Genomic DNA, 115343 nt, shown 5'->3' with positions numbered 1-115343 from the left:
AATGCGTTAATGACGGCGACACAAAGAATAATAATGGTATCGACCGAGTGGCCCATTAGACCTTTGACTAACGCAGCAGCCAATAGAATATAAATCAGGACATCATTAAAGTGAGCGAGAAATTGCAGTAGAGGATGCTTACTTTTTTTGGCGGGGAGTGCATTGGGGCCGTATTGTTTAAGGCGTTCTTCTGCTTCTTGTTGGCTTAACCCTTCTTCGCGGCTATTTAGCTGCTGCAAAGATTCTTCCACAGTCAGTTGATACCAAGCCTGGCCTTCTGGCGGCGAAGTGGGTTTGGGGTTTGATGAGTTTTGCATTGAAAGAACCTTCTTAAAAATTAAAAATCTGAAATCTATCTGTTTTTCATCTCATTACCGTCGAGCTTGACGGTACAGGGCAGCAAATACTCTTCCATAAAAAATCCTGCTCCTTAATTATTTGATTTTTATTAAAAGACAAAAAAATGATTTTGAATGATATATTTACAGCAACATAGTTATATTAAGCAAGGATAGTAGATTTTTATCAAAATAGCGTCTTGATCTGAGATAATAAAGTCGAAATATTGGGTCGTAATTGTTGACTAACCTAGTGAATACTAAGGTATTACCCAGTTAATTCTGCTGCTGCTTATCTTCTCTTGCCCCGTGAACGCCATCCGTCGTTTAAACTATCACCCAGAAAGATTAATTTTCGATGCCTATTCGTGCGTGTAATCGCTGGCTATCAGGTGAAACTCTTAGTTAGTATGTCCTGCTGCCGGAACTAATTATGACTCTGCTAATCAGAAGTTGCGGTAAGTGGAATGCAGTAGCCAACAACCAGTGAGGAACAGTGAGTATGGACAAGTGGCGATATCTGGCGATTGGCGTGTGTCTGGTGACGACTTCAGCAGTGGCATTCGCCGACTCTATTGATGCCCAACGGCAACGCTATCAGCAAGTTAAACTGGCTTGGGACAGCAATCAGATGGATACCGTGGCGCAACTGATGCCCACATTGCGTGATTATCCGCTGTATCCGTATCTGGAATACCGCCAGTTAACGCAAGATTTAAGCCAATTGAGTGCGACGCAAGTGACCGATTTTCTGACTCGGAACCCCACATTGCCGCCAGCAAGTTCGCTATCATCCCGTTTTGTTAACGAGTTGGCGCGTCGTGAGGATTGGCGCGGGTTATTGGCGTTCAGCCCGCAAGCTCCCAAACCGGTGGCGGCCCGTTGCAATTATTACTATGCCAAATGGGCCACTGGCGAGCAGCAAGTCGCTTGGGATGGTGCCAGCGAGATTTGGCTCAATGGCCAGACGCTACCGGGTAGCTGTGATAAATTATTCAGTGTCTGGCAACAAGCCGGGCATCAAACCCCATTGTCAACATTGGCGCGTATGAAGCTGGCGCTGAAAGAAGGCAATGCCAGTTTGGTGAGTTACTTACTCAAGCAACTGCCAGCGGATTATCAGACCATGGGCACGGCACTGGCGAAACTGCAAAGTGACCCGGCCAGTGTCGAAAGCTTTGCTCGAACCGTTGGGCCGACAGACTTTACCCGCTCAGCCACTATCATTGCCTTTACCCGGCTGGCGCGGCAGGACGTGGAAAATGCGCGCGCGATGATCCCAACTCTGGCGCGGCTGCAAAAAATGAGTGACAGCGAGAAGCTGGAACTGGAAGAAGCAGTGGCTTGGCGTCTGATGGGCAATGATGCGAATTACGAGCAAGCCAAATGGCGAGATCAAGTCACTTTGCGTAGCCATTCTACCCCGCTGCTGGAGCGCCGCATCCGCATGTCACTGGGTACTGGCGACCGTCAAGGATTAGCCGCTTGGATAGCCCGCTTACCGGCAGAGGCACAAAATAAAGATGAGTGGCGCTACTGGCGTGCCACATTGTTGTTGGAGCAGGGTAAGAAAGCCGAGGGCGAGGCCATTCTGCGCAGCCTGATGCAGGAGCGCGGTTTCTATCCAATGGTTGCCGCGCAAAAACTGGGGGTACCCTACCCGATTAATGTTGAAGTGGCCACCAAGCCGGATGCTTCACTGGCACAGCGGCCTGAAATTGCTCGGGTACGTGAGTTAATGTATTGGAATATGGACAATTTGGCTCGCAATGAGTGGAGCTATCTGGTCGCCAGCCGCAGCAAACCGGAGCAGGAAGCACTGGCGCGCTATGCATTTGATCAGAAATGGGCCGACTTGAGTGTTCAGGCGACCATTGTTGCCAAGTTATGGGATCATCTGGAAGAGCGCTTCCCACTGGCCTGGCCAAAAGAATTCCGTCAGGCGACGGAAGGTAAGGGAATAACCCCAAGTTATGCCATGGCCATTGCCCGTCAAGAAAGTGCCTGGAACCCGAAAGCGCAATCGCCCGTCGGGGCGGCAGGTCTTATGCAGGTCATGCCGCGGACTGCGGAGCACACGGTCAAACTGAATAACATCCCCGGTTATGTGAACAGCAGCCAGTTGCTCGACCCTGTCACGAACATTGAGATTGGCACCAGCTATCTGGAAGAGGTCTATCAGCAATTCGGGCGCAATCGGATTTTATCCAGTGCGGCCTATAACGCCGGCCCATCGCGAGTGAATACCTGGTTAGGGAATAGCAGCGGGCAGGTAGATGCCGTCGCATTTATCGAAAGTATTCCGTTCTCAGAAACGCGCGGCTATGTGAAAAACGTTTTGGCTTACGATGCGTTCTATCGTCACTTTATGAATCGCCCGGCTAAGGTGCTGAGTGATGCCGAGTGGCAGCGGCGTTACTGATCCCTCTTCGTCCTTGGCGCTGCTGCGGTGTTAGCAGCGCTTGCTCACCCGAATCACTTACTGGAGTAAGCTCATCGGGGTTTGCTCGCTTGCTGCCTTGCCGCAACGCCAATGACTTTGAGGGGGCTAGTCGTCCTTGGCGCTGCTGCGGTGTTAGCGGCGCTTGCCGCAACGCCAAGTTCTTTGGCTATATCTGAGGTTATGGTAAGCTGTTGTACTAGTTAAATAGTATGGCGGCTTTCCCTATCATGACAAAACTACGATTGACCGATCCGAATCTGTCGACTGAAGATAATCAGCACTGGCTGACTTTTGTTGCGCTGCTACAAGACGCCATTGCGCAAAACCTCCATTTACCGCTACTGCAATTGATGCTGACACCGGATGAACGCACGGCTCTAGGGACTCGAGTGCGTATTATTGAGGAATTAATGCGCGGGGAATTAAGTCAGCGGGAACTAAAGAATCAGTTGGGCGCAGGGATTGCGACTATCACGCGCGGCTCCAATAGCCTGAAAGCCGCTCCTCCAGAGTTAAAGAGCTGGCTTGAAGCCCAATTATTGACAAACAAATCGTCCTAAACTTAGCCCTATAATACTGAGCGTTGGTAAATCTCATTATGAAAGGGCACCAGCGCTAACAGTAATGCCTGATGGTAAACACTGGTACGGGTCAATTTGCCGTTGGTAAAAATACCGATGGCACCGCCCTGGTGTTTTACATTGGATATACCGGTTAAATCTGCCATTTCGTCGCCCAGCTCACGGCCTTGGCGAATCCCTTGCAATATAATATCGGGCAGCATCAAGCTGGCAGAGCGGGATTCTCCCCGCAACTGTAAGTGTTCAATTACCATCCAGGCAAAGGTCATATTATCTTCAATACCGGCTTCAACCCCGACCCAAAAATCTGCCTCAGGGCGAATCTGACGTGCATTGTGCACGCGCTGTCTGGCGCCGGTGCGCGTCTCAGAACTGCCGATTGGTTGTAGGGGAACACCGCTATCGACATTGACACCTTCAATGCGATACAGACCGGGGCCATAAACGTCATCGAAAGCGAAGCTGATAGCCTTAATCTTTGCAGGGTTGGTAGTTGCGGCAACAACATGGTACATAATGAGTTAAGAATCCACGTAATAGTTTTGTGTTTATTTCACGCAGTATAACGGAAAAATGACATGTTACAGGTATATCTCGTGCGCCACGGCGAAACTATATGGAACGCGGCGCGCCGCATTCAGGGCCAATCGGACAGTCCGCTGACCGACACTGGAGTTCGTCAGGCAGAGCTGGTGGCGCAACGGGTTCGCAGCCAAGGGATCACCCATATTATTACCAGCGACCTGGGTCGTACGCAGCAGACGGCCAAAATTATCGCCGATGCTTGTGGGCTAAAAATAGTCACAGACCCGCGCCTGCGTGAACTGAACATGGGCGTGCTGGAAACGCGCCCGATAGAGAGCTTAACACCGGAAGAAGAACAGTGGCGCAAGCAGATGGTCAATGGCACAGAAGGTGCTCGAATTCCTGAAGGTGAGTCGATGGCCGAGTTGGGGCGGCGAATGCATGCGGCACTGAATAGTTGTCGAGAGCTACCTGAGGGGAGTAAACCGTTGTTAGTCAGCCACGGTATGGCTCTGGGGTGCTTATTGAGCACTTTGCTGGGGTTGCCGGCTCATGCTGAACGGCGGCTGCGTTTGCGCAACTGTTCGCTATCACGGGTTGATTATCAGGAAAGCCCATGGCTGGCTTCGGGTTGGGTGATTGAAAGTGCTGGCGATACCGCCCACTTGGATATGCCAGCACTGGATGAGCTACAGCGTTAACGCTTGATAGGAATGAGATACTCACACTTCAGCGAGGCCGGAGGCCCATCTTTCGGCTTCCCTTGAGGGAAGAATCGCTCGATATCGTATCCCCGTCTACGGGTTAATTCTAGCTGCGGTAAACAGGTGCCATACAGTGTCAGGATGAAGTTCTGCAACCCTTCTAGCGGCCCGTCATAGCTAAACTGCACATATTCGCCACCTTGTAAGATAACCGGTTGCCCCTCCTGCACATTACCCGGTACATGTTGTGGTTCGATGGCGGTCGTGTAGAAAATCTCTTGCTCATCATCTTTCTCCTGATTTGGCCGGGAGTGATGTAAGCCATAAAGCACGGGCGGCAAATGGTCTGCGTCACCAAGATACTGTTGCCAGAAAAGCGTGCGCAATTCAGAACGATGAGTTGATATCTGCTCAAGTGTACAAGAGTAGCTCTGTGTCAGCCCGACCAAATGCTGCTCAGGTAAGGTAATGAATTCAGGTTGCGGTAGCGTATATGTCCCGAGTCGAATCGGCGGACATATTCCGGCTGAATGCCAATCCTCAGCCCGACGGTACAACGCAGGTGTTTGCGCAAACTGTTTTTTAAAAGCACGAGTGAAAGTTTGTTGCGAGTCAAAACGATATTGCAGGGCAATATCAAGAATAGGGCGGCTGGTTAATCGCAATGCGACAGCGGCTTTAGATAGCCTTCTGGCACGGATATACGCACCGATAGCATTCCCGGTGACATCTTTGAACATTCGCTGTAAATGCCATTTTGAATAACCTGCTTTGGCGGCGACATTGTCCAATGCTAAAGGCTGGTCTAAATGACTTTCTAGCCAGCTAAGCAAATCACGAATGATACTGGCTTGATCCATAGATCTTCCTCGTAAAGCGGCCTAAATTTAGGGTATTAGTCATATGAAAAGAATAGCTCTGGCGCATAGTAGCAACTTTTTATGTTCCCGACTGCTTAAGAATTTACTGCCATTGTGTGTTAAAAAAGCGTCTAAGATTTATAAAACGACTTTTTAACCAATGTTTTATTATTAGCGAGTTTTTTTAACATTGGATAATGTTATTCAGTAGTTTGGAGTAAGTGTATGAAAAAAAGTTGGATATTCTTTAGTTGCATACTTTCTTTGGAGGCAATAACGGCTCATGCAGAGGAAATTGGCTCGGTTGACACGGTATTTAAATTACTGGGGCCTGACCATAAGATTGTGGTTGAGGCTTTTGATGATCCCGATGTTAAAAATGTAACTTGTTATATCAGTCGGGCAAAAACCGGCGGTATCAAAGGGGGATTAGGGTTAGCTGAAGATACGTCTGATGCGGCGATTTCTTGCCAGCAAGTGGGGCCGATTGAGTTAAGTGACAAAATTAAGAACAGAAAATCTGATGGCGCAGTGGTTTTCCAAAAACGAACTTCATTGGTCTTTAAAAAACTACAGGTAGTTCGTTTCTATGACCCGAAACGTAATGCCTTAATTTACCTGACTTACTCAGATAGAATTGTTGACGGTTCACCGAAAAACGCCCTAAGCGCGGTGCCTATTATGCCGTGGCGCGAATAGCTATGTGAATACAATTAGCTATGTCAGTATTATAAAAAAGCCAGCATGTGAATGCTGGCTTTTTATTGCAGACATGTCAGAGGTTTACTCTTCCAGATCACCACAGAAACGATAACCTTCGCCGTGGATAGTCGCGATGATCTCTGGGGTGTCCGGCGTCGATTCAAAATGCTTACGAATACGACGGATAGTCACGTCAACAGTACGGTCATGCGGTTTCAACTCGCGACCGGTCATTTTCTTCAGTAATTCACCGCGGGATTGGATCTTGCCCGGATTCTCGCAGAAGTGCAGCATGGCGCGGAACTCACTACGTGGCAGTTTATACTGCTCGCCAGTAGGGCTTATCAATGAACGGCTATTGATATCCAGTTCCCAACCATTAAATTTATAGCTCTCAACCAAGCGGCGTTCTTCGCCAACATTACCCAGATTCATGGTACGTGACAGCAAGTTGCGTGCCCGAATGGTTAATTCGCGCGGATTGAAAGGTTTGGTGATGTAATCATCAGCACCAATCTCCAAGCCTAGGATTTTATCTACTTCGTTATCACGACCTGTCAGGAACATTAGGGCAACACTTGCTTGTTCACGAAGTTCCCGTGCTAGCAACAGGCCATTTTTGCCCGGCAGATTGATGTCCATGATAACTAAGTTGATATCATTCTCAGACAGAATATGGTGCATTTCTGCGCCGTCATTAGCCTCATGAACAACATAGCCTTCCGCCTCGAAAATGCTCTTCAGGGTGTTACGAGTAACTATCTCGTCTTCTACGATCAGAATGTGCGGGGTCTGCATGTTTGCTACCTAAAATTGCCAACAAAATAGAAATAGGAAGTACAAAAGTCTTTGTTATATTAGGATTTTTATTGACTAGTTACTCGTCATCCCGTTCATCACATGACTAAAGTACGTAAACGCGTTCTTGATGCACTTTCCATCAACGTCAACAACATCACTAGCTTGGTCGGGGTGTTACTCCCTACAGCCCCAAAGGTGACAAAAGCGGCGCATATCCTAACCCTATTAACAGCAATATAACAGTGTGAGCCGAATGTACCACCCAACAAAACTACGCTTTGTTGACATATATCAAATTCAATTGTAGCACGTTAACACTTTTGTGAAAAAGACTTACAAGAATACCAGCTTAAGCCAAAGTGGGTTAAATTATGTGGTCGATTCAGTGTTATTAATATTAAAAAGCGAAGGTCAGACGTAACAAAAAAATGAATTTTCTAATTTGTTGATTTTTATTGTTAAAAATCAATATTCTTTCATCATGGTGCCAATGAACCTACTTTTCTTATCAATGGTCTATTTCAGCTAAAAACATTAGAAGAATTATCATCAATGTTAGTTAAATGTAAAGTGGCGCGGCGAATTTTCCCTTTTGTTGCTTTTTTAAGCGTTTGGACGAAAGGCGGTTCTGTAAGTGGGAGTGTTGTTGTTCGTTTCAAAAATTATATCAATTACCTGTCACCGTATTTCATCTTCGTTAAGTAAAAAAAAACGGCTAAATATATTGTATTGCTTAGATTTTGTTTTATGGTTTTATTGTCTATATTTTTCGTTTTTATTTGTGTGTATCACCTAATAATACTGGGCCAATAAGATAATAACTCACCGAAGAAAGGGAGGTTTCTTGAGCTGGGCGACTGAAAAAATTTGACTTGAGAGACCGATTGCTTTAACCAATAGAGGTAGAGATACATTATTAATGAGACAGACAGACGAAATGCTATACATCAGCCTGAATACAACAATTATTACCACCACCGAAACCACAGGTTACGGGGCGGGCTGACGCGTACAGGAAACAACAAAAAAAAGCCCGCACCTAGACAGTGCGGGCTTTTTTTTTCAATCAAATCTTTGCAAAAAAGTTTGCGATAAAAAAGCGCGAAAGCGGGAGAGAATAAGAAATGCGAGTGCTGAAATTTGGCGGGACATCAGTAGCAAATGCAGAACGCTTTATGCGGGTTGCCTATATCATCGAAAGTAATGCGCGTCAGGGACAAGTGGCGACGGTATTATCCGCTCCTGCTAAAATAACCAACCATCTGGTCGCGATGATTGACAAAATGGTGGCTGGACAAGATATCTCGCCGAACATCAGCGATGCTGAGCGGATTTTTTCCGAGCTATTGCGCGGATTAGCCGATACTCAGCCGGGCTTTGACTATGAGCGCTTAAAAGCGCTGGTGAGCCATGAATTTGCGCAACTCAAACACGTCCTGCACGGTATCTCGTTGCTTGGTCAATGCCCGGATAGCATCAATGCCGCCATTATCTGCCGTGGCGAAAAACTCTCTATCGCTATCATGGAAGCATTATTCCAAGCTAAGGGCTATCAGGTCAGCGTGATTAATCCGGTCGAGAAATTGCTGGCACAGGGCCATTATCTCGAATCTACGGTTGATATCACTGAATCCACCCGTCGCATCGGCTCTGGCAAGATCCCTGCTGACCATATCATCCTGATGGCCGGTTTCACTGCCGGTAATGATAAAGGTGAGCTGGTGGTGCTGGGGCGCAATGGTTCCGACTATTCAGCCGCGGTGTTGGCCGCTTGTTTACGCGCTGATTGTTGTGAAATCTGGACGGATGTTGACGGGGTTTATACTTGCGACCCACGGGTGGTACCTGATGCCCGATTATTAAAATCGATGTCATATCAGGAGGCGATGGAGTTGTCCTATTTTGGCGCTTCGGTTCTCCACCCCCGCACTATCGCCCCTATTGCTCAGTTCCAAATTCCTTGCCTGATTAAAAACACGTCTAACCCGCAAGCTCCTGGCACCCTGATTGGCGGTGAAAGTAGTGATGACGGCTTCCCGGTTAAAGGCATCACCAACCTGAATAACATGGCGATGATTAACGTGTCTGGCCCCGGAATGAAAGGCATGGTCGGTATGGCTGCCCGCGTCTTTGCAGTGATGTCACGCAGCGGTATTTCAGTGGTGCTTATCACCCAATCTTCTTCTGAGTACAGCATCAGTTTTTGCGTACCGCAAAGTGAGTTAATCCGTGCCCGCAAAGCATTGGAAGACGAATTTTATCTGGAATTGAAAGACGGCCTGTTAGAGCCATTGGATGTCATGGAGCATCTGGCGGTTATCTCGGTAGTCGGTGATGGCATGCGCACTCTGCGTGGTATTTCAGCCCGCTTCTTCTCGGCGTTGGCTCGCGCGAATATTAATATCATCGCGATTGCGCAAGGCTCTTCTGAGCGCTCTATCTCCGTGGTGGTCAGCAATGATTCCGCCACTACCGGTGTGCGTGTTTGCCACCAAATGTTGTTCAACACTGATCAGGTTATTGAAGTCTTTGTCATTGGGGTCGGTGGGGTCGGCGGGGCCTTAATTGAGCAAATCTATCGCCAGCAGCCATGGCTGAAACAGCGCCATATCGATTTGCGCGTGTGCGGCATTGCCAATTCCAAAGCCATGTTGACCAATGTGCACGGTATCGCATTGGATAACTGGCGTCATGAACTGGCCGAAGTAAAAGAGCCATTTAATCTCAGCCGCTTGATTCGCTTAGTAAAAGAGTATCACTTGCTCAATCCGGTGATTGTTGATTGTACCTCCAGCCAGGCGGTGGCGGATCAATATGCAGATTTCCTGGCCGATGGTTTCCATGTTGTTACGCCAAACAAAAAAGCCAATACTTCATCAATGAATTACTACCGCCAGATGCGCGCAGCGGCGGCGAAGTCATGCCGTAAATTCTTGTATGACACCAATGTCGGTGCAGGCTTGCCTGTTATCGAAAACTTACAGAATTTGCTTAATGCCGGTGACGAACTGATGCGTTTTTCTGGCATTCTGTCAGGCTCTCTGTCCTTTATCTTCGGTAAGTTGGACGAAGGAATGACATTATCCGAGGCCACATTGCAGGCGAAAGCGCTGGGTTACACTGAACCAGACCCGCGCGATGACCTTTCTGGGATGGATGTCGCCCGTAAATTGTTGATTTTGGCCCGTGAAGCAGGGTACAAACTTGAGTTAGCGGATATCGAAGTTGAGTCAGTTCTGCCTGCCAGCTTTGATGCAAGTGGTGATGTAGACAGCTTCCTCGCTCGCTTGCCGTCACTGGATGCCGAATTTACTCGCTTGGTAGCAAATGCCGCCGAGCAGGGCAAAGTGCTCCGTTATGTTGGAGTGATTGAAGAGGGGCGTTGTATCGTCCGGATGGATGCCGTAGATGGTAACGATCCGCTGTATAAAGTCAAAAATGGCGAGAATGCGCTGGCTTTCTATACCCACTATTATCAGCCAATTCCGTTGGTACTGCGCGGGTATGGCGCGGGGAATGACGTGACTGCGGCCGGGGTGTTCGCCGATCTTTTACGCACATTATCATGGAAGTTGGGAGTTTAAATATGGTTAAGATCTATGCTCCGGCATCGATTGGCAATGTCAGCGTTGGGTTTGATGTGCTGGGTGCGGCAGTCTCACCGGTCGATGGTACTCTGCTGGGCGATTGTGTCAGCGTGACCGCGGCGGATAGCTTCAGTTTGCGCAACGAGGGCCGCTTTGTCAGCAAGCTGCCTGATGACCCAAAAGAGAATATCGTTTATCAGTGCTGGGAGCGTTTTTGTCAGGAGATAGGCAAAGAAATCCCGGTGGCGATGGTGCTGGAAAAAAACATGCCGATTGGCTCAGGGCTAGGTTCCAGCGCCTGTTCAGTCGTGGCTGGTTTGATGGCGATGAACGAGTTCTGTGGCAAGCCGCTGGATAAAGTGACCTTGTTGGGCATGATGGGCGAGCTGGAAGGGCGAGTGTCTGGTAGCATCCATTTTGATAATGTCGCACCGTGCTATTTGGGCGGGATGCAACTGATCCTCGAACAGCCCGGCTATATCAGCCAAGATGTTCCTGGGTTTGATGACTGGCTGTGGGTCATGGCTTATCCGGGCATTAAAGTCTCTACTGCCGAGGCCCGCGCTATTTTACCGGCACAATATCGCCGTCAGGATTGCATCGCACATGGGCGCAATTTGGCTGGATTCATTCACGCCTGCCACACTCAACAGCCGAGTCTGGCTGCTAAAATGATGAAAGATGTGATTGCCGAGCCTTACCGCACTCAATTGTTACCGGGCTTTGCTGCGGCACGGCAAGCTGCGCAGGATATTGGCGCGCTGGCCTGTGGTATTTCCGGTTCTGGCCCAACACTGTTTGCCGTCTGCAATGATGTCGAGACCGCACAGCGCATGGCGAACTGGCTACAAAATCATTACCTGCAAAACGACGAAGGTTTTGTTCATATTTGCCGTCTGGATACCGCAGGCGCACGACTACTGGGATAACGCATGAAACTGTATAACCTTAAAGATCACAACGAGCAGGTCAGCTTCGCGCAAGCGATCAAGCAAGGCCTGGGCAAGCAGCAAGGGCTGTTCTTCCCGTTGGAGTTGCCAGAGTTTGAGTTGACAGAAATTGATAAATTGTTGGATCTGGATTTTGTCACCCGCAGCAGCCGCATTTTGTCTGCATTTATCGGCAATGAAATTGCACCGGAAGTCTTAACCAAGCGTGTTCAGGCGGCTTTTGAGTTCCCAGCTCCGGTTGCTCAGGTTGAGAATGATGTCGCGGTACTCGAACTGTTTCACGGCCCGACATTAGCCTTTAAAGACTTCGGTGCCCGTTTTATGGCGCAGATGTTGGCCGAAGTGGCCGGTGACCAGCCAGTAACTATTTTAACCGCGACCTCCGGTGATACCGGGGCGGCAGTGGCCCATGCATTTTATGGTCTGAAAAATGTCCGTGTGGTGATTCTTTATCCGCGTGGCAAAATCAGCCCGCTGCAAGAAAAACTGTTCTGTACGCTGGGTGGCAATATTCACACTGTAGCCATTGATGGTGATTTTGATGCTTGTCAGGCGCTGGTCAAACAAGCCTTTGATGACGAAGAACTGAAACAAGACCTGAGCCTTAACTCTGCTAACTCGATTAATATCAGCCGCTTGCTGGCACAAATTTGCTATTACTTTGAAGCGGTCGCTCAATTGCCACAAGAAGCGCGTAACCAGCTGGTTATCTCCGTGCCAAGTGGCAACTTTGGCGATTTGACCGCCGGTTTGCTGGCGAAATCCTTAGGTTTGCCGGTAAAACGCTTTATCGCCGCCACTAATGCCAACGACACCGTACCGCGTTTCCTGGTTAACGGGCAATGGCAGCCAAAACAGACAGTGGCGACGTTATCGAATGCCATGGATGTTAGTCAGCCGAATAACTGGCCGCGAGTTGAAGAGCTTTATCGTCGCAAAATTTGGCAATTAAAAGAATTGGGCCACGGCGCAGTCAGTGATGATGTCACCAAAGACACCATGCGCGAGCTGGCGGAGTTGGGTTATATCTCAGAGCCTCATGCGGCCATTGCTTATCGTGTGTTGCGCGATCAGTTACAAGACGGGGAATTTGGGTTATTCATCGGAACGGCACATCCGGCGAAATTCAAAGAAAGTGTTGAAGAGATTCTGGGACAAGAGTTACCACTGCCAAAACCATTAGCAGTGCGGGCACAATTGCCATTGTTATCCCATGATTTACCAGCAGATTTTGCACAATTACGCACTTTCTTGATGGCATTACCTAAGTAATTTTTCTCATTGAGAGATAAAAACTAAAGGGCCATATCGGCCCTTTGAGATTAGCTATTTATAACTCAGTGAGTGAAAGGTTGACCGCGCCTAGGGGCACTTCGGCGACTGCGTCGCTACGACCCCAACAGCACGTTTCCCCTTCATTTGACATTGTCAGCCGTCTGATAGGGCCATATTGGCCCTTTTTACATTTTAGTGCTGTTCAGCCCGCTTAAATACCAGTTCATTTTTCGCCGATAGCCCGGCATCAAACTCATAACCTTCCAGATTAAAATCAACCAGTTGTTCTGGTTTGGTGAGCTTGTTCTGAATAATAAATCGGCTCATCAGGCCACGGGCTTTCTTGGCGTAGAAACTGATAATCTTATATTTGCCGTTTTTTTCATCTAAAAAGACCGGTTTAATCTGTGAGCCGGCCAGCTTGGCGGGCTTCACGGCCTTAAAGTATTCATCAGAGGCGAGATTAATCAGCACGTTATCGCCTTGCTGCTCCAGTGCTTGATTCAGTTTCTCAGTTATCTGGTCGCCCCAGAATGAATAGAGATCTTTGCCGCGCGGGTTAGCCAGCTTGATCCCCATCTCCAGACGATACGGCTGCATTAAGTCGAGCGGGCGCAATACGCCATAAAGGCCAGAAAGCATGCGCAAGTGCTGTTGGGCAAAATCAAAATCAGCAGCGCTGAAATCTTGCGCCTGCATACCGGTGTAGACATCGCCTTTAAAGGCCAGAATTGCCTGGCGCGCATTGTCTGGCGTAAAGTCTGGCTGCCATTCGCTGAAACGAGCGGCGTTCAAACCGGCCAGTTTGTCGCTAATTCCCATTAGACTGCTGATTTGCGCGGGTGTCAGCTCACGGCAGATCTCGATAAGCTGTTGTGATTTATCCAACATTTCTGGCTGAGTAAACTTCTTGGTCGCTAACGGACTTTGATAATCAAGGGTTTTAGCCGGGGAAATGACAATAAGCATAATGACATCCTAATGAGCCAAATAGGGCACTGTAGCAAAAAGCGCCAGCCAGCGAAAAGAAGATTGGACGATTGCTGAGATAGATGGGCTGCTTTGCCAGAGATGCTATAGTTTAGCTAAATCGTCTCAGTACGATAGGAATGGATAAAGTTGCTATTAACCTACCGGTTTCTCGCTGTTTTAAAAGGCGAAAACGGTTGCGAACCGAATACTGCGCTTTTGCGGTTTTTTTAATCAGTTTAACTGCCTTGCACCAAGGCTTACGCATGTTATTATCAAGACAAGGCAGGTGTCGAAATCGCTAATATTGCGAAACGGCTAACATTCCGAATGAGATAAAGCGCCATTTTGGCAATATACTCTTTCGACAAGCATAAAGTTGCGACATGCCAAAAGTTCATGCACAAACGATGAGAAACGACAACATGACCGATAAACTTACTTCCCTACGTCAAATCACCACTGTAGTAGCAGATACTGGGGATATCGCGGCAATGAAGCTGTATCAGCCGCAAGATGCAACTACCAACCCATCATTGATTCTGAATGCTGCCCAAATTCCTGAATACCGCAAGCTGATTGACGACGCCATTGCTTGGGCGCGCGAACAAAGCAGCGATCACGCTCAGCAAATCGTTGATGCTACTGACAAACTGGCCGTCAATATTGGTTTGGAAATCCTAAAACTGATCCCAGGCCGTATTTCTACTGAAGTAGATGCCCGCCTGTCTTACGACACGACTGCCAGCGTGGCAAAAGCTAAGCGCCTGATCAAACTGTATAACGAAGCCGGTATCAGCAATGACCGCATTCTGATCAAACTAGCCTCTACCTGGCAGGGTATCCGTGCTGCAGAACAGCTGGAAAAAGAAGGCATTAACTGTAACCTGACTCTGCTGTTCTCCTTCGCTCAGGCGCGTGCTTGTGCTGAAGCGGGTGTGTTCCTGATTTCACCGTTTGTTGGCCGTATTCTTGACTGGTACAAAGCCAATGGCGACAAAAAAGAGTTCGCGCCACACGAAGATCCAGGTGTGGTTTCCGTGACCGAGATTTATCAGTATTACAAACAACACGGTTATAAGACTGTGGTTATGGGCGCAAGCTTCCGTAATCTGGGTGAGATCATTGAACTGGCTGGTTGTGACCGTCTGACTATCGCGCCATCGCTGCTGAAAGAGTTAGCAGAAAGCGAAGGTCCGATAGAGCGTAAATTATCTTATACCGGTGAAGTTCAGGCTAAACCTACGCCACTGACTGAAGCTGAGTTCTACTGGCAGCACAATCAGGATCCAATGGCGATTGATAAACTGGCTGATGGCATTCGCAAATTTGCTATTGATCAGGGCAAACTTGAGAAAATGATCTCAGACCTGCTGTAATTTGACTGGCGGTGATTGATTCTCCGTAGTTATTTGACGAAAAGGTGGCGTAAGCCGCCTTTTTTATTGCCTATACCTTAAATAATTTGAGTTGCAGGAAGGCAGCAACCGAGTGAACCCCATGATTCGGGTGAATAAGGGGCAGTCAACACACATACAATTTGAAGGATGACGGGTATATAACCTGAGGCTAACAGCAGTCCCAGTAATATGGGGTATGCTATTATTCGCCACAGATAAAGGGTTTTCGTCGAGGTAGTTATATGAATACATTGCGTATAGGTTTAGTTTCCGTCTCTGATCGCGCATCAAGTGGGGTATATCAGGATAAAGGGATTCCAGCACTAGAAGAGTGGTTGGCAAGTGCCTTAACCACTCCTTTTGACATCGAAACCCGCCTTATTCCCGATGAACAAACTCTGATTGAACAAACCCTGTGTGAGTTAGTCGATGAAATGGGGTGTCATTTGGTATTGACCACCGGCGGTACCGGCCCGGCAAGACGTGATGTTACTCCTGATGCCACCTTAGCTATCGCCGATCGGCAAATGCCAGGTTTTGGTGAACAAATGCGCCAAATCAGCCTCCATTTTGTCCCTACCGCGATATTATCCCGACAGGTTGGGGTTATCCGTAAGCAGGCATTGATTATCAACTTACCGGGGCAGCCTAAATCCATCAAAGAGACCCTAGAAGGGGTGAGAGATGCCCAGTCGAAGGTGGTAGTTGCGGGTATTTTTGCCAGTGTGCCTTATTGCATTCAACTACTAGATGGGCCTTATATAGAGACCAATGCTGAAGTGGTAGCGGCTTTTCGTCCAAAGAATGCCATTATCGATATAAAAATCTAAATTAAAACTTTTTACAAAATAAGATACCATTCTGTGAGTGTGGGGAATTTTGTACGGTATAGTCATGTTTACTTTACAAAAAGCTGAAAATATTTTTCTTCCCCTACTCTGGTTTATTACGGTGTCATATGTCCCAAGAACACAATTTATCTCAAGTCGACTTATCGCAACCTCATGTTGCCCAACAAGATAATCATAATCGTCGGCTGAATAAGCAAGATTATAAAACCCTCACCTTGGCTGCATTAGGTGGGGCACTTGAGTTTTACGATTTCATTATTTTCGTCTTCTTTGCTGCGGTTATCGGCGATCTTTTCTTCCCAGTAGATATGCCTGAGTGGCTGCGTCAGGTGCAGACATTCGGTATTTTTGCGGCGGGTTACCTGGCTCGTCCGCTGGGCGGCATCATTATGGCGCATTTTGGTGACTTGGTTGGTCGTAAGAAGATGTTTACTCTCAGTATTTTGTTAATGGCATTGCCAACACTCGCGATTGGTATGCTGCCGACGTATGCTTCTATCGGCATTGCCGCTCCGCTGCTGTTGTTATTAATGCGCGTATTGCAAGGTGCGGCAATTGGCGGTGAAGTGCCCGGTGCATGGGTTTTTGTGGCGGAACACGTACCGCGTCGGCGTATTGGTATTGCTTGCGGTACCTTAACGGCGGGTTTGACGGCGGGTATCTTGCTGGGATCACTGGTAGCCACGGCGATGAACACCACCTTAAGTCCTCAGGCTATTTTAGATGGTGGCTGGCGTGTGCCGTTCTTCCTGGGTGGGATTTTCGGCTTGTTTGCCATGTATTTACGCCGCTGGTTGCAGGAAACCCCGATCTTTAAAGAGATGCAGGCCCGCAAAACTTTGGCTGAAGAGCTGCCGCTGAAATCTGTGGTGGTCAATCATAAGAAAGAAATAGTGGTTTCGATGCTGCTGACTTGGTTGCTGTCGGCTGGCATTGTAGTAGTCATCTTGATGACCCCGACTTATTTACAGAAGCAATTCGGCGTACTGCCCGCATTGGCATTGCAGGCGAATAGTCTGGCTATTGTCGCGTTAGTCTTGGGTTGTGTGATTGCGGGTCTTGCTATTGACCGCTTCGGCGCGAGTAAAACTTTTATTGTTGGCAGCTTGATGTTGGCGGTGTCGACATGGACGTTTTATCACACTAATCTGACCGATCCTAATCAGTTATTTCCGCATTATATGTTGGCTGGATTCTGTGTTGGTATCGTCGGCGCTGTGCCTTATGTCATGGTTCGCGCATTCCCGGCTGAGATTCGTTTTACCGGAATTTCTTTCTCCTACAATGTAGCGTATGCCATTTTTGGTGGATTGACACCTATTGTGGTGACCTTATTGATGAAGATGACGCCTATGGCTCCTGCCTATTACATGTTGCTGTTATCGCTGGTGGGATTCCTATTAGGGATCTATCTACGCAATGATATTAATAGTGATGTGAAAACTCAGATTTCACAGAAAGCCTAGGCTGAGTAAGGCCGCACAACAGTAAACATAAATATACTGTTAATAAAAATAGCCCATAAATTTGTCAAAAATTATGGGCTATTTTGATATTTATATCTTTATAATTCATCGTTGAAAGTGGCCCCGATGAACGTGAATCCGACCTTCTGTTTGACGCGAGCTGAGGGCTGTGAAATAACTTCCGAATATAATGTTCTGGCGCCTTGCTGCTGTAAATATCGCGCTAATTCTCTGACCGCTGCGGTTCCTGCTCCTCTCACAGTTCCGTCTCTATCGGGTGATAATACAAAATTAGGAAATGTCGCTGATGCCACCAGTTCAACCTCATTTCTACTATTGAACCTGTCTGCGACAATTATCGTGACAATTTGTCCTCGTAATTTGACGACCACATATATTTCCCCTGGACGATGAATGAGTAATCTACGGTGAATAATACCGGTAACCACATTTCCAGCATGTAGAAGTTTACTGAGCGAAGTATTTGTATCGCTCGCACTGGCCGCGCTAGCTTCGCTAATATGAGGGCCTTGATACTCTTGACCCCATTGAGCAATGGTATCACTGAGTTTTTTTCGCATAGTCCGTGTATTGGCAATTTCGATATCCGAAAGTCTTTCCTCCTCCTCGGGGGAGAGTGTGGGGAGTATTTCTACTTCAAATTCTAATTCGGGGTGTTCTACTGTAGTGCCTTGTTCTATAATCACGGGGGGCGTTGGGGTATAGATAAAGGTATCGAGTAATAATTCATAAATACCAAGTGGTAGTAATTCTACTGCGGATGGTTCTTCACTGGATGAATAGTAAATACTATAATTAATATAGTTCAATTGTGCATAGTCAAATGCACTTTTAGCTTGTTGGATTGAGTTATTAGGGCTTTTTTCTATTATTGTGTCTCTGATGTTTTTAATTAATCGGCTTTCTAATTCCGGGTTTTGTGTTGCAGTTCCTGTGCTTCCTGTTCTAATGATTGAATCAATCACTCTGCCGAAAAAAACAGAATTCCAGGTCTCTAAACTATTGCCAAATAATAATGTGAAGTCAGTCATGATATCTAACGTCCAGTCTATACAAGCAGGTCTTACTTGCCGTGGTTGGCGTGAATTCAGAATGGAATAGATAGAGGCGTTGCAAGCTTTTGCCGTGGCTGGTAGGCTAAGCGATTGGTTATGAAGAGTATTGTCGATATGGGTTAGGGTCATATTATTACTCATGTTATCAGCTGTTTTCTCTCCTATGACAGTTGTGTTTTTGAGTGGCATACTATTTCCGGCAATATGTAATGTTTTTCCTTTTGTATTACTGTGGAAGAATTTATCGGCGCTGAATACAATGCTGTCAAACTGTTGGCACTTGTCTTGTGTAAGATAATTATAAATATTTAGAAAAGGAGTGAAAATACAGATGGTTTTACTTATTTGTGTTAAGTCTCTTTTTTCCCAATATTTATCACCGGCATCTGCAGTAAGTATTGATTTTTCGAGGATTAATGGCTTGTCTTTATTGAAGTTGGTTAGTGTTATTTCTGGGGATTTACTGATCTCGCTACTCCAACTAAAAGAGATAATGGGGGATATTTCCACTACGTTATATTTCAATGTTTGAATGAATTGAGTTTGTACCGTGTCTTTTTGTATTTGTATAATAAAGGATAGATTGTCGCTTTGTTTATAACGATCAAAAATAAATTTATCGGTCATTTTATGGTCAGAAAATATAACTCGGCTCCGATTTAAAGTAATGCTTGGCCCGTTAAATAACTCAAGAGTATATTTATCGTTCTCTCCAAAATCGGTCGTGTTAAAAACAAGGAGTACTTGTTTGTTTTTTAAACGAATATCATCCCAGTACTCACCAAAAGCATCAATAAGATTAATTTTATAGTTGTCAATAATAATACATTGTTGATTGCAGATAAGTCCTTTGTCTTGTGATACTTTAATGCTAGTAATCGCATTATTCATTCCTAATGCTTTTAAACTATCATTAGTCATGTTCTCAGTTAGTGCAAAAAAAGGAGGATGGAAATTATCATTCTCATATACTGTCGCAATCATTCCACGAGGGACTGTTATTGATCTAATACTGTCATTATGAATAGGTAATACTTCTCGGCCAGACTCAATGAAGAATTCAATATCGTGATATAAATCTATTTGTTGGTTTGATGCTAAACAAATACTGTCTCCTTCAAACTTTTCTTGGGTATAAAAACAAATGGCCGGTGCTATTTTGTATGATTTTATTGTGTTATATAGCCCAGATGATTTTAATTCCTGCAGATTAATATCATTCTTTAATATCGTTTTTTTTCCAGAAAAATCCACGCTATCATAAAGAGTCACAACCATACCCGGAGGGATAGAGATTGACTCTATTTCATTATTAAAATCATCATTGTAAACTGAGTCTGATTCACTTTCCGCAGAGCAAAATGATTCTCCGCCAAAATCAGCTAGTTCGTAAAAACAAACTTTAGCGTTATGTGAATAGGCAGATTGAGATATTATTAATACAATGACTGTTAATAGTTTCATAACTATTATCATAGGCCAACCCTTAATTTTAATATGCTACATTATCGATAGGGTTTCGATGTTATATGATGTGTTTTTTCTTCACATTATTTATTTTTATTGTTCTATTTTATTATTTTGTCGCGTTATTTTTAATAAGATAATTTATTTTTTTAGACGTGGTAAATAGGCATAAAAAAACACCCTGAATATGAATGTTCAGGGTGTCATTAAATATAAGTTTTCTTAGTGAACTGTAATTAAGCTACAGATTGTACGTGTACAGTAGTCTGGTTTGGTTCACCAATTGGTAGTACCGTACGGCCATATTGTTCGTTTAAGACTTCCGCCATTGCCAGGTAAATGGCGCTGGCGCCGCAGATAATGCCTTCGAAGCCGGCGAAAACCAGTAGCGAATGGTTACCGGTGAAGTTACCGACCGCCAACAGAGCAAACAGGAGCGTCAGGCTACCGAAAACAAACTGTAAAGCGCGGTTAGCGGGTAAGGTACCGAAGAACATAAACAGTGTGAAGATACCCCATAAGCCTAAATAAACGCCGAGGAACTGTGCGTCAGTGGCTTCTGCCAGACCCATTTTGGGTAGCATCAGCAAACCGACCAGGCTCAGCCAAAATGCACCATATGAGGTAAATGCGGTTGCAGCAAAAGTATTGCCTTTCTTATACTCCAGCATGCCTGCCAGAATTTGTGCCAAACCGCCATAAAAAATCCCCATACTCAAAATAACAGAGGTTAGGGGGAAGAAGCCTGCGTTGTGCAGGTTAAGCAAGACGGTAGTCATCCCAAAACCCATCAGGCCTAATGGGCCAGGATTCGCCAACTTGGTGGTGTTCATAAGTCCTCTGCAAGTAACAGAATGCTAAAAAAAATGGATAATTATCCGAATAAGTATAAATCGCCTGAATGACCAAAAAGTCGTCGATATCCCTCAGTGCGCGCGGCATCATAATGATCCGCGCGGTTGGAAACAATGATCTGGAGGGTAATAAAAAGTAATTTTTTTTCATCTCCCCCCTTGATGCTGCGTTTCGTGGCCCCATCTTATTTCCAACCGCAGGGACTAATTACTATTCAGTGGAGACATACATCAGCAGAATGCTGGGTATGAAAGCATTGATTATGAAAATACGGGCAGTTGAAAATAAACAATTCGCCCACATATAGATTAGTAACTTGACCGAATATGACTTTTTAGTGGAGGCGTTTTAGATGGGTAAAATTATTGGTATCGACTTGGGTACTACCAACTCTTGTGTAGCAATTATGGATGGTACTAAAGCACGTGTGCTGGAAAACAGCGAAGGCGACCGCACCACGCCTTCTATCATTGCTTATACCCAAGATGGTGAGATTCTGGTTGGTCAACCGGCTAAACGTCAGGCTATTACTAACCCGCAAAATACACTGTTTGCGATCAAACGTTTGATTGGCCGCCGTTTCCAGGACGAAGAAGCACAGCGTGATAAAGACATCATGCCGTACAAAATTATCGCAGCAGATAATGGTGACGCGTGGGTTGAAGTAAAAGGCCAGAAAGTTGCACCACCGCAGATTTCTGCTGAAGTGCTGAAGAAAATGAAGAAAACGGCTGAAGATTTTCTGGGTGAACCCGTTACTGAAGCGGTTATCACTGTACCTGCATACTTTAACGATGCTCAGCGTCAGGCAACTAAAGATGCTGGCCGTATCGCAGGTCTGGAAGTAAAACGTATCATCAACGAACCAACAGCCGCAGCATTGGCTTATGGTCTGGACAAAGAAGTCGGTAACCGTACTATCGCGGTTTATGACCTCGGTGGTGGTACTTTCGATATCTCAATTATCGAAATCGATGAAGTCGACGGCGAAAAAACCTTTGAAGTTCTGGCAACCAACGGTGATACCCACCTGGGTGGTGAAGACTTCGATAGCCGCCTGATCAATTATCTGGTTGATGAATTCAAGAAAGACCAGGGTATGGATCTGCGTACCGATCCACTGGCCATGCAGCGCCTGAAAGAAGCAGCTGAAAAAGCAAAAATCGAGCTGTCTTCAGCTCAACAGACCGACGTTAACCTGCCGTACATCACGGCTGATGGTAGCGGTCCAAAACATATGAACATCAAAGTGACTCGCGCTAAATTGGAGTCACTGGTCGAAGATTTGGTAAACCGTTCTATTGAACCACTGAAAGTGGCTCTGCAGGATGCTGGCTTGTCTGTTTCCGATATCCAGGACGTTATCTTGGTCGGTGGTCAGACTCGTATGCCAATGGTTCAGAAAAAAGTTGCTGATTTCTTCGGTAAAGAACCACGTAAAGACGTTAACCCAGATGAAGCTGTAGCGATTGGTGCGGCAGTGCAGGGTGGTGTTCTGTCTGGTGAAGTGAAAGACGTTCTGTTGTTGGACGTGACTCCACTGTCACTGGGTATTGAAACCATGGGTGGTGTGATGACTCCGCTTATCACCAAAAACACCACTATCCCAACTAAGCACAGCCAAGTGTTCTCTACTGCGGAAGACAATCAATCTGCGGTAACCATTCATGTGCTTCAGGGTGAGCGTAAACGTGCTCAGGATAACAAGTCTCTGGGTCAGTTCAATCTGGATGGTATCCAGGCGGCACCTCGCGGCATGGCGCAAATCGAAGTGACCTTCGATATCGACGCCGATGGTATTTTGCATGTGTCTGCTAAAGACAAAAATACCGGTCGTGAGCAGAAGATTACCATCAAGGCATCTTCTGGTTTGAACGAGGAAGAAATCCAGAAAATGGTTCGCGATGCTGAAGCTAACGCTGAAGCAGACCGTAAGTTTGAAGAGTTAGTACAGACTCGTAACCAAGCTGACCACCTGATTCACGGTACTCGTAAACAGTTGGAAGAAGCTGGCGACAAACTGCCAGCAGAAGACAAAACTGTCATCGAAGATGCAGTGAAAGCGCTGGAAGCGGCTTTGAAAAGCGAAGATAAAGCTGAGATCGAAGCCAAAACTCAGGCTCTGGTGCAAGTTTCTGGTAAATTACTGGAAATGGCTCAGCAGCAGCAAGCGGCCGCAGGCGGTGATGCTGGTGATACCAGTGCTAAGAAAGAAGACGACGTTGTAGACGCCGAATTCGAAGAAGTAAAAGACAAAAAATAATAGCCCTTAAGCGGGCACTGCAACAGTAGGCCTTACTGTTGCTGGAAACCAGCACGGGCGTCGAGGAAACTCTACGCCCGTGCACGCATGTTAAGGGTAGGAAAAAAAGAGAATGGCGAAGAGAGATTATTACGAGGTTTTAGGCGTCACAAAGGGCGCCGATGAACGTGAAATCAAAAAGGCCTATAAACGCCTGGCAGTAAAGTATCATCCGGACCGTAATCAGGATGAGAACGATACCGGCGAAAATTTCAAAGAAGTTAAAGAAGCCTATGAAATTTTGACCGACCCACAAAAACGCGCAGCCTATGATCAATATGGTCATGCAGCCTTTGAACAAGGTGGCATGGGCGGCGGTGGTTTTGGTGGTGGCGGTGCTGATTTTAGTGACATTTTTGGTGATGTTTTCGGTGATATCTTCGGCGGTGGCCGTCGTCAGCGAGCTTCCCGTGGTTCAGATTTGCGCTACAACATGGATCTGACACTGGAAGAAGCGGTGCGCGGTGTAACCAAAGAAATTCGTATCCCAACGCTAAATGAATGTGATGTCTGCCATGGTAGCGGTGCTAAGCCGGGCAGCTCACCGGTGACGTGTTCGACTTGCCGTGGTGCAGGTCAGGTGCATATGCGCCAAGGTTTCTTCACCGTGCAGCAGGCGTGTCCGACTTGTCATGGCAGCGGCCAAATCATTAAAGATCCGTGCAACAAATGTCATGGACATGGCCGCGTTGAGAAATCAAAAACACTGTCGGTTAAAATTCCGGCGGGTGTTGATACCGGTGATCGCATTCGCTTAAATGGTGAAGGTGAAGCAGGCGAACACGGCGCACCAGCAGGCGACTTATATGTTCAGGTGCAGGTTAAAGCGCACCCAATTTTCGAACGTGAAGGCAATAATCTGTATTGTGAAGTGCCAATTAACTTCGCTATGGCGGCCTTAGGCGGCGAGATTGAAGTCCCAACGTTGGATGGTCGCGTTAAGCTGAAAGTGCCTGCAGAAACGCAAACCGGCAAACTGTTCCGTATGCGTGGGAAAGGGGTTAAATCTGTTCGTGGTGGTAGCCAAGGCGACTTACTCTGCCGGGTTGTGGTTGAGACTCCAGTCCACCTAAGTGAAAAACAGAAACAATTACTGCGCGAACTGGAAGAAAGTTTTGTTGGCGCTGCGGGTGAAAAAAACAGCCCTCGCTCTAAAAGCTTCTTAGACGGTGTTAAGAAATTCTTTGATGACTTGACCCGCTAATCATGGCTTAGCAGTTAACCTGCTAATAAAGATGAAAATTAAAAATCCTCGATAAGTATCGGGGATTTTTTTTCATCATCTGGTATAGAAATATGTGATGCAGATGTCGAATTGATCGGTTTTTCCGAGTATTTATTGCTATAAAAACGACTTTTTTCGAGTTAAGGGTTATCCTAAAATTCATGAATTGATTTGTCGAGCAGCAGCTCATTGTCTGATGTAAGGAGCTATTCATTGTGACAAACATTATTCGTCAATTTTTACGCCAAGAGGCGGCGGGTGGTCTGATTTTAATTTTTGCCGCTATCGTCGCCTTATTTATGGCTAACAGCCCGCTCCACGGGGCTTATCAATCATTTTTAGATGTCCCGGTATCGGTAAAAATTGCGTCACTGGATATCAGTAAGCCGCTGCTGTTGTGGATTAATGATGGCTTAATGGCGATATTCTTCTTGGTTGTGGGCTTGGAAGTTAAACGGGAGCTGATGGAAGGCTCACTGGCGGGGCGCGATAAAGCCGTTTTTCCTGCGATTGCTGCTTTGGGCGGTATGCTCGCTCCGGCCTTGATTTATCTGCTGTTTAATGGGGCTGATGAAGTGACTCGCCAAGGTTGGGCAATTCCAGCAGCAACCGATATTGCTTTTGCATTGGGAGTGATGGCATTACTGGGGAACCGGGTTCCAACCAGCCTAAAAGTCTTTTTACTGGCATTGGCCATTATTGATGACTTGGGCGTTATCATTATTATTGCATTGTTCTATACCCATGAGGTTTCACTGCAAGCTCTGGGTATTGCTGCTGCCGCTATTGCTTTGCTGGGCTATATGAACTGGCGTGGGGTAGGGAAAACATCCGCCTATCTGCTGGTTGGATTGGTTCTGTGGGTCTGTATTCTTAAATCAGGGGTGCATGCGACCTTAGCTGGGGTGATTGTCGGCTTTATGATCCCGCTGCATACCAAAGATAAACGCTCGCCTTCGGAATCACTGGAACATGGTTTGCACCCGTGGGTTGCCTATTTGATTTTGCCGTTATTTGCCTTTGCCAATGCAGGCGTTTCGTTGCAAGGCGTTTCAATCGCTGGATTGACGTCACTATTGCCTTTGGGGATTGCGAGCGGCCTGTTTATTGGTAAGCCACTGGGGATTTTTCTCTTTAGTTGGCTCGCGGTTAAGTTAGGGATTGCTAAACTGCCGGATGCTATCAACTTTAAGCAAATTTTTGCGGTGTCAGTGTTATGTGGTATCGGCTTTACTATGTCGATATTTATTGCATCGCTGGCATTTGATGGTGCTGAAGTTGCTTTGCTTACCTATTCTAAGTTGGGCATATTATTCGGCTCCACCACTGCCGCTATTGTGGGTTATAGCTTGTTGCGTCTGGCTTTGCCGGCAAAGAAAAAATAACTCATTGATTAATATTCGAATGGCCAGTACCGCTCATCAAGGTACTGGCGTTCTACCTGATGGATTTCTAGGCTTACGGTTTGTGAAGTCTCAGAACAGGGAACGTTTAGTCGTGCATGGGGCTAGCTGGCTCGCCGATATGTTAAGGAGATAACAACATGCGAATGTCGCACATCAATTTCAATCATCTTTATTATTTTTGGCAGGTTTGTAAGGAAGGCTCCGTCGTGGGTGCGGCTGAGGCTTTATTTTTGACGCCACAAACGATTACCGGGCAAATTAAAGCATTGGAAGAACGTCTGGGCGGTAAATTATTTAAGCGCCAGGGGCGCGGGCTGGTGCCATCAGAATTGGGGCAATTGGTCTTTCGCTATGCCGATAAGATGTTCATGCTCAGCCACGAAATGATTGATATTGTTAACTATCGTAAAGAATCTAACTTGTTATTTGATGTTGGCGTTGCCGATGCATTATCTAAGCGCTTAGTTAGCCAGGTGCTGGAAACTGCTGTGGTGGATCATGAAAAAATTCATTTACGTTGCTTTGAATCGACCCACGAAATGCTGCTAGAGCAGTTAAGTCAGCATAAGTTGGACATGATTCTGTCTGATTGCCCGGTAGATTCCAGTCAGCAAGAAGGGCTATTTTCGGTGAAGCTTGGCGAATGTAGCGTGAGTTTTTATTGTCGCCAGCCCATCCCAGATTTGCCTTTCCCCGCGTGTTTGCAGCAAAAACGTTTATTAGTGCCCGGCCGCCGTTCAATGTTGGGGCGTAAATTATTAAATTGGATTAACAGCAAAGGGCTACAGGTGGAGATCTTGGGGGAATTTGATGATGCGGCGTTGATGAAGGCTTTTGCTATTTATAACAATGCCATTTTTGTTGCACCCACCCTGTATGCCGCAGATACCTATGCCAAAGATGACGAAATTGTAGAAATTGGCCGTTTAGATAATGTGCAGGAAGAGTATTACGTTATTTTTGCCGAGCGCATGATCCAACATCCTGCGGTACAGCGGGTATGTAACAAGGATTTTTCCGCACTGTTTAGCGGTTAAACCTATTGATCCAAATCGTAAGTGGTATAGCTATCAGCTCTTCGTGACCAGCATTAGCTTGCGATTCGATGAGTCAGCCAAATTTTAGATATAAAAAAACCGGCCTAGGCCGGTCTTTTTACGAAGCAGCCAACGTAATACAATTACTGCATTGCGTTGATTTGCGCTACTAAGTTTGACTTATGGCGCGCTGCTTTGTTTTTGTGGATCAGACCTTTACAGGACTGACGATCCACGATTGGTTGCATCTCATTAAATGCTTTTTGCGCTGCGTCTTTATCGCCAGCTGCGATTGCCGCATACACCTTCTTAATGAAGGTACGCACCATTGAGCGACGGCTAGCGTTATGCTTGCGGCGTTTCTCAGACTGTACGGCGCGTTTCTTAGCTGATTTGATATTAGCCAAGGTCCAACTCCCAAATATATTCTATTGAGGACAATTCAAAGGCCGAGGAATATGCCCTTTTAGCCTTCGTTTGTCAATGGATTTGTGCAAATAAGCGCCGTTTGTACGGGCGGCACTTGCTACGTTGTGATGGAGCGGGATTTTACCAGCTTCGCGCTGCGGAATACAGTCTTTCGAAAGAAAATTCCACAGTTCACTGCCTCGAAGGGATTCGACGGTGGTTCTTGTAAAAATCTCAGCCTGCTTCTGTATTCGACGGCGTGCGTATTCTACAGGATAAAGTGAGTAAAAGGGATTTTACCTGCACGATTTTAGCAAAATGATGTGACTTTCGGTTAAAGGTGCCAATCGCGGGTTAACCTTAACCGCGGTACAAGGTATAATCCGGCGATTTCCACTGTTTTGAGCCAGCTATGGAGCTAATTCGCGGTATACATAATATCCGGGCACGCCACCATGGTTGCGTGCTAACTATCGGTAACTTTGATGGTGTCCATCGCGGACATCAGGCCTTATTGGAGCAGTTAAAGCGCGAAGGTCAGCGCTTGGGGCTGCCCGTTATGGTGATGATATTTGAACCGCAACCACTGGAATTGTTTGCAGCGGATAAAGCACCGGCTCGACTAACGCGTTTACGCGATAAAGCCAGATATCTGGCCGAGGCCGGTGTTGACTATTTATTGTGCGTTAAATTTGATCCGCGTTTTGCAGCTATTACTGCGCAAGCTTTCGTTGCTAAGTTGCTGGTAGAGAAGTTGGGTGTTAAGTTTTTAACTGTTGGCGATGATTTCCGCTTTGGCGCAGAGCGCCAGGGGGATTTTCAGCTATTACAGCAAGCGGGTGCTGAGTTTGGGTTTGATGTCATCAGCACAGACAGCTTTTGTGATGGTGGTCTGCGCATTAGCAGCACCGCGATTCGTCAGGCGCTTCATGACGACGATTTGGTGTTGGCTGAGACACTGCTGGGTCACCCATACAGTATTTCTGGCCGAGTGGTTCACGGTGACGAACTGGGGCGGACGATAGGTTTCCCCACGGCAAATTTGCCGTTAAAACGTTTAGTTGCTCCCGTAAAAGGAGTGTATGCGGTTGATGTATATGGCTTAGGTCCAAAGCCATTGCCCGGTGTGGCCAATATTGGCACTCGACCTACCGTTGCTGGTGTCCGCCAGCAGCTAGAGGTTCATCTGCTTGATATAACTATGGATCTTTATGGGCGTCATATTGATGTGGTGCTCCGCGCGAAACTGCGCAACGAACAGCGTTTTGCTTCGCTCGATGCTTTGAAGCAGCAAATCGCCCATGATGTGGTGACGGCCCGAACATTTTTCGGGCTAAAGACACCGGTTTAATATTTCTAGCCGAAACGGAACCGAGAATCTAATGAGTGACTACAAGAATACCCTGAATTTGCCTGAAACAGGGTTCCCGATGCGCGGCGATCTGGCTAAGCGTGAACCTGACATGCTGAAACGTTGGTATGAGCAGGATCTGTATGGGATTATTCGTACGGCCAAGAAGGGTAAAAAGACCTTTATTTTGCACGACGGCCCTCCTTATGCGAACGGCAACATTCACATTGGTCACTCTGTTAACAAAATTCTCAAAGATATTATTGTTAAATCAAAAGGAATGGCTGGCTACGACTCACCTTATATTCCAGGTTGGGACTGCCACGGTTTGCCGATCGAACTAAAAGTTGAGCAATTAATTGGTAAGCCGGGTGAAAAAGTCAGCGCCGCGGAGTTCCGTGCTGCATGCCGTAAATACGCCGCTGAGCAGGTCGAAGGTCAGAAGAAAGACTTCATCCGTTTAGGTGTGTTGGGCGATTGGGACCATCCTTACCTGACGATGGATTTCAAAACTGAAGCCAATATCATTCGCGCACTAAGTAAAATAATTGATAACGGCCATCTGCACAAAGGCGCGAAGCCAGTGCATTGGTGTACAGACTGCGGTTCGTCACTGGCTGAAGCCGAAGTTGAATATTACGATAAAACCTCACCTTCCATTGATGTGCGCTTTAACGCCGTCGATGTTGCGGCGGTGAGTGCAAAATTTGGCGCAAGCCATGTTGCTGGTGAAAATAAGGCTAACGGCCCGATTTCACTGGTTATTTGGACCACAACGCCGTGGACTTTGCCAGCAAACCGCGCCATTTCACTGAATGCTGAATACATCTATCAGCTGGTGCAGGTCGACGGCGAATGCTTGATTCTGGCAGAAGATCTGGTTGAGAGCGTCATGAAGCGCGCTGGTATTGCGGAATGGACGGTATTGGGCAGTTGCAAAGGTTCTGACCTGGAGCTACTGCGCTTCAATCATCCGTTTATGGGCTTTGATGTACCTGCAATCTTGGGCGATCACGTCACACTGGATGCCGGTACTGGTGCAGTTCATACCGCACCTGGCCACGGCCCGGATGACTTTGTTATTGGTCAGAAATACGGTTTGGAAGTGGCTAATCCGGTCGGCCCGAACGGCTGCTATTTGGCAGGGACTTACCCAACACTGGACGGCATGTTTGTCTTTAAAGCCAATGATGTGATTGTTGAGTTGCTGCGCGAAAAAGGCGCACTGCTGAAAGTTGAAAAGCTGGTTCACAGCTACCCATGCTGCTGGCGTCACAAAACGCCGATTATCTTCCGTGCTACACCGCAATGGTTCATCAGCATGGATCAAAAAGGTCTGCGCAAGCAGTCGCTGGAAGAGATAAAAGGCGTGCAGTGGATCCCTGAGTGGGGCCAGGCGCGCATTGAAACCATGGTTGCAAACCGCCCAGACTGGTGTATTTCGCGTCAGCGTACTTGGGGTGTGCCGATGTCTCTGTTTGTCCATAAAGAGACCGAGGCGCTTCATCCGCGCAGCACTGAACTGATGGAAGAAGTAGCCAAGCGTGTTGAGCAAGAGGGCATTCAAGCATGGTGGGATCTAGACCCTGCTGAGATCTTAGGTGCCGATGCTGCTGATTACGTCAAAGTGCCAGACACATTGGATGTATGGTTCGATTCCGGCTCAACTCACTCTTCTGTGGTTGACGTGCGCCCTGAGTTTGGCGGTCATAGCCCGGATATGTATCTGGAAGGTTCTGACCAACACCGCGGCTGGTTTATGTCTTCACTGATGATTGCGACTGCGATAAAAGGCAAAGCGCCTTATCGTCAAGTGTTGACTCATGGATTCACCGTTGATGGTCAAGGGCGTAAAATGTCCAAATCCATCGGTAATACCATCAGCCCGCAAGATGTCATGAACAAACTGGGTGGCGACATCCTGCGGTTGTGGGTGGCCTCCACCGATTACACCGGCGAAATCGCGGTTTCTGATGAAATCCTGAAGCGCTCTGCGGACTCTTACCGCCGTATCCGTAACACTGCGCGCTTCTTGCTGGCTAACCTTAATGGCTTTGACCCAGCATTGCATCAGGTGGCTCCAGAAGAAATGGTCGTGGTAGACCGTTGGGCTGTAGGTCGTGCACAGGCTGCGCAAGCCGAGATCATGGAAGCGTACGACAATTACGATTTCCACTTAGTCGTGCAGCGCTTGATGCAGTTCTGTTCGGTAGAAATGGGCTCTTTCTACCTCGATATCATTAAAGACCGTCAATACACCGCCAAAGGCGACAGTGTTGCCCGTCGTAGCTGCCAGACCGCGCTGTTCCATATTGCAGAAGCATTGGTTCGCTGGATGGCCCCAATTATGTCATTCACCGCGGATGAAATTTGGAACCAGTTGCCGGGTGAGCGCCCACAGTATGTCTTCACTGAAGAGTGGTATGAGGGTCTGTTCGGGTTGGCGGGTGATGAGAGTATGAACGATACTTTCTGGGCCGAGCTGTTAAAAGTCCGTGGCGAAGTGAATAAGGTGCTGGAGCAAGCGCGTAGCGATAAACGTATCGGGGGTTCGCTGGAAGCCGCTGTAACTCTGTTTGCTACGCCTGAACTGGCTTCACGCCTGAACAGCTTGCAAGATGAGCTGCGTTTTGTGTTGCTGACGTCTGCGGCGAAAGTGGCAGATTATGCCGATGCCGGTGATGATGCGCAGCAAAGCGAGCTGATTTCTGGGCTGAAAATAACCTTTAATAAAGCTGACGGTGAGAAGTGCCCGCGTTGCTGGCATTACACTCAAGATGTCGGTTTGGTGGCGGAACATGCTGAATTGTGCGGCCGCTGTGTCACTAACGTTGCCGGAGACGGTGAAGAGCGTAAATACGCCTGATGAGTAAACCTATTTGTTCGACCGGATTGCGCTGGTTATGGCTGGCTGTACTGGTGGTGATTGTGGATCTCGGTAGCAAACAGTGGGTCATGACCCACTTTGCGCTGTATGAGTCCGTGCCACTGATTCCTTTTTTCAACCTGACTTACGCGCAGAATTTTGGCGCGGCATTTAGCTTCCTTGCGGATAAAAGCGGTTGGCAGCGTTGGTTCTTTGCGGGGATAGCTATCGGTATTTCAGTCCTATTGATGGTGATGATGTACCGGTCTACGGCCAAGCAACGTCTGTTAAATTGTGCTTATGCCCTGATTATCGGTGGGGCATTAGGTAATTTATTTGATCGCATGGTACATGGTGCGGTGATCGATTTTATCGATTTCCACGTCAATAACTGGCATTTCCCGACATTTAACTTTGCTGATACCGCCATCTGTATCGGTGCTGCGCTGGTTATCTTTGAAGGCTTCTTAAGCCCGGCGGAAAAAACCGCGATGAATAAAGGGGAGTGATATGTCCGAACAGGTAGACGGTCATCAAGTAGCAGACCATGTTGTACAAGACAAGAGTGCGGTATTGGTGCATTTCACTCTCAAACTGGAAGATGGTTCAACGGCAGAATCTACCCATATTCACGGGAAGCCCGCGCTATTTCGCTTAGGCGATAACAGCTTAAGCGATGCGCTGGAGCAACAGTTGATTGGTTTGAAAGTGGGCGATAAACACACTTTTACTTTGCAACCTGAAGATGCATTTGGTTTGGAAAGTCCTGATTTGATTCAGTACTTTACGCAGCGTGATTTTGCGCAAACTGGCATACCGGATGCGGGCACTATTATGCTGTTTACCTCCCGAGATGGCAGTGAAATGCCGGGCGTAGTACGGGAAGTGGCAGAAGAGTCCATTACTGTTGATTTTAATCACCCGTTGGCAGGGCATGTCGTCAGCTTTGATATTGAAGTACTGGAGATTGACCCCCAACAGGAGGCTATGCATGCAGATATTGCTGGCTAATCCACGCGGCTTTTGTGCCGGAGTTGATCGGGCTATCAGTATTGTTGAACGCGCGATCGAGATGTATGGCGCGCCAATCTATGTGCGCCATGAAGTGGTGCACAACCGCTATGTGGTTGATAGTCTGCGCGAGCGCGGGGCTATTTTTATTGAGAATATCTCTGAGGTGCCTGATGGTTCCATTTTGATTTTCTCGGCTCATGGCGTGTCACAGGCTGTTCGTGCCGAGGCTCGCGCGCGCGAATTGACGATGCTGTTTGATGCAACCTGTCCATTGGTGACTAAAGTTCATATGGAAGTTGCTCGTGCCAGTCGCAAAGGGAAAGAAGCTATCCTGATAGGCCATGCTGGCCATCCGGAAGTGGAAGGAACGATGGGCCAATATAACAACCCGAAAGGGGGGATGTATTTGGTCGAGTCACCTGATGATGTTTGGAAGCTGAATGTTAAAGACGAGAATAACCTCTGCTTTATGACCCAAACTACCTTGTCAGTTGATGATACTTCCGCAGTGATTGATGCTTTGCGCCAGCGTTTCCCGAAGATTATCGGCCCACGTAAAGATGATATCTGCTATGCCACAACCAACCGACAAGAAGCGGTACGGAATCTGGCGAATGATGCGGATGTGGTTTTGGTGGTGGGGTCGAAAAACTCTTCCAATTCGAACCGCTTGGCTGAGCTGGCGCAGCGCATGGGGAAATCGGCCTATCTGATTGATTCTGCGGCTGATATCCAAGAGTCCTGGCTACAGAATGCGGCCTGTATTGGTGTGACGGCTGGCGCTTCGGCACCGGATATTCTGGTTCAGCAAGTCATCGCGCGCTTGAAAGCTCTCGGTGCCGATGGGTCTGTTGAACTGCGTGGTCGTGAAGAAAGTATCATTTTTGAAGTTCCCAAAGAATTACGTGTTGAGGTTAAGCAGGTCGACTGATCTCCAGCGCGCATTCGTAGGTCTATCAAGCAGCCCTAAGTGGCTGCTTTTTTACGGGTGTAATTCACCATAACTGCATGAATATGCGAAATAACCGTATTATGCCTGATGAACCGTTATTGTACTGACTCCGTTTGGATTGCACATTGAGCTACCTATACATGCTCACGGCGAGAGGGTTAGCAAATGTTATGTAAGGAATTAAGTGGTTTCACTGATAAAAGCGGCCGTATATCATTTTTTTCTAATACAGATTAAATAGGCTGGCAGAGTGCATGGCGGGCGGCTAATCTGAACCCTTGTCAGGGTAGATGACACAATATTGGGAGAACTCATGACTGATTCAACAATTCGTATCGCCGTTGTTGGCGCGGGTGGCCGTATGGGCCGGCAGCTTATCCAGGCTATTACACAGACGAAAGGTGTTGTGCTGGGCGCTGCTGTAGAGCGCGCGGGCTCCACCCTGGTGGGAAGTGATGCGGGTGAGCTGGCTGGAACAGGATTGCTAAATATCACGGTAAGTGATGATTTATCCAAGGTAATTGATAATTTTGATGTGTTGATCGACTTTACCCGCCCAGAGGGCACTCTGGAACATTTGGCTATTTGCCACATGCATCGTAAGGCTATGGTCATTGGGACCACCGGTTTTGATGATGCCGGTAAAGCCGCCATCAGTGCTGCGTCATCTGACATTGGCATTGTGTTCGCCGCTAACTTTAGTGTTGGGGTCAATGTGGTGCTTAAGCTGCTTGAAAAGGCCGCCAAAGTCATGGGCGATTACACCGATATCGAAATTATTGAAGCGCATCACCGCTATAAAGTGGATGCGCCGTCAGGTACCGCGTTGGCCATGGGAGAGGCGATAGCTGAATCCTTGGGGCGCTCATTGAAAGATTGTGCGGTTTATAGCCGCGAAGGCCACACAGGGGAGCGAAAGCCCGGCACTATCGGCTTTGCTACTGTGCGCGCGGGTGACATTGTGGGCGAGCATACAGCGATGTTTGCTGATATCGGTGAGCGAGTAGAAATCACACATAAAGCCACCAGTCGCATGACTTTTGCCAATGGGGCGGTTAAGTCTGCTATTTGGGTCTGTGAGCGTGATAATGGTTTGTTTGATATGCGCGATGTACTGAATTTGAACGAACTTTAACAGTGTAAAGCACAACCCGTGATGTGGTTGTTTCTATCATAACTATATGATAACAGGGCAATATTTTATTGTCCTTTTTTATTTTGTTGTTTTATTTTGTATTTATATTAGTTTTTTATAGATAACTTGTATTTTGTGGTGTTTTCTCGCTGTTTTTTGTCTTTTTTCCTCTGTATTAAATGATAATACTCACTTTCAGTGTGCCACAACGATTTTTTCCAGTCACTTACCCTCGCAACCGTTTACTATGTTAAGTTAGCATGTGTTTTTGCCGCTATAATCCACTCATTTTAATGAAAACGGTAAAAAACAGAGAAAAAATGGCACTTTGGCTAGACAAAAGCGTCACTCATCATTAAAATGCGCCCAATTTGCCAAAAATTGGCTCTGAGGGCGGTTTTTGCATTGATTTAGATCGCTAGATGTGAATTAATATGCAAATAATGTGACTGTTTATTCCCTGGAGGATGTTTTGATTAAGTCAGCGCTATTGGTTCTCGAAGACGGAACCCAATTTCACGGTCGGGCCATCGGGGCAGAAGGTACGGCAGTGGGGGAAGTGGTCTTCAATACGTCGATGACCGGTTATCAAGAAATCCTTACTGATCCTTCCTACTCCCGCCAGATCGTCACTCTTACTTATCCTCATATCGGCAATGTCGGCACCAATGCCTCCGATGAAGAATCCTCCGCAGTACACGCCCAAGGTCTGGTTATTCGCGACCTGCCATTGATTGCCAGCAACTACCGTAATGAAGAAGGCTTAGCTGATTATCTCAAGCGCCACAACATTGTTGCGATTGCAGATATCGATACGCGCAAGCTGACACGGTTGCTGCGCGAGAAGGGCGCACAGAACGGCTGCATTATTGTGGGTGACTTATCTGATGCTGCGCTGGCGCTGGAAAAAGCTAAAGCATTCCCCGGGTTGAAGGGAATGGATCTGGCCAAAGAAGTCACCACCAAAGAAGCTTATCACTGGTTGCAAGGCAGCTGGACTCTGGAAGGTGATTTACCTGCGGCGAAGCAAGCGGAAGACCTGCCATTCCATGTGGTGGCTTACGACTACGGGGTAAAACGCAATATTCTGCGCATGTTGGTAGACCGAGGTTGCCGCCTGACAGTGGTTCCGGCCCAGACTCCAGCGGAAGAGGTTCTAAAGCTCAATCCAGATGGCATTTTCTTGTCTAATGGCCCAGGGGATCCAGAGCCATGCGATTATGCCATCGCGGCGATTAAACGCTTCCTGGAAACCGATATTCCGGTGTTTGGCATCTGTTTAGGTCATCAACTGCTGGCACTGGCGAGCGGCGCGAAAACCGTCAAAATGAAATTTGGTCACCACGGTGGCAACCATCCAGTGAAAGATTTGGATGCTGATTGTGTGATGATCACCGCGCAGAACCACGGTTTTGCGGTTGATGAAACCACATTGCCATCCAACTTGCGCACGACGCACGTTTCTTTATTCGATGGTTCCCTGCAAGGGATTCACCGTACCGATAAAGCAGCGTTCAGTTTCCAGGGTCACCCGGAAGCCAGCCCTGGGCCGCATGATGCCGCCCCGCTGTTTGATCACTTTATCGAGCTGATTGAAGCTTACCGTGCGACCGCTAGCCACACTCACAAATAATCAGGAGCGTCAAACCATGCCAAAACGTACAGATATAAAAAGCATCCTGATTCTGGGCGCAGGCCCGATTGTTATCGGCCAGGCCTGTGAGTTTGACTACTCCGGCGCTCAGGCTTGTAAGGCACTGCGTGAAGAGGGTTACCGCGTTATTCTGGTGAACTCTAACCCAGCCACTATCATGACTGACCCAGAAATGGCCGATGCCACTTATATCGAGCCGATTCACTGGGAAGTGGTGCGCAAAATCATTGAAAAAGAGCGCCCAGACGCAGTATTGCCGACTATGGGCGGCCAAACCGCACTGAACTGCGCATTAGAATTAGAGCGTCAGGGGGTTCTGGCTGAATTCGGTGTCACCATGATTGGTGCTACTGCTGATGCTATCGATAAAGCTGAAGACCGCCGTCGCTTTGATATCGCGATGAAGAAAATTGGTCTGGATACCGCCCGTTCAGGTATCGCGCACAATATGGAAGAAGCACTGGCTGTTGCGGCTGACGTCGGCTTTCCGTGCATTATCCGCCCCTCCTTTACCATGGGCGGCACCGGTGGCGGTATCGCGTATAACCGCGAAGAGTTTGAAGAAATTTGCGAGCGCGGCCTGGATTTATCGCCAACCAAAGAGTTGCTGATTGATGAGTCACTGATTGGCTGGAAAGAGTATGAGATGGAAGTTGTCCGCGATAAAAACGACAACTGCATCATCGTCTGCTCCATTGAAAACTTCGATGCCATGGGCATTCACACCGGTGACTCCATCACTGTTGCCCCGGCGCAGACTCTGACAGACAAAGAATATCAAATCATGCGTAACGCCTCGATGGCGGTATTGCGTGAAATCGGCGTAGAGACCGGCGGCTCTAATGTGCAATTCTCGGTGAACCCGAAGAATGGCCGTTTGATCGTGATTGAAATGAACCCGCGCGTGTCGCGCTCCTCTGCGCTGGCCTCTAAAGCCACCGGCTTCCCAATCGCTAAGATTGCCGCCAAGCTGGCAGTGGGCTATACGCTGGATGAGTTGATGAATGACATCACTGGTGGCCGCACGCCGGCTTCCTTCGAGCCATCCATCGACTATGTTGTCACTAAAATCCCGCGCTTTAACTTCGAAAAATTTGCTGGCGCTAATGACCGCCTGACCACGCAGATGAAATCTGTGGGTGAAGTGATGGCCATTGGCCGCACGCTACAGGAATCACTGCAAAAAGCATTACGCGGTCTGGAAGTCGGCGTGACCGGTTTTGATCCTAAAGTCAGTCTCGATGATCCTGAAGCCCTGACTAAGATCCGTCGTGAATTGAAAGAAGCCGGTTGTGATCGCATCTGGTATATCGCCGATGCCTTCCGCGCCGGTATGTCGGTTGATGGTGTTTTCAACCTGACTAACGTCGACCGCTGGTTCCTGGTGCAGATTGAAGAGCTGGTGCGCCTGGAAGAAAATGTGGCGGAATGCGGTATCAATGGCCTGAATGCTGAGTATATGCGCCAGTTGAAACGCAAAGGCTTTGCCGATGCCCGTTTGGCGAAATTGGTTGGCGCGGCGGAAAGCGAAGTGCGCAAATTACGTTATAAGCACGGATTGCACCCAGTTTATAAGCGCGTAGATACCTGTGCGGCAGAATTCTCTACTGACACCGCTTATATGTACTCGACCTACGAGGAAGAGTGCGAATCTAACCCTACCAGCGATCGCCCGAAAGTGATGGTGCTGGGTGGTGGCCCGAACCGTATCGGCCAGGGGATTGAATTCGACTATTGCTGTGTACACGCATCACTGGCGCTGCGTGAAGACGGTTATGAAACCATCATGGTGAACTGCAACCCTGAAACGGTTTCGACTGACTACGACACCTCTGACCGCCTCTATTTTGAGTCAGTGACACTGGAAGACGTGCTGGAAATCGTCCGCATCGAGAAGCCGCAGGGTGTTATCGTGCAATACGGTGGCCAGACTCCACTGAAATTAGCCCGTGAGTTGGAAGCTGCCGGTGTGCCCATTATCGGCACCAGCCCGGATGCTATCGACCGCGCCGAAGACCGTGAACGTTTCCAGCAGGCGGTCAATCGTCTGGGCTTGAAGCAACCGGCTAACGCCACAGTAGCGACGATTGAACAGGCTGTTGAGAAAGCCGCGGGGCTGGGTTATCCACTGGTGGTGCGCCCATCTTATGTATTGGGTGGCCGCGCAATGGAAATTGTTTATGACGAAGTTGACCTGCGCCGTTACTTCCAAAATGCGGTGAGTGTGTCAAATGATGCGCCGGTGTTGCTCGACCGCTTCCTTGATGACGCGGTAGAAGTGGATGTGGATGCCATTTGTGACGGTGAGCGCGTGTTAATCGGCGGCATTATGGAGCACATCGAGCAAGCAGGGGTTCACTCCGGTGACTCAGCATGTTCATTGCCAGCTTACACCCTGAGCAAGGAAATTCAGGATGTTATGCGCCAGCAAGTGGAAAAACTGGCCTTTGAGCTGTGTGTTCGCGGCTTGATGAACGTGCAGTTTGCGGTGAAGAATAACGAAGTTTATCTGATTGAAGTTAACCCACGCGCTGCGCGTACCGTGCCATTCGTCTCTAAAGCGACCGGCATGCCATTAGCAAAAATTGCCGCCCGTGTGATGGTGGGGCAGACATTGGCCGAACAAGGGGTTCTGGAAGAAATTATTCCGCCTTACTACTCGGTCAAAGAAGTGGTGCTGCCATTCAACAAATTCCCCGGTGTTGACCCGATTTTAGGGCCAGAAATGCGCTCTACCGGTGAAGTCATGGGGGTTGGCCGTACCTTCGCCGAAGCTTTCTCTAAAGCTATGCTGGGCAGTCAGTCTGGCATGAAAAAGAGTGGCCGTGCGCTGTTATCCGTGCGCGAGGGGGATAAGCATCGGGTGGTTGATTTAGCGGCGAAGCTGCTGAAACAGGGCTTTGAACTGGATGCTACTCACGGTACTGCGGTGGTGCTGGGTGAGGCGGGGATCAATCCACGCTTGGTCAACAAGGTGCATGAAGGCCGTCCGCATATTCAGGACCGTATTAAGAATGGCGAATACACTTATATCGTGAATACCACGGCCGGACGTCAGGCGATTGAAGATTCCAAGCTGATCCGCCGCAGTGCTTTGCAATACAAAGTGCATTACGACACGACCTTGAATGGCGGCTTCGCGACGGCAATGGCGCTGAATGCTGACCCAACCGAGCAAGTGATTTCAGTACAAGAAATGCACGCTAAAATTAAGAATATGAAAGGTTAATTTTGGCGGTAAATAGTAGGGCGATGGAGACATCGCCCTTTTTTATGCTCGCTATTTAGCGAATGACGGCTTTTAACCATCAGAACCGTATTATTCATAAACAATAATATTGTTCATAAACAACCTTGGTGAAGATCAATGTTACGACTAGCGCTTATGTAGATAGTGGATAGCAGTCGGAGTAGGTAACAGCGAGTAGAATCAACTCAGTGCGACTTTGATACCCAAGCCGATCAACAGGCCGCCCAGCACTTTATCGACAACTTTTTGTGCCTTCGCCAAACCACGGCGCACCGGTGCACTTTGAATCAGAATAACCAACAAAGGCCACCAGATGACGGCCAGTACCCAGATGATTGAGGCGTACCACAGTTTTTCACCCACGCCGGAGTTAATCTGTAATATTTGTGTGAAAACGGCGAGGAAAAAGAGAGTCGCTTTGGGATTCAATAAATTGCAAAGGTATCCCTGCAAGAATGCGGCTTTCAGTGTGATGGGGGAGAGTGTGGTGCTATCGATGCTGAGCTTACTTTCTCCGCGCGACAGCAGTGCCTGGATACCAATCCAGATCAAATAGCAGGCCCCAGCATATTTCAGGAAATTGAACAGCCACGGTGTGGTGGTGATCACCACGGCCAGGCCAGCCACGCAATAAGACATATGTGTAGCGACGCCCAAAATGACGCCGAGTGCTGTCATCATTGCTGCCGGGCGGCGATAGCGGGCGGCGTTTTTAATCACCAAAAAAAAATCAGGTCCGGGGGAGATCATCCCCAATGTAGCAATAGTCGCGACGAATAAAGAGGTTTCAAGCATAAGGGTACCGAGTGAAAGTGGGGGCTTTTGACGATAATAGCGCCACTGGGGGTTCCCTGCATTTATCTTTTACTCTTTTGATGGATAGTGATGCACGAATATGAGTCTGGACAATGTGATAAGCAGTGAGGTACCAAATCAGAAACAGCGGGAAATCACACGGTTGTGTATCAAGTGTGCATTGTTGCTGCTACAACACGGTGCAGAAAGTATGCTGGTTGAGCAGCTATCCGCGCGCCTGGGTATCGCGTTGGGGATGGACAGTGTCGAAAGTTCCATCTCAGCTAATGCCGTGGTGTTAACCACCATCAGCCAAGGCAATTGCCTGACATCTACCCGCAAAAATGTTGACCGTGGCATTAATATGCATGTCGTGACAGAGGTGCAGCATATTGTGATTATGGCGGAGCATCATTTGTTGGATATAAAAGATGTAGAAAAACGCCTGGAGCATATTAAGCCGCTGCGGTATCCGCGTTGGCTAGTGGTGGTGATGGTTGCTTTATCATGTGGCTGTTTTAGCAAGTTAAATGGCGGTGGTTGGGACGCATTTTCCATCACTTTTTTGGCCAGTGGGCTGGCGATGTTTGTGCGCCAAAGCTTAACAGCCCGCCATATGAACCCGCTGATTAACTTCTGTATCACAGCGTTTGTCGCGACATCCGTTTCTGGGCTGTTAATGCGTTTACCGTTTTTCCACGAGGCTTCCAGCGTAGCAATGGCGGCGAGTGTGCTGCTGTTAGTTCCCGGATTCCCACTGATCAATGCGGTCGCCGATATGTTTAAAGGTCACGTGAATACCGGTCTTGCGCGTTGGGCAATGGCCAGTTTATTGACGTTATCAACCTGTATTGGCGTGATATTCGCGATGGCGATGTGGGGATTACGGGGATGGTGATGAATTTACTCTGGGCATTATTGCAAGATATGGTGTTGGCGGCTATTCCGGCACTGGGTTTTGCGATGGTATTTAATGTGCCGGTGCGGGCATTACGTTACTGCGCATTGCTGGGTGCGGTTGGGCACGGCTCGCGTATGTTGATGATTCATTTCGGTATGAATATCGAGCCAGCTTCATTATTGGCTTCAATTATGATTGGCGTCATCGGCATTAATTGGTCGCGCTGGTTGCTGGCACACCCGAAAGTTTTCACTGTTGCTGCCGTCATTCCTATGTTCCCTGGGATTTCTGCTTATACCGCGATGATATCAGTCGTAGAGATTTCTCATCTGGGTTACACCGAGGCATTAATGTCCACGATGGTGACTAATTTCTTGAAGGCATCATTTATTGTCGGTGCGTTGTCGATTGGTTTATCCTTGCCTGGATTATGGTTATATCGCAAACGCCCTGGTGTATAAGGCTTTTTTCGCCCCTGTTCTGGGTCTTGGGCTAGGAGCAGTCTTATATGTGTGATTAGCCTGCTTATCGCTATCGACGCTGGATTAGGCTTTCCGTATAGTGTGAGCAATTTTTCGGGACTGGCTCTCGCAGCCTACAGGGTTTAATAATGATTATCAGCCTGATCGCTGCATTGGCAGCGGATCGCGTTATTGGTATGGAAAATGCCATGCCATGGCACCTACCGGCTGACTTAGCGTGGTTCAAACGTAACACGCTAAATAAACCGGTAATTATGGGTCGCAAGACATTCGAATCTATCGGTCGCCCTCTACCTGGGCGGTTGAATATTGTTATCAGTAGCCAACCGGGCACTGATGACCGCGTAACCTGGGCTACCTCTATTGACGACGCGCTGGCCTTGGCGGGGGATGTCGCAGAAGTGATGGTGATGGGCGGTGGGCGTGTCTATAAGCAATTCTTAGACCGTGCTAATCGCATGTATCTCACTCACATTGATGCTGAAGTTGGTGGTGATACACACTTCCCAGACTATGAACCTGATGAATGGGAAAGCACCTTTAGTGAGTTCCATGATGCAGATGAGGCGAACTCACACAGCTATTGCTTCGAGATCCTTGAGCGCCGCTAATTGCACTTGCAATCTTAAGTTAGAAAAAAGCGAGGTTGATGACAAACCTATTTTGTCGCACTGAGACTGGCGGGGTGACTGCACCGATGGGCACTCCGACAGTTCACGCCGTTACGACCCATTCGGTACATTTCCCCGCTTATCCACTTTGTTAGTAGGTTTTTCTAATTGTCAGTTTCTAATTATTAATATTTTACAAATAGTTAGACGGATCTTTTACTGCCGCGGTTATTTCGTCAGTTTGGGTTGTTTCAGCTTCAACTTTGAAAGCAGGTTGGGTGAAATAACGTTTATCTTCCCAACGGAGCAGAGTTAAATTGCCCCCCCAGCAACAACCTGTATCCAGCCCATAAATCCCTTCAGGAACCCCTTTTCCTTCCAGCGATGCCCAGTGACCAAAGATAATTGAATACTCAGGGCTGACCAGTCGCGGTAGCTCAAACCAAGGTTTAAGCGGGGCAGGGGCATTTTCTGGCGTGTCTTTACAGATCATATCCAGTTGCCCATTTGGGAAGCAAAAACGCATGCGGGTCAATGCATTAGTGCTAAAACGCAAACGCGCTAAACCGGTCAATTCTGGTGACCAGTTGTTGGGCATATCACCGTACATTGCATCAAGGAATAGCGGGTAGCTATCACTGCTTAAGACGGCCTCTACTTCACGGGCACACATCTGGGCTGTTTCGATATCCCACTGAGGGGTAATACCGGCGTGGGCCATAATCAATTTTAATTCGTCATCAACCTGCAAAACCGGTTGGCGACGTAACCAATTAATGAGCTCGTCAGCATCAGGGGCTTCAAGCAGTGGAGTGATACGGTCTTTGGGTTTATTGCGGCTGATGCCAGCATAAACCGCCAGCAAATGCAGGTCATGGTTACCCAGAACCATCCGGACGGCTGGCCCCAGTGAGCGGACGTAACGTAATACATCCAGTGAAGCCGGGCCTCGGGCAACTAAATCACCGGTCAGCCACAAGGTATCTTGCTGCGAATCAAAGTTCACCTGCGCTAATAGCGCGAGTAACTCATCAAGGCAGCCATGAACATCGCCAATAAGATAAGTAGACATAGTTGAGGTCAGGGTTAATGGATAAGTGCGGGGATCGCTAAACGGAACACCGGAATCACAGTACGGAAAGCCTGACCAAGGTGGTCAACCATCTCATAGTGCCCTTCCATGGTACCCAGCGGCGTTTCTAGAACAGCTCCGCTGGTGTATTGAAACTCGTTACCTGGCAGGATCAATGGCTGTTCGCCAATGACTCCTTCGCCCTGAACTTCTGTCTGTCGGCCATTGCTATTGGTAATTAACCAATAGCGGCCAATAAGTTGCACATTTGAACGGCCCAAATTACGAATCGTCACGGTATAGGCGAAGACAAAACGTTCTTCATCAGGTATCGACTGAGTTTCCACATAGATACTTTGTACCTGTACACAAACGCGGGGCTGTTCAATCATAATGTGCTCCTGCTTATTCTTGTGGTGCCGATTGAGCTGAAAGCCAATTAGCCAGCTTACAGTATTGTGCTACCGAAATATTCTCTGCCCGCATTATCGGGTCAATACCTAATTCGATTAATTGCTCTGAAGTGAATAGGTCACCCAAGCTATTACGCACGGTTTTTCTGCGCTGGTTGAATGCTTGCGTGGTAATGCGGGTCAGCATCCGCACATCGCCCACCGGGTTAGGCATATTCACATGAGGAATAAGACGCACCACGGCTGAATCCACTTTTGGGGCTGGGGTAAATGCAGTTGGCGGCACTTCCAGCACCGGGATGACGTTGCAATAGTATTGCGCCATTACGGTCAGACGGCCATAAGCTTTACTGTTAGGCCCTGCAACCAGGCGGTTAACCACCTCTTTTTGCAACATGAAATGCATATCGCGGATTGCATTAGTATAGCTGAAAAGATGAAACATCAGCGGGGTCGAGATGTTGTAGGGCAAGTTACCAAAGACCCGTAATGATTGCCCTGCTTGCTCTGCTAGCTCAGAAAAATTGATTTTCATCGCATCTTCTTGATGGATAGTGAGCTTGTCTTTCAGTTGAGGATGGCTAGCCAGACGAGCGGCCAAATCGCGGTCTAGCTCGATGACTGTCATATGATCCATACGAGCGGCTACTGGTTCAGTCAATGCGCCTAAACCGGGGCCAATCTCTACGACCGCTTCACCAGGAACCGGATGGATAGCGGAGACAATGCTGTCGATGACAAACTGATCGTTTAAAAAGTTTTGTCCAAAGCGTTTGCGGGCAAAGTGCCCTTGGTGGACTCTATTATTCATTGCTGTTATTTATCATTTTAATGGCTAAGTTTAATGCCGTAATGAAACTGCCGACATCAGCAGAACCGGTTGCGGCGAGTTCTAAAGCGGTACCGTGATCCACAGATGTGCGGATAAAAGGTAGCCCGAGTGTGATATTGACCGCTCGGCCAAACCCTTGATATTTCAGTACTGGCAACCCTTGATCATGGTACATGGCAAGAACGGCATCGGCATGTTGCAGATATTTAGGCTGAAATAGTGTGTCCGCGGGGAGCGGGCCGATAAGGTTTATTCCTTGCTGACGCAATGCCTCTAACGCAGGAATAATGGTATCGATCTCTTCATGGCCCATATGACCACCTTCGCCCGCATGTGGATTCAGCCCACACACATAAATCTGTGGTTGGCTAATACCAAATTTGGTTCTCAGGTCATTATCAAGAATGGTGATAACTTCATGCAGACTAGCCTGAGTGATGGCCCCCGGCACTGCCAGTAAAGGCAAGTGAGTGGTTGCCAACGCGACACGCAGCTCTTCTGTTGCCAACATCATCACTACCCGTGGGCAGTGGCTGCGGTCAGCAAAGAACTCAGTGTGCCCGATAAAAGGGATTCCTGCATCATTGATAATGCTTTTCTGTACCGGGCCAGTGACCAATGCGGCAAATTCGCCACTGATTGCGCCATCACAGGCTTTAGCCAGTGTCTCCACCACATAGTGGCTGTTTTTGATATCAAGCTGACCGGGGATCACCTCAGCGGCAATTTTCACTGGCAAGATAGTCAGAGTGCCAGCTTGTTGCGCCAATGCGGATTGATCTTGCTGATATTCACGGAGCTGCAATGGCAGGTTAAGTTGGTTGGCGCGAGCAAGTAGCAAGGCCGGATCAGCGCACACCACCAGCTCAACAGGCCAATCCTGCTGTGCTAAGGCGACGACTAAATCCGGCCCAACCCCGGCAGGCTCGCCGGGGGTGATAACAATCCGATTATTGTGTTTTTGCATCACTACCATCAAGAATTTTCACATAAGCTGCGGCGCGTTGCTCTTGCATCCAGGTTTGAGCTTCTTCTGCAAACTTACGGCTAAAGAGCATACGGTACGCCCGATCTTTCTGTGCTGCATCAGTTTTGTCTACCTGACGGGTATCAACAACCTGAATTAAATGCCAGCCGAAAGAAGAATGAACCGGTGTGCTGATTTCGCCTTTTTTCAGTTTCATCAGTGCATCACGGAATGCGGGATCATAGATGTCTGGCGAAGCCCAACCCAAATCACCACCTTGCATAGCAGAACCCGGATCCTGAGAAATTTCTTTGGCGATAGTGGCGAAGTCGGTTTTCCCGCTCTTAATATCCGCAGCCGCAGCCGCTAACTTGGCACGGGCCTGATCGTCAGTCATGACCGGTGACGGTTTTAGCAAAATGTGGCGGGCGTGAACTTCGGTAACAGAAACCGTGTTATCACCACCACGGATATCATTCACTTTCAGAATATGGAAGCCGACACCGGAACGGATTGGGCCAACAACATCACCTTTGTTAGCTGATTGCAGTCTTTCCGCAAACAAAGAAGGCAATTCCTGCAATTTACCCCAGCCCATCTGGCCGCCTTTCAGCGCCTGAGAGTCAGCTGAGTTGGCGATAGCCAATTTACCAAAATCAGCCCCGCCTTTGATGTCAGAGACCAATTTGTTAGCCACATCTTCAGCCTGATCAACCTGTTGTTGCGACGGGTTTTCAGGTAATGGGATCAGGATGTGGCTGAGGTTCAATTCCGTATCACCGCTGGTTTGGTTACCCACTTGTTTTGCCAGCGCTTCAACTTCTTGCGGCAGAATCGTTATACGGCGGCGTACTTCATTGTTACGCACTTCTGACGTCAGCATTTCTTTGCGGATTTGCTCACGGTAAGTGTCGTAATTCAGACCGTCGGCCGCTAAACGGCTACGCATCTGGTCAGGAGTCATCCGGTTTTGCGCGGCAATATCAGCAATGGCTTTATCCAGCGCTTCGTCACTGATAGTAATGCCCATCTTCTTGGCCATCTGTAATTGGATATTATCCATGATCAGGCGTTCAAGAATTTGATGACGCAATGTCGCATCATCCGGCACTTCTTGCCCTGCTTGCTGTGCATTCAGTTTCACTGATTGTAACAGGCCGTCGACATCGCTTTGCAGGACGACGCCGTTATCAACCACTGCGGCAACTTTATCAACTTCTTGTGGTGCTGCGAACGCGGTATTGGCACAGACAACCAATCCGAGAATAAGCGTTCTCCAGTTCTTCATACCTTTTCCATTTATGTAATCCGCTTTAGCGGGTTAAAATTCACTGTATTCAGTGTGTTACACAGTATCAGAATGCACTTTGATAAGGCAGAATACCTGAGCCTAGCATCTGCGTAGTCCCCAGGCTATGGTCGCTGCTCAGACCTCGTAATTCGATGTTAAAGCTAATTTTGTTGTCATATTTGCTGGTTTCATTTCGCGTATTCCAGCCCGTAATTTTCCGTTCATAACCTAAGTTAATTGCCCAACAGCAAGTATTGTATTGTACGCCAACCAATTGACTTGCAGGCTGATTGGCTTTGGTATCGTAATAATAAGCCCCAACCAATGCCCAGCGGTCAGCAACCGGCCAACTGGCCGTGGTGCCAATCTGAGAAATGCCCTGTTGGTAGCCTGGGCTTCTCACGTTAGGCACTGCTGCTTGAATATATTCCGGGCTGGCATAGCGATAATTCAGTTGAATCATACGCTCTGAGTCTTTTCTATACTCCATTACCGCATTACCCAGGGTTAAACTCCCCAAGCGGGTATCATACTGCGCGCCGCCTTTCAGGCCCAGTTGGTCACTAATGCGCCAGAAGGAATCACCCGCCCAAACCAAGCTACCGGTATCATCACTATTATCAATGCTTTCGATATTACCGGTACGCGAACGGCTAAAGTAATAGATTTGACCCACTGAAATGTTAAAACGTTCAACCAGTTCATCATCATAAATGCGAGAAGTTAAACCGGTGGACACCTGATTGGCTGAAGCTATGCGATCGAGACCACTATAAGTACGGTCACGGAACAGGCCGGAGTAGTCCGACTGCATCAGTGTGGTGTCGTAAATATAGATATCATCCTGATTCCGGTAAGGAACGTAAAGATACTGTACGCGCGGCTCCAATGTTTGGGTGAAACCTGTTGCCCAGTCCATTGGCCGGTCAAAGACCACTTTTCCGTCCACTTTAAACTGTGGTATCACGCGGTCAACTGAGTCTTTCAAGTCAGGAACTATCGCTTTCTGGCCTTTCTGTCTTTTATAGTAGGTAGCAAAGCCGTCTGGAACATCTTGCTGATAATGGGTTGCCAGTAATTTAGCTTCGGTATTTAAGCTACCCCAACCGTTGGCTAAGGGCAGATTCACTGACGGTTCGAGATGGAAACGGCTGGCTTCCGGATTATACGGACTGACGCTGGTGAATTTGGCCGCTTGGCTATAGACATGTAAATCAAACGGGCCAATATCATTTTTGTAGTAGTTCATGTCCAGCTGAGGCTGGGCGCGGTAAGCATTACTGTTACCACCGGTAGTAAATACCTGGAACTGTTTGGAGGCCAGGGTGGCATCCCAGTTCTGGTTAGCATAACCCACACTGAAAATTTGTGTGGCATAGCCGTCAGTAGTCGAACCGTATTGTGAGGTTAAATCGGTAAAATAAGTCGGGTCACTGACACGGGTATAGTTGACGTTGAAGCGCCAGACTTTATCCATCACCCCCGAATGGCTCCAGTAGTACAACCAGCGGGTCGCATCTTTATCGGTGCCATCAGTCCCGTGATATAAGCGGTCATTTGGGAGCCAATCCAACGCCATGGTACCAATACCGGGGGCCAGCAAATAGCGGAACTCATTTTGCCACTGCAAACCACGCCGCTCCATGTAATGGGGGGTGATGGTGGCATCGAAGTTTGGCGCAATGTTCCAATAATACGGCAGCGTAAATTCAAAGCCGTTATTACTGGTGTACTTAGCATTTGGGATCAGGAAGCCAGACCGGCGCTTGTCACCAATCGGTAATTGCATGTATGGGCTGTAGAAGACCGGCACTTTGCCAATTTTAAAACGAGCATTCCAGATTTCTGCGACTTGTTCTTCGCGGTCATGGATCACTTCGGAGCCCACTACGCTCCAGCTATTATCACCGGGTAAGCAAGAAGTGAATGTCCCATTCTCTAAAATGGTATAGCGGTTTTGGCCACGTAATTTCATCTGGTCTGCGTCACCACGCCCCTGACGACCAACCATCTGATATTTGCCTTTATCCATATCAGTATCTTTGGTATTCAGGTTTGACCAGCCTTTTGGCCCTTTCAGCTTAATTTGCGGATCGTCGTAATTAACGTCACCGGTTGCTGTGACGGTACGAACCGGAATAGCTTCGCCCGGCTTTTGTACTTGATTTAGCTCAACCTGATTAGCCGTCAGGGTGCTATTGCCTTGTTGGACAATAACATTGCCGGTGAACAGGGCATTATCCGGGTAATTGGCTTCGGTTTTATCCGCATTAATACGAACCGGCAGCTGATTCGGATCGCCTGTGACCAAAGGTTGGTCATAGGTCGGTACCCCAAGCATACATTGCTCGGAAAGGTCAGCCAGAGTGTGCTGGCTATATAGTGCCGTCCATATCAATGTGGCCAGCAGTGTTGGGAATCTTTTTTTCATACGCGGTTTTGGTGTTCCGTCATCGGGGGGCATCATGCCGGCAAACGGTCTGAGACTATATTACTCATCACAGTTGCGCTAGCGTTAAATCCGGCCGTTTACACGTCTCGCTGTTAGGCGCTGAGCTGAATGCCGAGTATGATAATGCAAATTTTGACTGACGGCATGATGAATTGAGGAGTATATGCGGTATTGGGGAAAACTGCTCGGTCTGATATTGGGCTTTATGTCCGGTGGCGGCTGGGGTGCAATCTTGGGGTTGCTGGTTGGCCATATGGTCGACAAGGCGCGTAGTACAAAGCGCCGCGGCTATTTTGCCGATCAACAAACACGACAATTAATTTTTTTCCGCACCACTTTTCAGGTCATGGGGCATTTAACCAAGGCCAAGGGGCGGGTGACGGAGGTTGATATTCAACTTGCCAGCCAATTGATGGATAGAATGCAATTGCATGGCGAGGCACGAACAGCGGCACAGCAAGCGTTCCGCGAGGGGAAAGAGAGTGGGTTCCCGTTGCGTGAAAGATTGCAGCAACTTCGTGGTGTTTGCTTTGGTCGTTTTGATTTAATTCGGATGTTTCTGGAAATTCAGTTACAAGCCGCATTTGCTGACGGCTCTTTGCATCCTAATGAACGGCAGGTTTTGTATGTCATTGCTGAAGAATTGGGGATCTCCCGTGGTCAGTTTGATCAGTTCCTGAGCATGATTGAGGGCGGGCGTCAGTTTGGCGGTTGGCAGGGCCAGCAGAGTGGTTATTCTCAAGGAGGCTACCAGCAAGCGCCACAAGGCCCGACATTGGCGGATGCCTGCAAAGTGCTGGGTGTCAGCAGCACGGATGATAGTGTGACCATCAAACGGGCTTACCGTAAGCTGATGGGAGAGCATCATCCAGATAAGCTGGTGGCGAAAGGTTTGCCGCCGGAAATGATGGAGATGGCTAAGCAAAAAGCTCAAGAGATTCAAGCCGCGTATGATTTGATTAAGCGCGAGAAAGGATTTAAGTAAGGGTGGTGGTGTCAGCGAAACCAAAACTAGATCGGATCTTCTGTTCCGATCTAGTTTGATTCTGGCCCGATCTACTACTGAAAAATTAAAACTCTGGATCGCAGGTAAAATGCATTGCTGTGCCAAATTCCGGGTGAGTAATACATAACTCTTGAGCATGTAACTGCAACCGGGGAGCCATCGCTTTCGCTTCGGGATGGGCATAGAAACCATCACCGAGGATTGGGTGACCCATCGCCAGCATATGAACCCGTAATTGGTGTGAACGGCCGGTAATGGGGGATAACTTCACTCGCGTACTGCCGTCCGCATCCCGAGATAACACTTGATACTGAGTTTGCGAAGATTTACCGGTTTCGTAACACACTTTTTGTTTGGGCCGGTTCGGCCAGTCGCAAATTAAAGGCAGGTCAATCAACCCTTCATCTTGCGCCAAATGGCCCCATACCCGCGCAATATAAGATTTTTTCGGCTCGCGCTCGCGAAATTGCCGCTTCAGCTCGCGCTCAGCCGCTTTGGTCAAAGCCACCACAATCACGCCACTGGTTGCCATATCCAGCCGGTGAACAGATTCAGCCGTAGGATAATCCGCCTGAATACGCGTCATGATGCTGTCTTTGTTCTCCGGCGCACGGCCAGGTACAGAAAGTAATCCGCTCGGTTTGTTCACCACCATGATGTGCTCATCCTGAAACAGGATGAGCAGCCAAGGATCGCGTGGGGGGTTATAGGGTTCCATTACTGGTGCGTCACCACCACCAAACGAATGGCATCTAAACGCCAGCCCGCCTGATTCAAGTTTTCCAGCACCATCTTACGGTTATGTTCCAGAGTCTCTATTTCGTCATCACGAATATTAGGGTTAACTGCTTTTAGGGCTTCCAGACGTGACAGCTCAGTGCTCAGTTTGTCATCCGCTTCATGTTTAGCCGCTTCAATCAGTAAACGTGCCTGTTCTTCAACCAAGGCTTCTGCTTGCTGTAACATCGCGTGAACTTCTTGCTGAACCGCGTTGACCAACTTGCTGGAGGTATGGCGATTGACGGCATTCAGTTGACGATTAAAGCTTTCAAATTCAACCTGCGCGGCCAAATTGGTGCCATTTCTATCCATCAGCATCCGCACCGGCGTCGGGGGTAAGAAGCGCGTCAGTTGCAAGTGTTTTGGTGCTTGCGCTTCGACCACATAGACCAATTCCGCGAGCAGAGTACCGACCGGCAATGCTTTGTTTTTCAACAAAGAAACTGCACAACTGCCGGTATCGCCGGATAAGATCAGATCCAAACCATTACGGATGATCGGGTGCTCCCAACTGACAAACTGAGCATCTTCGCGCGATAGCGCTTGTTCGCGATCAAAAGTCACAGTGCAGCCATCTTGCGGCAGCCCTGGGAAGTCCGGCACCAGCATGTGATCAGAGGGGGTCAGTACAATCAGATTGTCACTGCGATCTTCTTGATTGATCCCCACAATATCGAACAGATTCAGGGCGAAACTGACCAAATTGACGTCATTATCTTGGTCAGCAATGATTTGTGCCAGTTCTTGCCCATGTTCCCCGCCATTGGAATGCATTTCTAGCAGGCGGTCACGGCCCTGTTCCAATTGGAGTTTCAGCCCTTCGTGCTGCTGGCGGCAGGTGTGGATAAATTCATCCAACCCTGCCTGCTCATTCGGCGTCGCCAGATAGGTAATCAGTTCCTGATAACCGCTATCATAAATGGTGCGGCCGGTCGGGCAGGTGTGCTCGAAAGCATCCAAACCTTCGTGATACCAACGCACCAGCACGGCTTGCGCGGTATTTTCCAGATAAGGCACCATAATTTGAATTTCACGGTTTTGACCGATCCTATCCAGACGGCCAATACGTTGTTCGAGCAAGTCTGGGTTAAAAGGCAAATCGAACATCACCAATTGGCAAGCAAACTGGAAGTTGCGCCCTTCAGAGCCTATTTCAGAACACAGCAACACCTGCGCGCCATCTTCTTCAGAAGCGAAATAGGCCGCCGCACGGTCGCGTTCAATCAGTGATAAACCTTCATGGAATACTGCCGCGCGGATAGCTTCGCGCTCGCGCAACACTTGTTCAAGCTGCAAGGCGGTGGCGGCTTGGGCGCAGATAACCAGCACTTTCTCACTGCGATTGGCCGTCAGGTAGTTAAGCAGCCATTCAACCCGAGGGTCAAAGTTCCACCAAGTGGCATTTTCGCCCTCAAATTCTTGGTAGATTTGCTCTGGATAAAGCATGTCTTTGGCGCGTGCTTCCAGAGTTTTCTTCGCACTCATAATGCCAGAGACTTTAATGGCTGTTTGGTATTGAGTCGGTAGCGGTAGCTTAATCTGATGCAACACACGGTGTGGGAAGCCTTTCACCCCATTACGGGTGTTGCGGAACAAGATACGGCTGGTGCCATGTCTGTCCATCAGCATAGTCACCAGTTCTTGGCGTGCGGCTTCGCTGTCTTCAGTTTGACTGTTTGCTGCTTTCAGCAGCGGCTCAATATCTTGCTCATTAATCAGCTCGCCGAGCAGATTCAGCTTGTCGTCAGTTAAGCGCTCGCCGCCCAGCAGCAAGGTGACTGCATCGGCGATTGGGCGGTATTTTTGTTGCTCATTAACGAATTCTTCGTAATCGTGGAAGCGATCGGGATCAAGCAGGCGCAAGCGAGCAAAGTGGCTCTGCTGGCCCAGTTGTTCAGGGGTGGCGGTCAACAGCAACACGCCGGGGATATGCTCGGCGAGCTGTTCAATCACTTGATATTCGCGGCTTGGGGCCTCTTCACTCCAGGCCAGATGGTGCGCTTCATCCACCACCAGCAAATCCCAGGAGGCATCTGCCAACTGTTCCAGGCGCTGTTTATTACGGCGCACAAAATCCAGTGAGCAAATGACCATTTGTTCGGTTTCAAATGGATTGCTGCTGTCGAGCAGGGATTCGGAGTAGCGGCTGTCATCAAACAGCGAGAAGCGCAGATTGAAGCGGCGCAGCATTTCGACCAACCACTGATGTTGCAAGCTTTCCGGCACCACAATCAGGATGCGTTCAGCACGGCCTGACAGCAATTGTTGGTGGATAATCATCCCGGCTTCGATGGTTTTACCCAAGCCGACTTCATCGGCCAGCAAGACACGCGGTGCATGGCGCTGACCCACTTCATAAGCAATATGTAATTGGTGTGGGATCAGGCTGGCACGAATACCGCGCAAACCACTCCATGGCAAGCGGAATTGCTCACTTTGATATTTACGGGCGCGGAAACGCAGTGCGAATCGATCCATACGATCAATTTGGCCTGCAAATAATCTGTCCTGCGGTTTGCTAAAAGTCAGTTTGCTATCGAGCAACACTTCACGCATAGAAACGCCGGTTTCTTCGGTATCCAGGCGGGTGCCGATATAGGTAATCAGCCCATTTTCCTCAGACACCTCTTCCACTTTCAGCTGCCAGCCTTCGTGGTGAGTGATGGTATCACCCGGATTGAACATGACGCGGGTAATTGGCGAGTCATTTCTGGCGTAAAGGCGGTTTTCACCGGTGGCGGGAAACAGTAAGGTGATCATGCGTACGTCAATGGCAACGACGGTACCCAATCCAAGTTCGCTTTCTGTGTCGCTGATCCAGCGTTGACCAAGTGTAAAAGGCATAAATTATCGGCTCGATTTTTTTGTTGGACAGTTATTAGTAATAAGGTTTTTGTAAATTTAAGTGCGTATAGAGAACAAAAATAAAATTGCTGGCAATAGTTTACCGCCCACGCAGCTTACGTGGCTGACGAGTCTGTCTGAAAATGACAGGATTCGATTACACGGTTAATTATAACCAGTCGGTTATGTAAATGTGATTGATGCGAATTTTGGCAAGGGCGCTATGGTAATGGAAGCAGAGCCTTTCGTCACCTGTAAAATACCCGTCATATTTCAAGCTGCATGTGTGTTGGCTGCTTTCGCTCATCGGAATCACTTACTGGTCTTGACCTTAAAAAAATAAGTCAGCTCATCGAGATTTACTCAATTGCCGCCTTCCTGCAACTCGAATTATTTAAGGTATTAAGGTATCAGAATAGCCCCATCTGACCGGTGATGAGTGTGGTGAAGTCATCATGCATAAAAGGCAGTATCGCGTCTGCCACGGGCTGGAGCTGTCGCGTCAGGTAGTGATCGTAATCAATTGGGGATTGCCGAGTTTCAAGGGGTTCCGGGCCGGCAGTGGTCATGACATAACTTATCCAGCCGCCATTCTGATATTGCAACGGCCGCCCCAGCTTGCGGTTAAACTCATCCGCCAGGCGCGCCGCTCTGGCATGGGGCGGGACATTACGCTGGTAGTCGTCGAGCCGCCGCCGCAAGCGCTTGCGGTAAATCAGTTGCTCGTCTAATTCGCCATTGAGGGTGCGGGCGACATAATCGCGCACGTAGTCCTGATAAGGTTGCTGCTGGAAAATCCGCAGGTACAGCTCGCGCTGGAATTGCTGAGCCAGTGGTGTCCAGTCGGTGCGCACCGTCTCCAGCCCTTTATAGATCATTTGATCGCCCGCAGGGGTGGATATTAGCCCGGCATAGCGCTTTTTACTGCCTTGCTCCGCGCCCCGGATGGTGGGCATCAAAAAGCGCCGATAGTGAGTTTCAAATTCTAATTCCAGCGCGCAGGGCAAATCATAGGTTTCACGGATATGGGTTTGCCACCATTGATTGACATACTGCACCAGCTCTTTGCCAATGCGCGAGGCCTGCTCTTCACTGTGGGCGTTTTTCAGCCAAACAAAGGTTGAATCGGTATCGCCATAAATAACCTGATAGCCCCGTGCTTCAATCAATTCGCGGGTTTGGCGCATGATTTCGTGGCCGCGCAGAGTAATTGAGGACGCCAGCCGGGGATCGAAAAAACGGCATCCGCTGGAGCCAAGCACGCCATAAAAGGCATTCATAATGATCTTCAGTGCTTGGGATAACGGCTTGTTTTGTTGGCGTTTTGCGGCTTCTCGCCCCTGCCAAATCTGGTTAACAATCGCCGGCAGGCAGTGTTTTTCACGTGAGAACCAAGCCCCGCGAAAGCCCGGCACGGAATGTTGCTCATCCGGCAGGGCCATACCTGCCACCAATCCCACCGGATCAATCAAAAAAGTGCGGATAATCGACGGATACAGGCTTTTGTAGTCGAGCACCAACACCGAGTCATACAATCCTGGCTGAGAATCCATCACAAAACCGCCAGGGCTGTGCTCTTCGGGCAACTCGCCTAAATTGGGTGCGACATAGCCAATGCGGTGCATCCGTGGCAGATAAAGGTGGGTAAATGCTGCCACTGAACCGCCATTGCGATCCGCCGCCAGCCCGGTGACAGTCGAGCGCTCAAGTAAGAAACTCAGTAGCTCAGTTTTGGCAAAAATCCGCGTCACCAACTCGCAGTCTTTCAAGTTGTAGTGGGCCAGTGCTGGCTTATCATGGGCAAAACGGTGGTTGATTTCATCCATCCGCTGATAGGGGCTATCACTGGCTTTTCCCTCGCCCAGTAAGGTCTGGGAGACCGATTCCAGACTAAATGATGGGAAATTCCAGGTGGCGGATTTCAGTGCTTCGATCCCATCGATAATCAACCGCCCCGCAGCCGACGCAAAAAAGTGCCCCTGTTTAAAACCGTGTTCGCGCCACTCCAGTAGGTTGCCGCCCCGGCCAAAACGCAGCGGGATTTGATAGCGGTCGGCGTGTTTTTGTAACACGCGCAGATCAAATTGCACCAGATTCCAGCCAATGATGGCATCGGGATCATGCCGCTCCAGCCATTGGTTGAGTTTTTCCAGCAACAGCGGGCGGCTGGCGACATATTCCAGATTGAAATCCAGTGCGGCTTCATCGGCCTGATGGCCATTGGGCGGCCCCAGCATGTAAACCTGCCGCTGGCCGCAGCCCTCTAAACCAATGCAATAAAGTTCCCCGTGTTCGCTGGTTTCGATATCCAGTGATACCAGTTTTAGGGTTGGACGGTAATCCTCGGCCGGTTTCATTTGGGTATTGAGTAGTGGGCCGTTGCCATTATCTTCGCCGCTAAACCAGACCGGCGCGGTAATAAAACGCTCCATGAGAAAACGTTCTGGCGGGCGAATATCGCCTTCGTAGACATTCACGCCACTTTCTCTGAGCAGTTTTTCCAGGCGGATTAATTGGCGATGTTGGGTGCAATAAAGGCCCAGAACCGGGCGTTGGTGGAAATCGGTCAATTCAAGCGGGCGCAGTTGCCAGCGGCGTTCATTACGCAGCACGGTTTCAGCCCGTTGCCGCTGTTCGGCTGGGATAAATGCCACCGAAGGTTGAGGCGGCAGCCGGACTTGCTGCGGGCCTTCATCGGTGGCTAACCAGAATTCAACTTCGGTGCCTGCCTGCGTGTCTCGCCAGTGGCGGGTGAGCAGGAAGCCCTGACGGGTTTTCCCCACGGTGCTAACCTTTATAGGTAATGTACAGGCTATTTTATTTGTCATTTTGAACTTGGGTCGTGCTCGATATCCTCAGGTAGCCATGATTCACAATGTCATGGTGTACGCTCCGGTTTCGCCGCGCTGTCCGCATCCAAATTGGCTGCAACAATAACGCCTGAGAGTTTATGCTATCTTAGTATGGGTATTTATACAGTATTTGTCTATTTTAATGATGATTTCTATTCGCTCGATGTATACCCAAAGTCATTGGAATTACAGGTAGGCAGCAAGTGGGCGAATCCCGATGAGTCTATTCATTTTAAGGTCAACGGCCCGTAAGTGATTTGGCGAGTAAGCGCAGCTAACAACCCTGCGGCTTCAAGGACGAAGGGGAAATTTGTTGATTGACTCATTTCACGCAGCACCGGACAATCCCCCGCGCCTTAGCCTTGGGTGTTAACCAACGGACAAATCTATGGAAGCCTATTTATTACATTTATTGACGCAATCTCTGGCTTTCACGCTATTTGTCGTCATGCTCGTCACTTTTCTCGAATCTTTAGCTTTGGTGGGGATGTTGCTGCCCGGCACGGTCATGATGACCAGTGTAGGCGCGTTGATTGGCAGTGGGGAAGTGGGCTTTTATTCTGCCTGGGCTGCTGCCACTGTAGGCTGTCTGGTGGGGGATTGGGCCTCGTATTTTATCGGCCGCCGCTTCAAAGAGCCGCTGCACCGCTGGTCTTTCTTGAAAAAGCATAAATCGCTGTTGGCGAAAACTGAGCATGCTTTGCATAACCACAGCATGGCAACGGTGCTGCTGGGGCGCTTTATTGGCCCGGCGCGGCCTATTGTGCCGATGGTCGCGGGGATGCTCAATCTGCCGCCAGTGAAATTTGCCTTGCCCAATGTGATTGGTTGCCTGACATGGCCGCCGGTCTATTTATTCCCCGGTATACTGGCTGGTGTCGCCATCGATATTCCGCCGAGTGCCAATAGCACGATGTTTAAATGGCTATTATTTGCGGTGGTGGTGCTGATTTGGCTGGCATTGTGGCTGTCATGGCGCTGGTGGCGCTTTGGTAAACGCAGCCCGGACCGCCTGAGCAAATGGTTGCCTTTGGCCCGCTTGCGCTGGGTGACGCTGCTGTCCATTATCGTGGCGATTGCCAGTTTTGTTTGGCTCCATATGCAGCCCATCATGCCGCTTTATCGCCATTTGTTATGGAAGGTATTAGCGGGCTAATCCCCTTCGCCTTGACGCGGCAGGGGCTAGTCGCTCTATCAACTACAGGGGAATAATCCCCAGCACACTGGCTTCCGGCGCACTGCCGTTGACCAGTGCCTGGGTGGGGCCGTCATAGTAAATGCGCCCACCCACCACTAATAACGTGCGCTCGGCAATGCGGGCGGCGTCATCCAGATTGTGCGACACCATCAACAAGGTCAATTGGCGATTTTCGCAGACGTTTTCGACCAGTTGCAGCATTTCATTGCGCAATGCCGGGTCTAGTGCGGAAAAAGGCTCGTCCAGCAGCAGGATGGGTTGGCTGCGCACCAGACAGCGCGCCAGTGCCGCCCGCTGGCGTTGGCCGCCGGAAAGCTGCGCCGGTAGCCGGTCGAGGCACTCTTCCAATCCCACTTGTTGCGCTATCTGGCCGAGCAGCAACTTTTGCTCATGATTGAGTTTTAGCCCCGGATGCAAACCCAGCCCAATGTTCTGTTCGACATTCAAATGCGAGAACAGATTATTTTCCTGAAACAACATCGACACCGGTCTTTGGGCCGGCGGTGTATAGGTATGGTCTTGATTATTCAGCATCATCCGGCCACTGGCCGGTGCCAAAAACCCTGCAATCAAGCTCAATAGCGTGCTTTTTCCCGCTCCGCTGGGGCCAAGAATAGCCACCCGCTCACCGGCTTGAATGCGCAAATCAAAACGCATCGGTAAGTGGTCGTATAAATAGGTGATTTTCTCAAGCTTTAGCATGGCGGCTCGGCAGTTTTTCAATAAGAGTAAACAGCAGGAAACACAGTAACAGCAGCAGCAGGGCGGTCACCGCGCCATCATTGCTACGATAAGACCCTATCTGTTGATAGAGATAAAATGGCAGGGTGCGGAAATGCTCGTTACCAAACAGCGCGACCACACCAAAATCCCCGATAGAAAGCACACTGGCGAAGGCCAGCGCTTGAGCCAGTGGGCGTTTCAGTGCCCGTAACTCAATATGGCGCACACGATGCCAGCCGCGAATATCCAGTGATAAGCACAGTGGCGTATAGCGCTCAGCCAGATCGCGCATCGGGTTATCCAACACTTTTAATGCATAGGGCACCGCCATCAGCGCATTGGTCAAAATCACCAATGCATAAGGTGATTGCGGCAAGCCCAGCGTGTCATTGAGTAATAAGAAAAAACCGGTGGCCAGCACGATCCCCGGCATCGCCAGAATCACCATGCCGCTGATATCCAAGGCTTGTCCGTAAGCTGCGTGGTGGCGCAGTTTCAGCTCACGGCTACTCCATAGCAGCATCATGGTCAGAGTGACACACAATAATCCTGCGCCAATGGCGATGATCAGTGAGGTAAAGAAAGCTTGCCACAGCGCCGGTTGCTGTAGCACGGTCAAGATTGTTTTATTGCTGCCATCAATCACGACGGCGAGTAATGGCGGCACCATCAATAATAATGCTGCCCCGATTAACAAGGTATCGCTAATGCGCGACCACGAACTGTCTTGCTGACTACGCCACTCCTGACCGTGGGTATTCCCCACCGCTAACACTGAACTTAGCCGTTGGCTCAGCACCACCAAGCCCAGGCAACAGCCCAGTTGAATCAGTGCCAATAATGCGGCGCGCCCCAAATCGTAGTCATAGCTAAGCGCCTGATAAATAGCCAGTTCGATGGTGGTGGCTTGCGGCCCGCCCCCCAGAGAAAGCACGGTGGCAAAGCTGGCAAAACACAGCATGAAAATCAGCGCGGCAGTCGGCAGAATTTGGCGGCGCAGATAGGGCCATTCGACCCAGCGAAAATGCTGCCAGCCGTTCATGCCCAATTGGGCGGCTAACTGGCGCTGTTCAACGGCAATGCTTTCCAATGACTGCAATAACAAGCGGGTCGCCAGCGGCATATTAAAGAAAATATGCGCCAGCAAAATCCCTTGTAAACCATAGGGTGAGAAGCGGTAATCCACCCCCCAGCCAGCCCAACAGCGCCGCCAGCCAACCTTGGCGGCCATACACTGTCAGAATGCCAAAAATGGCGACCAGCACCGGCAGCACCAGTGTCATGGCGCATAAGCGCAGCATCAGTTGGCGGCCAGGGAAGCGGCGGCGGTATAAGGCGCGCGCCAAAAAAATCGCCGGAATAACGGACAGCAGCGCAGAAAGAAACGCCTGCCAGAAAGTGAAGCGAATCACATGCCACAGATAGCGGTCATGCCAGATGCTTTGCCAGTCGGCTGCCGGGGCATGACGCCAGATAGCGCTGAACGCCAGCAAGGCGACACCGACTATCAGCAAGGCCGCCAGCAGCCCCGGCCACAGCCAGGGGGCGATTAATGGCTGACGGCGGATTGCCATGTTTGAATCCATTTACCGCGATTATCTGCCACGTCTTTTGCATCAAACTGTAAAGCTTTTTGCGGCACGGTGAGTGTTTCAAATCCAGCCGGTAAATCCATTTTGATCACTGGATACATCCAGTTGCCGGTCGGAATATGATTCTGGAATGCAGGGGTGACCATAAACTGCATAAAGCGCTGCGCCAGTTCCGGTTGTTTGCTGGACGCCACCACACCGGCCACTTCCACTTGCAGATAATGGCCTTCGCTAAAATTGGCCGCGGCATAGTTGTCTTTCTTCTCTTCAATCAGATGGTAAGCCGGAGAAGTGGTATAGCTCAGCACTAAATCGCCTTCACCTTTTAGGAACAAGCCGTAAGCTTCGCTCCAGCCTTTGGTCACGGTGACGGTTTTTTTCGCTAATTTTTGCCATGCTTGCGGGGCTTGGTCGCCATAGACTTTTTGCATCCACAACATTAAACCGAGGCCCGGTGTGCTGGTGCGCGGGTCTTGATAAATCACTTTCCACGGCTCTTGGCTGTCGACCAATTCTTGCAGGCTTTTCGGCGGGTTTTTCAGTTTGTTTTTGTCATACACAAAAGCAAAATAGCCGTAATCGTAGGGGACGAAAGTGTTATTCTGCCATTTTTCCGGCAAAGTTAGGTCGCTGGTATCTACCTGACTCGGCACGAATAATCCGGTTTGCTCTGCCGCTTGAACCAGATTGTTATCTAAGCCTAACACCACATCGGCCTGACTATTTTTACCCTCCATCCGCAAGCGGTTCAGCAGGGAAACACCGTCTTCCAGTGCTACAAATTTCAGCTGGCAATCACACTCGGCTTCAAAGGCTTTTTTAATCGACGGCCCGGGGCCCCAATCAGCCGCGAAAGAATCATAGGTATAAACAGTCAATGTGGGTTTATCAGCAGCGACGGCAGCAGCAGACAGCAAAAACAAGCAGGAAATCATGCGTTTAAACACTTTGCACTCCTTAAGGATAAAGGTGGCAAAGGTATCTGAGGCGGTAAATAACATAAATATCAAGATGATACGGCGTTATTTTTCTCAAATCCCTCCGCCGGTGTTAACCGGATCAGGTTCGACGGGTTTGCTCTCAGCAAAAACGTGCTGCGCCGTGGTTGATACAGCGTTGGGCAGTACTCGAAATCCTCACGTACTTCAAGTACGCTCCGGTTTCTCCGTGCTGTCCGCCACTGTCTGAACCCGGCTCGCTGTGTTTTTAACACTTGCGGCACCGGATTGAACTTGGCTAGCGATGTTCTTGCACCCCGTTGAGACGGCGCTATTGTAGAGTTTAATTGGGGCGGGCGAAAGCGAGTTTAGCCCTCTGGCGGCGTAAACCAGGCCGATTTGAAGTCAAACCAGCCGAGTGTGTTCATGCGCACCCCGCGCATACTGTGCTGCCCATATAATTCTAGCCAGTGATGGAACAGTGGGTGAAATTGATTCTGGCTGACCAAGCGCTGGCTCCATTCCGCCATCGGCAGGGCATTATTTCGCCATAATTCAACATCTTGGTGCAGTTTTTCATCCAGGCAATATTGCAGCAGTGGCAGCTCATACAAGGTGGCAAATAATGAGAAATCTAATGGCAGATAAAAATTGGCGCTGCCGAGCCAGATGTCGCTCTGCGCATCCCCCTGATACCAACTGACATAATCCACCACATTTATGAGCAATTTGACCCCATGTGCAGCTAATAATGTGGTCAAGGTTTGGCTGATAGCATCAAACTCTGAATGGTGACTGTAAAACGTCAGTGTCAGTTCGGTCAGACCTTCTGGTTTAGGTTCCAATACGGTGAGCCGGTTATGATGCCAGCGCGGCAACATGCCATAAGCCGGTGACCAGTAGCGCTGATAAAAGGGATCGGCATGGCTGAGTAGGGCGACGGGGGTGATGAGTTCACACAGCCAACGGCGGATGTCAGGATGGCAGGTTTGGGGTGAGCGCTGGTCGAATAGCAGAAAATAACAGCCTTCTTCCAGCCGACTTTCCAGCTCATTTTTACTGGTATCGTCAGCTTGCAATTGCACACCAGAATAAACCAATTCTTCAGACAGCTCCGGTAATACCCAAATATTGACCTCATCAATCAGTGCGCGAAAACCAAAATAATTATCAAATGCCTGAATTTTCAATTGGCTATGGTGATTTCGAATCACAGAATAAGGGCCTGTCCCGACCGGATGCCGACGAAAATCCGGCTGATTTTCCCACTCTTGCGGCAAGATCATGGCGTGCACACTGCCCAACAACCACGGCAACCAGTTATCCGGGGCGCTGAGATGCACATCAATCACATACGGCGTCGGCGAGCGCACTGCCGTGATATGCGAAAACAGCGGTTGGGGGATTAACCGAGTCAGGCTGGTAATCACATCATTCATTTCCAGCTCACGGCCATGATGAAAATGAATGGCTGGGCGCAAATAAAAGCGCCAATGTAATGGGCTGATGGCTTGCCAGTGATGAGATAAATCAGGTTCCAGTTCCCCATTTTCCTCATTTATCCGCGTCAGGCCGTTAAAAATCTGCCGCACCATATGAGTTTCTGAGCGGCGCAACGCGGTGCCGGGTAATAGGTTTTGTAATGGCCGGTAATAGAGCACCCGCAGAATATGTTTACCTTGCCGGAAGCTGCGCCCCAACTGGGATAGCAGCATTTGGCGCACCGCTTTTTTATCCCCGACCAACTGCACCAGTTGATCAATACTTTCTTGTTCCAACAACTCTTCGGCCCGCTGTTGTTGTAAGGCCAATCCGGAACAGAGGAAGGTCAGTTGTGAGCGCTTACCACGGCCGGCTTCCGCCTGCCAACTCAGCCAACCCTCTTGCTGCATACTGCCCAATAAAGAGCGCACATGGCGGCGCGAGCAACAGAGCACCTCAGCCAGCTCCTGCAAAGTGGTTTCTGTGGGCAAACCACTAAAACGCTGCCAAAGGCGAATAAACTGCTGTTGCAAGCGGGAAGTAGACATAAAAGGGGAACTCCTCGGCAAACTTCATCAATTTTTCTTTCCCTATATTACGCAGATACTGGCAACCATTGAAAGCAGGTTATCGTGCAATAGTGGCGAGGATCACCGCCAAGGGGAGGAATAAGATGATTTTCAACTTACAACGTTATTCCACTCATGACGGCCCCGGCATTCGCAGTGTGGTGTTCCTCAAAGGCTGCTCGCTGAGTTGCCGCTGGTGCCAAAACCCTGAAAGTCGTTCGCCTAAGCCAGAGGTGTTATTTGACCCTCGCTTGTGCTTATCAGGTTGCGATTTATGTCATCAGACTTGCCCGGAAGCAATCCAACGCATTGATAATAAACTTGTTATTCATCGTCAATTCTTGGCTGAAGACGACATTTCAGCACTGAAAGTTCGCTGCCCCAGTGGCGCGTTGACGGTGTGCGGCAGCCCAATGGATATCGACGCCACTATGGAGACTTTACTGCGCGATTTGCCATTTTATCGGCGCAGTGGCGGCGGGGTGACATTATCTGGCGGCGAACCTTTTATGCAGCCGGAAGTGGCCGCTGAATTATTGCAGCGCTGCCATCAGCTTGGCATTCATACCGCGGTTGAATCTTGTTTGCATACCCCGTGGCGCTATATCGCCCCCGCTTTACCCTGGTTGGATTTGATGCTGGCAGATTTGAAACACACCGATGAGCGCCGTTTTCAGCAGTGGACTGGCGGTTCGGCTAAGCGGGTCATGGATAACTTCCGCAAATTAGCGGCAGCAGGCACCCATATCACCGTAAGGGTGCCCTTAATCCCGGATTTCAATGCTGACCGTCGCTCAGTACAAGGGATTGTCGATTTTGCTGCGGATGAGATTGGGGTGAAAGAAATTCACTTCCTGCCTTATCACACACTGGGCATCCGCAAATATTCGCTGCTGGGTGAAAAGTATCTGGCGGCAAGTACACCTTTGGACTCTCCTGACCTACTGGCCTTCGCGGAAAGTTATGCCCGTGACAAGGGCCTGACGGCAATCTTAAGAGGATGACGCAATGACCACTCTTGATTTGGTAACCCTAAGCGAACGGACAAAACAGCATAAAAACGCGCTGATTCATATTGTAAAACCGCCAGTTTGTACTGAGCGGGCGTTGCATTATACCGAGGCTTATCAACAGCATCAGGATAAACCGCTGCCGGTTCGGCGGGCGTTGGCGCTGGCCCATCACTTACAGCAACGCACTGTTTGGATTAAAAATGATGAGCTGATTATTGGTAATCAGGCTAGCCAATTACGCGCTGCACCGATTTTCCCTGAATATACGGTGAGCTGGATTGAGAATGAAATTGACGAGCTGGCCGACCGCCCTGGTGCCGGTTTCTCAGTCAGTGAAGCCGACAAAACCGTATTACACCAACTGTGCCCGTGGTGGCGCGGACAAACAGTGCAAGACCGCTGCTACGGCATGTTTACTGATGAGCAAAAAGCGTTGCTGGCGACCGGCATTATAAAAGCCGAAGGCAATATGACCTCTGGCGATGCGCATTTGGCGGTTAACTTCCCGTTATTGCTGGAAAAAGGGCTGGATGGCCTGCGCAGTAAAGTTACGGAGCGCCGCTCCCGCTTGCAATTGACTGACTGGAGTGACCTACACAAAGAACAATTTCTGAAAGCCATTGATATCTCGCTGGCGGCGCTGAGCGAACATATTGAGCGCTACGCCGCGGTGGCTCGGCAAATGGTGCAGGAAGAAACGCGTGACTGGCGGTGCGTCGAGCTACAAAAAATCGCCGAAAACTGTGAGTTAATTGCTCATCAGCCGCCGCAAACTTTCTGGCAAGCCCTGCAATTGTGCTATTTCATTCAACTGATTTTACAAATTGAATCCAATGGTCATTCCGTCTCGTTTGGCCGTCTGGACCAATATTTGTATCCGTGGTATCGCCGCGATGTCGAACTGGAAAACACTCTCAGCCGCGAACAAGCGATTGAAATGCTGCATAGCTGCTGGTTGAAATTGTTGGAAGTGAACAAAATCCGCTCTGGCTCGCACTCCAAGGCCTCGGCGGGTAGCCCGCTTTATCAAAACGTCACTATCGGCGGGCAAAAATTAGTGCAGGGCAAAGCCATTGATGCGGTGAATCCGCTTTCTTATGCGGTGCTGGAGTCCTGTGGGCGTTTACGTTCAACCCAGCCCAATCTCAGTGTCCGCTATCATGCCGGTATCAGTGATGATTTCCTCGATGCTTGCGTGCAAGTCATTCGCTGCGGTTTTGGTATGCCCGCGTTCAATAATGATGAAATTGTTATTCCCGAATTTATCAAACTGGGTGTCGAGCCGCAGGATGCCTATGATTATGCCGCGATTGGCTGTATTGAAACCGCCGTCGGCGGCAAGTGGGGCTACCGCTGCACCGGCATGAGTTTCATTAACTTCGCCAGAGTGATGTTGGCGGCGCTGGAGCAAGGCCGCGATGCCACTTCCGGCCAAGTGTTCTTGCCGCAAGATCAAGGATTGTCGAAAGGCAACTTTAGCGATTTCTCTCAAGTCATGGCGCAATGGGATGCGCAGATTCGCTATTACACCCGCAAATCCATTGAAATAGAGTGTGTGGTGGACACTATATTGGAAGAGAACGCCCACGATATCGTCTGTTCGGCGCTGGTAGATGATTGCATTGAACGCGGCAAAAGTATCAAGCAGGGCGGGGCGCGTTACGACTGGGTTTCCGGCCTACAAGTCGGGATTGCCAATTTGGGTAACAGCCTGGCGGCAGTGCGCAAATTGGTGTTTGAACAACAACTTATTGGCCAACAGCAATTGGCCACGGCATTAGCCAATGATTTTGCTGGCCTGAATGGCGAGCAGCTACGCCAGCATTTGATTAATTCAGCGCCGAAATACGGCAATGATGTTGATGATGTCGACCAACTGTTAGTGCGGGCTTATCAGACTTACATTGATGAGCTGAAGCACTATCACAATACGCGTTTTGGTCGCGGCCCGATTGGCGGCACCTATTATGCCGGAACCTCGTCTATCTCTGCCAACGTGCCCTTTGGCGCAGCGACCATGGCAACCCCCGATGGCCGTAAAGCGCACAGCCCATTGGCGGAAGGGGCTAGCCCCGCGTCTGGCACAGACCATCTGGGGCCAACGGCAGTGTTTAACTCATTGTCAAAATTGCCCACAGCCTCGATTCTGGGCGGCGTGTTGCTCAATCAAAAATTGAACCCCTCGACATTAGATAATCCGCGTGACCGCGAAAAATTGATGATGATGTTGCGCACTTTCTTTGAGGAGTATCTGGGCTGGCATGTGCAATACAACATAGTGTCGCGTGAGACATTGCTGGAGGCCAAGCAGCACCCAGATCGCTACCGTGATTTAGTGGTCAGAGTCGCCGGTTACTCAGCATTTTTCACCGCGCTGTCGCCGGATGCGCAGGACGATATTATCGCCCGCACTGAACACACTTTGTAATCGAGTCATGCTTTACCGAGTCGCAAAAGTTTCTGAGTAATGGTGAGTTTCACCAGCCAGTGGTTTATGCCACTGGCTTTTTTTATTACCTTTCGCACTTGAAGCTGTGGCGTTGTTAGCTTCACGCTCTCACCCGAATCACTGGGATGTGAAATTAATGCGGCTTTTCTATTTTTCTCTATATAAATCTGCGCGCTTCTGTAGCATAGCGTTTAATTGTTGTTTCTGGCGCTGGAGCCTGGAATGAAATCTGCCTTAACCTTTTCCCGTCGTATTAATCCGGTTTTTCTCGCTTTCTTTGTGGTGGCTTTTCTCTCTGGTATTGCGGGTGCCTTGCAAGCTCCGACCTTAAGTCTGTTTTTAAGCACCGAAGTCAAAGTGCGGCCATTGTGGGTTGGGCTGTTTTACACCGTCAATGCGATTGCCGGGATTACCGTCAGCTTTGTGCTGGCCAAGCGCTCGGACTCGCGCGGGGATCGGCGCAAACTCATTATGGTTTGCTACTTAATGGCGGTAGGGAACTGCCTGTTATTTGCTTTTAATCGTGATTATCTGACCTTGATCACCGCCGGTGTGGTGCTGGCCGCTGTGGCTAACACCGCGATGCCGCAAATTTTCGCCTTGGCGCGTGAATATGCCGATAGCTCGGCTCGCGAAGTGGTGATGTTCAGCTCCATTATGCGTGCGCAGCTCTCATTAGCTTGGGTTATCGGGCCGCCGCTGTCATTTCTATTGGCGCTGAATTATGGCTTTACTCTGATGTTCAGCATTGCGGCCGGTATTTTTGTGCTGAGTGCGCTGGTGGTGTGGTTTATTCTGCCGTCGGTAAAGCGAGCGGAGCCGGTGGCAGATGCGCCTGTGGCGGCGCAAGTGAGCTTGTTTGCTGATAAAAACGTGTTGTTATTGTTTATTGCTTCAATGCTGATGTGGACTTGCAACACCATGTACATCATTGATATGCCTTTATATATCACCGCAAATTTGGGGTTGCCTGAGCGATTGGCGGGGTTATTGATGGGTACGGCGGCCGGGTTGGAAATCCCCATCATGTTATTGGCGGGTTATTCAGTCAGGCGTTTTGGTAAGCGCAAAATTATGCTGTTTGCGGTGCTGGCTGGCGTGCTGTTTTATACGGGGTTGGTGCTGTTTAAATTCAAAACCGCCCTGATGTTATTGCAGATTTTTAATGCCATTTTCATCGGCATTGTTGCCGGGATCGGCATGCTTTATTTTCAGGATTTAATGCCGGGCAGAGCGGGGGCGGCTACCACGCTGTTTACTAACAGTATTTCAACCGGGGTGATTCTGGCTGGGGTGCTGCAAGGGGTATTAACGGAAACCTGGGGACATGATTCGGTGTATGTCATGGCGATGATTCTCGCCACGCTCTCACTTATCATTTGTGCGCGAGTCAGAGAAGCTTAGCGCCCCGCAGGGCGCTGGATAGGAGAGGAGCGATGTGTTAATCGCCCGGACTAAAATCAATCTAATCATGGGAATACCCCAAAACCCAACACCGTGGTCTTGGGGGCAGTGGCTGTTTATTCGACGGGTTTTAACCGAGCAACAAAGTGGCGTAGAACTGGCGGTTCGTAGGTGAAAGTCAAACCTTTGATTTCCTCGGCGCGTGATTTGAGTGAAATCAGTGCATCCGCAATATAATCCATATGGTCATTGGTGTAGACCCGGCGCGGGATAGTCAGGCGCAGCAATTCCAATGGCGACGGTTTTTGTTTGCCGGTTTCCGGATCACGGCCTAGCAGCAATGAGCCAATTTCCACACTGCGGATCCCCGCCTCCAGATACAGGGCGTTATTCAGGGCTTGTGCCGGGAATTGTTCGGCTGGAATATGTGGCAGCAGGATTTTGGCATCAACAAATACTGCATGACCGCCAGTTGGATATTGAATCGGAATACCGCCTGCGCGTAGGCGCTCGCCCAAATACTCGACCTGACCAATACGGTAAGTCAGGAAGTCTTCATTCATTCCCTCTTCCAGCCCAATCGCCAGCGCTTCCATGTCGCGGCCAGCCAAACCACCATAAGTCACAAAACCCTCCATTGGTACGCAACGGATACGAACGTCGTTGAACAGGTCTTCATCGTTACGGAAACAGCATAAGCCGCCAATATTTACCATCGGGTCTTTTTTGGCTGACATGGTGAGCATGTCGCCATACTGATACATTTCCAGAATGATTTCTTTGATCGACTTATCGCCATAACCCGGCTCGCGCTGTTTGATAAACCAGGCGTTTTCACAGAAGCGGGCGGAATCAATCACCACCGGAATATTATGCTGTTGAGCAATTCGATATACTTCGCGCATATTACTCATTGAAACTGGCTGCCCGCCGGAGCTATTACAGGTGACGGTGGTAATAATTGACACCACATTGTCAGCACCATGCTCGGCAATAGTGGCTTGCAGTTGGTCTAAATCGAAATCCCCTTTCCAGTCATAATAAGCCACAGTATCAAAGGCTTTCGGAGTGACCACGTTGATAGCTTTCGCCCCATTCATCTCAACGTGAGCGGCGGTGGTATCAAAATGGAAGTTGGAAATAAAGACCGGGTTCTTGGCTCCCCCTGCTTTTTGTTTTTTGGCAATTAGACAAGGGAATAGAATTTGTTCCGCGCCGCGCCCTTGATGGGTTGGGATAGTAAATGGATAGCCAATCAGTTTTTTAACCTGGTCACACAAGTGATAATAGTTGCGCGAACCCGCATAGGACTCATCGCCCATCATTAATCCAGCCCACTGACGGTCACTCATCGCTCCGGTGCCAGAGTCAGTCAGTAAATCAATATAAATATCTTCACTGGGGAGTAAGAATGGGTTGTAGCCCGCCTCAATCAGTGCTTTTTCACGATCCTCCCGGTTAGTCATCCGAATATTTTCTACCATTTTAATACGGAAGGGTTCAGGAATGCGTTTCATAGCTTATAACTCCAAATACCTTTCGTACTTGAAGCCGCAGGGGCGTTAGCCGCCTACCTGCAACTCCAATGACTTTGGGCATATATTAAAAGTACAGTCATTTAGTGACGAGCGAAAATAACTATTCGCATTACCTATGACGGCAACAAAATAAATAAATGAGATTTTCAGCCGCAGCTGAATAAGCAATGGGGGAGTTAACGCGGGAAATCGTTGGCGAGGCGGTAATCTATATTAAACCAAGCTCGGCTATCGCCGGAGATGCGTGCTTTGTAACGCAATATAATGCGTGTCATAGGGCGACCTCTAGAGATGAATAGTCAATAACAGCATAGCGCGGTTGAAAAAATAAAAGGTGACCATCAGCACAAATTACAATCAATACAAAATATAGTAGAATTACTAATATTCATGCAATCCAATGGCTTGTGATACTGGTTTGTATTTAATTGATTATTATCATTTTTTGTTATTGCGCGAATATTAAATGGGAGGGGAATGAGCTTTTGATTAGAATTTTGATAGGTTTTGAATTGTTGGGTCAGGGGAGCCTGACACCAACAATATACTCACAAAGTAAACTAAAAATAATTAACGCAGAAATTCTGGCTGTTGTTTTTCGTAGGCTGAAATATTACTTTCATGCTGTAGTGTCAGGCCAATACTGTCTAAACCGTTAATCATGCAATGACGGCGGAAAGTATCGATTTCGAAAGAATAACTTTTCCCACCGGCATTTACTGTCTGGTGTTCTAAATCGACAATAAACTCGATGCCTTCATTCTCTTTAACCAACTTGAATAAAGTATCAATATCCGCTTCATTTAATGTGACCGGCAATAACTGGTTATTAAATGAATTGCCGTAAAAAATATCGGCAAAACTTGGGGCGATAACCACTCTAAAACCGAAGTCGGTCAGTGCCCAAGGCGCATGTTCACGTGATGAACCGCAGCCGAAGTTTTCGCGCGCTAACAAAATGGTCGCGCCCTGATAGCGCGGTTGGTTCAGCACAAATTCAGGGTTGGGCACTTTGCCGGCGTCATCGAGAAAACGCCAGTCGTTAAACAGATGTTGACCAAAGCCGGTGCGGGTCACTTTTTGCAAAAACTGTTTCGGGATAATCGCGTCAGTGTCGACGTTCGCCGCATCTAATGGAGCGACCAGACCCGTGTGTTGAGTAAATTTTGCCATGGTGGTATCTCCGATTAGTGGGTGGCGGCGGATAAGTCGCGGACATCAGCAAAGTGACCACTGACCGCCGCTGCGGCAGCCATTGCCGGGCTAACCAAATGGGTACGCCCTCCACGGCCTTGACGCCCTTCAAAGTTCCGGTTGCTGGTGGAAGCACAGCGCTCGCCGGGCTCCAGGCGGTCATTATTCATCGCCAAACACATAGAGCAGCCGGGTAAACGCCACTCAAAACCGGCTTCGATAAAGATTTTATCCAAACCTTCGGCTTCGGCCTGCGCTTTCACTGGGCCAGAGCCGGGCACCACAATCGCCTGCACGCCGGTCGCCACTTTACGGCCTTGTGCAATGGCGGCAGCAGCGCGCAAATCTTCAATACGCGAGTTGGTGCAAGAGCCAATAAAGACTTTATCAATCGTCACTTCGGTCAACTTGATTCCTGGGCGCAAGTCCATATAAGCCAAGGCTTTTTCTGCCGAGGCGCGCTCAACCGGATCACTGAAAGATTCCGGTGCTGGGATGATTTCATTCACCGCGATGACCTGGCCTGGGTTGGTGCCCCAAGTCACTTGTGGTGCAATCTCGGCAGCATCTAAGGTGACGACAGTATCAAATTTGGCGTCAGCATCAGATTTCAAGCTGCGCCAGTAGGCGACACCTTGTTCCCATTGCTCGCCAGTTGGCGCAAACTGCCGACCTTTCAAATAGTTAAAGGTGGTGTCGTCCGGTGCGACTAAACCGGCTTTCGCGCCCATTTCAATCGCCATATTGCACAAGGTCATCCGGCCTTCCATGCTCAGCGCTTCAATCGCGCTGCCACAGAACTCCACTACATGCCCGGTGCCACCGGCGCTGCCGGTTTTGCCGATGATCGCCAGCACGATATCTTTGGCGGTAATACCCGGACCAACCTCACCATTGACTTCAATTTTCATAGTCTTGGCGCGGCCCTGTTTCAGGGTTTGGGTGGCCAATACGTGCTCAACTTCTGAGGTGCCGATACCAAAGGCCAATGAGCCAAATGCGCCGTGGGTCGCGGTGTGGGAGTCACCACACACAATCGTCATCCCCGGCAGGGTCATACCTTGCTCTGGGCCAATCACATGGACGATACCCTGGAATGGGTGATTCAAGTCATATAAAGAGACGCCAAATTCAGCACAGTTTTTGATCAACTCTTGCATCTGAATCCGGGCCATTTCGCCGCTGGCATTGATATCTTTGGTTTGCGTAGAAACGTTGTGGTCCATGGTGGCAAAAGTTTTACCCGGCTGACGCACCGGGCGGCCCATGGCCCGCAAGCCGTCAAAGGCCTGCGGCGAGGTCACTTCATGCACTAAGTGACGATCGATATACAACAGCGGGGTTTCATTCGGCGCTTCGTGAACGATATGCGCATCATACAGTTTTTGATATAAGGTCTTGCCCATATTAAACCCCCTCCGCCACGAATTTAGCGATGATATCGCCCATTTCATTCGTGCCGATAGCTTTGCCATCACCGGCCAAATCAGCGGTGCGATAGCCTTGTTCCAATGCTTGATTGATGGCGTTTTCAATCGCGCCAGCGGCGTCGTCTTTACCCAAACTAAAGCGCAACAATAGAGCTAAAGACAGAATTTGCGCGATGGGGTTGGCAATGTTTTTGCCCGCGATATCTGGCGCAGAGCCGCCCGCAGGTTCATACAAACCAAAACCTTGCTCGTTCAGACTGGCGGATGGCAACATGCCCATGGAGCCAGTTATCATGGCGCATTCGTCTGACAAAATATCGCCAAACAAGTTGGAGCACAGCAACACGTCAAACTGGGATGGGTCTTTAATTAACTGCATGGTGGCGTTATCAATATACATATGGGATAACGCCACATCTGGATAATCGGCGGCAATGGCGGTGACGACTTCACGCCACAGAATCGAACTTTGCAGCACATTGGCTTTATCAATAGAGGTAACTTTGCCGCGGCGTTTACGGGCAGACTCAAAGGCAATGCGGGCAATACGTTCAATTTCAAAGCGGTGATAAACTTCAGTATCAAACGCACGTTCGTGCATACCCTGGCCTTCACGACCTTTTGGTTGACCGAAATAGATACCGCCAGTTAATTCGCGCACACACAGAATATCGAAACCTCGGGCGGCAATATCACTGCGCAATGGGCAGAAATCTTCTAAACCTTGATACAGACGAGCAGGTCGCAAGTTGCTGAATAATTTGAAGTGTTTGCGTAATGGTAACAACGCACCGCGCTCAGGTTGTTCAGCCGGTGGCAAATGTTCCCATTTTGGGCCGCCCACGGAGCCGAATAAAATGGCGTCAGCTTGCTCGCATCCGCTAACAGTTGCGGGTGGTAATGGGCTGCCATGACGGTCAATTGCCGCGCCCCCCACATCATAAGCGCTGGTTGAAATCTTGATACCAAAGCGCTGGCGCACTGCATCCAATACTTTATTCGCCTGAGCCATTACTTCAGGGCCAATACCGTCTCCGGGCAAAACGGCAATATGATAAGTTTGAGTCATGTTCACACCATTTCCTGATTATTTTGTTGCAAGCGCTGTTTCTCGATTTCGACCTGATGAGCGCGCCAGATGTTATTTAATACGTGAACCAATGCTTTGGCGGATGACTCGACAATATCTGTTGCCAGGCCGACACCATGGAAGCGGCGGCCTTTGTGGTCAACCACGATATCAACCTGACCCAATGCGTCTTTACCCTGACCATTGGCCGACAGTTGATATTTCACCAGTTCAATAGGGTAATCAGTAATGCGGTTGATGGCCTGATACACCGCATCAACGGGGCCATTACCGGTGGCCGCTTCTGATTTGACTTCTTCACCGCAAACCAATTTCACCGATGCTGTCGCCATCACGCTGGAGCCAGACTGCACACTGAAATAGTCCAAGCGGTAATGTTCTGGCTCTTCCTGCTGCTTATTAATGAAGGCCAAAGCTTCCAAATCGTAATCAAAAACTTGGCCTTTCTTATCCGCTAACTTCAAAAATGCGTCGTATAAGGAATCCAAATTATAGTCTTTATCCTGATAACCCATCTCTTCCATACGGTGTTTTACTGCGGCACGACCCGAGCGGGAAGTCAGGTTTAACTGCACTTCTTTCAAGCCGATAGATTGCGGCGTCATGATTTCGTAGTTTTCGCGATTTTTCAGCACGCCATCCTGATGAATACCGGAGGAATGGGCGAAAGCATTGCTGCCGACAATAGCTTTGTTTGCGGGTATTGGCATATTGCATAATTTACTGACCAATTGGCTGGTGCGGTAAATTTCTTGATGATTAATATTGGTATGCACACCCAGCATGTTTTCGCGCACTTTAATCGCCATGATCACTTCTTCCAGTGAGCAGTTACCTGCGCGCTCACCCAAACCATTAATGGTGCCTTCGACCTGACGTGCTCCGGCCTGTACTGCGGTAATGGAGTTGGCAACTGACATGCCCAAGTCGTCATGGCAATGGACAGAGATGATGGCTTTATCAATGTTCGGCACCCGATTATACAAGTCAGTGATGATTCCACCGAACTGATAAGGCGTGGTGTAACCCACGGTATCAGGGATATTGATGGTGGTGGCACCGGCATTGATTGCGGCTTCTACGATGCGGCACAAGTTATCAATTGGGGTGCGGCCGGCATCTTCGCAAGAGAATTCCACGTCATTGGTATAGTTGCGGGCGCGTTTCACTGAATGCACCGCCATCGCCAACACATCATCAAATGAGCGCTTTAATTTGGATTCAATATGTAAAGTGGAGGTCGCCAAAAACACGTGAATACGGAATGCTTCGGCAATACGCAAAGCTTCAGCGGCAACATCGATATCTTTGTCGACACAGCGCGCCAAGGCGCAAACCCGGCTATTTTTGACTTGCTGGGCGATGGTGCGAACTGACTCAAAATCGCCAGGGGAGGAAACCGGGAAGCCGACTTCCATGACATCGACGCCCATTCTTTCCAGTGCTAACGCGATTTGCAGCTTCTCTTTAACACTCAAGCTGGCTTGCAGTGCTTGTTCACCATCGCGCAAGGTTGTATCGAAAATAATGACTTGTTGGCTCATGGGTTATTCCTTGTCGTGTTTACATTTGCGCTTAGCGGGTAAAAAAAAACCCGCGCATTTGCGCGGGCTTGTTAATCTTGATGACTGAATCAGTTCTGATTTCCGTCCACCAACATACCGCGCAAGTGAGATGCGTTGAGTAGTAGGCCTAGTAGACGGGTTGAGTAGAACATAATTTTTCAGTTTCTCATTGGTTAAAATATTGCGTTACCTAAATTGATACGTGAATTCTATGGTTGTGTCAACATTTGTTTAAAATGGCGTGTTCAACTGGTTACGAGGATACTGAATTCAGTATAACGACATAAAAAGCTTAAAAATTAATTTTTAAAGGTGTTTAATCTGACTATCTAAACTGTGGAATTTGCATTGTTTGGCATAATACGCAAAATGCGGGGGATTGTGCTTTTTGTCTCTGTGATAAATTGTGCTTTTGTTATGTGATGAAGTGAGGGTCTGTTTACTTTATCTCTGTGGCTCTGATTAGTGTGTTTTTCAACTCGGTTGAGGGATAATTAAATTAAGAGATTAATAATTAACCGCAGGTAGTCCTATTTTTTATACAGATAGTGAATTTACACAGCAGTTATCTTATCTTAATGTGTATCTTTGCTCTTGTTTTTTTATACTTCATGACTATTTATATTAATTATAATTAGATTAAGTGAAGTATTTTATGTTTTTTGTATTTTTTTTAATATAATTAAGGGTTAATAAGTTATAAGTGAAGAATTTATTATTCATTAATGCCATAGTTGTTAATCCTCTCATTTTGTGATGTGAACATGTCAAAAGTTCTATTATTAATATTGATGAGGTGTGGCCTTAATATTGACAATGCAGATTGATTTTATTTACCATGCAAAATATTTTGCATATTCTTCTTGTTTATATATTTGTCTATAGTTTTTACCGATCACCAAATGCATTAGGTGTGATTTATATTTTCACACTTATACAAGGATGAGACTCGATTTTACCTCTTCAGGTATTAAAGAGAACATTGGTATCATTAATGATAAGTGTTCAAAGATATTTTGAAAAAATAATGAATATCTATGAGGTTATTTATTAATCATGCCATCTGCATAAAGCTTAGTGGAGTTAAGCATGTTTGAACACAACGTAGTAATCGACAGTCAAGTCACCAAAAAAGAAGGAAGCGACGTTCATTTACGCAGTGTCGACCTCAATCTATTAACTGTTTTCGATGCTGTGATGCAAATGCATAATGTGACACGTGCTGCACAGTCATTGGGGATGTCCCAGCCTGCGGTGAGTAACGCCGTAGCTCGTCTCAAAGTGATGTTTAATGACGAACTGTTTGTTCGTTATGGCCGAGGTATTCAGCCAACTGCCAGAGCACGCCAGCTTTTTGGGCCAGTACGACAAGCACTGCAATTAGTGCAAAATGAGTTACCAGGTGCGGGATTTGAAGCCAAAAATAGTGGGCGCGTATTTAATTTATCTATTTGTAGCCCTCTGGATATCAGGCTAACCGCACAAATCATACAGCGGGTTAATCAATTAGCACCCAATGTTCAGCTCATTATTAGATCTTATCTTAATGAGAATATTGAACATCAGTTACGTTATCAAGAAACCGAATTTGTTATTGGTTACACCAAGTTCGAACGTTCCGATTTTCATGATATATCATTATCCCAAGATGAGTCCGTTTTGGCAGTATCTAAAGATCATCCCCGTATTAATAATTCAATTACTCAAGAACAACTTCTTTCTGAATTACATGCGGTGGTGTCCTTAGATAAAGTGGGCTCTTTCAGTGAGCTTTATTATGAATCGGCCATCAGTAGCCAAACTATTGCTTATGAAAGTACCGATATGAACAGTGTGCTGAATATTGTCGCGCAAACTAGCCTTGTTGCGATTGCTCCTCGTTGGTTAGTTCAAACATATAGCGAGGCCCTTAATCTGAAACTTATCCCCTTACCGTGGGAGGAGACTTGCCGCCCATGTTATCTCACTTGGCATGAATCAACCGATAGAGATAAGGGACATCAGTGGATGAAAGAATTGCTCGGTCAACTTAGTATCCCTTCGTAATTATTATCCTTAAGTCCTGCCACTGAAATGGTCTTATTCTCAGTGGCAGGCAAGGGCAGTAGCCTAATTTAAAGTGAATCTTTTTGTATCCCATCCAGCAAAATATTTCTATCTGCCTTAATCCCCTTTCCGCCGTTCTGAGCGCTGTATTTTTCGTCAGAATCTATTTCAGCTCACACTTCTGCGCTGAATTTTATTTGCCATAGGCGACAGAGTGGGTAGACTGCGCGAAAAAAGTGAACGGCTGTAAGCTGAAAGCTCATAAGCAAAAGCAGTGGTACACTTTAACAAATGATTTCTCAGCGAGCTGCGATGTTATGACTCAACTATTAGATAAATATCACCCTGTGCGCCGGTTGCGCCAACAAATAAGCCAGAGAGCTGACAAGGTCGCGTTCCGTGAATGGTCGCCAGAGGGCGAAAATCAACTGACCTGGCGGCAGATTAATACTCATGTGACGCGGATTTCAGCGGCTTTGTTGTCTTTGGGTGTGGCAATCCAGGAGCGTGTTGGGATTTTTGCTAATAACAGCATGGCTTGGTCATTGGCAGATTTAGCTATTTTACAAATACGCGGCGTGAGTGTGCCCTTGTATGCCACCAATACGACCGCGCAAGCTGTTTATGTCGTGAATGATGCTGATGTGCGCATTTTATTTGTCGGTGAACAAGCACAGTTTGATGTCGCAATCACACTCAAGCCGCTGTGCCCACAACTGAGCCACATTGTGGTATTAGATCCCAATGTAGATTTACGTGGCTGCGAATATGCCCAACATTTGGCTGATTTTGAGCAGCAACCCGATGCGATACAACAGCATTTATTAACCGCGCGTATAGATGGTTGTGATTTAAGTGACTTATTCACACTGATTTATACCTCAGGCACCACCGGCGAGCCGAAAGGTGTGATGCTGGAGTACCGAAATATGGCCGCTCAGCTCTATTTGCATGACCAGCGCTTGGCCCTGACATCTGAAGATACCTCTCTTAGTTTCCTGCCGCTGTCCCATGTATTTGAACGGGCCTGGAGTTTCTATGTCATGCATACCGGCGCGCAAAATGTGTATATCAGGGACACCAATTGGGTGCGTGCCGCGATGCAGGCCGTAAAACCGACGGTCATGTGCGCGGTTCCGCGTTTCTATGAGAAAGTGTTCAGTGCTATAAATGACAAAGTTGCCTCGGCAAAATGGCATCGCCGGGTGCTATTCCACTGGGCGGTTCGGTGTGGCGAACGCAAATTCCAAGCTTTGCACAATGGGCAAACCTCCTCGTGGTTCTCTGAGCAGATGTTTAAGCTGGCGGATCGTCTGGTATTGAGTAAGTTGCGCGACCTGCTGGGGGGCAAAGTGCGTTTCTTACCGGCCGCAGGTGCACGGCTGGATGACAATATTATTCTGTTTTTCCAAGCGATTGGTATCAATATCAAGTACGGCTATGGCATGACAGAAACCTGTGCCACTGTCTCTTGTTGGGAAGAGAAAGACTTCCGGTTTGGTTCTATCGGTAAGCCATTACCGGGGATCGAGGTGCGTTTGGGCGCTGAAAATGAAATTCAGGTGCGTGGCCCGATTATCATGCGCGGCTATTTCAATAAACCGCAAGAGACCGCAGAATCTTTTACTGAGGATGGTTGGTTCAAAACTGGTGATGCTGGCGCGCTAGATCCACAAGGGAATTTATTCATCACAGAGCGGCTGAAAGATTTGATGAAAACATCTGGTGGGAAATACATTGCACCACAGATGATTGAAGGCACTTTGTGTCAGGATCGTTTTATCGAGCAGATTGCTATTATTGCCGATACCCGCAAATTTGTCTCGGCGCTGATTGTCCCGTGCTTCGAATCGCTGGAAGAATATGCGCATTCGATAAACCTGAAATATCACGACCGGCTCGAACTGTTACGTCATAGCCATATTGTCAGTTTGTTCGAACAACGGCTGAAAGAGATGCAAAAAGAGCTGGCAAAGTTCGAGCAGGTTAAGCGCTTTACTCTGTTGCCGCAGGCTTTCACGATGGAAACAGGTGAATTAACCCCCACCCTGAAATTACGGCGTAAAATCATTCTCCAGAACTATCAGAATGAAATTGACTCCATGTACCGCGATTAACCCATCAACTTTTCACCACATTGACCGGTATCTATCTGATGATACCGGTCAGTGCTGATTTTCTAACCCACTTTCTCTCTTCCCCTCTCTATATGCGTAGCAGCGATTATTTTGCTGTAGCTAATGGATAAAAATTCTCAGCCTGATTTAGTTCTATAATTGAGTGTTAATGCGACGTTAAAAACAAGAACTCCCACCCTCAGGCAGTGTTTTATTTTCATAATGAGGGTGAATGTAGTGTGTGGCCGACAGAATTGCCTTTAGTTGAGAGAATTGTTGTTTGCCTGCCAGAAATTCTGACGTTATGTTAATAAGTTAATTACGTTAATGAACATCCCAATACTTATATAAGCAAAGAATAACAAGCAAAGAATAGGAATAGAGGGCGTGGTGCCTTCCCTACCGGATCCTGTGGAAATGACTTCCCGTTATCCAATGAGCAAACTAAGTCTGGAGGCAAAACCCATGGAGATGTTGTCAGGAGCCGAGATGGTGGTCCGATCGTTAATCGATCAGGGCGTTAAGCATGTATTCGGTTATCCCGGCGGGGCCGTACTTGATATCTACGATGCCCTGCACACGGTCGGAGGCATCGATCACGTGCTGGTGCGCCATGAACAAGGTGCGGTTCACATGGCCGATGGCTATGCACGAGCAACCGGCGAGGTGGGGGTGGTGCTAGTGACATCCGGCCCCGGTGCGACCAATGCGATTACCGGTATTGCGACGGCGTATATGGATTCAGTGCCAATGGTGGTGCTTTCTGGTCAGGTACCGAGCTCACTGATTGGCTACGATGCTTTTCAGGAATGTGACATGGTGGGGATCTCCCGCCCGGTGGTCAAACACAGCTTCCTGGTCAAGCGCACCGAAGATATTCCAACCGTATTGAAAAAAGCCTTTTATTTGGCGTCAACAGGTCGTCCTGGGCCGGTAGTTATTGATCTGCCAAAAGATATTGTTGGCCCTGCGGTCAAAATGCCTTATGCCTATCCTGAACAGGTTAGCTTGCGCTCTTATAACCCGACGGTGCAAGGCCATCGCGGGCAGATCAAACGCGCGCTGCAAACCATTCTGGCAGCTAAAAAGCCGATTATGTATGTCGGGGGCGGGGCGATTAACTCGGCTTGCCATCAAGAATTACTGACATTCGCCGAGAAGCTGAATTTACCGGTCACCAGTTCTCTGATGGGGTTGGGGAGCTTCCCAGGGACTCATCGTCAAAGTGTCGGCATGTTGGGGATGCACGGGACGTTTGAGGCCAATATGGCCATGCACAATACCGATCTGATTTTTGCCGTGGGCGTGCGCTTTGATGACCGCACTACCAATAATCTGGCGAAATATTGCCCGAATGCGACTGTGGTACACATTGATATTGACCCAACATCCATATCAAAAACGGTGGAAGCTGATATCCCGATTGTCGGTGATGCCAAACAAGTATTGACGCAAATGCTGGACTTATTGCCGCAAATTGATTGCGCACAAGATTTTGATAGTTTGCGTGATTGGTGGCAATCCATTGAACAGTGGCGTGCTCGTGATTGCCTGAGCTACAGCCGGGACAGTGGCAAAATTAAACCGCAGGCGGTGATTGAAGCACTGCATCGCCTGACCAAAGGTGATGCTTATGTCACCTCGGATGTTGGTCAACATCAAATGTTCGCTGCACTTTACTATCCCTTTGATAAACCACGTCATTGGATCAACTCAGGCGGTTTGGGCACCATGGGCTTTGGTCTACCTGCGGCCCTTGGGGTGAAATTGGCTTTACCTAATGAAACCGTGGTGTGTGTCACCGGTGATGGCAGTATCCAAATGAATATTCAGGAATTATCTACCGCGCTGCAATACAACTTGCCAGTGTTGGTCTTGAACCTGAATAACCGCTATCTCGGCATGGTGAAGCAGTGGCAGGATATGATCTATTCTGGCCGACATTCACAGTCTTACATGGATTCTCTGCCTGATTTCGTCAAATTGGCAGAAGCCTATGGTCACATTGGTGTTTCCATTCGGACACCGGATGAGTTGGAAAGCAAGCTGGCCGATGCTTTGACACAATTATCCGAGACTGATCGCCTGGTGTTTGTGGATGTGACTGTCGATGAAACAGAGCATGTTTACCCGATGCAGATTCGCGGTGGTGGCATGGACGAAATGTGGCTTAGTAAAACGGAGAGGACATAATTATGCGCCGCCGGATTTTATCAGTTCTGCTGGAAAACGAATCAGGTGCCCTATCAAGGGTGGTCGGCTTGTTTTCTCAGCGCGGTTATAACATTGAAAGTTTGACGGTTGCGCCAACCGATGACCCGACACTGTCCAGAATGACTATCCAAACTGTGGGTGATGCCAAGGTTCTGGAACAGATTGAAAAACAGCTGCATAAGCTGGTGGATGTATTGCGGGTTAGCGAGCTGGTTTCGGGGTCACATGTTGAGCGCGAAATCATGCTGGTAAAATTACAAGCCAGTGGTTATGGGCGTGAAGAAGTGAAGCGTTGCGCTGAAATCTTCCGTGGGCAAATTGTCGATGTTACCGCCACGCTTTATACCGTGCAGCTTGCGGGTACCAGCGACAAACTGGATGCATTTTTGAATGCCGTGCGCGAAGTGGCCGAAATTGTTGAAGTGGCTCGCTCCGGTATTGTCGGTGTCTCCCGTGGTGACAAGATAATGCGTTAATCATGGTGATTAATACTGACTAATCTCCGATTATCAGGCTCAGCAGGTATGCTGAGCTTTTTTTTTCTTATTTTTTAACCTGGATAGCGTTATATAGCAGTGAAAGCGGTTGCTCAATAGTGAGTTCTGCGGTTAGATCATATCCATGGTCAAATTATGTCTATAGACATCTTAGTCTAACCGACGACATCACTTTACAGGGTTTATAAGGGGTCAATGTGAAACTGGATGAAATCGCGCGCCTTGCGGGTGTTTCGCGCACTACGGCCAGTTATGTCATTAATGGCAAAGCGAAACAGTACCGGGTCAGCGATAAAACAGTAGACAAAGTTATGGCGGTTGTCAGGGAACATAACTATCACCCAAATGCTGTTGCGGCAGGATTGCGCGCGGGCAGAACCCGTTCTATTGGTTTGGTTATCCCGGATCTGGAGAATACCAGCTACACCCGTATCGCTAATTATTTGGAGCGACAGGCTCGCCAGCGGGGTTATCAACTGCTGATCGCTTGTTCTGAAGATCAACCCGATAATGAAATGCGCTGTATCGAGCACTTGTTACAGCGCCAGGTTGACGCCATCATTGTTTCAACCGCCTTGCCGCCGGAGCACCCGTTTTATCAGCGTTGGGCAAATGATCCATTACCGATAATCGCACTGGATCGTGCACTTGATCGGGAACATTTCATCAGCGTCGTCGGTGCAGATCAAGAAGATGCGCAAATGTTGGCGCAAGAGCTGCGTTCTTTCCCTGCGGAGTCCGTTTTGTATCTGGGCGCACTGCCAGAACTATCCGTCAGCTTCTTGCGGGAGATGGGGTTCCGTGAGGCGTGGAAAGATGATCCGCGCAAGGTTGATTTCCTGTATGCCAATAGCTACGAGCGCGATGCTGCGGGGGTGCTGTTCGCTGAATGGCTGAAGACCCATCCAATGCCACAGGCATTGTTTACCACCTCGTTCCAGCTGTTACAGGGCGTTATGGATGTCACTTTAAAACAAAGTGGCCGTCTGCCAGCTAATCTGGCGATTGCTACTTTTGGTGATAATGAGCTGTTGGATTTCCTCGAATGCCCAGTATTGGCGGTGGCACAGCGTCACCGTGATGTTGCCGAGCGTGTATTGGAATTGGTATTAGCCAGCTTAGATGAGCCTCATAAGCCAAAACCGGGGTTAACCCGCATTCGCCGCAACCTGTTCCGCCGCGGCAGTTTAAGCCGCAAATAACTGAGTAATAAACATTTCGATTAGGACGCTTAATACCCAATAGATTTTATGGTGCAGGAAGGCGGCAAGCAAGAAAACCCCGATGAGCTTACATCAGTAAGTGATTCGGGTGAACGAGCGTAGCCAACACACCTGCAACTTAAAAGATGACGGGTATTCAAACATAGCCTGCGACACGGAATAACCTGCGGCAATACTCCAAAAAGTAGCCATAAGCCACACCCATTGCCATTGAAACCAAGGCGTTACTTGTTACCGCTGTGGTGATTTGCTCTAAATCAGCTCCGACTGACCATAGAATCATGGCATAAACCGGTGACTGGAAGCTGACATAGGCCAGTAAGTCGGCCAGACTTTTCGCCCAAAAATGCTCTCCAGCATGACAACGCGCAAAACGGATGAAAGCATCCCGATATACGCCGTAGGGCCAGGCAATAAGAATGTTGACGGGAATTGAGACCAGCCGGGAAGAGAGAGACTGCTGGAAGGTCATCCCCGAGATCACTATTTCAATTATCATGCCGATGACAAAACAATACACCACGAGTGCAAAAGTATCGGCTGCTGCACTACGCAGACGGGACCCAGTTGAAAACATTGTCATTAACTCCCTAATTGGGGGAAAAATCTGCCAGAATGGTAAATGTTGAAATTAATAGCAGATTTTATATATTGCTCATCATGTAAATTGCAGGTGATTATATTGTCATTTTGCTTTTTGTGTAGTTTACAGTGCTATTGTTGGTAATATAACCAGCTTAAAATTTTTATTTTTAACATTTGACTGGTTTTTATACTTTGTACTGTGAGGAATTGGACTTTTCGTGGTTTTTTAAACGGCGAGATACGTGTTTTTTGTTTAAAAACATATGGTTAACAATTTCATTGATTGGGAGGGAAACGCCGGGTAGCAAAAGGTAAATTTAAAATAATCAGAATAAAAAAATTAATTTACAGTTTTTTCCTAATTTAAGATTTATCTGTCTGAAGGTATTCATATTTCATCAATACCTAAAAATAGGCGCTAATAATTTATTTCAAAATAGATTAATTCTTATTGGTTAATTGAAGTAAAATGTCTGCCCGTTAACACTTGTTGTTATCAAGGGTATTATTGTATTGCTGTCTATTCTGCAGTTGGCTTCTCTGCTTTTTCTCAGGAAACACCAGTAGCCGCGGGTTTTGTGCTCAAACTGTATAATTTCAAGCCGTACGATTTTTAGCCTAAAAATGAGACATTCCTTGCAGAAGGAAATAATGCGTCAATTAATTGACAATTTATTATTTATTTAAGTTGCCGGAATTACTGGCGGAAAAATAGCCCGTTTATCATGACGTTAATTTCTATTTCAACCGCGAAAATAGCCCCTTATACGAGATATATCTCAAAAACGACCCATAAATATTGTTAAAGCGCATCCGCTCTGGCTTGACAAGGTTTTCATACCATCCGTAAACTCTTTAATGTGGGGATTTGTGGGGTAATGTGGTGAATTGGGTCATGAAGGGGTAACTCAGTCATGTTTCGTGGGGCAACGATGGTTAACCTCGACAGCAAAGGGCGGCTTGCCGTACCTACCCGTTATCGGGATTTGCTGAATGAGGAATCGCAAGGCCAGATGGTCTGTACCATAGACCTTCACCAACCATGCCTGTTGCTTTATACCCTCCCTGCATGGGAAATCATTGAACAAAAATTATCTCGTCTGTCGAGCATGAACCCAACTGAACGTCGAGTTCAGCGTTTGCTGTTAGGGCATGCCAGTGAATGTCAGATGGATGGAGCTGGGCGGTTACTGATTGCAGGAACATTGCGTCAGCACGCCGGGTTGAATAAAGAAGTGATGCTGGTTGGGCAGTTCAATAAGTTTGAACTGTGGGATGAACAGACCTGGTATCAACAAGTCAAGGATGACATCGACGCAGAACAGTCGACTCAGGAACCTCTTTCTGAGCGGCTACAGGACTTATCGCTATAAGCATGGTAGATAACAACAAAACTGTAGATAACAACTACAAGCATACAAGCGTATTACTGGATGAGGCGGTTAATGGCCTAAACATCCGTGATAACGGCATCTATATTGACGGAACTTTTGGCCGTGGTGGCCACTCGCGCCTGATTTTGTCCCAACTTGGGCCAGAAGGGCGTCTGATAGCAATTGATCGTGACCCTCAAGCTATTGAAGCGGCGAAATCGATTACCGACCCCCGTTTTTCTATCGTGCACGGCCCGTTTTCTGATTTGGCTCATTATGTGCGGGAATTGGATTTAGTCGGCCGTATCAACGGCGTATTGCTGGACTTGGGCGTTTCCTCCCCCCAATTAGATGATCCAGAGCGCGGTTTCTCTTTCATGCGTGACGGGCCGTTAGACATGCGGATGGATCCAACCCGTGGGTTATCAGCAGCAGATTGGCTGATGAAAGCGGGCGCTGACGATATTGCCTGGGTGTTGAAAACCTTTGGTGAAGAGCGTTTTGCCAAGCGTTTAGCCAAGGCCATTGTTGAGCGTAACCTCACGCAGCCAATGACGCGCACTAAAGAGCTGGCCGATTTGATTGCCAACGCCAGCCCATTCCGTGAAAAGCATAAGCATCCGGCGACTCGTAGCTTCCAGGCTATCCGTATTTATATCAACAGTGAATTGGAAGAGATAGAGCGCGCACTGGATGGGGCGCTTGAAGTGCTGGCACCTGAAGGCCGCTTGTCCGTCATTAGCTTCCATTCTCTTGAAGACCGTATCGTGAAAAACTTTATTCGTCATCACAGCCGTGGGCCACAGGTGCCGGCGGGGCTGCCATTGACGGAGGCACAGCTGCGCAGCATGGGTGGGCGCACCTTGAAATCCGCCGGCAAGATGATGCCTCCGGATGCCGAAGTGGCCGAAAACCCACGGGCGCGTAGCTCGGTATTACGTTTTGCCGAGAGGATTAAAGAGTGATAGGCAATGAACGCCACGGTTTAGTGGGGGTCATCGGCGGTGATTTAATCCGCAATGCGAAGATTCCCTTAATTTTACTGATCGCGGTGTTAGTGTCTGCTGTTTTGGTTGTGACCACAGCCCACCGAACGCGCTTGCTCACTGCTGAGCGCGAACAACTGGTGCTGGAGCGGGATGCGCTGGATATTGAGTGGCGCAACCTGATTCTGGAAGAAAACGCATTGGGTGATCACAGCCGAGTTGAAAGTATCGCGATTGACAAATTGAAAATGCAACACGTTGATCCATCACAAGAAAATATTGTGGTTCAGTAATGATTTTTTCCAATAAATAAAGGAATTTGTCGCCACCATGACTCTGAGTAGCCAAGGTAACGCATGAAAGCAGCGCGCCCCGGGAAGTTAAAGCGCCAGGAAGAACAAGCCAGCTTTATAAGCTGGCGTTTTGCGTTGTTGTGCGGCTGTATTTTGCTGGCATTGGTCGGCTTGATGTTGCGTACCGCCTATCTGCAAGTGATTAACCCCGATAAGTTGGTCCGCGAGGGCGATATGCGCTCATTGCGGGTACAAGAAGTGCCCACTGCACGCGGTATGATAAGTGACCGCTCTGGTCGACCGTTGGCCGTCAGTGTTCCGGTTAATGCGGTTTGGGCGGATCCGAAAGAGTTAACCGAGCGCGGTGGTATTACACTGGATACGCGCTGGAAAGCGTTGTCTGATGCGCTGGAAATCCCACTTGACCAACTGGCGGCCCGCATTAATGCCAACCCGAAAGGGCGCTTTGTTTATCTGGCCCGCCAGGTTAATCCGGCAATTGGCGACTACATCCATAAGCTGAAACTACCCGGCATCTATTTGCGTCAGGAATCGCGCCGCTATTATCCAGCAGGGCAGGTGATGGCGCATATCATTGGTGTGACTAACATTGATAGCCAAGGTATTGAAGGCGTAGAGAAAAGTTTTGACCGTTGGCTCACCGGGCAGCCCGGCGAGCGTACGGTCCGTAAAGACCGCTATGGCCGGGTCATTGAGGATATTTCCTCTGTGGATAGTCAGGCGGCGCACAATCTGGTGTTGAGTGTTGATGAGCGCTTGCAGGCGCTGGTATACCGCGAGCTGAACAATGCGGTGGCATTCAACAAAGCAGAATCGGGTACCGCCGTGCTGGTGGATGTCAACACCGGCGAAGTGTTGGCGATGGCGAACAGCCCATCCTACAACCCGAATAACCTGACCGGTACGCCGAAAGATGCCATGCGTAACCGGGCAATAACCGATATTTTTGAACCCGGCTCGACAGTTAAGCCAATGGTAGTGATGACGGCATTGCAGCACGGCGTAGTGAAAGAAAATAGCGTGCTGAACACCTTGCCGTACTTTGTTAACGGTCACCAGATTAAAGACGTGGCCCGTTACGCAGAGCTATCCGTCACCGGGATCTTGCAGAAGTCGAGTAACGTCGGTGTTTCTAAACTGGCGTTAGCGATGCCATCCTCAGCTTTGGTAGAAACTTACTCAAAGTTTGGGTTTGGGAAAGCGACCAATTTGGGGCTGGTCGGAGAAAGTAGTGGCTTATATCCTAAAAAACAACGGTGGTCTGACATAGAGAGGGCCACCTTCTCTTTCGGCTACGGGCTAATGGTAACACCGTTACAACTAGCGCGAGTCTATGCAACCATCGGCAGCATGGGGATTTATCGCCCGCTGTCGATTACTAAAGTTGACCCGCCAGTGGCTGGTGAACGCGTCTTCCCTGAACCGCTGGTGCGTACCGTGGTTCATATGATGGAGAGCGTGGCACTGCCTGGCGGCGGCGGCACCAAAGCCGCGATTAAAGGCTACCGTATCGCGATTAAAACCGGTACTGCCAAAAAAGTCGGCCCAGATGGCAAGTATATGGACCGATATCTCGCTTATACCGCTGGCGTCGCGCCCGCGAGTAACCCTAGATTTGCTCTGGTTGTGGTCATCAATGACCCGCAGGCAGGGAAATATTACGGTGGTGCGGTTTCTGCACCGGTGTTCGGTGCCATCATGGGCGGCGTGTTGCGTACCATGAACATTGAGCCAGATGCATTACCCACTGGTGATAAAAGCGAATTAGTGACTAATACAAAAGAGGGTTCAGGTGGCAGATCGTAACTTGCGCGACTTACTCGCTCCTTGGGGGCTAGACGTCCCGGAGCGTGCGCTACGGGAAATGACATTAGACAGCCGAGTTGCCGCTGCCGGGGATTTATTTGTCGCCGTTGTCGGCCATCAGACGGACGGGCGTCGCTATATCCCGCAAGCCATCGCCCAAGGTGTGGCGGCGGTAGTCGCGGAAGCCGATGGTGTGGCACCGGATGCTAGCATGGTCGAGATGCATGGCGTTCCTGTTATTTATCTGCGTGATTTGAATCAGCACTTATCTAACCTGGCGGGACAATTTTACCAGCAGCCGGGTGCCGCATTACGTTTGGTCGGTGTGACCGGAACCAACGGCAAAACCACCACCACCCAATTGTTGGCGCAATGGGCTCAGATGTTGGGCGAAACCAGTGCGGTGATGGGGACGGTTGGCAATGGTCTGTTAGGGCAAGTTATCCCCACTGAAAATACCACCGGCTCAGCGGTTGATATCCAGCATTTATTGCGCAACCTGGTGGAGCAAGGGGCGACTTTCGCCGCGATGGAGGTCTCTTCCCACGGTTTGATTCAAAACCGCGTAGCCGCATTACCGTTTGCTGCCGCAGTGTTCACTAACTTAAGCCGCGATCATCTGGATTACCACGGCAATATGGCCAGTTACGAAGCGGCAAAATGGCTGCTGTTTTCTACTCATCAATCCGAACACAAAATCATTAATGCTGATGATGACGTCGGCCGCCGCTGGTTAGGGCAATTGCCGCAAGCTGTTGCCGTCAGTATGGAAGAGAATGTGCCTGCGGGCTGGAATGGCCCATGGTTGTCTGCGACGCAGGTTCAGTATCACGATAACGGCGCCAGCATTGTTTTTGATTCAAGCTGGGGCGCAGGCCAATTAGAGAGCCGCCTGATGGGGGCATTTAACGTCAGTAATCTGCTGGTGGCGCTGTCAACACTGCTCTCTCTGGGTTATCCGTTGGCTGAATTATTAGCCTCAGCACCTAATTTACAACCGGTGTGCGGGCGTATGGAAGTGTTTAACGCGCCGGGCAAACCGACGGTAGTGGTGGATTATGCCCACACGCCAGATGCATTGGAAAAAGCACTGGCAGCAGCCCGCTTACATTGTAAAGGCCAACTGTGGTGTGTGTTTGGTTGCGGTGGCGATCGTGACAAAGGTAAGCGCCCACTTATGGGCGGTATCGCGGAACAGCTGGCTGATCGGGTGGTCGTCACTGATGATAACCCGCGCAGTGAAGAGCCACAGGCGATTGTCGCCGATATCCTCAGTGGCTTATTGGATGCTGGGCATGCGCAAGCCATCCATGGCCGTGCTGAAGCGGTCACCAGCGCCATTATGCAAGCTAAAGCCGATGATGTAGTGCTGATCGCCGGCAAAGGTCATGAAGATTATCAATTGGTCGGCAATCGCCGGCTGGACTACTCCGACCGTGTTACTGTCGCGCGTTTGTTGGGGGTGGTGGCATGATTAAGGTCTCCCTGCATTTTCTGTCCACACTGCTTAACGCTGAATATATTGTTAGCAATAAACAGGGTGAAAACGTCGAAATAACCGAAGTGACTATTGATACCCGTCAGGTCACGCCGGGGTGCCTGTTTGTGGCGCTGAAAGGCGAACGTTTTGATGGACATGATTTTGCAGAAGATGCTATTGCCGCTGGTGCCGGAGCTTTACTGGTAAGTAAACGCTTACTGGTGGAGGCACCGCAATTAGTGGTTAAAGACACCCGACTGGCATTAGGGCAATTGGCTGCCTGGGTTCGTGAACAAGTCCCTGCCCGTGTGGTGGCGTTAACTGGCTCATCGGGTAAAACCTCGGTAAAAGAAATGGTTGCGGCCATTTTACGCCAATGTGGCAAGGTGCTGTATACCGCCGGTAATTTCAATAATGATATCGGCGTGCCGTTGACCTTGCTGCGTCTGACCCCCGAGTATGATTTTGCTGTCATTGAACTGGGCGCTAATCACATTGGTGAAATTGCTTACACCACCGATTTAAGCCGTCCGGAAAGTGCTTTGGTGAACAATTTAGCCGCTGCCCATCTGGAAGGTTTCGGCTCACTGGCCGGTGTGGCGCAAGCTAAAGGCGAGATTTTTGCCGGTTTGCCCGCGAATGGCACCGCCATTATCAATGCTGACAGCAATGATTGGCCACACTGGCAGGAAACTCTGCATAACAAGCGAGTCTGGCGTTTTTCGCCTCATGGCGCAGAAGATATCGATTTTTTTGCCAGTGACGTGCGAATCACACCGAAAACCACGTATTTCACTTTGCATTCTCCCCTCGGGACTGTCGCTATCGAGTTGCCGCTTCCGGGGCGACATAACATTGCCAATGCGTTAGCCGCTGCGGCATTAGCCATGTCGGTTGGCGCGAGTTTAGCCGCCGTTCGCCAAGGGCTGACACAGTTACAAGCCGTGCCGGGCCGTTTATTTCCCATTGAGCTTTCTGCCGGCAAATTGTTGCTGGATGACAGCTACAACGCCAATGTTGGTTCCATGACCGCTGCTGCTCAAGTGCTGGCTGAAATGCCGGGCTACCGGGTGATGGTGGTCGGTGATATGGGCGAGTTGGGCGAAACCGCCGTCGATTGCCACCGTCAGGTGGGTGACGCCGCGAAACAGGCGGGTGTCGACAAAGTGCTGAGTGTGGGCGTATTAAGCCAGGCGCTGAGTGAGGCGAGTGAGTGCGGCGAACATTTTCAGGATAAGAATACATTGACAGCCCGAGTGAGTGAGTTGCTGCTCGAACACCCGGTTATCACCGTTTTAATTAAAGGTTCACGTAGCGCCGCCATGGAAAATGTCGTGCGTGCGTTACAGGAGAAAGCATCATGTTAGTTTGGTTGGCGGAATACTTAGTAAAATTTTACTCGGGCTTTAACGTCTTTTCCTATTTGACGTTCCGCGCCATTGTCAGTCTGTTAACGGCATTATTTATCTCATTGTGGATGGGGCCGCACCTGATCGCCTATCTACAGAAATTGCAGATTGGTCAGGTGGTGCGTAACGACGGGCCAGAGTCACATTTCAGCAAGCGCGGCACCCCCACCATGGGCGGGCTGATGATTCTGTTCTCCATCACTATTTCGGTGCTGATGTGGGCTTACCCGTCTAACCCGTATGTCTGGTGTGTGCTGTTCATTCTTATCGGTTATGGGATTGTCGGTTTTATTGATGATTACCGCAAAGTGGTACGCAAAGACACCAAAGGCTTGATCGCCCGCTGGAAATACTTCTGGCAGTCAGTCATTGCGCTGGCGGCCGCTTTCGCCATGTACAGCATTGGCAAAGACACGCCAGCCACCGAGCTGGTGGTGCCATTCTTTAAAGACATCATGCCGCAGCTTGGCTTGCTGTATATCCTGCTAGCCTACTTTGTGATTGTCGGCACCAGCAACGCGGTCAACCTGACCGACGGGTTGGATGGCTTGGCGATTATGCCAACGGTGTTTGTTGCGGCAGGTTTTGCCTTGGTTGCCTGGGCGACCGGTAACATGAATTTCGCTGCATATCTGCATATTCCTTATCTACGCCATGCCGGCGAGTTAGTCATTGTTTGTACCGCAATTGTCGGGGCCGGGCTGGGCTTTTTATGGTTTAACACTTATCCGGCGCAAGTGTTTATGGGCGATGTCGGCTCCCTGGCTCTGGGCGGTGCGTTGGGCACCATCGCGGTATTGCTACGCCAAGAGTTCTTATTAGTGATTATGGGCGGGGTGTTCGTGGTTGAAACACTGTCGGTAATCTTGCAAGTCGGTTCCTTTAAGTTACGTGGGCAGCGGATTTTCCGCATGGCCCCGATTCATCATCATTACGAACTTAAAGGCTGGCCGGAACCACGGGTGATCGTGCGCTTCTGGATTATTTCGCTGATGCTGGTGCTGATTGGCCTGGCGACGCTGAAGGTGCGGTAATTATGGTTGATTATCAGGGTAAAAAAGTGGTCATTATCGGGCTGGGGCTAACCGGCCTTTCCTGCGTTGATTTCTTTATGGCGCGCGGTGTTACGCCGCGTGTTATGGATACCCGTATCAATCCGCCGGGTTTGGATAAATTACCTGAAAGTGTCGAGCGCCATGTGGGTGATTTGAACCCGCAATGGTTGTTGGATGCTGATTTGATTGTTGCCAGCCCCGGTATTGCGCTGGCCCATCCGGCGTTGAGTGAAGCGGCGGATGCGGGTGTCGAGATTGTCGGTGATATCGAACTGTTCTGCCGTGAAAATCAAGCGCCAGTGGTGGCGATTACTGGCTCTAACGGTAAAAGCACCGTGACCACGCTGGTCGGTGAAATGGCGAAAGCTGCCGGTTGGCAGGTGGGTGTCGGCGGCAATATTGGTGTTCCGGCCCTGACATTATTGCAACAGCTGGCCTCGCAAAAACAAGAAAATCAATTGGTGGTGTTGGAGTTGTCCAGCTTCCAGTTGGAAACCACCTCCAGCCTGCGTGCTAGTGCTGCCACCCTATTGAATGTCACGGAAGATCATACTGACCGTTATCCATTCGGTTTGCAGCAATATCGCGCAGCTAAACTGCGAGTGTATGAAAACGCTAAAGTTTGCGTTGTGAATGCCGATGACGCGCTCACCATGCCGGTGCGTGGTGCGGATAGCCGCTGTATCAGTTTTGGGGTGGATGTCGGTGACTATCATCTGAATAAGCAACAGGGTGAAATCTGGCTGCGGGTTCGCGGTGAGAAAGTGCTCAATACCCGAGAAATGAAATTGAGCGGACGACATAACTACACCAATGCGCTGGCTGCACTGGCGTTGGCGGATGCCGTCGGTATTCCGCGCTCATCAAGTTTGACCGCGTTGACGACTTTTACCGGTCTGCCACACCGTTTCCAATTGGTGCTTGAGCGCAATGGCGTGCGTTGGATTAATGATTCCAAAGCCACCAATGTGGGCAGCACCGAAGCGGCACTGGATGGCCTACAGGTTGATGGCACTTTGCATCTGTTATTGGGCGGCGACGGGAAATCAGCTGATTTCTCTGGTTTAACCCGCTTCCTGCAAGGCGACCATATCAAGATTTATTGCTTTGGCCGTGATGGTAAGCAACTGGCGGAACTGCGCCCAGAGGTTTCTCAACTGACGGAGACCATGGAGCAGGCTATGGCACTGCTGGCGAAGTCATTGGCACCGCGGGACATGGTGTTGTTGTCGCCCGCCTGCGCCAGTTTGGACCAATTCCGCAGTTTCGAGCAACGTGGTGATGAATTTGCTCGTCTGGCAGAGGAGTTGGGCTGATGCGTATGCCGGGGCTGGGGCTGTTCAATACCGTAAAACATTTTGTGATGGGGTCGCGCGAAAGCGATACCACCAGCATGGTGCTTTACGACAGAACCTTGCTGTGGCTGACATTTGGCTTGGCGATTATCGGTTTTGTGATGGTGACATCGGCCTCAATGCCGATTGGTCAGCGTTTGGCCAGTGACCCCTTCCTGTTTGCCAAGCGTGATGCGCTGTATCTGGCGCTGGCTTTTGGTATGTCGCTGGTGACCCTGCGTATCCCGATGGCCGTCTGGCAGCGCTACAGCAATATTATGTTGCTGATTTCTATCGTCATGCTGCTGGTGGTGTTGGTGGTGGGTAGCTCGGTCAACGGGGCATCACGTTGGATCTCACTGGGGCCGCTACGCATTCAGCCTGCTGAATTATCCAAGTTGTCGCTGTTTTGTTATCTGGCCAGTTATCTGGTGCGCAAAGTGGAAGAAGTGCGCAGTAACTTCTGGGGCTTCTGCAAACCGATGGGTGTGATGGTTATTTTGGCGGTATTGCTGTTGGCGCAGCCCGATTTAGGCACCGTGGTGGTGTTGTTCATCACTACGCTGGCGATGCTGTTCCTGGCTGGCGCAAAAATGTGGCAGTTCCTGGCGATTATCGGCTCGGGTATTTTTGCTGTTTGCCTGTTGATTGTGGCCGAGCCTTACCGTATGCGCCGGGTAACGTCGTTCTGGAATCCATGGGAAGATCCCTTCGGCAGCGGTTACCAGTTGACCCAATCACTGATGGCTTTTGGTCGCGGTGAGTTTTGGGGGCAAGGGCTGGGGAATTCAGTGCAAAAACTGGAGTATTTACCGGAAGCACATACTGACTTTATTTTCGCGATTTTAGGCGAGGAGCTCGGGTATTTCGGTGTGGTTCTTGCATTGTTAATGGTATTCTTCGTCGCTTTTCGTGCTATGTCCATTGGGCGTCGCGCTTTAGAGATAGATCAGCGATTTTCCGGCTTTTTGGCCTGCTCGATTGGCGTTTGGTTTAGTTTCCAGGCACTGGTTAATGTTGGGGCTGCCGCGGGGATGCTGCCGACCAAAGGTTTGACCTTACCTCTGATAAGTTACGGTGGTTCGAGCCTGATTATTATGTCAACAGCCATAGTGCTGTTGTTACGCATTGATTTTGAAACACGTTTGGCTAAAGCCCAGGCGTTTGTAAGGAGTGCCCGATGAGTGGGAAAACCAAGCGTTTGATGGTGATGGCCGGTGGCACCGGGGGGCATGTCTTCCCCGGTTTGGCCGTGGCACATCATCTGATGGCGCAAGGCTGGCAGGTGCGTTGGTTAGGCACTGCAGACCGAATGGAAGCGTCATTGGTACCCCAGCACGGCATTGAAATTGATTTTATTCAGATTTCTGGTTTGCGTGGCAAGGGGCTAATGGCCCAACTGACCGCCCCAGTGCGTATTTACCGCGCGGTGCGTCAGGCGAAGAAAATCATGCGCGATTACCAGCCGGATGTGGTGCTGGGAATGGGCGGTTATGTTTCCGGCCCTGGTGGTTTGGCTGCATGGCTGTGCGGCATTCCGGTGGTGTTACATGAGCAAAATGGCATCGCGGGGTTGACTAACCGCTGGTTGGCCAGAATCGCGAAAAAAGTTTTACAGGCATTTCCGGGGGCGTTCCCTCATGCAGATGTCGTGGGTAATCCGGTTCGCACCGATGTATTGGCGCTGCCATTACCGGCTGAGCGTTTGAACGGCCGTGGAGGACCGATTCGGGTATTAGTCATCGGGGGCAGCCAAGGTGCGCGGGTACTGAATCAAACCCTGCCGCAGGTTGCCGCGATACTGGGTGAGCAGATAACGGTTTGGCACCAAGTAGGTAAAGGCGCTTTGCCCGATGTACTCCAAGCTTATCAGCAAGCAGGGCAGGGTGATAAACACCAAATTGTTGAGTTTATTGATGATATGGCTGCCGCCTATGCATGGGCTGATGTGGTGGTTTGCCGTTCGGGCGCGTTGACGGTCAGTGAAGTGGCTGCCGCAGGGTTACCGGCGATTTTCGTGCCTTTCCAGCATAAAGACCGGCAGCAATATTGGAATGCATTGCCGTTGGAGAAAGCGGGGGCGGCGAAAATTATTGAGCAACCGCAATTTACAGCGCAAGCGGTCAGCAGCCTGTTGGCTGAGTGGGATCGTGCAACCTTATTGACGATGGCCGAGCGGGCAAGAACTGTGGCTATCCCTGACGCAACTGAGCGAGTTGCCGCCGAAGTGGTCGCTGCCAGTAAGTGATGAAAAGATAGTTATCGCTCGCATTTATGCGGGCTGTGAATATGTAACAGACAAAAAAGTGAAGAAAAACGTGAATACACAACAATTAGCGAAACTACGAACTATCGTGCCCGAGATGCGTCGCGTCCGGCACATTCACTTTGTTGGCATCGGTGGTGCCGGCATGGGTGGTATCGCTGAAGTGTTGGCAAACGAAGGCTATCAGATTAGCGGTTCAGATTTGGCTCCCAACCCGGTAACTCAGCATTTGACTTCATTGGGGGCACAAATTTATTTCCATCACCGTCCAGAGAATGTATTGGATGCCAGTGTGGTGGTGGTTTCAACGGCCATTTCTGCGGATAACCCGGAGATTGTCGCGGCACGCGAGGCGCGTATTCCGGTGATCCGCCGCGCAGAAATGTTGGCTGAACTGATGCGTTATCGTCATGGGATTGCGGTTGCGGGTACTCACGGTAAAACCACCACAACAGCGATGGTTTCCAGTATTTATGCCGAAGCGGGTCTGGATCCAACATTTGTCAATGGCGGTTTGGTCAAAGCAGCGGGCACTCATGCGCGCTTGGGCTCCAGCCGTTACCTGATTGCAGAAGCCGATGAGAGTGATGCGTCATTCCTGCATTTGCAGCCGATGGTCGCCATTGTTACCAATATCGAAGCCGACCATATGGATACTTATCAGGGCGACTTTGAGAACTTAAAGCAGACCTTTATTAACTTTTTGCACAACTTGCCATTCTATGGCCGTGCCGTGATGTGTATCGACGATCCCGTGGTGCGCGAGTTATTGCCGCGTGTTGGTCGCCATATCACCACTTATGGTTTCAGTGATGACGCCGATGTGCAGATTGCTAGTTACCGGCAAGAAGGCCCACAAGGGCACTTTACACTGAAACGTCTGGATAAACCGTTGATGACGGTAACCCTGAATGCACCGGGCCGCCATAACGCACTGAACGCCGCGGCAGCGGTTGCAGTAGCAACTGAAGAAGGCATTGAAGACGATGACATCCTACGTGCGTTAATAGGGTTTCAGGGGACAGGTCGCCGTTTTGATTTCCTCGGTAACTTCCCGCTGGCACCTGTCAACGGCAAAGAAGGTAGCGCAATGCTGGTGGATGACTATGGTCATCACCCGACAGAAGTGGATGCCACAGTTAAAGCGGCACGTGCTGGTTGGCCGGATAAACGTATTGTGATGGTTTTCCAACCGCACCGTTATACCCGAACACGTGATTTGTATGACGACTTTGCCAATGTTCTGTCGCAAGTGGATGTTTTACTGATGTTGGATGTGTACGCCGCTGGTGAATCGCCGATCCCAGGGGCTGACAGCCGCTCGTTATGCCGTACCATCCGCAACCGTGGCAAGTTAGACCCGATTTTGGTGTCAGACAGTGACACGGTTCCAGAGGTGTTGGCGCAAGTGCTGAATGGCGATGACCTGATTCTGGTTCAGGGCGCTGGCAACATTGGTAAAATTGCTCGTAAATTGGCTGAGCTTAAATTGCAGCCACAAATAAAAGATGAGGAACATCATGGCTGAGAAAGTTGCGGTACTGCTGGGTGGAACCTCTGCTGAACGTGAAGTGTCATTGCTATCGGGCCAGGCTGTTTTAGCCGGTTTGAGAGAAGCCGGTATCGACGCCCATGGGGTGGATACCAAAGACTTCCCTGTCACTCAGCTGAAAGAACAGGGTTTTGATAAGGTCTTTATTGCCCTGCATGGCCGTGGTGGCGAAGACGGTACATTGCAAGGCGTGCTGGAGTTCCTGCAACTACCCTATACCGGCAGCGGCGTGATGGCTTCGGCCCTGACCATGGACAAATTGCGCACCAAATTGGTGTGGCAAGCGTCAGGTCTGCCAATTTCACCTTATGTGGCGCTGAACCGTCAACAGTTTGAAACACTTTCGTCAGAGGAATTAGCGGCGTGTGTCGCTAAGCTTGGCCTGCCATTAATCGTTAAACCAAGTCACGAAGGTTCTAGCGTGGGCATGAGTAAAGTTGACCGGGCTAGCGAACTGCATGCTGCTCTGGTTGAAGCTTTCCGCCACGACACTGACGTACTGATTGAGAAGTGGTTGAGCGGGCCGGAATTCACGGTCGCCATCCTTGGTGAGGATGTTTTACCGTCCATCAGGATTCAAGCCCCTGGCGTGTTTTATGACTATGAAGCCAAGTATCTGTCTGATGAAACACAGTATTTCTGCCCAAGTGGTTTGAGTGCTGAGCTAGAGCAACAATTAGCCGAGTTAGCATTACAGGCTTATCAGGCGCTGGGTTGCAGCGGTTGGGGCCGGGTTGATGTCATGCAAGACAGCGACGGTGGTTTTTATCTGCTGGAAGTGAATACTTCACCGGGGATGACCAGCCACAGTTTAGTGCCGATGGCTGCCCGCCAATATGGGTTGAGTTTTTCCCAGTTGGTGGCCCGAATTCTGATGTTGGCTGACTGATATGTCGCAAGCTGCTCTGAATGCGCGTGAACGCGCGGCTGAAAACAGCGCAGCCCGGCGCAGTAACGGAGGCCAATTAGCGGGGCTGATTTTCTTGCTAATGGTCTTGGGAACAATACTGTGGGGTGGCTGGGTAGTGGTGGGGTGGATGAAAGATGCCAGCCGATTACCTCTGTCGAAGCTGGTGGTGACCGGCGAGCGGCATTACACCACCAATGATGATATTCGCCAGGCGATCTTGTCACTGGGCGCACCGGGTACCTTTATGACGCAGGATGTGAATATCATCCAGCAGCAGATTGAACGTTTACCCTGGATTCAGCAGGCCAGCGTGCGTAAACAATGGCCGGATGAGCTGAAAATCCATCTGGTGGAGTATGTGCCTTTTGCCCGCTGGAATGATTTGCATATGGTTGATGAGCAGGGGCGGTCATTTAGTGTGCCGTCCGAGCGAGTCGGCAAACAGAAATTGCCCTTACTGTATGGCCCGGAAGGCAGTGAACAAGATGTTCTGGAAGGCTACCGGGCAATAAACAAGGTATTAGCGGCCAATAAGTATCAGCTAAAAATGGTGGCGATGAGCGCCAGACATTCTTGGCAGTTGGCCTTAGATAATGATGTTCGGCTGGAGCTGGGACGGGATAACCGGATGGGGCGTTTACAGCGTTTCATTGAGTTATATCCGATGTTGCAACAGCAGCCAGATAAACGGGTCAGTTATGTTGATTTGCGATATGAGACAGGGGCTGCAATAGGTTGGGCTCCGGTATTTATCGGCAGTCAGGGTGGTGAGCTACCCGTAAATGGCCAGCAGAACAGTAATCCGCAACAGAATCAGGCACAGGCAAAACAACAATGATCAAGTCGACGGACAGAAAACTGGTAGTAGGTCTTGAGATCGGAACGGCAAAGGTCTCCGCATTGGTAGGGGAAGTTCTGCCCGATGGCATGGTCAATATTATTGGGGTAGGCAGTTGCCCATCCCGTGGCATGGATAAGGGTGGAGTTAACGACCTTGAGTCGGTAGTGAAATGCGTGCAGCGCGCTATCGATCAGGCTGAGTTAATGGCGGATTGCCAGATTTCATCTGTTTATTTGGCATTATCGGGTAAACATATCAGTTGTCAGAATGAAATAGGGATGGTTCCTATTTCAGAAGAGGAAGTAACTCAGGAAGATGTAGAGAACGTAGTGCATACCGCGAAGTCGGTACGTGTGCGTGATGAGCATCGTATTCTGCACGTTATTCCGCAGGAGTACGCCATCGATTATCAGGAGGGCATCAAAAATCCTGTCGGTCTTTCTGGCGTGCGGATGCAGGCCAAAGTGCACCTGATTACCTGCCATAACGATATGGCGAAGAATATTGTTAAAGCGGTGGAACGTTGTGGTCTGAAAGTGGACCAACTGATTTTCGCCGGTTTAGCCGCAAGTTATGCAGTATTGACTGAAGATGAGCGCGAGCTGGGTGTCTGTGTGGTCGACATCGGCGGTGGCACCATGGATATGGCGGTTTATACCGGTGGGGCGCTGCGCCACACCAAAGTTATCCCTTACGCCGGGAATGTGGTCACCAGTGATATCGCGTACGCCTTCGGGACACCGCCAACAGATGCGGAAGCGATTAAAGTTCGGCACGGCTGTGCGCTCGGGTCGATAGTCAGCAAGGACGAAAGTGTAGAAGTGCCAAGTGTTGGCGGACGCCCTCCTCGTAGTCTGCAAAGACAGACGCTCGCAGAGGTTATAGAACCACGCTACACCGAGTTGCTGAATTTAGTGAATGACGAGATTTTACAATTGCAGGAGCAACTACGTCAGCAAGGCGTGAAGCATCATCTGGCAGCCGGTATCGTGCTGACGGGCGGAGCGGCACAAATTGATGGTCTGGCTGAATGCGCTCAACGGGTATTTCATGCCCAGGTTCGCATCGGTCAACCGCTCAATATCACCGGACTGACGGATTATGCGCAGGAACCTTATTACTCCACTGCTGTTGGGTTATTGCATTACGGTAAAGAATCTCATCTCAGTGGTGAGTCAGAAGTAGAAAAACGTGCCTCAGTGGGCAATTGGTTTAAACGTATCAATAGCTGGCTGAGAAAAGAGTTTTAATGTTTCAACAAAGAGATCATGCTGAACATATTTTTTGATCTCGAAGCGACAGGCACAAAACGGAGAGAAACTATGTTTGAACCTATGGAACTAACCAATGACGCGGTGATTAAAGTCATCGGCGTCGGTGGTGGCGGTGGTAATGCCGTCGAACACATGGTGCGCGAGCGCATCGAAGGTGTTGAATTCTTCGCCGTTAATACAGACGCTCAAGCGCTGCGTAAGACGGCTGTTGGCCAAACCATCCAGATTGGTAGCGGTATTACCAAAGGTTTGGGTGCTGGCGCGAACCCAGAAGTGGGCCGCAATTCAGCTGAAGAAGACCGTGAAGCTCTGCGTGCTGCTCTTGAAGGCGCGGACATGGTCTTTATTGCCGCCGGCATGGGTGGTGGTACCGGTACTGGTGCTGCTCCTGTTGTTGCTGAAGTAGCAAAAGAACTGGGTATTCTGACAGTTGCCGTGGTTACCAAGCCTTTCAATTTCGAAGGCAAGAAACGCATGGCTTTCGCTGAGCAGGGTATTGCCGAACTGTCCAAGCACGTGGACTCACTGATCACTATTCCGAACGATAAGCTGTTAAAAGTTCTGGGTCGTGGCATCTCTTTACTGGATGCATTCGGTGCAGCTAATGACGTATTAAAAGGCGCTGTTCAGGGGATCGCCGAGCTGATTACCCGTCCAGGTTTGATGAACGTCGACTTTGCTGACGTGCGTACTGTGATGTCTGAAATGGGTTATGCCATGATGGGCTCCGGTGTGGCTTGCGGTGAAGATCGTGCGGAAGAAGCAGCAGAAATGGCGATTTCCAGCCCGTTGCTGGAAGATATCGACCTGTCTGGTGCCCGTGGCGTGTTGGTCAACATCACTGCTGGTTTCGATTTGCGTTTGGATGAATTCGAAACTGTGGGTAACACCATCCGTGCATTTGCGTCCGACAATGCGACCGTGGTTATCGGTACTTCGTTAGACCCAGAAATGAACGATGAACTGCGCGTAACTGTGGTTGCAACCGGTATCGGCATGGATAAACGCCCTGAAATTACGTTGGTTACCAACAAGCAGACTCAGCCTGTTATGGACCACCGTTACCAGCAGCATGGCATGTCACCTTTACCTCAGGAAGTTAAGCCTGCGGCTAAAGTGGTCAATGACCCCACTGCTCAAACCAATAAAGAGCCCGATTACTTGGATATTCCGGCATTTTTGCGTAAGCAAGCCGACTAATTTCCGAAAAAATTGGAATCTCCGCTCTTTGTGCTAAACTGTCCCGCCGATCTTGTTATAAGCTTGGTCGGTAGGATGGATAACATTGCGAGATAAAACGATGATCAAACAAAGGACTTTAAAACGTATTGTTCAGGCGACGGGCGTCGGTTTGCACACCGGTAAGAAAGTCACACTGACAATGCGACCCGCGCCGGCTAACACCGGGGTCATCTATCGTCGCACTGACTTGAATCCACCGGTTGATTTCCCGGCAGATGCAAAATCCGTGCGTGATACCATGCTCTGTACTTGCCTGGTCAATGAGCATGACGTGCGTATTTCTACTGTTGAGCATCTCAACGCTGCTTTGGCAGGGTTAGGGATTGATAACATTATTATTGAAGTTAACGCTCCCGAAGTACCAATTATGGACGGTAGTGCCAGTCCATTTGTGTACTTGCTGCTGGATGCGGGTATCGAAGAGTTAAACTCTGCGAAGAAATTCCTGCGTCTGAAAGAGACTGTGCGGGTTGAAGACGGTGATAAATGGGCTGAATTGTCTCCATTCAATGGATTCCGTTTAGATTTTACCATTGATTTTAATCATCCGGCAATTGACTCCAGTACGCAACGTTACCGTTTAGATTTCTCGGCCGATTCTTTCGTCCGTCAAATCAGCCGTGCGCGTACTTTTGGTTTCATGCGCGATATCGAATATTTACAGTCCCGCGGTTTGTGCCTGGGCGGTAGTTTCGATTGTGCCATCGTGGTAGATGATTACCGCGTGCTGAACGAAGATGGCCTGCGCTTCGAAGATGAATTTGTTCGTCACAAAATGCTCGATGCCATCGGCGACCTGTTTATGTGCGGCCATAATATTATTGGCGCATTTACTGCGTACAAATCTGGTCATGCATTAAATAACAAGCTGTTGCAGGCTGTTTTAGCTAAACAAGAAGCATGGGAATTTGTGACGTTCCAGGACGAAGCTGAAATGCCATTGGCATTCAAAGCGCCGTCCACAGTATTGGCTTACTAAAGCTACTTATCATCACTTTTGGTTGCGTTGGCACTCTCTCCGGCCAGCGCAGCCAATCGTTCCAATATTGTCCTCAGTTTTTCAGGGCTACGTCTCGCTAGTTCTCTTAATTCCTTAGCGCTTTCCAAACTTAAATGACGTAATGGTGGCGATTTCTCAGGATTTTGCGATGATTTTACGGCATCTTGCGTCATGTTATGGCCCTTGGCCATTAACGACGGATTAATCCTGATGTCGATTGAAGACAATGATGGTAGAATTTGTGCTCGTAGTGCTGAGAGTAAAGCGGGTTGTTCATAACGTAAGCGCATTAACCAGCTGGCGTTGGCGGTCTCTAGCACTAAAACACTCTGTCGATAGTTGGCAACACGGCACCACGGTTGCAATTGTGAAGGGAGCAATCCTTTTACCGCACGGTTAAGTTTTAACAGTGCAGTAGCGCGTTGTTGTACGTTATGCAGCGGTCCGTTTTCAGCTGCAATGGCATCATCGAACAGGATATCTAATAATTGTGGGCGGCTTTCACGCATTGACAAGGCTCCGGCGGATTTTAAACTCGTGATCGGTATTCTAAATCGTTGGCGACAATTTGGCAGACGTTATTTCTGGCCGCATCTCCTGTTGGGGATGGTCGCGGCGAGTCTTGGCGTGCCATCAAACCTGTCTGGCGTTCCAGATCAAGCAGCAATACCGAACACATCATCAAGCCAAAGCCGTCAGAATTACGGTGCGACAAACTTTAACAGTTTGGCATTGCTACATGATATGCATCGTCGCCCTTCATTCAGCGTAGACTACTGGCAACAGCATGCACTGCGCACGGTTATTCGTCACCTTTCATTTGCATTGGCACCTCAAGCGGCCTATGCGCGGGTGCAAGAAGTAGCTGAAGCCGAACAAGTAGAACCATCACAAATTCAGCAGCTTGCACTGTTGAATACGCTGAATGCGCTGCTGACCCACGAGTTCAAACCTCCCACTATTATTCGCTATACTGAGCAGGTTAAACGGCCTGTTCTTTCGTTACATAAACCTGGGCTTTGGCTTGCACAAGTGCAAGGTATCCGTGCCGGGCCTGCCAATCTAATTTAGTTATTTTATTGATTTATATATAAATTTTATACAACCTTTGGCCGCCGGTTTGGTGGTCTTGTAAGAGATATTAAGAATCATGCTAATCAAATTATTAACCAAAGTTTTTGGCAGCCGTAACGACCGCACACTGCGCCGTATGCGCAAAGTGGTCGAGCTTATCAACCGCATGGAACCTGAAGTTGAAAAACTGACAGACGCTGAATTACGCGCTAAAACTGATGAGTTTCGTGAGCGCCTGGCAAAAGGTGCGGTGCTGGAAACCCTAATTCCTGAGGCTTTTGCTGTTGTGCGCGAAGCCAGTAAACGTGTATTTGGCATGCGTCACTTCGACGTGCAGTTGCTTGGCGGTATGGTACTGAACGAACGATGCATCGCGGAAATGCGTACTGGTGAAGGTAAAACGCTGACGGCAACTCTGCCCGCTTACCTGAATGCATTGAGTGGCCGTGGTGTTCACGTGGTCACTGTCAATGACTATTTGGCTCAACGTGATGCCGAAAATAACCGTCCATTGTTTGAATTCCTGGGGCTGAGTGTCGGTATCAACTTGCCGAATATGGCAGCGCCAGCTAAGCGCGCTGCTTATGCGGCGGATATCACCTATGGCACAAACAACGAATTTGGTTTTGACTATCTGCGCGATAACATGGCGTTCAGTCCGGAAGAGCGCGTGCAGCGCAAATTGCATTATGCGTTGGTGGATGAGGTCGACTCCATCTTGATCGATGAAGCCCGTACCCCGCTGATTATCTCTGGCCCAGCTGAAGATAGCTCGGAGATGTACATTCGGGTTAACAAACTGATTCCAAAACTGATTCGTCAAGAAAAAGAAGACTCAGACAGTTTCCAAGGGGAAGGCCATTTCTCTGTGGATGAAAAATCACGTCAGGTACATTTGACTGAACGCGGTTTGATCAAAATTGAAGAAATGCTGGTAGAAGCGGGCATTATGGATGAAGGAGAGTCTCTGTATTCTCCGGCCAACATTATGCTGATGCACCACGTCACCGCTGCTTTGCGCGCTCATGTGCTGTTTACTCGTGATGTTGATTACATCGTGAAAGACGGTGAAGTTATCATTGTTGATGAACATACTGGCCGTACTATGCAAGGCCGCCGTTGGTCCGATGGTTTGCATCAGGCTGTTGAAGCAAAAGAAGGCGTGGAAATTCAGAACGAAAACCAGACGCTGGCTTCCATTACTTTCCAAAACTATTTCCGCCTCTATGAGAAACTGGCCGGTATGACCGGTACAGCGGATACCGAAGCATTCGAATTCAGTTCCATTTATAAGCTGGACACCATTGTTGTACCGACTAACCGCCCAATGATCCGTAAGGATCTGGCAGATTTGGTCTATATGACTGAACAGGAAAAGATCGGTGCGATTATCGAAGATATCCGTGAGCGTACTGCGAACGGCCAGCCAGTGTTGGTCGGGACTATCTCGATTGAAAAATCTGAAGTGGTCTCTGCTGAGTTAACTAAAGCGGGCATTGAGCATAAAGTTCTGAACGCCAAGTTCCACGCAATGGAAGCAGAAATTGTTTCTCAGGCTGGTCAAGCGAGTGCGGTAACCATCGCAACCAACATGGCGGGCCGTGGTACCGATATCGTGTTGGGTGGTAGCTGGCAGAGTGAGATTGCCTTGCTAGAAAACCCAACTGAAGACCAAATTGCAGCAATTAAAGCGGCATGGCAGATTCGTCACGATGCAGTGCTGGCCTCAGGTGGCCTGCATATCATTGGTACCGAGCGCCATGAGTCACGCCGTATCGATAATCAGCTACGTGGTCGTGCGGGCCGTCAAGGTGATGCCGGTTCTTCACGCTTCTACCTGTCAATGGAAGATGCTCTGATGCGTATTTTTGCTTCTGACCGTGTGTCTGGCATGATGCGTAAATTAGGGATGAAACCGGGCGAAGCTATTGAGCACCCATGGGTAACTAAAGCTATTGCCAATGCACAACGTAAAGTTGAAAGCCGCAACTTCGATATTCGTAAGCAATTACTTGAATATGATGATGTCGCCAGCGACCAACGTCGGGCTATCTACAGCCAGCGTAATGAGCTGTTGGACGTGGCTGATGTGAGCGAAACCATCAATAGCATCCGTGAAGATGTATTCAAAACGGTTATCGACAGCTACATTCCGAACCAGTCACTGGAAGAGATGTGGGATATCGAAGGCTTGGAACAGCGTCTGAAAAATGATTTCGACCTGGATATGCCAATTGCTCAATGGTTGGAAGATGAGCCACAGCTGCATGAAGAAACATTACGTGAACGTATTCTTCAAAAAGCAATTGAGGATTATCACCGTAAAGAAGAAGTTGTTGGTTTTGATATGATGCGCAGTTTCGAGAAAGGCGTGATGTTGCAAACGCTTGATTCCTTGTGGAAAGAGCATTTAGCGGCGATGGATTATCTGCGTCAGGGTATCCATTTACGGGGTTATGCGCAGAAAGATCCTAAACAGGAATATAAGCGTGAATCCTTCACCATGTTCGCTTCTATGCTGGAATCACTGAAATATGAAGTGATCAGCGTGCTGAGCAAAGTGCAAGTGCGGATGCCGGAAGAAGTTGAAGCACTGGAAGTGCAACGTCGTGAAGAAGCTGAGCGTTTGGCTAGACAGCAACAACTCAGTCATGAATCTGATAACAGCGCACTGATGTCGCAAGAAGAAGCCAGTGTTGCCGCTAGCCTTGAGCGCAAAGTTGGGCGTAATGATCCGTGCCCATGTGGTTCAGGTAAGAAATACAAACAGTGTCACGGTCGCCTACAGTAATATTTTATACCCTAAATAATTCGAGTTGCAGCAAGGCGGCAAGCGAGATAATCCGATGAATGACACTAGTCAATGATTCGGGTTAGAGAGAACAGCCAACACACATGCAGCTCGAATTATGACGGAGATAGGCAACGGTTAACACTGATGATAAGGGCGGCTTAAAAACCGCCCTTTATTTTGACCTTTTTTGTCCATCTATTTTAGAACAGATAAAAGAAGGGTGCTCCAGCCAGCATTTATGCACTGTTCAGGAGATAACAAATTGAAGCACTTACACATCGCGGTAGGGATTATTCGCAACGCCCAGCAGGAGATTTTTGTTACTCAGCGCGCTGCTGATTCCCATATGGCTGGTTTTTGGGAATTTCCTGGCGGCAAGATTGAGCAGGGTGAAACACCGGAACTCGCCTTAAAACGTGAACTGTTAGAAGAAACCGGAATTGTGGTGAAAGAGGCTGTTTTGCTTAAAGTGTTGGAACACACTTTTACTGACCGTAGCGTAACATTGCATTTCTATATAGTCGAAATGTGGGATGGAGAACCCTTTGGCCGCGAGGGGCAGCCGACACGCTGGGTGAAGCAATCTGAATTGTTGGCTGAAGATTTCCCACCTGCTAATGTGGCTATTATTGAATTACTTACCGCATAGACCTATGGGGCGTTAATAAGAGCGAAGTGGAGCAAAACGCCGTTTGCTCCATCTGGTCAAGCCGTGGCTATCAGTGTTGAAGAGGGTCTTCCTCACTCCATTCATCACTATCAGATAACTCGCCACTGCTGGAAATTCGTTTTTCTTCGTCTGCCCACTCACCTAAGTCAATAAGTTGACAGCGTTTGCAGCAAAATGGACGATAAGGGCTTTGTTCACCCCAAATAACAACTTTTCCACAGGTCGGGCAGTTAACCTCTATTTCTTCGGTTTCCATGTTTTCTCCTAAAATCTATCCAATGCCAAACGACTGATAGCAAACTCAGCAGCAGGCTAATTCAAACGATAAACGTGCCGGCACGGTACCATTTTCACTGTCGAGTGGTAAGAAGCGAATAGCATATCTGGTCTTATGACCGGAAATCTGGGGATACAGCTGTGGGTCTAGCGGCAGACGTAATCTAAGTAAGTCCGCGCCTTCCGCATTATCTTGGAAGAAGCCATTCAAACTGATTTGTGCACGCAGTGGGCCAGATTGGCGAATTAACTCTAAAATAATGGTTAGCGACTGATTGAGAGGAGTTAAGCTTTCCAGCAATTTACTAATATGCTGGTTACGCTGTTGCTCCGGCTGGTGCAGCCAGGTATGTAAAGTCGGCAGATCAAAACTACAACAGCCGCCGGGAATACTTAGGCGTTGGCGAACAACACTGATTAAACGGTCTTCTTTCAAGGATTGCCCAATACGTGGCGCAGACATTAATACTGCAGCTCGGCTTTTTAACTGGCTGCGTAAGGAGTCCACCAGTGACATATCAACACCGGGCATGTCAGTCCATTGCTGTAACTTCTGTTGCTGGCGTTCAAGCTCTTTAAGTAAATCAGTGCGTACTTCACCGCGCTCAAGGACATCAATTAAATCAGATGCGGTACGGAAAAACGTTAATGCACTGGCAATATTATCTAGCGAACGTTGGCTTTCTAATTGTTGTAGTAAAAACTCCATTCTCAGCCAGGTACGCATTTTTTCATTAAGTGGATGTTCGAAAAGTATTGTTGAGGTGAGGTCACTCATTGATGTAGATCCTGTTGGGCCGCAGCTGCTAATTTTAAATACTGCCGGTGTAATGAAGCAACTTGCGGGGCGATAATTAATGGATCGCCGCTATTGTCAATAATATCATCAGCACAAGCCAGCCGTTGCTGCCGCGAAACCTGTGAAGCTAAAATATGTTCTGCCTGTTGGCGGGTAATACCATCTCTCGCCATCGTCCGGGCAAGTTGTATTTCAGGTGCTACATCTACTACTAACACACGATTGGCCCGGTGATGTAAACCATTTTCAACTAATAAGGGAACGACCCAAAGAGCGTACAACTCATCAATACTGGCGAGCTGGCGTTGAGTTTCCTGTTGAATCAGTGGATGTAACAATGAATTTAACCATGCTTTTTCCTGCGGCTCACTGAAAATTTTCTCACGCAATACAGCCCGGTTCAATACACCATCGGCCTGCAAGATCACTTCACCATAACGGGAAACAATAGCGGCTAATGCTGGCATACCAGGTTCAACTACCTGACGGGCGATAATATCTGCATCAACAAGAGGCACACCGAGATTGGCGAATGCATCTGCTACAGTGCTTTTGCCGCTGCCAATTCCGCCGGTGAGCGCCACAATATAGGTCATTGCCTAGCCTTGCATACTGTTAGTGAGTGGCAGAATTGTATCTGAAAGCAGCAGGGAAGGCATAGTAAGCTATGCATTCTGTTTGAGCTATATAGAAAAATAAGTGGAGTGAATACAATGATGAAAAGAGTAACCACTATTCTTCAGGTAATTTGTGGGATTGTAGCGTAAATAAAGGTGGATTCGCAGTCTTGCCGTAGAATTATTCATGCGTATGATAGCTTCACTGGGATGGCGTGATTTACGCCCGATCACATTTTGCGATCTATCGCCAATAACCAGGAAATAATAAGCCATGCGTATTGAAGAAGGTTTGAAATTAGGCTTTAAAGATGTGTTAATCCGCCCTAAACGTTCAACACTGAAAAGCCGCTCGGAAGTGGAACTGGAGCGCCAGTTTACTTTCAAACATTCAGGTTGGAACTGGTCAGGTGTACCTATTATCGCCGCTAATATGGATACTGTTGGCACCTTCCGCATGGCAGAAGTTCTGGCATCATTCGATGTTCTAACCGCAGTTCATAAGCACTACACTGTTGAGCAGTGGGGCGAATTTGTGAAGCGTGTTCCTGAATCCGTGTTACGGCATGTCATGGTATCTACCGGTACTTCTTCCGCCGACTTCGACAAAATGAAACAAATTTTAGCGTTATCACCAGTGTTGAAATTTATCTGCATTGATGTGGCTAACGGCTATTCAGAGCATTTTGTCTCTTTCTTGCAAAAAGCTCGTGAAGCTTGCCCTGATAAAGTGATTTGTGCCGGTAATGTAGTGACCGGTGAGATGGTAGAAGAGCTGATCCTCTCGGGCGCAGACATTGTTAAAGTAGGGATTGGGCCAGGTTCGGTTTGCACCACTCGCGTAAAAACAGGCGTTGGCTACCCACAGTTGTCGGCGGTTATCGAGTGTGCTGATGCAGCGCATGGCTTGGGTGGACAGATTGTCAGTGATGGCGGTTGCTCTGTACCCGGTGATGTCGCGAAAGCGTTCGGTGGCGGTGCTGATTTTGTTATGTTGGGCGGTATGCTGGCTGGGCATGACGAATGTGAAGGCCGAGTTGTTGAAGAGAATGGCGAGAAGTTTATGCTGTTTTACGGTATGAGCTCTGAATCCGCTATGAAGCGCCATGTCGGCGGTGTTGCTGAGTACCGTGCTGCGGAGGGTAAAACGGTTAAATTGCCATTACGTGGCTCGGTTGATAACACTGTTCGCGACATTATGGGCGGTTTGCGTTCTGCTTGTACTTATGTAGGAGCTTCGCATTTAAAAGAATTAACTAAGCGCACGACTTTTATTCGCGTAGCTGAACAAGAAAACCGTGTGTTTGGCAGTAACTAATTCCGGGTTTTCGAGAGCGAGATGTTCTCAGATAAAGTTAGCAATCAAGAAGTCTATACCCTAAATAATTCGAGTTGCAGGAAGGCAGCAAGCGAGAAAATCCCGATGAGCTTACATGAGTAAGTGATTCGGGTTATTGAGCACAGCTAACGCATATGCAGCTTGAAGTATGACGGGCATATTTCTTGATATGAAAAGGGGCGCAAACTAACGCCTCTTTTTAATAAAATTGCACCCGACAACTTTCCCTAATAGCAGCATTTACCCGATGACATCTCCTAACTGGAATATTGGTAAATACATCGCTATCACTAATATCCCCACGATAGTGCCAATAATTAGCATCAAAAGTGGTTCCAACATTTGAGTAAGATTATCGGCCAAATCCTGTGTTTGTTGCTGGTGCCAACTGGCGAGTTTCTCTAGTAGCACATCAAGTGCGCCAGATTCCTCACCCACGCGAACCATTTGTTGGCATAAGGGGGGAAATAGAGAGTGCTGATAGAGGGTCAGATACAGTGGAACTCCTTGGTTGATTTGTTTTTGAATACCTCTCAATGCTTGCTTATAAGTGTCGTTATTGATGGCGTGAAGTGCGGCATCTAATCCGGCTGTCAGTGGCAACCCTGCGTGTTGAGTCATAGCTAATGTTTGAAAAACCTGGCTAAGACAACTGCCGCGTATCAATGCTGATATTAGCGGAAGGCGTAATAAAAGCTTTTGCTCCCATAGTTGGCAGTAAGTTCGATGTTTCCGTACATATAAATAGCTAATAAAAAATAATGTTAAGAATATGGCGAGAGATGGCCCATAAGCAGTAAGAAATGCTGATATTAACAGCAGGGTAGCAGTCAGCACGGGTAATGGTGTGTCGAATGATTGATAGATTTGTGCAAATTCAGGGAGCACAAAAACGAGCATGATGATACTGACAACCAACGCAATAACACACACAAATGCCGGATATTTAAGTGCTTTAAGCACTTTTTTATGTAATTTTTGTTGTTGTTCCTGATGTTGTACCAACTGAGTACAGCATTGCTCAAGATTACCTGTCAACTCCCCCATCGCAATGACGGGAGGATATAATTGAGGGAATATGTGAGGATAATGCGCTATTGCTTCAGATAATGATTGCCCCTGTGAAACTTGCTGACTTATCTCCAGTAATAAACATTGCCAAGGCAAGGAATCCATTTCTTTCGCTAATAATTGCAAACAACTTACTAACGGTAAGCCCGCTTGTAACAACGTCGCTAATTGGCGAGTCACAGTGATCAGACGCTCTCCTCGCCAATAGCTCAGCGATAACCGTTTCCCGCCTTTAATACCGAGTGGCTGTAACCCATGGCGGAACATATGTTCATAAACAATATTTCTTTCTGTTGCCAGTAATACACCTGTTTGTAATTGTCCCGAATTGTTAATTGCTCTCCAGCTAAATAATCGTTGATAGCTCACGGAGTTGCCTCCGCTTCTGTCAAAAGACCGACAACGCGATTAATTTCACTTAGGGTAGTCATACCACTTTCGACTAATGTCAAACCTGCCGAAAGTAATGTGACTTGTTTTTGTTCCTGTGCAATTTGGGTTAGCTCTGATGGGCTGGCATTATTGAGCAAAGCTTGTTGGATTGGCGGAGTTACATTTAACATTTCATAAATACCCGTTCGGCCATAATAACCGGCACAACAGTGTTCGCAACCCACGGCAATATAGTGTTGCAGTGGGCTCACCCACACATTTTTGGGAGCTTTAAAAGGGGTGGGTGATGCCTGGCGGCAATGTAGGCATAATTTGCGTACCAATCGCTGGGCGATGACTAATGTTAGGCTGGAGGCAATTAAATGACGCGCTACACCCATTTGTGTTAGGCGTATCAGTGTTTCAGCCGTGGAGTTGGTATGTAGTGTTGAGAGTACCAGATGCCCTGTTAGAGCCGCTTTAACCGCTATTTCTGCAGTTTCGTTATCCCGAATTTCACCTAGCATAATCACATCGGGATCCTGTCGTAGCATTGCACGCAATACATTGGAAAAATCCAGCCCGATCTTACTGTTAGTTTGCGTTTGATTGATACCATTAACCTGGATCTCAATAGGATCTTCAACACTACAGATATTTATCTGCGGCTGATTGAGTTGGTCCAGGCTGCAATAGAGAGTGACTGTTTTCCCACTGCCAGTTGGCCCAGTGACCAAAATCAAACCCTGTGGGGCCGATAGCGCTTGGGTAAACTGTTGGTGGGCGAGAGGGGGGATCCCCAGCTTTTCCAGTGTAGGTTTTTGTTGCATATTGAGGATACGCAGCACAACTTTTTCACCGTATTGCACGGGGAGAGTCGCTATTCTCATCGAGTAGCGGATGCCGTCTAGCATTAGAGCCAATTGACCATCTTGTGCTAACCGTTTTTCCGCAATATTCAGCTTGGACATGACCTTTAAGCAACTGCTAATACGGCTAGATAATTCGACTGCTGGTGGCGGAGACTCATGCAATACGCCATCAATTCTTAGGCGAATACGATAGTGATATTGGTAAGGTTCAAAATGGATATCTGATGCACGTTTCTGAATCGCTAGCCTAAGTGTTTGCGTTATAAATTGAATAACAGGTATATCACTTTCATTATCAAGTAACGTATCATCCGAACCCTGTGGTTCCGGGTTTGATGATATTGATTTTTGCCGCTCTCTGTTTTGTTGAGATATGTTGTGGTGGGCTTCTGTGGATTTTATTCTTTTACTTAAGTGGCCTTTTACTGATGGAGCCAAGTTTAATGATTGTTCAATTTTGGCTTCTGGCCAGTTTTCCACTTTGATTTTACGGCCACAAGCAAAACGCAACGCAGTTAATAACGCCTCATTTACAGGGCCAGATGACGCGATGGTTAGACTTTTACCATCGAGTTTTAAGGCTATTGATCTATAACGGCGGCAGAGCGTGTGTAATTCACTGTTTATTGTCTCGGATGGATACTTCATGAATTCAGTCATGAATTAGTCCTTATCATTAAAACGAAACACGGTCTTGCAGTTATCAGTAATACTGCTATTTACTGCAGTACATGTTCTTGTCCAAACGATATCTCCACTGTTATTTATTGTTGGCGACATAGCCAGAGTCAGATTGGCGAGGGTTTGCTGACCTGTAAATGTAATGACGCCTTTATCAATAGTCGTAGTGCTGACGTAGCGGGATGATTCCCCCGCAGGGATGCCATGGCTACCACCATTACAGTTATCAAGACTGGCATGCTCCAGAGCACAAAGTTCAACTGCCATTTTGTAAGGAACCATGGCTTGTAACATATCGGTGAGTGCTGCTTTTTGGATATAACGCTGATAGGAAGGAATACCCACTCCACTGAGAACCGCAATGATGGCAATCGCAACCATCAATTCAATTAATGTAAAACCTCGTTGATTAGTCATTTGACACTCTCCATGTGTTTGAGAAAACGTGGGCAGAGTGCACTTTTTAAATGAATGGCAATAGTGGGTTCAGCGCGATTTGCGAAGCGTACTGTCGGATATTTAGGTTCTTGCAGCTTAATCACAGATAATTTCGGCGGTGCTCGCAAAACAGAATGATAGCCTGCAATTGGTAGTCATCCGCCGAGAATAGTTTGATAGGATTATTTAAAGCGCATGGACAGGTCTAAGGCAGTTATATGTTTGGTGAGCGCACCGACTGAAATGAAGTCAATGCCTGTTTCAGCATAGCTACGCAAAGTTTCTAGTGTGACGTTACCTGAAACCTCCAATTGTGCACTGTTCTGGATTTTGGCCTGTTCATCGCGCATCTTTACAGCATCACTCATCATTGGAATAGTGAAGTTATCTAGCATGATGATGTCGGCACCGGCTTCCAGTGCTTGCTGCAACTCATCAAGAGATTCAACTTCAACTTCCACAGGGACATCAGCATGGATCCAAAATGCTTTGGCAACAGCTTCTTTAATCGAACCGGCAGCAATAATATGATTTTCCTTAATAAGGAAAGCATCAGATAAACCCAATCGATGATTATTACCACCACCACAGAGGACGGCATATTTTAAGGCGGTACGCAGCCCTGGGACTGTTTTTCGGGTATCGAGTAATTGAGTATGTAATCCAGAAAGTTCGGTTACATAGTGGTTCACTTCGGTAGCGACACCCGATAAAGTTTGCAGGAAATTAAGTGCAGTACGTTCACCTGTTAGCAGAATACGTGCGGGGCCAATCAAATGGCAAAGCACCTGATCCGCTACCAGTTTGTCTCCATCTTTAACTTCCCATGTGACAGACACCTGGGCACCAAGTTGAATAAATACTTCATTTAACCAGCGTTGACCACAAAAAATACCGGCTTCTCGGGTAATGATGGTGGCTTCTGCCTGCTTATCCGCCGGCAGTAATTGTGCTGTAAGGTCGCGGTCTGCATTGACCTCGCCACCAAGATCTTCACTCAAGGCCTGAGCAACAGTAAACGGGATATCACGTTGAATTCGTTCCAATAGCTCGGCACGGCGGCTGTCGGTATTATAGCTGCGGGTCGGCATAGAAAACTCCGAAATGGCGGATAGATAGTTGTCCAAACATGCTACTCTGTTGCTGGCAGAAGTGCCATAAAAGAGCAGGTTGAAGTGTCACCATTAGGGGGCTTAGGTAAACTATGCGGTTAGAAAATAACTGGCAGTTAGAAAATGGCTGGATTTCTGGGGTCAAACGGGTTGTTTCCCCACATTTTGATCAGCGACCAGAAGGCGAAGATCCTTCTCTGTTGGTGATTCATAACATCAGTTTGCCTCCCGGTGAGTTTGGCGGCCCATATATTGATCAGTTATTCAGCGGCACACTTAACGCCAATGAACACCCTTACTTTGCCGATATTGTTCACCTGCGAGTATCAGCCCATTGTCTAATTCGCAGGGATGGTGAAGTTATTCAATATGTTCCATTTGATCAACGCGCCTGGCATGCGGGCGTTTCAACTTTTGCTGGGCGTGAGCGGTGTAACGATTTTTCTATTGGGATCGAGTTGGAAGGGACTGATGTGTTACCGTTTACGCCCGCACAATATCGCAGTTTGGCTGAAATTAGCGCGCTGCTATTTACCGCTTATCCGATAACTGTAGGGCGGGTTACGGGTCACAGTGATATTGCGCCAGGGCGTAAAACCGACCCAGGGCCCGCTTTTAACTGGGAATTGTATCAACAGAGTTTGGTGAGGTTATCTTTGCCATCGTAATACGAAAGTGATGCAGTATTAACCTGAGGTTTATGGTTGAGCGCGTATAGCTTGTCACTTCGTCTGATATTGTCGTTTATGCATGCCGGGAGGCATATGTCCT

General features: G+C 48.7%; 94 protein-coding genes, 1 other RNA gene, 1 pseudogene, 1 riboswitch and 1 other annotated feature (1 of these 98 cut by a window edge). Of the genes and pseudogenes, 59 read left to right on the top strand and 37 right to left on the bottom strand.

Features of this window, described 5'->3' with window-relative positions:
- Positions 1–317 carry the start of a cation-transporting P-type ATPase gene (locus DX162_RS02945; RefSeq protein ID WP_004389399.1) on the bottom strand. The gene continues 2401 nt to the left of window position 1, outside the view, so the window shows 317 of its 2718 coding nt (coding positions 1–317); the start codon lies at positions 315–317; the stop codon falls past the left edge of the window.
- Between the two features lie 523 nt (positions 318–840).
- On the opposite strand from DX162_RS02945, the gene sltY reads away from it, so the two are divergent.
- Together sltY and trpR are read left to right on the top strand one after the other, a co-directional pair.
- A complete protein-coding gene (sltY, locus tag DX162_RS02940) occupies positions 841–2760 on the top strand; it encodes a murein transglycosylase (protein WP_004389400.1) in 1920 nt (639 codons plus the stop codon).
- A gap of 248 nt (positions 2761–3008) precedes the next feature.
- A complete protein-coding gene (gene trpR, locus DX162_RS02930) occupies positions 3009–3341 on the top strand; it encodes a trp operon repressor (protein WP_032819368.1) in 333 nt (110 codons plus the stop codon).
- Positions 3342–3349: 8 nt separating this feature from the next.
- Here trpR and yjjX read toward each other — a convergent pair whose 3' ends face one another.
- A complete protein-coding gene (yjjX, locus tag DX162_RS02925) occupies positions 3350–3877 on the bottom strand; it encodes an inosine/xanthosine triphosphatase (protein WP_004389403.1) in 528 nt (175 codons plus the stop codon).
- Positions 3878–3940: 63 nt separating this feature from the next.
- Between yjjX and gpmB the strand changes: the two genes are divergently transcribed.
- Positions 3941–4588, top strand: coding sequence for a 2,3-diphosphoglycerate-dependent phosphoglycerate mutase GpmB (gene gpmB, locus DX162_RS02920; RefSeq protein ID WP_032819351.1), 648 nt, complete (start codon positions 3941–3943; stop codon positions 4586–4588).
- On the opposite strand, the gene robA is transcribed toward gpmB, so the two are convergent.
- Positions 4585–5451 carry an MDR efflux pump AcrAB transcriptional activator RobA gene (gene robA / locus DX162_RS02915; protein WP_032819353.1) on the bottom strand — a complete coding sequence of 289 codons (867 nt, stop codon included), beginning with the start codon at positions 5449–5451 and terminating at the stop codon, positions 4585–4587. The genes gpmB and robA overlap by 4 nt on opposite strands.
- Positions 5452–5676: 225 nt before the next feature.
- Between robA and creA the strand changes: the two genes are divergently transcribed.
- Positions 5677–6150, top strand: a complete 474-nt coding sequence (gene creA, locus DX162_RS02910) for a protein CreA (protein WP_004389405.1) — start codon at positions 5677–5679, stop codon at positions 6148–6150.
- Positions 6151–6234: 84 nt separating this feature from the next.
- Here the strand turns inward: creA and arcA are convergent, their stop codons facing one another.
- On the bottom strand, positions 6235–6951 hold the full coding sequence (gene arcA, locus DX162_RS02905) for a two-component system response regulator ArcA (protein WP_004389406.1): 717 nt from the start codon (positions 6949–6951) through the stop codon (positions 6235–6237).
- Between the two features lie 102 nt (positions 6952–7053).
- Here arcA and yjjY point away from each other — a divergent pair, with 102 nt between their 5' ends.
- The 5 genes from yjjY (at position 7054) to thrC (ending at position 12763) form a co-directional block, all read left to right on the top strand.
- Positions 7054–7194 (top strand): YjjY family protein, encoded by a 141-nt coding sequence (gene yjjY / locus DX162_RS22510; RefSeq protein ID WP_004706054.1) that lies wholly within the window; start codon positions 7054–7056, stop codon positions 7192–7194.
- A 679-nt stretch (positions 7195–7873) separates the two neighbouring features.
- The gene (thrL, locus tag DX162_RS02900; protein ID WP_071777583.1) at positions 7874–7960 is read left to right on the top strand and encodes a thr operon leader peptide; all 87 of its coding nucleotides are present in this window, start codon (positions 7874–7876) and stop codon (positions 7958–7960) included.
- Positions 7899–8017 (top strand) — a sequence feature (Thr leader region). (Overlaps the previous gene by 62 nt.)
- Positions 8018–8078: 61 nt before the next feature.
- Positions 8079–10538, top strand: a complete 2460-nt coding sequence (gene thrA, locus DX162_RS02895; RefSeq protein ID WP_098080995.1) for a bifunctional aspartate kinase/homoserine dehydrogenase I — start codon at positions 8079–8081, stop codon at positions 10536–10538.
- A 2-nt stretch (positions 10539–10540) separates the two neighbouring features.
- Entirely contained in the window at positions 10541–11470 is a 930-nt protein-coding gene (gene thrB / locus DX162_RS02890) for a homoserine kinase (protein WP_004392404.1), read from the top strand.
- Positions 11471–11473: 3 nt separating this feature from the next.
- Positions 11474–12763 (top strand): threonine synthase, encoded by a 1290-nt coding sequence (gene thrC, locus DX162_RS02885; protein WP_004392405.1) that lies wholly within the window; start codon positions 11474–11476, stop codon positions 12761–12763.
- A 195-nt stretch (positions 12764–12958) separates the two neighbouring features.
- Here thrC and yaaA read toward each other — a convergent pair whose 3' ends face one another.
- Positions 12959–13735, bottom strand: coding sequence for a peroxide stress protein YaaA (gene yaaA / locus DX162_RS02880; protein WP_004392406.1), 777 nt, complete (start codon positions 13733–13735; stop codon positions 12959–12961).
- A gap of 425 nt (positions 13736–14160) precedes the next feature.
- Between yaaA and tal the strand changes: the two genes are divergently transcribed.
- From tal to DX162_RS02860, 3 genes are all read left to right on the top strand, one after another.
- Complete coding sequence (gene tal, locus DX162_RS02870) at positions 14161–15114, top strand: transaldolase (RefSeq protein ID WP_004392407.1); 954 nt, start codon at positions 14161–14163, stop codon at positions 15112–15114.
- A gap of 263 nt (positions 15115–15377) precedes the next feature.
- Positions 15378–15965 (top strand): molybdopterin adenylyltransferase, encoded by a 588-nt coding sequence (gene mog / locus DX162_RS02865; protein WP_004392408.1) that lies wholly within the window; start codon positions 15378–15380, stop codon positions 15963–15965.
- 128 nt (positions 15966–16093) lie between these two features.
- Positions 16094–17452 carry an MFS transporter gene (locus tag DX162_RS02860; protein ID WP_004392409.1) on the top strand — a complete coding sequence of 453 codons (1359 nt, stop codon included), beginning with the start codon at positions 16094–16096 and terminating at the stop codon, positions 17450–17452.
- A 98-nt stretch (positions 17453–17550) separates the two neighbouring features.
- On the opposite strand, the gene DX162_RS02855 is transcribed toward DX162_RS02860, so the two are convergent.
- Together DX162_RS02855 and satP are read right to left on the bottom strand one after the other, a co-directional pair.
- Positions 17551–20004, bottom strand: a complete 2454-nt coding sequence (locus DX162_RS02855; protein ID WP_098080992.1) for a GNAT family N-acetyltransferase — start codon at positions 20002–20004, stop codon at positions 17551–17553.
- 227 nt (positions 20005–20231) lie between these two features.
- On the bottom strand, positions 20232–20828 hold the full coding sequence (satP, locus tag DX162_RS02850; RefSeq protein ID WP_004392412.1) for an acetate uptake transporter: 597 nt from the start codon (positions 20826–20828) through the stop codon (positions 20232–20234).
- 374 nt (positions 20829–21202) lie between these two features.
- Between satP and dnaK the strand changes: the two genes are divergently transcribed.
- The 4 genes from dnaK (at position 21203) to nhaR (ending at position 26820) form a co-directional block, all read left to right on the top strand.
- Positions 21203–23113: a molecular chaperone DnaK gene (dnaK, locus tag DX162_RS02845; protein WP_004392413.1), complete on the top strand. Its 1911-nt coding sequence runs from the start codon at positions 21203–21205 to the stop codon at positions 23111–23113.
- 112 nt (positions 23114–23225) lie between these two features.
- Complete coding sequence (gene dnaJ / locus DX162_RS02840; protein ID WP_004392414.1) at positions 23226–24356, top strand: molecular chaperone DnaJ; 1131 nt, start codon at positions 23226–23228, stop codon at positions 24354–24356.
- Between the two features lie 236 nt (positions 24357–24592).
- On the top strand, positions 24593–25762 hold the full coding sequence (gene nhaA / locus DX162_RS02835) for a Na+/H+ antiporter NhaA (RefSeq protein WP_004392415.1): 1170 nt from the start codon (positions 24593–24595) through the stop codon (positions 25760–25762).
- A 158-nt stretch (positions 25763–25920) separates the two neighbouring features.
- Positions 25921–26820 carry a transcriptional activator NhaR gene (nhaR, locus tag DX162_RS02830; protein WP_032820781.1) on the top strand — a complete coding sequence of 300 codons (900 nt, stop codon included), beginning with the start codon at positions 25921–25923 and terminating at the stop codon, positions 26818–26820.
- 143 nt (positions 26821–26963) lie between these two features.
- On the opposite strand, the gene rpsT is transcribed toward nhaR, so the two are convergent.
- Positions 26964–27227, bottom strand: a complete 264-nt coding sequence (gene rpsT, locus DX162_RS02825) for a 30S ribosomal protein S20 (RefSeq protein WP_002220715.1) — start codon at positions 27225–27227, stop codon at positions 26964–26966.
- Positions 27228–27640: 413 nt separating this feature from the next.
- Between rpsT and ribF the strand changes: the two genes are divergently transcribed.
- The 8 genes from ribF to carB all read left to right on the top strand — a co-directional run bounded on the left by ribF (position 27641) and on the right by carB (position 39429).
- Entirely contained in the window at positions 27641–28579 is a 939-nt protein-coding gene (gene ribF, locus DX162_RS02810; protein ID WP_032820782.1) for a bifunctional riboflavin kinase/FAD synthetase, read from the top strand.
- 31 nt (positions 28580–28610) lie between these two features.
- Positions 28611–31445: an isoleucine--tRNA ligase gene (gene ileS / locus DX162_RS02805; protein ID WP_004392419.1), complete on the top strand. Its 2835-nt coding sequence runs from the start codon at positions 28611–28613 to the stop codon at positions 31443–31445.
- The gene (gene lspA, locus DX162_RS02800; RefSeq protein ID WP_032820783.1) at positions 31445–31954 is read left to right on the top strand and encodes a signal peptidase II; all 510 of its coding nucleotides are present in this window, start codon (positions 31445–31447) and stop codon (positions 31952–31954) included. Before ileS ends, lspA begins: the two co-directional genes overlap by 1 nt.
- Before the next feature lies 1 nt (position 31955).
- Entirely contained in the window at positions 31956–32456 is a 501-nt protein-coding gene (fkpB, locus tag DX162_RS02795) for an FKBP-type peptidyl-prolyl cis-trans isomerase (RefSeq protein ID WP_004392420.1), read from the top strand.
- Positions 32437–33390, top strand: a complete 954-nt coding sequence (ispH, locus tag DX162_RS02790; RefSeq protein ID WP_032820785.1) for a 4-hydroxy-3-methylbut-2-enyl diphosphate reductase — start codon at positions 32437–32439, stop codon at positions 33388–33390. The genes fkpB and ispH overlap by 20 nt, the downstream gene beginning before the upstream one ends.
- Positions 33391–33724: 334 nt before the next feature.
- Positions 33725–34546 (top strand): 4-hydroxy-tetrahydrodipicolinate reductase, encoded by an 822-nt coding sequence (dapB, locus tag DX162_RS02785; protein WP_004392423.1) that lies wholly within the window; start codon positions 33725–33727, stop codon positions 34544–34546.
- Between the two features lie 472 nt (positions 34547–35018).
- Positions 35019–36179, top strand: a complete 1161-nt coding sequence (carA, locus tag DX162_RS02780) for a glutamine-hydrolyzing carbamoyl-phosphate synthase small subunit (RefSeq protein WP_032820787.1) — start codon at positions 35019–35021, stop codon at positions 36177–36179.
- Between the two features lie 16 nt (positions 36180–36195).
- Positions 36196–39429 (top strand): carbamoyl-phosphate synthase large subunit, encoded by a 3234-nt coding sequence (gene carB, locus DX162_RS02775; RefSeq protein WP_004392425.1) that lies wholly within the window; start codon positions 36196–36198, stop codon positions 39427–39429.
- A gap of 201 nt (positions 39430–39630) precedes the next feature.
- Here the strand turns inward: carB and DX162_RS02770 are convergent, their stop codons facing one another.
- A complete protein-coding gene (locus tag DX162_RS02770; RefSeq protein WP_004392426.1) occupies positions 39631–40245 on the bottom strand; it encodes a LysE family transporter in 615 nt (204 codons plus the stop codon).
- 100 nt (positions 40246–40345) lie between these two features.
- Between DX162_RS02770 and DX162_RS02765 the strand changes: the two genes are divergently transcribed.
- The 3 genes from DX162_RS02765 (at position 40346) to folA (ending at position 42239) form a co-directional block, all read left to right on the top strand.
- Positions 40346–41143 carry a threonine/serine exporter family protein gene (locus DX162_RS02765; protein ID WP_032820788.1) on the top strand — a complete coding sequence of 266 codons (798 nt, stop codon included), beginning with the start codon at positions 40346–40348 and terminating at the stop codon, positions 41141–41143.
- On the top strand, positions 41143–41607 hold the full coding sequence (locus DX162_RS02760) for a threonine/serine exporter (protein ID WP_172460423.1): 465 nt from the start codon (positions 41143–41145) through the stop codon (positions 41605–41607). The genes DX162_RS02765 and DX162_RS02760 overlap by 1 nt, the downstream gene beginning before the upstream one ends.
- Before the next feature lie 152 nt (positions 41608–41759).
- Positions 41760–42239, top strand: coding sequence for a type 3 dihydrofolate reductase (folA, locus tag DX162_RS02755; protein ID WP_172439448.1), 480 nt, complete (start codon positions 41760–41762; stop codon positions 42237–42239).
- A gap of 193 nt (positions 42240–42432) precedes the next feature.
- Here folA and apaH read toward each other — a convergent pair whose 3' ends face one another.
- From apaH to lptD, 6 genes are all read right to left on the bottom strand, one after another.
- Complete coding sequence (apaH, locus tag DX162_RS02750; protein ID WP_004392429.1) at positions 42433–43311, bottom strand: bis(5'-nucleosyl)-tetraphosphatase (symmetrical) ApaH; 879 nt, start codon at positions 43309–43311, stop codon at positions 42433–42435.
- A gap of 14 nt (positions 43312–43325) precedes the next feature.
- The gene (gene apaG / locus DX162_RS02745; protein ID WP_032820792.1) at positions 43326–43703 is read right to left on the bottom strand and encodes a Co2+/Mg2+ efflux protein ApaG; all 378 of its coding nucleotides are present in this window, start codon (positions 43701–43703) and stop codon (positions 43326–43328) included.
- Between the two features lie 13 nt (positions 43704–43716).
- A complete protein-coding gene (gene rsmA / locus DX162_RS02740) occupies positions 43717–44535 on the bottom strand; it encodes a 16S rRNA (adenine(1518)-N(6)/adenine(1519)-N(6))-dimethyltransferase RsmA (protein ID WP_032820794.1) in 819 nt (272 codons plus the stop codon).
- Entirely contained in the window at positions 44528–45523 is a 996-nt protein-coding gene (gene pdxA / locus DX162_RS02735) for a 4-hydroxythreonine-4-phosphate dehydrogenase PdxA (RefSeq protein WP_032820795.1), read from the bottom strand. The genes rsmA and pdxA overlap by 8 nt, the downstream gene beginning before the upstream one ends.
- Complete coding sequence (surA, locus tag DX162_RS02730) at positions 45507–46811, bottom strand: peptidylprolyl isomerase SurA (RefSeq protein ID WP_032820796.1); 1305 nt, start codon at positions 46809–46811, stop codon at positions 45507–45509. The genes pdxA and surA overlap by 17 nt, the downstream gene beginning before the upstream one ends.
- A 67-nt stretch (positions 46812–46878) precedes the next feature.
- On the bottom strand, positions 46879–49245 hold the full coding sequence (gene lptD / locus DX162_RS02725) for an LPS assembly protein LptD (protein ID WP_032820805.1): 2367 nt from the start codon (positions 49243–49245) through the stop codon (positions 46879–46881).
- Positions 49246–49429: 184 nt separating this feature from the next.
- Here lptD and djlA point away from each other — a divergent pair, with 184 nt between their 5' ends.
- Positions 49430–50251 (top strand): co-chaperone DjlA, encoded by an 822-nt coding sequence (gene djlA / locus DX162_RS02720; protein ID WP_004392435.1) that lies wholly within the window; start codon positions 49430–49432, stop codon positions 50249–50251.
- 85 nt (positions 50252–50336) lie between these two features.
- On the opposite strand, the gene rluA is transcribed toward djlA, so the two are convergent.
- The 3 genes from rluA to DX162_RS02705 all read right to left on the bottom strand — a co-directional run bounded on the left by rluA (position 50337) and on the right by DX162_RS02705 (position 56679).
- Complete coding sequence (rluA, locus tag DX162_RS02715; RefSeq protein ID WP_032820798.1) at positions 50337–50990, bottom strand: bifunctional tRNA pseudouridine(32) synthase/23S rRNA pseudouridine(746) synthase RluA; 654 nt, start codon at positions 50988–50990, stop codon at positions 50337–50339.
- Positions 50990–53896, bottom strand: a complete 2907-nt coding sequence (gene rapA / locus DX162_RS02710) for an RNA polymerase-associated protein RapA (protein ID WP_032820799.1) — start codon at positions 53894–53896, stop codon at positions 50990–50992. Before rapA ends, rluA begins: the two co-directional genes overlap by 1 nt.
- Before the next feature lie 410 nt (positions 53897–54306).
- A complete protein-coding gene (locus DX162_RS02705) occupies positions 54307–56679 on the bottom strand; it encodes a DNA polymerase II (RefSeq protein ID WP_004392437.1) in 2373 nt (790 codons plus the stop codon).
- 457 nt (positions 56680–57136) lie between these two features.
- Between DX162_RS02705 and DX162_RS02700 the strand changes: the two genes are divergently transcribed.
- A complete protein-coding gene (locus DX162_RS02700) occupies positions 57137–57904 on the top strand; it encodes a DedA family protein (RefSeq protein ID WP_004392439.1) in 768 nt (255 codons plus the stop codon).
- 42 nt (positions 57905–57946) lie between these two features.
- Here the strand turns inward: DX162_RS02700 and thiQ are convergent, their stop codons facing one another.
- The 3 genes and pseudogenes from thiQ to thiB all read right to left on the bottom strand — a co-directional run bounded on the left by thiQ (position 57947) and on the right by thiB (position 61208).
- A complete protein-coding gene (gene thiQ / locus DX162_RS02695; protein ID WP_032820801.1) occupies positions 57947–58648 on the bottom strand; it encodes a thiamine ABC transporter ATP-binding protein ThiQ in 702 nt (233 codons plus the stop codon).
- Positions 58635–60243 (bottom strand): annotated as a pseudogene (thiP, locus tag DX162_RS02690) (thiamine/thiamine pyrophosphate ABC transporter permease ThiP). Before thiP ends, thiQ begins: the two are co-directional and overlap by 14 nt.
- Complete coding sequence (gene thiB, locus DX162_RS02685; RefSeq protein WP_032820807.1) at positions 60219–61208, bottom strand: thiamine ABC transporter substrate binding subunit; 990 nt, start codon at positions 61206–61208, stop codon at positions 60219–60221. The pseudogene thiP and the gene thiB overlap by 25 nt, the downstream one beginning before the upstream one ends.
- Before the next feature lie 72 nt (positions 61209–61280).
- A riboswitch (TPP riboswitch) is annotated at positions 61281–61375 on the bottom strand.
- Positions 61376–61399: 24 nt separating this feature from the next.
- On the opposite strand from thiB, the gene DX162_RS02680 reads away from it, so the two are divergent.
- Positions 61400–61473, top strand: a non-coding RNA gene (locus DX162_RS02680) — sX9 sRNA.
- Between the two features lie 94 nt (positions 61474–61567).
- On the opposite strand, the gene sgrR is transcribed toward DX162_RS02680, so the two are convergent.
- Entirely contained in the window at positions 61568–63229 is a 1662-nt protein-coding gene (gene sgrR / locus DX162_RS02675; protein ID WP_098080989.1) for an HTH-type transcriptional regulator SgrR, read from the bottom strand.
- A 125-nt stretch (positions 63230–63354) separates the two neighbouring features.
- Here sgrR and DX162_RS02670 point away from each other — a divergent pair, with 125 nt between their 5' ends.
- From DX162_RS02670 to DX162_RS02660, 3 genes are all read left to right on the top strand, one after another.
- Positions 63355–64254: a glycyl-radical enzyme activating protein gene (locus DX162_RS02670; RefSeq protein WP_004388973.1), complete on the top strand. Its 900-nt coding sequence runs from the start codon at positions 63355–63357 to the stop codon at positions 64252–64254.
- A 4-nt stretch (positions 64255–64258) separates the two neighbouring features.
- On the top strand, positions 64259–66691 hold the full coding sequence (locus DX162_RS02665; protein ID WP_004388974.1) for a formate C-acetyltransferase/glycerol dehydratase family glycyl radical enzyme: 2433 nt from the start codon (positions 64259–64261) through the stop codon (positions 66689–66691).
- Positions 66692–66934: 243 nt separating this feature from the next.
- Complete coding sequence (locus DX162_RS02660; RefSeq protein WP_032819135.1) at positions 66935–68116, top strand: sugar efflux transporter; 1182 nt, start codon at positions 66935–66937, stop codon at positions 68114–68116.
- Between the two features lie 116 nt (positions 68117–68232).
- Here DX162_RS02660 and tnaA read toward each other — a convergent pair whose 3' ends face one another.
- The 6 genes from tnaA to leuA all read right to left on the bottom strand — a co-directional run bounded on the left by tnaA (position 68233) and on the right by leuA (position 74912).
- Complete coding sequence (gene tnaA / locus DX162_RS02655; protein ID WP_004388977.1) at positions 68233–69633, bottom strand: tryptophanase; 1401 nt, start codon at positions 69631–69633, stop codon at positions 68233–68235.
- 197 nt (positions 69634–69830) lie between these two features.
- Complete coding sequence (gene tnaC / locus DX162_RS02650; RefSeq protein ID WP_071777574.1) at positions 69831–69929, bottom strand: tryptophanase leader peptide; 99 nt, start codon at positions 69927–69929, stop codon at positions 69831–69833.
- 295 nt (positions 69930–70224) lie between these two features.
- Positions 70225–70827, bottom strand: coding sequence for a 3-isopropylmalate dehydratase small subunit (leuD, locus tag DX162_RS02645; protein ID WP_004388978.1), 603 nt, complete (start codon positions 70825–70827; stop codon positions 70225–70227).
- 14 nt (positions 70828–70841) lie between these two features.
- On the bottom strand, positions 70842–72254 hold the full coding sequence (leuC, locus tag DX162_RS02640; protein ID WP_004388979.1) for a 3-isopropylmalate dehydratase large subunit: 1413 nt from the start codon (positions 72252–72254) through the stop codon (positions 70842–70844).
- Position 72255: 1 nt separating this feature from the next.
- Positions 72256–73347 carry a 3-isopropylmalate dehydrogenase gene (gene leuB, locus DX162_RS02635; protein WP_004388980.1) on the bottom strand — a complete coding sequence of 364 codons (1092 nt, stop codon included), beginning with the start codon at positions 73345–73347 and terminating at the stop codon, positions 72256–72258.
- 2 nt (positions 73348–73349) lie between these two features.
- A complete protein-coding gene (gene leuA / locus DX162_RS02630; RefSeq protein ID WP_004388981.1) occupies positions 73350–74912 on the bottom strand; it encodes a 2-isopropylmalate synthase in 1563 nt (520 codons plus the stop codon).
- A 1110-nt stretch (positions 74913–76022) separates the two neighbouring features.
- Between leuA and leuO the strand changes: the two genes are divergently transcribed.
- From leuO to cra, 5 genes are all read left to right on the top strand, one after another.
- Entirely contained in the window at positions 76023–76979 is a 957-nt protein-coding gene (gene leuO / locus DX162_RS02620; RefSeq protein WP_004388983.1) for a transcriptional regulator LeuO, read from the top strand.
- Between the two features lie 317 nt (positions 76980–77296).
- Positions 77297–79096 (top strand): AMP-dependent synthetase/ligase, encoded by a 1800-nt coding sequence (locus tag DX162_RS02615; RefSeq protein WP_004388984.1) that lies wholly within the window; start codon positions 77297–77299, stop codon positions 79094–79096.
- A gap of 465 nt (positions 79097–79561) precedes the next feature.
- The gene (gene ilvI / locus DX162_RS02610) at positions 79562–81289 is read left to right on the top strand and encodes an acetolactate synthase 3 large subunit (RefSeq protein ID WP_032819136.1); all 1728 of its coding nucleotides are present in this window, start codon (positions 79562–79564) and stop codon (positions 81287–81289) included.
- A 2-nt stretch (positions 81290–81291) separates the two neighbouring features.
- Positions 81292–81786 (top strand): acetolactate synthase small subunit, encoded by a 495-nt coding sequence (gene ilvN / locus DX162_RS02605; RefSeq protein ID WP_004388986.1) that lies wholly within the window; start codon positions 81292–81294, stop codon positions 81784–81786.
- A 218-nt stretch (positions 81787–82004) separates the two neighbouring features.
- Complete coding sequence (gene cra, locus DX162_RS02600; RefSeq protein ID WP_004388987.1) at positions 82005–83009, top strand: catabolite repressor/activator; 1005 nt, start codon at positions 82005–82007, stop codon at positions 83007–83009.
- A gap of 157 nt (positions 83010–83166) precedes the next feature.
- Here the strand turns inward: cra and DX162_RS02590 are convergent, their stop codons facing one another.
- Positions 83167–83607, bottom strand: a complete 441-nt coding sequence (locus DX162_RS02590) for an L-alanine exporter AlaE (protein WP_004388988.1) — start codon at positions 83605–83607, stop codon at positions 83167–83169.
- A gap of 922 nt (positions 83608–84529) precedes the next feature.
- Between DX162_RS02590 and mraZ the strand changes: the two genes are divergently transcribed.
- From mraZ to lpxC, 16 genes are all read left to right on the top strand, one after another.
- The gene (gene mraZ / locus DX162_RS02585; protein ID WP_004388989.1) at positions 84530–84988 is read left to right on the top strand and encodes a division/cell wall cluster transcriptional repressor MraZ; all 459 of its coding nucleotides are present in this window, start codon (positions 84530–84532) and stop codon (positions 84986–84988) included.
- 2 nt (positions 84989–84990) lie between these two features.
- Entirely contained in the window at positions 84991–85953 is a 963-nt protein-coding gene (gene rsmH, locus DX162_RS02580; RefSeq protein ID WP_004388990.1) for a 16S rRNA (cytosine(1402)-N(4))-methyltransferase RsmH, read from the top strand.
- On the top strand, positions 85950–86267 hold the full coding sequence (gene ftsL / locus DX162_RS02575) for a cell division protein FtsL (RefSeq protein ID WP_032819138.1): 318 nt from the start codon (positions 85950–85952) through the stop codon (positions 86265–86267). The genes rsmH and ftsL overlap by 4 nt, the downstream gene beginning before the upstream one ends.
- Before the next feature lie 63 nt (positions 86268–86330).
- Positions 86331–88094, top strand: coding sequence for a peptidoglycan glycosyltransferase FtsI (locus DX162_RS02570; RefSeq protein ID WP_004388992.1), 1764 nt, complete (start codon positions 86331–86333; stop codon positions 88092–88094).
- Positions 88081–89568, top strand: coding sequence for a UDP-N-acetylmuramoyl-L-alanyl-D-glutamate--2,6-diaminopimelate ligase (gene murE / locus DX162_RS02565; RefSeq protein WP_032819139.1), 1488 nt, complete (start codon positions 88081–88083; stop codon positions 89566–89568). Before DX162_RS02570 ends, murE begins: the two co-directional genes overlap by 14 nt.
- Complete coding sequence (murF, locus tag DX162_RS02560) at positions 89565–90941, top strand: UDP-N-acetylmuramoyl-tripeptide--D-alanyl-D-alanine ligase (protein WP_032819140.1); 1377 nt, start codon at positions 89565–89567, stop codon at positions 90939–90941. Before murE ends, murF begins: the two co-directional genes overlap by 4 nt.
- Positions 90935–92017, top strand: a complete 1083-nt coding sequence (gene mraY, locus DX162_RS02555; protein WP_032819142.1) for a phospho-N-acetylmuramoyl-pentapeptide-transferase — start codon at positions 90935–90937, stop codon at positions 92015–92017. The genes murF and mraY overlap by 7 nt, the downstream gene beginning before the upstream one ends.
- 2 nt (positions 92018–92019) lie before the next feature.
- The gene (murD, locus tag DX162_RS02550; protein ID WP_004388998.1) at positions 92020–93354 is read left to right on the top strand and encodes a UDP-N-acetylmuramoyl-L-alanine--D-glutamate ligase; all 1335 of its coding nucleotides are present in this window, start codon (positions 92020–92022) and stop codon (positions 93352–93354) included.
- Entirely contained in the window at positions 93354–94556 is a 1203-nt protein-coding gene (gene ftsW / locus DX162_RS02545) for a cell division protein FtsW (protein ID WP_032819145.1), read from the top strand. The genes murD and ftsW overlap by 1 nt, the downstream gene beginning before the upstream one ends.
- Positions 94553–95620, top strand: a complete 1068-nt coding sequence (murG, locus tag DX162_RS02540) for an undecaprenyldiphospho-muramoylpentapeptide beta-N-acetylglucosaminyltransferase (RefSeq protein WP_032819146.1) — start codon at positions 94553–94555, stop codon at positions 95618–95620. Before ftsW ends, murG begins: the two co-directional genes overlap by 4 nt.
- A gap of 70 nt (positions 95621–95690) precedes the next feature.
- Positions 95691–97166, top strand: a complete 1476-nt coding sequence (gene murC / locus DX162_RS02535) for a UDP-N-acetylmuramate--L-alanine ligase (protein WP_032819148.1) — start codon at positions 95691–95693, stop codon at positions 97164–97166.
- Complete coding sequence (locus tag DX162_RS02530; RefSeq protein WP_032819150.1) at positions 97159–98079, top strand: D-alanine--D-alanine ligase; 921 nt, start codon at positions 97159–97161, stop codon at positions 98077–98079. The genes murC and DX162_RS02530 overlap by 8 nt, the downstream gene beginning before the upstream one ends.
- 1 nt (position 98080) lies before the next feature.
- Positions 98081–98938 (top strand): cell division protein FtsQ, encoded by an 858-nt coding sequence (ftsQ, locus tag DX162_RS02525; RefSeq protein ID WP_004389002.1) that lies wholly within the window; start codon positions 98081–98083, stop codon positions 98936–98938.
- The gene (gene ftsA, locus DX162_RS02520) at positions 98935–100191 is read left to right on the top strand and encodes a cell division protein FtsA (protein WP_002210431.1); all 1257 of its coding nucleotides are present in this window, start codon (positions 98935–98937) and stop codon (positions 100189–100191) included. The genes ftsQ and ftsA overlap by 4 nt, the downstream gene beginning before the upstream one ends.
- 72 nt (positions 100192–100263) lie before the next feature.
- A complete protein-coding gene (ftsZ, locus tag DX162_RS02515; RefSeq protein WP_004389003.1) occupies positions 100264–101415 on the top strand; it encodes a cell division protein FtsZ in 1152 nt (383 codons plus the stop codon).
- 100 nt (positions 101416–101515) lie between these two features.
- Positions 101516–102436 carry a UDP-3-O-acyl-N-acetylglucosamine deacetylase gene (lpxC, locus tag DX162_RS02510; RefSeq protein WP_004389005.1) on the top strand — a complete coding sequence of 307 codons (921 nt, stop codon included), beginning with the start codon at positions 101516–101518 and terminating at the stop codon, positions 102434–102436.
- Positions 102437–102438: 2 nt separating this feature from the next.
- Here lpxC and DX162_RS02505 read toward each other — a convergent pair whose 3' ends face one another.
- Positions 102439–102966: a DUF721 domain-containing protein gene (locus DX162_RS02505; protein WP_004389006.1), complete on the bottom strand. Its 528-nt coding sequence runs from the start codon at positions 102964–102966 to the stop codon at positions 102439–102441.
- A 28-nt stretch (positions 102967–102994) separates the two neighbouring features.
- Between DX162_RS02505 and secM the strand changes: the two genes are divergently transcribed.
- The 3 genes from secM (at position 102995) to mutT (ending at position 106974) form a co-directional block, all read left to right on the top strand.
- On the top strand, positions 102995–103528 hold the full coding sequence (gene secM / locus DX162_RS02500) for a secA translation cis-regulator SecM (protein ID WP_032819152.1): 534 nt from the start codon (positions 102995–102997) through the stop codon (positions 103526–103528).
- A gap of 79 nt (positions 103529–103607) precedes the next feature.
- The gene (gene secA / locus DX162_RS02495; protein ID WP_004389008.1) at positions 103608–106322 is read left to right on the top strand and encodes a preprotein translocase subunit SecA; all 2715 of its coding nucleotides are present in this window, start codon (positions 103608–103610) and stop codon (positions 106320–106322) included.
- A gap of 265 nt (positions 106323–106587) precedes the next feature.
- A complete protein-coding gene (gene mutT, locus DX162_RS02485; RefSeq protein ID WP_032819154.1) occupies positions 106588–106974 on the top strand; it encodes an 8-oxo-dGTP diphosphatase MutT in 387 nt (128 codons plus the stop codon).
- 70 nt (positions 106975–107044) lie between these two features.
- Here the strand turns inward: mutT and yacG are convergent, their stop codons facing one another.
- From yacG to coaE, 3 genes are read right to left on the bottom strand one after another with little or no spacing between them, the layout of a single operon-like run.
- Positions 107045–107251 (bottom strand): DNA gyrase inhibitor YacG, encoded by a 207-nt coding sequence (gene yacG / locus DX162_RS02480; RefSeq protein WP_004389010.1) that lies wholly within the window; start codon positions 107249–107251, stop codon positions 107045–107047.
- Positions 107252–107296: 45 nt separating this feature from the next.
- Positions 107297–108049: a cell division protein ZapD gene (gene zapD, locus DX162_RS02475; protein ID WP_032819156.1), complete on the bottom strand. Its 753-nt coding sequence runs from the start codon at positions 108047–108049 to the stop codon at positions 107297–107299.
- The gene (gene coaE, locus DX162_RS02470) at positions 108046–108666 is read right to left on the bottom strand and encodes a dephospho-CoA kinase (protein WP_004389012.1); all 621 of its coding nucleotides are present in this window, start codon (positions 108664–108666) and stop codon (positions 108046–108048) included. The genes zapD and coaE overlap by 4 nt, the downstream gene beginning before the upstream one ends.
- A 295-nt stretch (positions 108667–108961) precedes the next feature.
- Here coaE and DX162_RS02460 point away from each other — a divergent pair, with 295 nt between their 5' ends.
- The gene (locus DX162_RS02460; protein WP_004389013.1) at positions 108962–110005 is read left to right on the top strand and encodes a GMP reductase; all 1044 of its coding nucleotides are present in this window, start codon (positions 108962–108964) and stop codon (positions 110003–110005) included.
- A gap of 261 nt (positions 110006–110266) precedes the next feature.
- Here the strand turns inward: DX162_RS02460 and hofC are convergent, their stop codons facing one another.
- From hofC to nadC, 4 genes are all read right to left on the bottom strand, one after another.
- On the bottom strand, positions 110267–111466 hold the full coding sequence (gene hofC / locus DX162_RS02455; protein WP_032819158.1) for a protein transport protein HofC: 1200 nt from the start codon (positions 111464–111466) through the stop codon (positions 110267–110269).
- The gene (gene gspE, locus DX162_RS02450) at positions 111463–113001 is read right to left on the bottom strand and encodes a type II secretion system protein GspE (RefSeq protein ID WP_032819160.1); all 1539 of its coding nucleotides are present in this window, start codon (positions 112999–113001) and stop codon (positions 111463–111465) included. The genes hofC and gspE overlap by 4 nt, the downstream gene beginning before the upstream one ends.
- 3 nt (positions 113002–113004) lie before the next feature.
- Complete coding sequence (ppdD, locus tag DX162_RS02445) at positions 113005–113439, bottom strand: prepilin peptidase-dependent pilin (protein ID WP_004389017.1); 435 nt, start codon at positions 113437–113439, stop codon at positions 113005–113007.
- A gap of 203 nt (positions 113440–113642) precedes the next feature.
- Entirely contained in the window at positions 113643–114551 is a 909-nt protein-coding gene (gene nadC, locus DX162_RS02440) for a carboxylating nicotinate-nucleotide diphosphorylase (protein ID WP_098080986.1), read from the bottom strand.
- Between the two features lie 113 nt (positions 114552–114664).
- Here nadC and ampD point away from each other — a divergent pair, with 113 nt between their 5' ends.
- Positions 114665–115240, top strand: a complete 576-nt coding sequence (ampD, locus tag DX162_RS02435; RefSeq protein WP_004389021.1) for a 1,6-anhydro-N-acetylmuramyl-L-alanine amidase AmpD — start codon at positions 114665–114667, stop codon at positions 115238–115240.
- The last annotated feature ends 103 nt before the right edge of the window (positions 115241–115343 follow it).

It is taken from the genome of Yersinia kristensenii, assembly GCF_900460525.1.
Classification (GTDB): domain Bacteria; phylum Pseudomonadota; class Gammaproteobacteria; order Enterobacterales; family Enterobacteriaceae; genus Yersinia; species Yersinia kristensenii.
Note: the sequence above shows the minus strand (reverse complement) of the source record. Positions and strands in the feature narration are given on the sequence as shown.

Bases quoted from the DNA above. Each gene is read 5' to 3' on its own strand.
- yjjY (WP_004706054.1), top strand. From the start codon at position 7,054: ATGACTAAAGTACGTAAACGCGTTCTTGATGCACTTTCCATCAACGTC.
- robA (WP_032819353.1), bottom strand. From the start codon at position 5,451: ATGGATCAAGCCAGTATCATTCGTGATTTGCTTAGCTGGCTAGAAAGT.
- sgrR (WP_098080989.1), bottom strand. From the start codon at position 63,229: ATGTCTACTTCCCGCTTGCAACAGCAGTTTATTCGCCTTTGGCAGCGT.
- arcA (WP_004389406.1), bottom strand. From the start codon at position 6,951: ATGCAGACCCCGCACATTCTGATCGTAGAAGACGAGATAGTTACTCGT.
- DX162_RS02530 (WP_032819150.1), top strand. From the start codon at position 97,159: ATGGCTGAGAAAGTTGCGGTACTGCTGGGTGGAACCTCTGCTGAACGT.
- ppdD (WP_004389017.1), bottom strand. From the start codon at position 113,439: ATGACTAATCAACGAGGTTTTACATTAATTGAATTGATGGTTGCGATT.
- leuD (WP_004388978.1), bottom strand. From the start codon at position 70,827: ATGGCAAAATTTACTCAACACACGGGTCTGGTCGCTCCATTAGATGCG.
- mraZ (WP_004388989.1), top strand. From the start codon at position 84,530: ATGTTTCGTGGGGCAACGATGGTTAACCTCGACAGCAAAGGGCGGCTT.
- ftsZ (WP_004389003.1), top strand. From the start codon at position 100,264: ATGTTTGAACCTATGGAACTAACCAATGACGCGGTGATTAAAGTCATC.
- tnaC (WP_071777574.1), bottom strand. From the start codon at position 69,929: ATGACACGCATTATATTGCGTTACAAAGCACGCATCTCCGGCGATAGC.
- DX162_RS02505 (WP_004389006.1), bottom strand. From the start codon at position 102,966: ATGCGTGAAAGCCGCCCACAATTATTAGATATCCTGTTCGATGATGCC.
- coaE (WP_004389012.1), bottom strand. From the start codon at position 108,666: ATGACCTATATTGTGGCGCTCACCGGCGGAATTGGCAGCGGCAAAAGC.
- rluA (WP_032820798.1), bottom strand. From the start codon at position 50,990: ATGGAACCCTATAACCCCCCACGCGATCCTTGGCTGCTCATCCTGTTT.
- mraY (WP_032819142.1), top strand. From the start codon at position 90,935: ATGTTAGTTTGGTTGGCGGAATACTTAGTAAAATTTTACTCGGGCTTT.
- ispH (WP_032820785.1), top strand. From the start codon at position 32,437: ATGCAGATATTGCTGGCTAATCCACGCGGCTTTTGTGCCGGAGTTGAT.
- rsmH (WP_004388990.1), top strand. From the start codon at position 84,991: ATGGTAGATAACAACAAAACTGTAGATAACAACTACAAGCATACAAGC.
- zapD (WP_032819156.1), bottom strand. From the start codon at position 108,049: ATGAGTGACCTCACCTCAACAATACTTTTCGAACATCCACTTAATGAA.
- DX162_RS02760 (WP_172460423.1), top strand. From the start codon at position 41,143: ATGAATTTACTCTGGGCATTATTGCAAGATATGGTGTTGGCGGCTATT.
- satP (WP_004392412.1), bottom strand. From the start codon at position 20,828: ATGAACACCACCAAGTTGGCGAATCCTGGCCCATTAGGCCTGATGGGT.
- dnaJ (WP_004392414.1), top strand. From the start codon at position 23,226: ATGGCGAAGAGAGATTATTACGAGGTTTTAGGCGTCACAAAGGGCGCC.
- carB (WP_004392425.1), top strand. From the start codon at position 36,196: ATGCCAAAACGTACAGATATAAAAAGCATCCTGATTCTGGGCGCAGGC.
- DX162_RS02460 (WP_004389013.1), top strand. From the start codon at position 108,962: ATGCGTATTGAAGAAGGTTTGAAATTAGGCTTTAAAGATGTGTTAATC.
- djlA (WP_004392435.1), top strand. From the start codon at position 49,430: ATGCGGTATTGGGGAAAACTGCTCGGTCTGATATTGGGCTTTATGTCC.
- ilvI (WP_032819136.1), top strand. From the start codon at position 79,562: ATGGAGATGTTGTCAGGAGCCGAGATGGTGGTCCGATCGTTAATCGAT.
- leuO (WP_004388983.1), top strand. From the start codon at position 76,023: ATGTTTGAACACAACGTAGTAATCGACAGTCAAGTCACCAAAAAAGAA.
- ilvN (WP_004388986.1), top strand. From the start codon at position 81,292: ATGCGCCGCCGGATTTTATCAGTTCTGCTGGAAAACGAATCAGGTGCC.
- DX162_RS02670 (WP_004388973.1), top strand. From the start codon at position 63,355: ATGATTTTCAACTTACAACGTTATTCCACTCATGACGGCCCCGGCATT.
- DX162_RS02770 (WP_004392426.1), bottom strand. From the start codon at position 40,245: ATGCTTGAAACCTCTTTATTCGTCGCGACTATTGCTACATTGGGGATG.
- ftsW (WP_032819145.1), top strand. From the start codon at position 93,354: ATGCGTATGCCGGGGCTGGGGCTGTTCAATACCGTAAAACATTTTGTG.
- thrC (WP_004392405.1), top strand. From the start codon at position 11,474: ATGAAACTGTATAACCTTAAAGATCACAACGAGCAGGTCAGCTTCGCG.
- ileS (WP_004392419.1), top strand. From the start codon at position 28,611: ATGAGTGACTACAAGAATACCCTGAATTTGCCTGAAACAGGGTTCCCG.
- leuC (WP_004388979.1), bottom strand. From the start codon at position 72,254: ATGGGCAAGACCTTATATCAAAAACTGTATGATGCGCATATCGTTCAC.
- murD (WP_004388998.1), top strand. From the start codon at position 92,020: ATGGTTGATTATCAGGGTAAAAAAGTGGTCATTATCGGGCTGGGGCTA.
- dnaK (WP_004392413.1), top strand. From the start codon at position 21,203: ATGGGTAAAATTATTGGTATCGACTTGGGTACTACCAACTCTTGTGTA.
- nhaR (WP_032820781.1), top strand. From the start codon at position 25,921: ATGCGAATGTCGCACATCAATTTCAATCATCTTTATTATTTTTGGCAG.
- creA (WP_004389405.1), top strand. From the start codon at position 5,677: ATGAAAAAAAGTTGGATATTCTTTAGTTGCATACTTTCTTTGGAGGCA.
- thrL (WP_071777583.1), top strand. From the start codon at position 7,874: ATGAGACAGACAGACGAAATGCTATACATCAGCCTGAATACAACAATT.
- surA (WP_032820796.1), bottom strand. From the start codon at position 46,811: ATGAAGAACTGGAGAACGCTTATTCTCGGATTGGTTGTCTGTGCCAAT.
- yacG (WP_004389010.1), bottom strand. From the start codon at position 107,251: ATGGAAACCGAAGAAATAGAGGTTAACTGCCCGACCTGTGGAAAAGTT.
- yjjX (WP_004389403.1), bottom strand. From the start codon at position 3,877: ATGTACCATGTTGTTGCCGCAACTACCAACCCTGCAAAGATTAAGGCT.
- dapB (WP_004392423.1), top strand. From the start codon at position 33,725: ATGACTGATTCAACAATTCGTATCGCCGTTGTTGGCGCGGGTGGCCGT.
- nadC (WP_098080986.1), bottom strand. From the start codon at position 114,551: ATGCCGACCCGCAGCTATAATACCGACAGCCGCCGTGCCGAGCTATTG.
- trpR (WP_032819368.1), top strand. From the start codon at position 3,009: ATGACAAAACTACGATTGACCGATCCGAATCTGTCGACTGAAGATAAT.
- DX162_RS02700 (WP_004392439.1), top strand. From the start codon at position 57,137: ATGGAAGCCTATTTATTACATTTATTGACGCAATCTCTGGCTTTCACG.
- ribF (WP_032820782.1), top strand. From the start codon at position 27,641: ATGGAGCTAATTCGCGGTATACATAATATCCGGGCACGCCACCATGGT.
- yaaA (WP_004392406.1), bottom strand. From the start codon at position 13,735: ATGCTTATTGTCATTTCCCCGGCTAAAACCCTTGATTATCAAAGTCCG.
- ftsA (WP_002210431.1), top strand. From the start codon at position 98,935: ATGATCAAGTCGACGGACAGAAAACTGGTAGTAGGTCTTGAGATCGGA.
- thrA (WP_098080995.1), top strand. From the start codon at position 8,079: ATGCGAGTGCTGAAATTTGGCGGGACATCAGTAGCAAATGCAGAACGC.
- DX162_RS02660 (WP_032819135.1), top strand. From the start codon at position 66,935: ATGAAATCTGCCTTAACCTTTTCCCGTCGTATTAATCCGGTTTTTCTC.
- rapA (WP_032820799.1), bottom strand. From the start codon at position 53,896: ATGCCTTTTACACTTGGTCAACGCTGGATCAGCGACACAGAAAGCGAA.
- lptD (WP_032820805.1), bottom strand. From the start codon at position 49,245: ATGAAAAAAAGATTCCCAACACTGCTGGCCACATTGATATGGACGGCA.
- murG (WP_032819146.1), top strand. From the start codon at position 94,553: ATGAGTGGGAAAACCAAGCGTTTGATGGTGATGGCCGGTGGCACCGGG.
- gspE (WP_032819160.1), bottom strand. From the start codon at position 113,001: ATGACTGAATTCATGAAGTATCCATCCGAGACAATAAACAGTGAATTA.
- DX162_RS02615 (WP_004388984.1), top strand. From the start codon at position 77,297: ATGACTCAACTATTAGATAAATATCACCCTGTGCGCCGGTTGCGCCAA.
- pdxA (WP_032820795.1), bottom strand. From the start codon at position 45,523: ATGCAAAAACACAATAATCGGATTGTTATCACCCCCGGCGAGCCTGCC.
- DX162_RS02765 (WP_032820788.1), top strand. From the start codon at position 40,346: ATGAGTCTGGACAATGTGATAAGCAGTGAGGTACCAAATCAGAAACAG.
- ampD (WP_004389021.1), top strand. From the start codon at position 114,665: ATGCGGTTAGAAAATAACTGGCAGTTAGAAAATGGCTGGATTTCTGGG.
- apaG (WP_032820792.1), bottom strand. From the start codon at position 43,703: ATGATTGAACAGCCCCGCGTTTGTGTACAGGTACAAAGTATCTATGTG.
- thiQ (WP_032820801.1), bottom strand. From the start codon at position 58,648: ATGCTAAAGCTTGAGAAAATCACCTATTTATACGACCACTTACCGATG.
- fkpB (WP_004392420.1), top strand. From the start codon at position 31,956: ATGTCCGAACAGGTAGACGGTCATCAAGTAGCAGACCATGTTGTACAA.
- secA (WP_004389008.1), top strand. From the start codon at position 103,608: ATGCTAATCAAATTATTAACCAAAGTTTTTGGCAGCCGTAACGACCGC.
- tnaA (WP_004388977.1), bottom strand. From the start codon at position 69,633: ATGAAACGCATTCCTGAACCCTTCCGTATTAAAATGGTAGAAAATATT.
- mog (WP_004392408.1), top strand. From the start codon at position 15,378: ATGAATACATTGCGTATAGGTTTAGTTTCCGTCTCTGATCGCGCATCA.
- thrB (WP_004392404.1), top strand. From the start codon at position 10,541: ATGGTTAAGATCTATGCTCCGGCATCGATTGGCAATGTCAGCGTTGGG.
- apaH (WP_004392429.1), bottom strand. From the start codon at position 43,311: ATGTCTACTTATCTTATTGGCGATGTTCATGGCTGCCTTGATGAGTTA.
- DX162_RS02665 (WP_004388974.1), top strand. From the start codon at position 64,259: ATGACCACTCTTGATTTGGTAACCCTAAGCGAACGGACAAAACAGCAT.
- ftsQ (WP_004389002.1), top strand. From the start codon at position 98,081: ATGTCGCAAGCTGCTCTGAATGCGCGTGAACGCGCGGCTGAAAACAGC.
- lspA (WP_032820783.1), top strand. From the start codon at position 31,445: ATGAGTAAACCTATTTGTTCGACCGGATTGCGCTGGTTATGGCTGGCT.
- DX162_RS02570 (WP_004388992.1), top strand. From the start codon at position 86,331: ATGAAAGCAGCGCGCCCCGGGAAGTTAAAGCGCCAGGAAGAACAAGCC.
- DX162_RS02860 (WP_004392409.1), top strand. From the start codon at position 16,094: ATGTCCCAAGAACACAATTTATCTCAAGTCGACTTATCGCAACCTCAT.
- leuB (WP_004388980.1), bottom strand. From the start codon at position 73,347: ATGACTCAAACTTATCATATTGCCGTTTTGCCCGGAGACGGTATTGGC.
- lpxC (WP_004389005.1), top strand. From the start codon at position 101,516: ATGATCAAACAAAGGACTTTAAAACGTATTGTTCAGGCGACGGGCGTC.
- gpmB (WP_032819351.1), top strand. From the start codon at position 3,941: ATGTTACAGGTATATCTCGTGCGCCACGGCGAAACTATATGGAACGCG.
- DX162_RS02855 (WP_098080992.1), bottom strand. From the start codon at position 20,004: ATGATAATAGTTATGAAACTATTAACAGTCATTGTATTAATAATATCT.
- leuA (WP_004388981.1), bottom strand. From the start codon at position 74,912: ATGAGCCAACAAGTCATTATTTTCGATACAACCTTGCGCGATGGTGAA.
- tal (WP_004392407.1), top strand. From the start codon at position 14,161: ATGACCGATAAACTTACTTCCCTACGTCAAATCACCACTGTAGTAGCA.
- sltY (WP_004389400.1), top strand. From the start codon at position 841: ATGGACAAGTGGCGATATCTGGCGATTGGCGTGTGTCTGGTGACGACT.
- rsmA (WP_032820794.1), bottom strand. From the start codon at position 44,535: ATGAATAATAGAGTCCACCAAGGGCACTTTGCCCGCAAACGCTTTGGA.
- murF (WP_032819140.1), top strand. From the start codon at position 89,565: ATGATTAAGGTCTCCCTGCATTTTCTGTCCACACTGCTTAACGCTGAA.
- DX162_RS02590 (WP_004388988.1), bottom strand. From the start codon at position 83,607: ATGTTTTCAACTGGGTCCCGTCTGCGTAGTGCAGCAGCCGATACTTTT.